The sequence below is a fragment of the Rhizorhabdus histidinilytica genome (genome assembly GCF_900167915.1).
Classification (GTDB): domain Bacteria; phylum Pseudomonadota; class Alphaproteobacteria; order Sphingomonadales; family Sphingomonadaceae; genus Rhizorhabdus; species Rhizorhabdus histidinilytica.
Window position 1 is genome coordinate 1 of sequence record NZ_FUYM01000013.1, and the last position, 104,169, is coordinate 104,169.

General features: G+C 66.7%; 90 protein-coding genes and 1 pseudogene. 33 read left to right on the top strand and 58 right to left on the bottom strand.

What is annotated here, in order from left to right; all coding sequences use genetic code 11:
- Positions 1-116 precede the first annotated feature (116 nt).
- On the top strand, positions 117-968 hold the full coding sequence (locus B5X82_RS21920; RefSeq protein ID WP_079650320.1) for an aldo/keto reductase: 852 nt from the start codon (positions 117-119) through the stop codon (positions 966-968).
- Positions 969-991: 23 nt separating this feature from the next.
- Here the strand turns inward: B5X82_RS21920 and B5X82_RS21925 are convergent, their stop codons facing one another.
- Positions 992-1,951, bottom strand: a complete 960-nt coding sequence (locus tag B5X82_RS21925) for a sugar phosphate isomerase/epimerase family protein (RefSeq protein ID WP_079650321.1) — start codon at positions 1,949-1,951, stop codon at positions 992-994.
- A gap of 233 nt (positions 1,952-2,184) precedes the next feature.
- Here B5X82_RS21925 and B5X82_RS21930 point away from each other — a divergent pair, with 233 nt between their 5' ends.
- Positions 2,185-2,592: a Dabb family protein gene (locus tag B5X82_RS21930; protein WP_079650322.1), complete on the top strand. Its 408-nt coding sequence runs from the start codon at positions 2,185-2,187 to the stop codon at positions 2,590-2,592.
- A gap of 16 nt (positions 2,593-2,608) precedes the next feature.
- On the opposite strand, the gene B5X82_RS21935 is transcribed toward B5X82_RS21930, so the two are convergent.
- The 4 genes and pseudogenes from B5X82_RS21935 to B5X82_RS21950 form a co-directional block, all read right to left on the bottom strand.
- On the bottom strand, positions 2,609-3,439 hold the full coding sequence (locus B5X82_RS21935; RefSeq protein WP_079650323.1) for a 3-keto-disaccharide hydrolase: 831 nt from the start codon (positions 3,437-3,439) through the stop codon (positions 2,609-2,611).
- Positions 3,439-5,595, bottom strand: coding sequence for a TonB-dependent receptor (locus B5X82_RS21940; RefSeq protein ID WP_079650324.1), 2,157 nt, complete (start codon positions 5,593-5,595; stop codon positions 3,439-3,441). The genes B5X82_RS21935 and B5X82_RS21940 overlap by 1 nt, the downstream gene beginning before the upstream one ends.
- A 307-nt stretch (positions 5,596-5,902) precedes the next feature.
- A pseudogene (locus B5X82_RS21945) lies at positions 5,903-7,584 on the bottom strand (FAD-dependent oxidoreductase).
- Positions 7,581-8,144 carry a gluconate 2-dehydrogenase subunit 3 family protein gene (locus tag B5X82_RS21950; protein ID WP_176152668.1) on the bottom strand — a complete coding sequence of 188 codons (564 nt, stop codon included), beginning with the start codon at positions 8,142-8,144 and terminating at the stop codon, positions 7,581-7,583. The pseudogene B5X82_RS21945 and the gene B5X82_RS21950 overlap by 4 nt, the downstream one beginning before the upstream one ends.
- Positions 8,145-8,446: 302 nt before the next feature.
- On the opposite strand from B5X82_RS21950, the gene B5X82_RS21955 reads away from it, so the two are divergent.
- Positions 8,447-9,568, top strand: a complete 1,122-nt coding sequence (locus B5X82_RS21955; RefSeq protein ID WP_235862766.1) for a Gfo/Idh/MocA family protein — start codon at positions 8,447-8,449, stop codon at positions 9,566-9,568.
- 17 nt (positions 9,569-9,585) lie between these two features.
- Positions 9,586-10,644, top strand: coding sequence for a sugar phosphate isomerase/epimerase family protein (locus tag B5X82_RS21960; RefSeq protein WP_079650327.1), 1,059 nt, complete (start codon positions 9,586-9,588; stop codon positions 10,642-10,644).
- 51 nt (positions 10,645-10,695) lie between these two features.
- Here B5X82_RS21960 and B5X82_RS21965 read toward each other — a convergent pair whose 3' ends face one another.
- A complete protein-coding gene (locus B5X82_RS21965; protein WP_176152669.1) occupies positions 10,696-12,072 on the bottom strand; it encodes an MFS transporter in 1,377 nt (458 codons plus the stop codon).
- Between the two features lie 232 nt (positions 12,073-12,304).
- On the opposite strand from B5X82_RS21965, the gene B5X82_RS21970 reads away from it, so the two are divergent.
- Together B5X82_RS21970 and B5X82_RS21975 are read left to right on the top strand one after the other, a co-directional pair.
- Positions 12,305-13,318 carry a LacI family DNA-binding transcriptional regulator gene (locus B5X82_RS21970; RefSeq protein WP_079650471.1) on the top strand — a complete coding sequence of 338 codons (1,014 nt, stop codon included), beginning with the start codon at positions 12,305-12,307 and terminating at the stop codon, positions 13,316-13,318.
- Positions 13,319-13,728: 410 nt separating this feature from the next.
- Positions 13,729-14,520 carry an aldolase gene (locus B5X82_RS21975; RefSeq protein WP_079650329.1) on the top strand — a complete coding sequence of 264 codons (792 nt, stop codon included), beginning with the start codon at positions 13,729-13,731 and terminating at the stop codon, positions 14,518-14,520.
- A 10-nt stretch (positions 14,521-14,530) separates the two neighbouring features.
- Here B5X82_RS21975 and B5X82_RS21980 read toward each other — a convergent pair whose 3' ends face one another.
- Both B5X82_RS21980 and B5X82_RS21985 read right to left on the bottom strand, forming a co-directional pair.
- A complete protein-coding gene (locus tag B5X82_RS21980) occupies positions 14,531-15,472 on the bottom strand; it encodes an alpha/beta hydrolase (protein WP_176152670.1) in 942 nt (313 codons plus the stop codon).
- Positions 15,473-15,489: 17 nt separating this feature from the next.
- The gene (locus B5X82_RS21985; RefSeq protein WP_079650331.1) at positions 15,490-17,823 is read right to left on the bottom strand and encodes a TonB-dependent receptor; all 2,334 of its coding nucleotides are present in this window, start codon (positions 17,821-17,823) and stop codon (positions 15,490-15,492) included.
- Between the two features lie 173 nt (positions 17,824-17,996).
- Between B5X82_RS21985 and B5X82_RS21990 the strand changes: the two genes are divergently transcribed.
- From B5X82_RS21990 to B5X82_RS22005, 4 genes are all read left to right on the top strand, one after another.
- The gene (locus B5X82_RS21990) at positions 17,997-19,106 is read left to right on the top strand and encodes an acetamidase/formamidase family protein (protein ID WP_079650333.1); all 1,110 of its coding nucleotides are present in this window, start codon (positions 17,997-17,999) and stop codon (positions 19,104-19,106) included.
- Positions 19,107-19,228: 122 nt separating this feature from the next.
- Positions 19,229-20,173: a helix-turn-helix domain-containing protein gene (locus tag B5X82_RS21995; RefSeq protein ID WP_079650334.1), complete on the top strand. Its 945-nt coding sequence runs from the start codon at positions 19,229-19,231 to the stop codon at positions 20,171-20,173.
- A 238-nt stretch (positions 20,174-20,411) separates the two neighbouring features.
- A complete protein-coding gene (locus B5X82_RS22000; RefSeq protein WP_176152671.1) occupies positions 20,412-21,128 on the top strand; it encodes an alpha/beta hydrolase in 717 nt (238 codons plus the stop codon).
- A complete protein-coding gene (locus B5X82_RS22005; RefSeq protein ID WP_079650336.1) occupies positions 21,125-21,559 on the top strand; it encodes a RidA family protein in 435 nt (144 codons plus the stop codon). Before B5X82_RS22000 ends, B5X82_RS22005 begins: the two co-directional genes overlap by 4 nt.
- Here B5X82_RS22005 and B5X82_RS22010 read toward each other — a convergent pair.
- Both B5X82_RS22010 and B5X82_RS22015 read right to left on the bottom strand, forming a co-directional pair.
- The gene (locus B5X82_RS22010; RefSeq protein ID WP_079650337.1) at positions 21,556-22,602 is read right to left on the bottom strand and encodes an aromatic ring-hydroxylating dioxygenase subunit alpha; all 1,047 of its coding nucleotides are present in this window, start codon (positions 22,600-22,602) and stop codon (positions 21,556-21,558) included. The genes B5X82_RS22005 and B5X82_RS22010 overlap by 4 nt on opposite strands.
- A gap of 59 nt (positions 22,603-22,661) precedes the next feature.
- Positions 22,662-24,809 carry a TonB-dependent receptor gene (locus tag B5X82_RS22015; RefSeq protein ID WP_079650339.1) on the bottom strand — a complete coding sequence of 716 codons (2,148 nt, stop codon included), beginning with the start codon at positions 24,807-24,809 and terminating at the stop codon, positions 22,662-22,664.
- 203 nt (positions 24,810-25,012) lie between these two features.
- Here B5X82_RS22015 and B5X82_RS22020 point away from each other — a divergent pair, with 203 nt between their 5' ends.
- The 4 genes from B5X82_RS22020 (at position 25,013) to B5X82_RS22035 (ending at position 27,953) form a co-directional block, all read left to right on the top strand.
- On the top strand, positions 25,013-25,408 hold the full coding sequence (locus B5X82_RS22020; RefSeq protein WP_235862767.1) for a RidA family protein: 396 nt from the start codon (positions 25,013-25,015) through the stop codon (positions 25,406-25,408).
- Between the two features lie 28 nt (positions 25,409-25,436).
- Complete coding sequence (locus tag B5X82_RS22025) at positions 25,437-26,444, top strand: aromatic ring-hydroxylating oxygenase subunit alpha (protein ID WP_079650343.1); 1,008 nt, start codon at positions 25,437-25,439, stop codon at positions 26,442-26,444.
- A 26-nt stretch (positions 26,445-26,470) separates the two neighbouring features.
- Entirely contained in the window at positions 26,471-27,100 is a 630-nt protein-coding gene (locus B5X82_RS22030; protein ID WP_079650345.1) for an MSMEG_1061 family FMN-dependent PPOX-type flavoprotein, read from the top strand.
- A gap of 82 nt (positions 27,101-27,182) precedes the next feature.
- The gene (locus tag B5X82_RS22035) at positions 27,183-27,953 is read left to right on the top strand and encodes a FadR/GntR family transcriptional regulator (RefSeq protein WP_079650347.1); all 771 of its coding nucleotides are present in this window, start codon (positions 27,183-27,185) and stop codon (positions 27,951-27,953) included.
- Between the two features lie 2 nt (positions 27,954-27,955).
- On the opposite strand, the gene B5X82_RS22040 is transcribed toward B5X82_RS22035, so the two are convergent.
- Positions 27,956-28,594, bottom strand: coding sequence for a helix-turn-helix domain-containing protein (locus tag B5X82_RS22040; protein WP_176152672.1), 639 nt, complete (start codon positions 28,592-28,594; stop codon positions 27,956-27,958).
- A 165-nt stretch (positions 28,595-28,759) separates the two neighbouring features.
- Between B5X82_RS22040 and B5X82_RS22045 the strand changes: the two genes are divergently transcribed.
- Positions 28,760-30,472 carry an MOSC domain-containing protein gene (locus B5X82_RS22045; RefSeq protein ID WP_176152673.1) on the top strand — a complete coding sequence of 571 codons (1,713 nt, stop codon included), beginning with the start codon at positions 28,760-28,762 and terminating at the stop codon, positions 30,470-30,472.
- A 15-nt stretch (positions 30,473-30,487) separates the two neighbouring features.
- Here the strand turns inward: B5X82_RS22045 and B5X82_RS22050 are convergent, their stop codons facing one another.
- The 3 genes from B5X82_RS22050 to B5X82_RS22060 are packed head-to-tail and all read right to left on the bottom strand — an operon-like array spanning position 30,488 to position 33,526.
- Positions 30,488-31,525 (bottom strand): sugar kinase, encoded by a 1,038-nt coding sequence (locus tag B5X82_RS22050; protein WP_079650353.1) that lies wholly within the window; start codon positions 31,523-31,525, stop codon positions 30,488-30,490.
- Positions 31,506-32,399: an SDR family oxidoreductase gene (locus B5X82_RS22055; protein ID WP_079650355.1), complete on the bottom strand. Its 894-nt coding sequence runs from the start codon at positions 32,397-32,399 to the stop codon at positions 31,506-31,508. Before B5X82_RS22055 ends, B5X82_RS22050 begins: the two co-directional genes overlap by 20 nt.
- Entirely contained in the window at positions 32,396-33,526 is a 1,131-nt protein-coding gene (locus B5X82_RS22060) for a DUF819 family protein (RefSeq protein ID WP_079650357.1), read from the bottom strand. The genes B5X82_RS22055 and B5X82_RS22060 overlap by 4 nt, the downstream gene beginning before the upstream one ends.
- A gap of 158 nt (positions 33,527-33,684) precedes the next feature.
- Here B5X82_RS22060 and B5X82_RS22065 point away from each other — a divergent pair, with 158 nt between their 5' ends.
- From B5X82_RS22065 to B5X82_RS22075, 3 genes are read left to right on the top strand one after another with little or no spacing between them, the layout of a single operon-like run.
- Positions 33,685-35,259 (top strand): phytoene desaturase family protein, encoded by a 1,575-nt coding sequence (locus B5X82_RS22065; protein WP_079650359.1) that lies wholly within the window; start codon positions 33,685-33,687, stop codon positions 35,257-35,259.
- A 19-nt stretch (positions 35,260-35,278) separates the two neighbouring features.
- Positions 35,279-36,433, top strand: coding sequence for a nitrilase-related carbon-nitrogen hydrolase (locus B5X82_RS22070; protein WP_079650361.1), 1,155 nt, complete (start codon positions 35,279-35,281; stop codon positions 36,431-36,433).
- A gap of 10 nt (positions 36,434-36,443) precedes the next feature.
- On the top strand, positions 36,444-36,728 hold the full coding sequence (locus tag B5X82_RS22075; RefSeq protein ID WP_079650363.1) for a hypothetical protein: 285 nt from the start codon (positions 36,444-36,446) through the stop codon (positions 36,726-36,728).
- An 86-nt stretch (positions 36,729-36,814) separates the two neighbouring features.
- Here the strand turns inward: B5X82_RS22075 and manD are convergent, their stop codons facing one another.
- Positions 36,815-38,023, bottom strand: coding sequence for a D-mannonate dehydratase ManD (gene manD, locus B5X82_RS22080; protein WP_079650365.1), 1,209 nt, complete (start codon positions 38,021-38,023; stop codon positions 36,815-36,817).
- Between the two features lie 127 nt (positions 38,024-38,150).
- Here manD and gcvA point away from each other — a divergent pair, with 127 nt between their 5' ends.
- Complete coding sequence (gcvA, locus tag B5X82_RS22085; RefSeq protein ID WP_079650367.1) at positions 38,151-39,068, top strand: transcriptional regulator GcvA; 918 nt, start codon at positions 38,151-38,153, stop codon at positions 39,066-39,068.
- Here gcvA and B5X82_RS22090 read toward each other — a convergent pair.
- Genes B5X82_RS22090 through B5X82_RS22100 form a run of 3 tightly spaced genes read right to left on the bottom strand, consistent with a single transcriptional unit; the run spans position 39,040 to position 43,273 of the window.
- Entirely contained in the window at positions 39,040-40,524 is a 1,485-nt protein-coding gene (locus tag B5X82_RS22090) for an aldehyde dehydrogenase family protein (RefSeq protein WP_079650369.1), read from the bottom strand. The two genes, gcvA and B5X82_RS22090, sit on opposite strands and share 29 nt — an antisense overlap.
- Positions 40,521-41,627 carry a pyridoxal phosphate-dependent aminotransferase gene (locus B5X82_RS22095; RefSeq protein ID WP_079650371.1) on the bottom strand — a complete coding sequence of 369 codons (1,107 nt, stop codon included), beginning with the start codon at positions 41,625-41,627 and terminating at the stop codon, positions 40,521-40,523. The genes B5X82_RS22090 and B5X82_RS22095 overlap by 4 nt, the downstream gene beginning before the upstream one ends.
- A gap of 2 nt (positions 41,628-41,629) precedes the next feature.
- Positions 41,630-43,273 (bottom strand): thiamine pyrophosphate-dependent enzyme, encoded by a 1,644-nt coding sequence (locus tag B5X82_RS22100; protein WP_079650373.1) that lies wholly within the window; start codon positions 43,271-43,273, stop codon positions 41,630-41,632.
- Between the two features lie 292 nt (positions 43,274-43,565).
- On the opposite strand from B5X82_RS22100, the gene B5X82_RS22105 reads away from it, so the two are divergent.
- The gene (locus B5X82_RS22105; protein ID WP_079650375.1) at positions 43,566-45,878 is read left to right on the top strand and encodes a TonB-dependent receptor; all 2,313 of its coding nucleotides are present in this window, start codon (positions 43,566-43,568) and stop codon (positions 45,876-45,878) included.
- 77 nt (positions 45,879-45,955) lie between these two features.
- Here the strand turns inward: B5X82_RS22105 and B5X82_RS22110 are convergent, their stop codons facing one another.
- The 5 genes from B5X82_RS22110 to B5X82_RS22130 form a co-directional block, all read right to left on the bottom strand.
- Positions 45,956-47,143, bottom strand: a complete 1,188-nt coding sequence (locus B5X82_RS22110; protein WP_079650377.1) for a phosphotriesterase family protein — start codon at positions 47,141-47,143, stop codon at positions 45,956-45,958.
- Between the two features lie 66 nt (positions 47,144-47,209).
- Positions 47,210-48,394: an MFS transporter gene (locus tag B5X82_RS22115; RefSeq protein WP_079650379.1), complete on the bottom strand. Its 1,185-nt coding sequence runs from the start codon at positions 48,392-48,394 to the stop codon at positions 47,210-47,212.
- Positions 48,391-49,215, bottom strand: coding sequence for an alpha/beta fold hydrolase (locus B5X82_RS22120; RefSeq protein WP_176152674.1), 825 nt, complete (start codon positions 49,213-49,215; stop codon positions 48,391-48,393). Before B5X82_RS22120 ends, B5X82_RS22115 begins: the two co-directional genes overlap by 4 nt.
- Positions 49,216-49,220: 5 nt before the next feature.
- Entirely contained in the window at positions 49,221-49,985 is a 765-nt protein-coding gene (locus B5X82_RS22125; protein ID WP_079650383.1) for an SDR family NAD(P)-dependent oxidoreductase, read from the bottom strand.
- Positions 49,986-49,992: 7 nt separating this feature from the next.
- Positions 49,993-50,733 carry an SDR family NAD(P)-dependent oxidoreductase gene (locus B5X82_RS22130; RefSeq protein WP_079650385.1) on the bottom strand — a complete coding sequence of 247 codons (741 nt, stop codon included), beginning with the start codon at positions 50,731-50,733 and terminating at the stop codon, positions 49,993-49,995.
- A 117-nt stretch (positions 50,734-50,850) separates the two neighbouring features.
- Here B5X82_RS22130 and B5X82_RS22135 point away from each other — a divergent pair, with 117 nt between their 5' ends.
- Complete coding sequence (locus tag B5X82_RS22135; RefSeq protein WP_079650387.1) at positions 50,851-51,450, top strand: helix-turn-helix domain-containing protein; 600 nt, start codon at positions 50,851-50,853, stop codon at positions 51,448-51,450.
- Positions 51,451-51,551: 101 nt separating this feature from the next.
- Here the strand turns inward: B5X82_RS22135 and B5X82_RS22140 are convergent, their stop codons facing one another.
- Positions 51,552-53,768 (bottom strand): TonB-dependent receptor, encoded by a 2,217-nt coding sequence (locus tag B5X82_RS22140; RefSeq protein WP_176152675.1) that lies wholly within the window; start codon positions 53,766-53,768, stop codon positions 51,552-51,554.
- Between the two features lie 177 nt (positions 53,769-53,945).
- Here B5X82_RS22140 and kynU point away from each other — a divergent pair, with 177 nt between their 5' ends.
- Positions 53,946-55,181 (top strand): kynureninase, encoded by a 1,236-nt coding sequence (kynU, locus tag B5X82_RS22145; RefSeq protein WP_125724023.1) that lies wholly within the window; start codon positions 53,946-53,948, stop codon positions 55,179-55,181.
- Positions 55,182-55,213: 32 nt separating this feature from the next.
- Here the strand turns inward: kynU and B5X82_RS22150 are convergent, their stop codons facing one another.
- The gene (locus B5X82_RS22150; protein WP_079650391.1) at positions 55,214-56,599 is read right to left on the bottom strand and encodes an MFS transporter; all 1,386 of its coding nucleotides are present in this window, start codon (positions 56,597-56,599) and stop codon (positions 55,214-55,216) included.
- A 51-nt stretch (positions 56,600-56,650) separates the two neighbouring features.
- Positions 56,651-57,061: a VOC family protein gene (locus B5X82_RS22155; protein ID WP_079650393.1), complete on the bottom strand. Its 411-nt coding sequence runs from the start codon at positions 57,059-57,061 to the stop codon at positions 56,651-56,653.
- A 146-nt stretch (positions 57,062-57,207) separates the two neighbouring features.
- Between B5X82_RS22155 and B5X82_RS22160 the strand changes: the two genes are divergently transcribed.
- The gene (locus tag B5X82_RS22160) at positions 57,208-58,758 is read left to right on the top strand and encodes an AMP-binding protein (protein ID WP_079650395.1); all 1,551 of its coding nucleotides are present in this window, start codon (positions 57,208-57,210) and stop codon (positions 58,756-58,758) included.
- A gap of 35 nt (positions 58,759-58,793) precedes the next feature.
- On the opposite strand, the gene B5X82_RS22165 is transcribed toward B5X82_RS22160, so the two are convergent.
- Entirely contained in the window at positions 58,794-59,972 is a 1,179-nt protein-coding gene (locus B5X82_RS22165) for an acyl-CoA dehydrogenase family protein (RefSeq protein ID WP_079650396.1), read from the bottom strand.
- A gap of 352 nt (positions 59,973-60,324) precedes the next feature.
- Here B5X82_RS22165 and B5X82_RS22170 point away from each other — a divergent pair, with 352 nt between their 5' ends.
- Entirely contained in the window at positions 60,325-60,945 is a 621-nt protein-coding gene (locus B5X82_RS22170) for a TetR/AcrR family transcriptional regulator (RefSeq protein WP_079650398.1), read from the top strand.
- An 11-nt stretch (positions 60,946-60,956) separates the two neighbouring features.
- On the opposite strand, the gene B5X82_RS22175 is transcribed toward B5X82_RS22170, so the two are convergent.
- The 12 genes from B5X82_RS22175 to B5X82_RS22230 form a co-directional block, all read right to left on the bottom strand.
- Positions 60,957-61,763, bottom strand: a complete 807-nt coding sequence (locus tag B5X82_RS22175; protein ID WP_079650400.1) for a metal-dependent hydrolase — start codon at positions 61,761-61,763, stop codon at positions 60,957-60,959.
- Positions 61,764-61,798: 35 nt separating this feature from the next.
- Entirely contained in the window at positions 61,799-62,905 is a 1,107-nt protein-coding gene (locus B5X82_RS22180) for a CaiB/BaiF CoA transferase family protein (RefSeq protein ID WP_079650401.1), read from the bottom strand.
- Positions 62,906-62,910: 5 nt separating this feature from the next.
- On the bottom strand, positions 62,911-64,674 hold the full coding sequence (locus tag B5X82_RS22185) for an N-acyl-D-amino-acid deacylase family protein (RefSeq protein ID WP_079650403.1): 1,764 nt from the start codon (positions 64,672-64,674) through the stop codon (positions 62,911-62,913).
- Between the two features lie 34 nt (positions 64,675-64,708).
- Positions 64,709-65,833 carry an aldo/keto reductase gene (locus tag B5X82_RS22190; protein WP_079650475.1) on the bottom strand — a complete coding sequence of 375 codons (1,125 nt, stop codon included), beginning with the start codon at positions 65,831-65,833 and terminating at the stop codon, positions 64,709-64,711.
- Positions 65,830-66,330: a nuclear transport factor 2 family protein gene (locus tag B5X82_RS22195; RefSeq protein ID WP_079650405.1), complete on the bottom strand. Its 501-nt coding sequence runs from the start codon at positions 66,328-66,330 to the stop codon at positions 65,830-65,832. Before B5X82_RS22195 ends, B5X82_RS22190 begins: the two co-directional genes overlap by 4 nt.
- A 70-nt stretch (positions 66,331-66,400) precedes the next feature.
- Positions 66,401-68,143, bottom strand: coding sequence for an N-acyl-D-amino-acid deacylase family protein (locus tag B5X82_RS22200; protein ID WP_079650407.1), 1,743 nt, complete (start codon positions 68,141-68,143; stop codon positions 66,401-66,403).
- Between the two features lie 106 nt (positions 68,144-68,249).
- On the bottom strand, positions 68,250-69,875 hold the full coding sequence (locus B5X82_RS22205; RefSeq protein ID WP_079650409.1) for a GMC family oxidoreductase: 1,626 nt from the start codon (positions 69,873-69,875) through the stop codon (positions 68,250-68,252).
- Positions 69,872-70,798, bottom strand: coding sequence for an alpha/beta fold hydrolase (locus tag B5X82_RS22210; RefSeq protein ID WP_079650411.1), 927 nt, complete (start codon positions 70,796-70,798; stop codon positions 69,872-69,874). Before B5X82_RS22210 ends, B5X82_RS22205 begins: the two co-directional genes overlap by 4 nt.
- Before the next feature lie 14 nt (positions 70,799-70,812).
- Positions 70,813-72,009 (bottom strand): epoxide hydrolase family protein, encoded by a 1,197-nt coding sequence (locus B5X82_RS22215; protein WP_079650413.1) that lies wholly within the window; start codon positions 72,007-72,009, stop codon positions 70,813-70,815.
- 25 nt (positions 72,010-72,034) lie between these two features.
- Positions 72,035-72,238 (bottom strand): ferredoxin, encoded by a 204-nt coding sequence (locus B5X82_RS22220; RefSeq protein ID WP_079650415.1) that lies wholly within the window; start codon positions 72,236-72,238, stop codon positions 72,035-72,037.
- Positions 72,239-72,254: 16 nt separating this feature from the next.
- Entirely contained in the window at positions 72,255-73,484 is a 1,230-nt protein-coding gene (locus B5X82_RS22225) for a cytochrome P450 (protein ID WP_079650417.1), read from the bottom strand.
- Between the two features lie 46 nt (positions 73,485-73,530).
- Positions 73,531-74,487 (bottom strand): alpha/beta fold hydrolase, encoded by a 957-nt coding sequence (locus B5X82_RS22230; RefSeq protein WP_079650419.1) that lies wholly within the window; start codon positions 74,485-74,487, stop codon positions 73,531-73,533.
- A gap of 109 nt (positions 74,488-74,596) precedes the next feature.
- On the opposite strand from B5X82_RS22230, the gene B5X82_RS22235 reads away from it, so the two are divergent.
- Positions 74,597-76,093 carry an aldehyde dehydrogenase family protein gene (locus tag B5X82_RS22235; RefSeq protein ID WP_079650420.1) on the top strand — a complete coding sequence of 499 codons (1,497 nt, stop codon included), beginning with the start codon at positions 74,597-74,599 and terminating at the stop codon, positions 76,091-76,093.
- A gap of 15 nt (positions 76,094-76,108) precedes the next feature.
- Entirely contained in the window at positions 76,109-76,894 is a 786-nt protein-coding gene (locus tag B5X82_RS22240; RefSeq protein WP_079650422.1) for an enoyl-CoA hydratase/isomerase family protein, read from the top strand.
- 259 nt (positions 76,895-77,153) lie between these two features.
- Here B5X82_RS22240 and B5X82_RS22245 read toward each other — a convergent pair whose 3' ends face one another.
- Positions 77,154-79,472: a TonB-dependent receptor gene (locus B5X82_RS22245; RefSeq protein ID WP_079650424.1), complete on the bottom strand. Its 2,319-nt coding sequence runs from the start codon at positions 79,470-79,472 to the stop codon at positions 77,154-77,156.
- A gap of 275 nt (positions 79,473-79,747) precedes the next feature.
- Here B5X82_RS22245 and B5X82_RS22250 point away from each other — a divergent pair, with 275 nt between their 5' ends.
- Complete coding sequence (locus B5X82_RS22250; RefSeq protein ID WP_079650426.1) at positions 79,748-80,701, top strand: TauD/TfdA dioxygenase family protein; 954 nt, start codon at positions 79,748-79,750, stop codon at positions 80,699-80,701.
- 60 nt (positions 80,702-80,761) lie between these two features.
- On the opposite strand, the gene B5X82_RS22255 is transcribed toward B5X82_RS22250, so the two are convergent.
- The 12 genes from B5X82_RS22255 to B5X82_RS22310 all read right to left on the bottom strand — a co-directional run bounded on the left by B5X82_RS22255 (position 80,762) and on the right by B5X82_RS22310 (position 91,712).
- Complete coding sequence (locus B5X82_RS22255) at positions 80,762-81,955, bottom strand: amidohydrolase family protein (protein WP_079650428.1); 1,194 nt, start codon at positions 81,953-81,955, stop codon at positions 80,762-80,764.
- A 52-nt stretch (positions 81,956-82,007) separates the two neighbouring features.
- Positions 82,008-83,204 (bottom strand): CaiB/BaiF CoA transferase family protein, encoded by a 1,197-nt coding sequence (locus B5X82_RS22260; RefSeq protein WP_235862768.1) that lies wholly within the window; start codon positions 83,202-83,204, stop codon positions 82,008-82,010.
- The gene (locus tag B5X82_RS22265; RefSeq protein WP_176152676.1) at positions 83,201-83,497 is read right to left on the bottom strand and encodes a putative quinol monooxygenase; all 297 of its coding nucleotides are present in this window, start codon (positions 83,495-83,497) and stop codon (positions 83,201-83,203) included. The genes B5X82_RS22260 and B5X82_RS22265 overlap by 4 nt, the downstream gene beginning before the upstream one ends.
- Before the next feature lie 39 nt (positions 83,498-83,536).
- On the bottom strand, positions 83,537-84,628 hold the full coding sequence (locus B5X82_RS22270; protein WP_223811235.1) for an acyl-CoA dehydrogenase family protein: 1,092 nt from the start codon (positions 84,626-84,628) through the stop codon (positions 83,537-83,539).
- Positions 84,629-84,723: 95 nt separating this feature from the next.
- Complete coding sequence (locus B5X82_RS22275; protein WP_079650436.1) at positions 84,724-85,725, bottom strand: amidohydrolase family protein; 1,002 nt, start codon at positions 85,723-85,725, stop codon at positions 84,724-84,726.
- Positions 85,722-86,555, bottom strand: a complete 834-nt coding sequence (locus B5X82_RS22280) for an alpha/beta fold hydrolase (RefSeq protein ID WP_079650438.1) — start codon at positions 86,553-86,555, stop codon at positions 85,722-85,724. The genes B5X82_RS22275 and B5X82_RS22280 overlap by 4 nt, the downstream gene beginning before the upstream one ends.
- A 14-nt stretch (positions 86,556-86,569) precedes the next feature.
- Entirely contained in the window at positions 86,570-87,313 is a 744-nt protein-coding gene (locus B5X82_RS22285) for an SDR family oxidoreductase (RefSeq protein WP_079650440.1), read from the bottom strand.
- Positions 87,310-88,227, bottom strand: a complete 918-nt coding sequence (locus tag B5X82_RS22290; protein ID WP_079650442.1) for a VOC family protein — start codon at positions 88,225-88,227, stop codon at positions 87,310-87,312. The genes B5X82_RS22285 and B5X82_RS22290 overlap by 4 nt, the downstream gene beginning before the upstream one ends.
- Positions 88,228-88,249: 22 nt before the next feature.
- Complete coding sequence (locus tag B5X82_RS22295; RefSeq protein WP_079650477.1) at positions 88,250-88,777, bottom strand: aromatic-ring-hydroxylating dioxygenase subunit beta; 528 nt, start codon at positions 88,775-88,777, stop codon at positions 88,250-88,252.
- 5 nt (positions 88,778-88,782) lie between these two features.
- Positions 88,783-90,069, bottom strand: coding sequence for an aromatic ring-hydroxylating oxygenase subunit alpha (locus B5X82_RS22300; protein ID WP_079650444.1), 1,287 nt, complete (start codon positions 90,067-90,069; stop codon positions 88,783-88,785).
- A gap of 23 nt (positions 90,070-90,092) precedes the next feature.
- On the bottom strand, positions 90,093-90,413 hold the full coding sequence (locus tag B5X82_RS22305) for a 2Fe-2S iron-sulfur cluster-binding protein (protein ID WP_079650446.1): 321 nt from the start codon (positions 90,411-90,413) through the stop codon (positions 90,093-90,095).
- Positions 90,414-90,509: 96 nt separating this feature from the next.
- A complete protein-coding gene (locus B5X82_RS22310) occupies positions 90,510-91,712 on the bottom strand; it encodes a CaiB/BaiF CoA transferase family protein (protein WP_079650448.1) in 1,203 nt (400 codons plus the stop codon).
- 347 nt (positions 91,713-92,059) lie between these two features.
- Between B5X82_RS22310 and B5X82_RS22315 the strand changes: the two genes are divergently transcribed.
- From B5X82_RS22315 to B5X82_RS22330, 4 genes are all read left to right on the top strand, one after another.
- Entirely contained in the window at positions 92,060-93,703 is a 1,644-nt protein-coding gene (locus B5X82_RS22315) for an AMP-binding protein (RefSeq protein WP_079650450.1), read from the top strand.
- Positions 93,700-94,887, top strand: a complete 1,188-nt coding sequence (locus B5X82_RS22320) for a Gfo/Idh/MocA family protein (RefSeq protein WP_079650452.1) — start codon at positions 93,700-93,702, stop codon at positions 94,885-94,887. Before B5X82_RS22315 ends, B5X82_RS22320 begins: the two co-directional genes overlap by 4 nt.
- Before the next feature lie 110 nt (positions 94,888-94,997).
- Positions 94,998-96,536 (top strand): acyl-CoA synthetase, encoded by a 1,539-nt coding sequence (locus B5X82_RS22325; protein WP_079650454.1) that lies wholly within the window; start codon positions 94,998-95,000, stop codon positions 96,534-96,536.
- Between the two features lie 42 nt (positions 96,537-96,578).
- Positions 96,579-97,721 carry an acyl-CoA dehydrogenase family protein gene (locus B5X82_RS22330; protein WP_079650456.1) on the top strand — a complete coding sequence of 381 codons (1,143 nt, stop codon included), beginning with the start codon at positions 96,579-96,581 and terminating at the stop codon, positions 97,719-97,721.
- Here B5X82_RS22330 and B5X82_RS22335 read toward each other — a convergent pair.
- From B5X82_RS22335 to B5X82_RS22360, 6 genes are all read right to left on the bottom strand, one after another.
- A complete protein-coding gene (locus B5X82_RS22335) occupies positions 97,705-98,385 on the bottom strand; it encodes a cysteine hydrolase family protein (protein ID WP_079650458.1) in 681 nt (226 codons plus the stop codon). The genes B5X82_RS22330 and B5X82_RS22335 overlap by 17 nt on opposite strands.
- A 22-nt stretch (positions 98,386-98,407) precedes the next feature.
- A complete protein-coding gene (locus B5X82_RS22340; RefSeq protein ID WP_079650460.1) occupies positions 98,408-99,544 on the bottom strand; it encodes an amidohydrolase family protein in 1,137 nt (378 codons plus the stop codon).
- Between the two features lie 53 nt (positions 99,545-99,597).
- The gene (locus tag B5X82_RS22345) at positions 99,598-100,263 is read right to left on the bottom strand and encodes a TetR/AcrR family transcriptional regulator (protein ID WP_223811232.1); all 666 of its coding nucleotides are present in this window, start codon (positions 100,261-100,263) and stop codon (positions 99,598-99,600) included.
- A 112-nt stretch (positions 100,264-100,375) separates the two neighbouring features.
- Positions 100,376-100,795, bottom strand: a complete 420-nt coding sequence (locus B5X82_RS22350) for a nuclear transport factor 2 family protein (RefSeq protein ID WP_079650464.1) — start codon at positions 100,793-100,795, stop codon at positions 100,376-100,378.
- A complete protein-coding gene (locus B5X82_RS22355) occupies positions 100,792-101,751 on the bottom strand; it encodes a BKACE family enzyme (RefSeq protein WP_079650466.1) in 960 nt (319 codons plus the stop codon). Before B5X82_RS22355 ends, B5X82_RS22350 begins: the two co-directional genes overlap by 4 nt.
- Positions 101,752-101,785: 34 nt before the next feature.
- Entirely contained in the window at positions 101,786-103,039 is a 1,254-nt protein-coding gene (locus tag B5X82_RS22360; RefSeq protein WP_079650467.1) for an acetyl-CoA C-acetyltransferase, read from the bottom strand.
- A gap of 196 nt (positions 103,040-103,235) precedes the next feature.
- On the opposite strand from B5X82_RS22360, the gene B5X82_RS22365 reads away from it, so the two are divergent.
- Positions 103,236-104,015, top strand: a complete 780-nt coding sequence (locus B5X82_RS22365) for an SDR family NAD(P)-dependent oxidoreductase (RefSeq protein ID WP_125724000.1) — start codon at positions 103,236-103,238, stop codon at positions 104,013-104,015.
- 8 nt (positions 104,016-104,023) lie between these two features.
- Positions 104,024-104,169, top strand: a 146-nt coding sequence (locus B5X82_RS27110) for an enoyl-CoA hydratase-related protein (RefSeq protein ID WP_235862769.1), incomplete at its 3' end; no start/stop codon positions are given.

The window sequence follows — 104,169 nt, forward strand, 5'->3', positions numbered from 1 at the left end:
GACGCGGTGCTGTGCGTCGGCGGCAGCTGGATCGTCCCGCCCGGCAAGCCCGACACCGCAGAGATCACACGCCGCGCCAGGGCAGCCGCGAAGCTTACCAGCTATCGAGGGGCACGATGACATTCCACCCTCTGGCTTCGGACATGGGCTGGGGAAGCTGGCGGCTGTGCGAGGACGGCAGCCATCCGCTCGAACGCATCGATGCCGCGATCGAATCCGGCTTCACCTTGTTCGACACCGCCGACATCTATGGGGCGGATACCAAGGGCTTCGGCGCCGCCGAAGAGCTTCTGGGCCGGATGCTGCGCGACCGTCCGGGCCTGCGCGATCAGATATGCCTGGCGACCAAGGGCGGCATCCGCCCCGGCTTCCCCTATGACAGTTCGCGAAACTATCTGCTGGATGCCGTGGAAGCTTCGCTGCGGCGCCTGCGCGTCGAACGGATCGACCTGTATCAGATCCATCGCCGGGACTGGCTCACCCCACCCGACGAACTGGCGTCGACGCTGGACATGATGGTGGACAGCGGGAAGGTCGGGGCCGTCGGCGTGTCCAACTATGCGCCGTCGGAGCTCGCAGCCCTACGGAGCTTCGCCAGGACGCCGATCCTGACGACGCAACCCGAATTCTCCCTGTGGCATCCCCAGCCCCTCCACGACGGCACGCTCGACGATGCGATGACGCACGGGACGACCGTACTCGCCTGGTCCCCTCTCGGGGGCGGACGGCTGACGCGTTGCACCGATCGGCTGGGGGAGACCCTGCATGCACTGGCCGAGCAGCAGAATGTCGACTCGGCCGCGATTGCCCTGTCCTGGGTGATGGCACATTCGGCCGGAGTGATCCCGATCGTGGGTTCGCAGTCGCCGGAGCGGATAAGACGGGCCGCCGATGCCAGGAAGGTCCTATGGACCCGAAACGACTGGTACCGCCTGCTGGAAGCGGCGATCGGCCAGAAGCTTCCCTGAAGCGCCCGGCCGATCCGCCTCGATCATTTGAAGCCTTGCTTCAGCAGATAGCTGGCGCTGTTCCTGAGCGCCGTCTCAGGATCGGCGACGGTATCCTGCTCGACAAAATAATGCTCGACCCCGGACTTCTCGGCCATGGCGAGGACCGCCGGCAGGTCGATCGCGCCATCGCCCAGATAGGTCATATAGGGGAACAGCTTGATCCATTGATCCGGCGTACCGCCGTCACCTTCGAAATGGTGGATTTCCTTCATGTCCTTCAGGTGGATCATCTTATAGCGGCCGCTGTGGCGCGTCAGCAGATCGATCGGATCCGCGCCGCCGGCAACGGTCCAGTACAGATCCAGCTCCAGAAAGACCCTGGCCGGATCGGTGGCCTTCAACAGGAGTTCGAGCGGCACCTGGCCGTCGATCGGCTTCAGGCCATAGCCATGATTGTGATAGGCGAATTTCACGCCATGCTTGATGGCATTCGCCCCGACCTGGTTGAAGATATCGGCGGTACGCCTGTAATCGTCGAGCGTCTGGCGATGATCGGCCGGGATCGACGGGAGGGTGACATAAGTGGCGCCCAGTTGATGGGCGGCCTCCGCCAATGGCCCCATCCGGCCTTGCAGCGTCAGCAGGTCGGTGTGCATCGACGGGACGGAAATACCGTTGGCCTTCAGGATCGTGCGCGCCTCGGCCAGCGTCTTGCCGAAGAAACCGCTGCCCGAGAAGCCGAGGTCGGGCGTGATGCGCTTCCAATGCGCGATCTGCGTGGGATCGCTGAACGTATAGGGGCCGTAGGTCTCGACCTCCCGATAGCCGAGCTTGGCGAGGAAACCGATGGCCTTGGCAAAGTCCTGCTCCAGCATCTTGGGAATCGAGAAGAGCTGGACGCCGAAATGCCTTGCCCGATCGCGGGCGAGCGATGGCGCAGTACCAAGCAGCAGGGCTGCCGCGCCGGCGTTGGAGAGGAAGTGCCTTCTGTCCATCATCATCGTTCGGCTCCCTAAAACCCGTCCGACCATCAGGCGCCGCTGTTCTGCCGCACGCCCGATGCGTCTGTCCATGCCATATTCCCATTGGCATATGTAATCGTTATCAACGTCTATTGGCTTGGCGAGAATGTCAATATCTCTCGATATTTTAAAGTCATCACAATTCTCGGCTCATTGACATTCGCGATCTGCAAGCCAACGATAGTAATCGGTTACATCATGGAGATAGGCCGGTGAAGGAAAGAGCCCATGGAAGGATCATCGGCGCGATCGTCGTCGGCCTGGCCGCTGCCAGCCTGATGGCCACGCCCGCCCGTTCGGCCGAGCTTCCCCAGAAATTCGTCCATCATGTCTATTTCTGGCTCAAGCAACCGGACGACGCCAGCGACAGGGCACGCCTGATCGACGGCCTCAGGAAGCTGGCGGCGGTCAAGACGATCCGATCCCACCATATCGGCATCCCAGCGGCGACCGACCGCGAGGTGATCGACCGTTCCTATGCGGTGTCGTGGATGCTGACGTTCGACAGCAAGGCCGATCAGGATGCCTATCAGGTCGATCCGATCCACCTGCGCTTCGTCGACCAATGCTCGCCGCTCTGGGCGCGTGTCGTCGTCTATGATTCCGAAGCGATCGAATGAACGGGATCTCCACCCGTCAGGGCGCGTCGCCAGCCAGTTCCAATATCTCGATACGACGGAAATCGATCGGATGCCCCTCGCCCTGGAGCGAGATATAGCCTGAGGTCAACCCGACCGAGCGGGCGCCGCCCGCGAGATAGAGCGGCATGGCGGTGAGGTCCGTGGGATCCAGCTCCGGCTTGTCGAAACGGATCACCTCGACACCGTCGACCTCGACGATCGTAGGGCCGCCGGATCGCACCTCGATCTCGACATGGACCCAGCCCTCGCCCGCATAGGGACGCGAGACGGAGAGGACACAATGGCTGGTCACGCGCTGGCCGCCCACCGCCACATTGGTGCCCGGCGTGCAGATATTGCCCGTCGTGCGCTGGTCGGCTCCCTCGCCGTTGAGCAACTGGATCTCGATCGAAATGGGAAAGGGCTGGTCGCGGCCGATCGTCTCCGGCGCCTGACCATAGATCATCACGCCGCTGTTGCGCTTGCTCCATGGCGGACCGCCCGGCGTATCGACGCCGACGAAGCGATAGTCGAAGCGCAGCCGATAGCTCGAGAAAGGCTGCCGATAGATGAGATGCGCGAACTCGTCGAAGAAGCTGCGGTAGCCGTCATAGCGGACGTGGAGGACTCCGTTGCTCGCCACGAAAGTGCCATGGGCGTTATCGCCCAATGGATGATGGTTGATCTTGGCGACCCAGCCGTCGAGATCGTGGCCGTTGAACAGCGGCCGCCATCCGGAAGCCTCCGGCGCGGCATTCCCCAGCGCGGCCAGGGCGGCCAGGGCACATGATGCCCTGGCCGCCCGGCTACCTCGCCGCCACTTTCGCGAAAGCGACAGGAGACCCATCAGAAGTTGTAGGTGAGCCGTGCGCCGTAGGTCCGCGGCGGAGCCAATTGATAGGTATAGGCTCCGAACAGGCCGCTCGCCGACGCCGCGGTGATCACGATCTTGTTCTCGAGGTTGCGGACATAGCCTTGCAGGCTCCAGCGATTGTCCGAGGCATTGTAGGTCAGCATCAGGTCGGTGCGCGAGAATTTGCGGTTCCGCTCGCGCTCGAAATTGGTGAAGGCAAGATAGGACTCGCTCTCATAGTGGGTCTGGATGCGCGGCGTCAGCGTGCCCTCGCCCAGAGCGAGCTCATATTGGAAGCCGGCGCCGAGCTGCCATTTGGGCGAGCTTGGCGGCTTGTTGCCGGCATATTGGACGTTGCCGACCCGGAAATCGATGAACTTCGCGTCCAGATAGGCGATCGATCCGTCGAATCGCAGCGCCGGCACCGGTTGCGCCACCGCCTCGACCTCGACACCCTTGATCCGCGACTTGCCGGCGTTGAAAATGGCGGTGAAGCCATTGTTGAACTGGCTGATCTGCTGATCCTTGTAGTTGTAGCGATAGGCCGAGACGTTGAGCTGCAACCGGTTGTCGAGGAAACGGTTCTTCGAACCGATCTCGTAGGAGGTGATGTTCTCCGGGCCGTAGGGCACGTTGCCGATATTCTGGACGTCGCTGAAGCCGCCCGCCTTGTAGCCGGTATCGCGCTTCACATAGAGCAGGTTGCGCGGGGTGAACTGCCAGTTCACCGCGAAATGGGTCGTGGTCTTGCTGCTGCTCGCGTTCACGTCGGTCGGCACGTTGCCGACGCCGGTATAGGAAGTGCCGGTGGTGTTGGAATAGCCGCGACGCGCCTTGTAGTCCTTCGAGTAGCGGATGCCCGCCTCCAGCGACAGGCCGGGGACGACCTCATAGGAGGCCTGCCCGAAGACCGCCTTCGACCGCGCGATCACGCTCGGATAGCGGAAGGAGAAACGCGCCACCGGCTGGCCCGGAGCGATGGGGTTGGTGAAGCTGGAGAAGTCGGTGTTGGTGTTGTTCTTCTCGTGGAAATAGAAGACGCCGGCCTGCCACTTGAACGGGCCGTCGCCGTTCGAGGTCAGCCGCGCCTCATGCTGCCAGTCGCGGGCATCCTCGCTCGGCAGGAAATAGGCATCCGACTTCACGACACCGTCGAGATCGCGGACCTGGCGATATTTCTGGTTCCGGAAACCGCCGAGATAGGTGAGCGTGGCGATCCCGAAATCATAGGTCGCGGTGAGCTGGATCGACTTGTTGGTGCCGTTGATGCTTTGCCGCGGCGAGCCGAGAACCGATCCGTCGCGGTCGATGGCGGGGCGGACATTGTTGTTGACCGGGCCGTTGAACAGCACGCCGTAGAAGGTCGGGCCGACGCCGTCGATGCTGGTGGTCTGCGCGGAAAGCAGGAAGGACAGACGCTCGGTGGGGTCGAATTTGACCTGGAAGCGCGCGGACACGGCGTCGGCGTCGTCGCCGTCCTTGCCCGCATAGTTGTTCTTCCGATAGCCGTCGCGCTTCTGCATATAGACCGACGTGCGGGTCTGGAGGTTGTCGGCCAGCGGGATGTTGACCGCAGCCTCGGCGGTGATCAGGTTGTAATCGCCGACGCCGACCGTGGCGAACCCGCCGAATTCCTTGCCCGGCTTCGCCGTGATGAAGTTGATCGCGCCGCCCGTCGCATTGCGGCCGTACAAGGTGCCCTGCGGACCGCGCAGTACCTCCACGCGCTCGAGGTCGTAGAGCGTGTCGTTGAAACCGAATGGACGCTGATAATAGAAACCGTCCGTGGCGATCGAAACCGCGGGGTCGCCAATCTCGGTGGTGTCGCGGCTCGAAACGCCGCGGATCGTGATGATCGTGTTGACCGAATTCTGCGCGAAGTTGAGGCTCGGCGTCAGCGACGACAGATCGACCAGGCTGTTGACCCCGTTCCGCCGGATCGCGTCCGCATCCAGGACGGATACGGCGATCGGCGTCTTCTGGACGGTCGTCTCGCGCTTTTCGGCGGTCACGACGATCTCGCCGATGCCGCCCTCGTCGACGGCGGCAGCCTCCTGGGCCATGGCAGCCCCCGGCATCACCACAGCCATCACCATCGCGGCGCCGGCGAGCAGCCCGCGCTTGCCGTCGAACGACTTGAAGCTCTTCATAAGGTTCCCCTTTCCAACCCTGATAAAATCAAATCGATGGGAAGCGCCATGGCGGGCCGATCGAAATCCGTCCGATACCGGCAGGCCCCGTCCGCGACGGGCTCTCCGACTCATCCGTTCGACTGAGATTCGCGTCCCGTTCATGCCCCGCGCCTCCTCCCTACACATGGTATCGATTACATTTTTAGCCCGGAACCGAGCGATATTTTCTCGTCCATCTGCCAATGTCAGCTAATCAACGCGGCAATGGTAACGATTACATCTCCCATTTTACCGCAGAATGGAAGCCCCATTTTCCATGAAGCGCCTATATTGTGTTTTGCCGGACCCGCTCGGCGGCATGAGCCGCCGCGCGTGCCGTCAACGCCATGTAGGTGAGCGACGGATTCTGGCAGGCCGACGACGCCATGGCGGCACCGTCGGTAACGAATAGATTGGCGACGTCGTGCGCCTGATTATGCGCATTGAGCACCGACGATGCCGGATCCTTCCCCATACGGGCGCCGCCCATTTCATGCACGGCGGTGCCGCCAGGCCCCGGGTCCTCCGAATAGCTGACCAGCTTCGCGCCGAGCAGCGCCACCATCTCCTTGGCCTCCTGCCCCGCCTTCGCCAGCAGCCGCCGCTCATTGTCGCCATAGGCGAAGTCGATGCGCGTCTGACGGATGCCGAACGGATCGGTCATCGTCGGATCCAGCGAGATACGATTGTCCGCGCGGGGAAGGCATTCGGCAAAGGCGCCGAGCAGGAAATTCCATTCGCCCGGCGCGTGCAGCTCCTGCTTGAACGCCCTGCCCACCCCGGCCCGATTGGCCCCCCGCGCCCAGCCACGACGGTAGGCGCCGCCCTGATAGGAATAACCACGCGCCGGATCACGCTGCCGATTGTCGAGGTTGTAGTAGCGCGGAACGATGATGCCGTTCGGCCGATTGCCGAAATAGCCATGGTCGAGAAAGCCGGGCACTTCGGCGACGACCGACATCGCCAGGGCGTGATCCATGAAATAGCGTCCCAGAGCTCCGCTACCGTTGGCGAGCCCGTTGGGCTGATCGGCGCTCGCCGAGCGCAGCAGCACGCTCACGCTGTTGATCGTCCCGCGCAGAGGAACACGACCTTCGCGGTATAGGTCTTCCGCTCCCGCGACGCGGTGTTGAGCACCCTCACGCCGGAGACGCGCCGGGTCTTCGGATCATAGTCGAGCGAATCGACGAGGCTGTCCGTGATCAGGGTGAGCCGGCCGGTCGCCCGCGCCGCCGGCAAGGTCGAGCTCTGCGTGCTGAAATAGGCGCCGAACGAACAGCCTCGCGCGCATATGTTGCGATACTGGCAGGACGACCGCCCTTCCTTCTCCTCGGTCATGTTGGCGCTGCGGCCGATCACCAGCTTGCGGTCCGGATAGGCCGTCTGGAGCCTGGCCTTCAATGCCAGCTCGACCGCATTCATCGCCATCGGCCTTTGGAACTGCCCGTCGGGAAGCTGCGGCAGCCCCTCCCTCGACCCCGAAACGCCGATGAACTGTTCGACATGGTCGTACCAGGGACTCACATCCGCATAGCGGATCGGCCAGTCGCAGCCGTGGCCATCCGCCGCGTTGGCGCCGAAATCGAGATCACTCCACCGATAGCATTGCCGCCCCCACAGCAGCGACTTGCCGCCGAGCTGGTAGCCTCGCCGCCATTGGAACGGATTCTCCGCCGTCGTCTGATAGGGATTTTCCCGGTCATTGACGAAATGGTGATAGGTCCATTCATTGAAGGACATGCCCTTGCTCTGGATCGCATAGTCGCGCGCGAACAACTGGGCATCGCCCTGGCCGCGATATTGCAGCTCCCACGGCGCCAGCATCTCCGTCTTATAGTCGACCTGATGCTCCACCATCGGGCCCCGCTCGATCAGCAGGACGGTCAGGCCACGCTCCGTGAGCTCCTTCGCGGCCCATCCCCCGCTGATCCCGGAACCGACGACGATCGCGTCGAACTGCGTGCTCATGACGGAACCACTTCCTTCCTGATCGACAGGCCGGTCCAGTCATTGGAAAGCGCCCGATACTGTTTGCCGGTCGGGATATTGGCGTCGTAGCGGCCGGGTACGAGCTGATAGTCCAGCTCCTCCGATCCGCCGGCCTCGCCGGTATAATAGCCCACGAGAAGCAACGTCTTGGTCATGCACCACGGGCTTTCCCCCGCGGTGCCCGGCCGATAGCTTTCGGCATCGAGCGCGGCGACCAACGCCTCCTGCCGAGCCGCCGGAAGACGCAGGAAATCGCCGCCCGCGCGCGCATCCAACTCGGCTTGCAGACGCGCGAACAGATCGGCCGGCACGTCGAACAAGCCCTTCTCCACGGCGCGCGACACGAAGGCGAAAACCTCCGCGGTCCCTGCCCCGGGGGTTTCGGTGGCGGGGATCACGATCTCGCCCAGCCGCCGAACCAGCGGCGACGCCCCCGCATCGGCAGCGACCGGGCCGGCAAGCAGCCCGGACGTCCAGACGGCACCCAGCAGTACACCGGCGGCGCCCATGAAACCGCGGCGGCCCAGCGGCACGCACATCAGGCTCTCGAACGAAGGGAAAAAGGGATCCTCTGCCATCCGCGTTCCTGTTTATCCGACATGGGCGGCAAGCATGCGGGCCGAAGCGGCCGGATCGCACCCCTGACGATCTTTATGAAACCGATTTCATGATGCGTCCACGTAAGCTTTCTGTCAAGCATCCCCTATTTATCGCGATTTTCTGACAATATCCGCCAGCTAATTCGACGACACAAAGCCTTTCCTATCGCAACTATTGTAATTGTTTACATAGCCTCGTAGAGGGAAGCTCAGGAAAGGGGTTAGCCATGAATCCGGTACGAATGGCCATGATTGGAGGCGGTCCGGGCTCGTTCATGGGGCCGGTCCACCGGCGCGCGGCGTCTCTGGACGGCCTCGTACGGCTGGTCGCGGGAGCTTTCAGCCCGGACGAGGCGCGAAACAGGCTCGCCGCCGAGGAAGCGGGAATCCCGGCGGCGCGCAGCTCGACCGATGCGATCGCGCTGCTCGATCGCGAAGCCGCATTGCCCGAGGATGAGCGGGCGGAGCTGGTCAGCATCGTCGCGCCCAACCACGTCCATGCGGAGGTCGCGGCAGCGGCCCTGAAACGCGGCTTCGCGCTGTTCTGCGAGAAGCCGCTCGCGCGCGATATCGCCGAAGCCCGCGAGGTCGTCGAACTGGCCACGTCGCAGCCGGGCCGAGTCGCGATGGCCTATACCTATCAGGGCTATCCGATGGTCCATGAGGCGCGCGCGCTGGTCGCGGCCGGGACCATCGGGGATTTGCGGCGCGTCTCCGCCAGCTATACCCAGGGATGGCTTGCCGAACGCGCGGAGCAGCACGGCAATGCCCAGGCGGCGTGGCGCACGGACCCCGCCCGTTCGGGAAGCAGCGGCTGCTTCGGCGACATCGGCGTACATGCCCAGACCATGATCGAGTTCCTGTCGGGCGAGCCGATTGCCGAGGTGATGGCCGACATCCAGGTCGCCGTACCGGGCCGGCGGCTCGACGATGACGGCGGCCTGCTGTTGCGGATGACGGGCGGCGCGCGCGGCACGCTCGTCGCCAGCCAGGTCTGCGCGGGCGAGCAGAATCGGTTCGAGGTGACGCTGTTCGGTTCGAAGGGATCCCTGCGCTGGGCACAGGAGCAGCCGACCCAGATCGTCTTCACCGACGCGGCGGGACGCGCGACGATCGTGTCGGCCAATCCGGCGATGATGATCGACCCGGCCGCGCGCGCGGCGCTGCGGCTGCCGGGCGGCCATCCCGAAGGCTATATCGAAGCCCTGGCAAACCTGTATCGTGCCTTTGCGTGGAGACTTCGGGGCCTTGGCGAATGCCCCCTCCCCCTCCCCGGCATCGATCGCGGCCTGAGCAGCCTCGCCTTCATCGAGGCCGTTCTCGAAAGCAGCCGAACCCGCGGCTGGGTCGCGGTGAAAAGCTGATCCCCCTGGAGTCGGACATGCGCACCATCAAAGGCCCCGCCCTCTTTCTGGCCCAGTTCATGGGCGATGCCGCGCCGTTCGACCGGCTCGAGGCGATCGCACCCTGGGTAGCCGACTGCGGCTACGTTGGCGTCCAGCTTCCCTCCAACGACCCGCGCTGCATGGATCTGGCGCTGGCGGCGGAAAGCGATGCCTATTGCGACGACCTCAAGGGCCTGCTGGCGGATCACGGCCTGGTCGTCACCGAGCTTTCGACCCACATCCAGGGCCAGATGATCGCCGTTCATCCGGCGATCCGTCCCTTGTTCGAGACATTCCTCCCCGAACCGCTGCGCAAGGCATCGGATAGCGAGCGGCTGGAATGGGCGACCGACCAGTTGCTGCTCGCCGCCCGTGCCAGCCGGCGCCTTGGCCTCGACGCATCGGCGACATTCTCGGGCGCCTTGCTGTGGCCCATGGTCTATCCCTGGCCACAACGGCCGGCGGGACTGGTCGAAGAGGGGTTCGCCGAGCTCGCCCGCCGCTGGACGCCCATCCTCGATGCCTATGAGGATGCGGGCGTCGATCTCTGTTACGAAATCCATCCCGGCGAAGACCTGCACGACGGGGCGAGCTTCGAGCGCTTCCTCGATGCGGTGGGCCATCATCGCCGCGCGTCGATTCTCTACGATCCGAGCCACCTGCTGTTGCAGCAGCTCGACTATCTCGCCTTTCTCGACCTCTATCATGACCGCATCAGGATGATGCACGTGAAGGATGCCGAGTTCCGGCCCGATGGGCGCAACGGAGTCTATGGGGGCTATCAGGGCTGGACCGATCGCGCGGGCCGCTTCCGGTCGCTGGGCGACGGGCAGATCGATTTCGGCGCGATATTCTCCAAGCTCGCCCAATATGACTTTGCCGGCTGGGCCGTGGTCGAATGGGAATGCGCCCTCAAGGATTCGGCGGTCGGCGCGCGCGAGGGCGCGGCCTTCGTCAAGCGCCACATCATTCCCGTCACCGGGCATAGCTTCGACGATTTCGTCGGCGGCGGCGTGCGGGACGATCAGCGCAATCGCCGGATACTCGGCCTCTGATCCCACCTGGCTCGCCACCCGACCACGCCCGGGCGGCCAGGCGAAAAAACCTCAGGCCGAGACGTTCCCGTCGAGCCGCGCGCGCGCCGCCTGGACGGCATAGCCGCCGTTCCGCCGGTCGTTCAGTGCGACCGCCCCGAGCAGCAGGCAGACCAGCGCGGCGAACGGCACCAGATAGCGGAAGGACAGCAGGCCCGAGCGGTTCTCGCCGGCATGGAGCAGCGGCCCGGCGGTCGCGGCGATGCCCGGCCCTGCCTCACCCGCCGTGGCGCGGCGCAGGAAGTCGCGTGTCGCCTCGGGCGATGCGCGCCCTTCCACGATCGCACGGGCGGCGCCCTTGAGCGGACCGGCCTGCCCTTGCGCATCGGCGGCGACGGCGCGGACGGCAGCCGGAGGGATGGCGTCGAGCAGATGCGAGTCCGCGACCCGGCCGAGCAGCGGGGTCGTCACGACCCCGACGGCAAGCGACCCGACCGCCGCCATCAGGCCGAGCCCCAGGGCCCCGGTGCGCGGCGCCCGCTCCGCGACGAAGCCCATCATCGTCGGCCAGACGACGGAGATGCCGATGGCGAAAACCAGGGCGGCGACGACGGTCTGAACCAGCCCCTGTGCGAAGCTCAGCCCCAGCAGGCCGACCCCGGCGACCGCGACGCACCCCGTCAGCAGCACCGGCGGCGAGACGCGATCCAGGATCGCATGGGCATTGGCACGGGTGAGCGCCATCACCCCGTTGATCAGCACGAGAACGAGGATGCCCGGCAGGCCCCCGGCCTCCAGCACGGCGGGGATCCAGCGATTCGGCCCCAATTCCAGGCTCATCGTCATCATCATCAGGATGAGGAACAACCAGAGGATCGGCGTCGATGCGACGGCCTTGAACGCATCGGCCAGCGGCGCTCCATGCTCGGCCGCCTCGGTCGGCGGGAAATGGGCGCGCCAGAGAAGCGCCGCATAGACAAGCGTCGGCACGATCACCGCGATCAGCTTCACCCGCCAGTCGACCGAGAGCAGATCCAGGCCCCAGATGGCGAGCCCGCCGATCACGATGCCTCCCGGAAACCAGAGATGGAGGCGGTTGAGCATCGCCGCCTTGCGGTCACGATACAGCGTGGCGACCAGCGGATTGCACACCGCCTCGACCATGCCGTTGGCGACGGCCAGCACCAGGGCGCCGGCGAAGAGCCCTGCGAAACTCCCCGCGGTGACGAACAGCAGCACGCCGCCGACATGGCCGAGGCAGGCCAGCCGCATCAGGTTCCGCATGCCGAACACGTCGCACAGCGAGGAGAAGCCGATCTGGGAGATCGCCATGCCCCACAGCGCGGCGCCGCCGATCAGGCCGACCTGGGCATTGTCGAGCAGGAACTCTCCCTTGAGGTCGTACATCACGCCGCTCATCGCGGCAAAACTGAACGCCAGGGCCGTCACGGCGGCACAGCTACCGGCGAACAAACGCCCTCTCGACTCCGTCCCCTCCATTCGACGACTCCCATATTTATGTAATGCTTTACAGAACGAATTGCGCATGCCATCGCTTCCGTCAAGCCTACTTCTCCAAGCGTTGACTTTCTCACGGATTCGGTGGCCACTGCCCTTCAATGCCGCTTTGATCCGCATGTGGGATCCATTACATGCGATGTCCGGGTCGGCTGGAGGGGCAATGAGTACGATCAAGATGGTTGCGGCCCGCGCGGGCGTTTCGACGGCAACCGTGTCGCGCGCGCTGAGCAATCCCGACATCGTCGTCCCGGAAACGCGGGCCAAGGTGCAGGCCGCGATCGAGGAACTCGGCTACGCCCCCAATTTCGCGGCGAAGAGCCTGCGGATGCTGCGCACCTCGAAGATCGTCATGATGGTGCCCGACGTATCGAACCCCTTCTTCTCGGAGGTTCTGCGCCGGGCCGAGGACATGGCGGAACAGGCCGGCTATTCGGTGCTGCTCGGCGACACGCGCGATGACGCGAACCGGGAGGCCCAGTTCGCCGACATGCTCCAGCGCAAGGAGGTGGACGGGGTGATCTTCCTCGGCCACCGCATGCCGGTGACGCTGGTCAACGCGGTCAAGGACAAGGGACCCCGGGCGCCGATCGTCAATAGCTGCGACTTCTCACCGGCCTTTGGCGTTTCCGGCGTGCATATCGATAATGTCCGCGCGGCGCAGGAGGCGATGGCGCTGCTCCAGTCGATGGGCCATCGGCGGATAGGCATCGTCACGGGGCCCGTCGAAAGCAACATCACCAGCGACCGGCTGACCGGCGTGCAGCGCGCCGCCGAGACTCCGGGGCGCGAGACCGAGCTGCTGATCCGCCATGCGGATTATACGATCGAGGCGGGGCAGCGCGAGACCGAGCGCCTTCTCGCCCTGCCCGCGCGTCCGACCGCGATCTTCTGCTTCAGCGACGAGATGGCGGTGGGGGCGCTTGCCGCGTGCCGCGCTTATGACCTCCAATGCCCGCGCGACCTGTCGATCGTCGGCTTCGACGACATCCGCTACGCCCGCTATCTAGATCCGCCGCTGACGACGGTGCGGCAGCCGATGGAGCTGATCGGCAAGACCGCGGTCAGGCTATTGCTCGCCATCATCGATGGCACCGCCACGGAAACCCGGATAGTAACGCTCGATCATGAACTGGTCGTGCGCGGCAGCACCGGTCCGGCCCCTATATTCCGGTAACTCGACCCGTCATTCCCTGCTTCTGACTGAATGTCCGCGCCGAAGCCGGTGCCCCGGCCACCGACTGAGACGGCTTTGCGGCCACCTCCCGCCGTGGCGATCAGCTCCATCGCGCGATTTCGTGGTGATCAGAAGGTGTTGGTTAGTTACACGCCGTCATTTAGCTCGGTCAGGCCCGATATTTCCCATCTGATCGCGCAACTGGGAACGTTCGAGCGCGCCGCCGCCGCCATCTACAGGAACGATCGGCCATCGACCTTGTTCGCGTCGGTCGCCAGGCACATCCATCCCCACCGGTTGCCACTCGGACCACGGCGCGTGGACACGTCGCACGTGCATATTTCGCTCGCTCTCTCCGACCAAATCCATTAAATGTCCTTTGGACAACAAGATGTCTAAGGAGTTTCTGGATGACGATCGGGTATGAAGGTCTTCGAGAGGACAGTGCGACGGTGGTCGCACGCACCTATGGCGACATGGAACGCCAGATCGTCGCGGGCGGGTTCACCCTGAAGGAGAAGATCGCCCTCGCCTGCCGTTTCCTGGCCGATGAAGGGCATGCCATGTCGCTGGCCGGCCAGATCAGCGTCCGCAACGACGACGGCAGCTTCTGGACCACCGGCTTCGCGCACGGCTTCGCCGACACGACCGCCGGCAACCTGGTCCGCGTCAACGCCAATCTCGAAGTGCTCGAGGGGGAGGGCATGGCCAATCCCGGTGCCCGCTTCCACAGCTGGATCTACGCCGCGCGGCCCGATCTGCGCGCAATCGTCCACACCCATCCCCCCCACGCCTCGGCGATCGCGATGGCCGGCGAACGGCTGGTGATCAGCCATATGGACATGGCGATGCTGCACGACGAGATCGCCTATCTCGACCGCTGGCCCGGCGTTCCGCTCGCCAATGAGGAGGGCGAGATCATCTCGACCGCGCTCGGCGACAGGAACGCGATCCTGCTCGTCAACCATGGCGCCCTCGCCGCCGGCGGGACGGTGGAACAGGCCACCTTCCTGCTCGCGTCGATGGAGCACGCCGCACGCCTGCAGCTTCTCTGCCGGGGTGCCGGCTATCGGCCCATAGCGGTGGCGGACGATCTCGCCGCGGACGCCAAGCGCTTCATGACCAAGCCGAAATTCATCCAGGCGACGTTCGACTATTGGTGCCGCCAGACGCTGCGCCGCCATCCGGAGGTGCTGGGCTGACGAGCGGCCCTCATGCGACGAGCCGGCCCAATGCGCCGGCCATCGCCCGCACCGCACGGTCGGCCTCGACGCTGATCGCATCGAGCAGGTTGAAGCCATGGACCAGCGTCGGGAAATGCAGATGCTCGACCGGCGTTCCGGCGTGGGCCAGCGCCTCGGCATAGCCGATCCCGTCGTCCCTCACCGGATCATAGCCGGCGGTGGCGACGATCGCGGGCGCGAGCCCCGCAAGGTTCCCGAACATCGGCGAGGCCCGCGGATCGGTGCGGTCGATGCCGGCCGGTAGATATTGATCGGCATACCAGCGTATCTCGGCATCGGTCAGGAGATAGCCGCTCCCCAACCGCTCGCGCGATCCCCCCGGCGGCGGCGGGCTGGCGAGGTCGGTCGCCGGGCAGATCAGCAGCTGCCCGGCCAGCCCGACCCCCGCCTTCGCTGCCGCCTGGGCCGCGACGGCCGCCAGCGCCCCGCCCGCGGAATCGCCCCCGACCGCGAGCCTGCGTGGATCGAGGCCCAGTTCCTCCGCCCGCGCCCGCACCGCTTCGAGAGCGGCGACGGCATCCTCGGGCGCAGCCGGAAAGGGGTTTTCGGGGGCCAGCCGATAATCGACCGAGACCACCGCGCAGCCCACCAGCGTGGCAATGCGCCGGCAGAAGACGTCATGGCTTTCGATGTCTCCGACCACCCAGCCGCCGCCATGGAAGAATACCAGCGCTGCCGATGGCCGCTCTCCAGCCGCCGGGCGATAGATGCGGCCGGCCAGCGGAGGCGCGGCACGAAGCTCCATATCCCGTGTCTCCACACCCTCGACGGGCGGCCGCCCGGCGTTGAAGGAGGCCAGCATCGCGTTGATGCCGGCCCGCATGTCCGCGGCGGTGAGCCGTCCGAAATCGGGCGGCCCGGCGGCATTGGCCCGGTCGAGCAACGGCTGGATCTGCGGATCGACGGCCATGGCCTTCCCCTGGGAAGCTAGAAGCGGTAGCGCGCGGTGATCCCCCATTCGCGCGGCCGGTTGTAGCTGGTGTTGTAGAAGCCGAGCGCCTCGACGGTAAAGCCGTCGGTGATCACCCGCTTGTCGGCGATGTTGTTGACGAAGCCCGCAAGGCTCCATTTCCCGAAGTCGGCGGTCAGCCGCGCGTTGAACAGGCTGTAGGCGCCCTGCGACAGGACCGGCGTGTTGACCGCGTCATTGTAGGTGCGGGTCCGATAACTCCAGTCGCCGAAGAAGACGAGCTGGCCGAAACCGGTCGGCAGGCTGTACTGGCCGCTGGCGTAGGTCGTCCACTCGGGCGTCTTGAGCGGCTTGGACGTGAAGGTGAGGCCCGGCACGTTGCCGAGCTTGCGATAGTCGAAATCGGTGTGGCCGACCGACGCGGTCAGTTCCAGCTCGGGCACCGGCCGGGCGGTCAGCTCGGCTTCGAAGCCCCGGATGCGTGCCTTGCCGGCATTCTCCGTCGCGACGACGAGAATGCCGTTGGACACGGTGTTGGTGCGGAGCTGGATATCCTTGTAGTCGCCATAATAGACGTCGGCGTTGAAGCGCAGACGCCGGTCGAACAGGGTCGTCTTGAAGCCCAGCTCATAGGAGGTGAGCTGTTCGGGCTTGAAACTGTGGAGCCCCTCCGCCTCCGACGTCGGCCGGCCGTCGAAGCCTCCGGCGCGGAAGCCTTCCGAATAGACGAAATAGGTGAAGAGGTCGTCGGTGACCTTATAGTCGATGCTCGCGCGCGGCGAGAAATCCGAATAGGATTCCTTCACCTTCGATCCCGGCGCGATCACGTAGCTGTTCGACTGGACGCGCAGCACGCTCAGCTCGGACCGCTTGGTCTCGTCGGTGTAGCGCGCACCCAGCGTCAGGGCGAGCCGGTCGGTGACGTCGAATGTCGCCTGACCGAACGCCGCGTAGCTGGTCGTGCGATAGGTGGTGTCGAGATCGAGGTTGAGGTCGAGCCCCAGGTTGAGCGGATTGCCGAAGCCGCCTGGCGCCGTCGGCGCCGACAGCGGGGAGCCGTCGAGCGGCCCCGGCAGCGCCTGCAACGCCGGATAAAGGCCGGTCAGCAGCCGCGCCTGGTTGAAGTCGTTGGTCCGTTCCTTGAAGTAGAAGCCGCCCACCACCCATTTCAGCCGCTTGTCGAAGCCGGTACCGGAGAGCTGCGCCTCCTCGCTGAACTGGCGTTGATGGTCGCGGTTGCGGGTCGAGGCATAGTCGAGCGGCGATCCGTCCTGGTCGACGCCGAACAGCGAGAAGATCTTGCGATAAGCCGTGATCGACTTGAACTCGACCGGCCCGAGGTCGACCGAGACGATCGCCGACGCCCCCCACGCGTCGAGCCGATTGTCGGTCAACCCGGTGCCGTAGCTGGTGTCGGGATCGGGCGACAGGTAGCGCTGGTCCCACGGCGTCCCCGCCGGGCCGCCGACCAGCGCGTTCCACAACGGCGCGGCGCTGTTGACGGTGTCGATGAAGGCGTTGACGATCGGCGGCGATTCCTGCCGCTCGCGGGTCTTGTCGTAGCTCAGCAGGATGTCGATCCGATCGCTTGGCTTGAGGTCGAGCGAACCGCGGACGGTGAAGCTGTCCTGGTCGCCGGGCCGGCGGCCGATCGACCGGCCGGTGGCGAGGTCGAGCCGGCGGCCATAGGCATCGGCGTTCTTCGAGGAGAAGGCGATGCGCGCGGCAGCCTTGTCCTCGGCGATCGGCAGGTTGACCGCGCCCCGCAGGTTGATCCGATCATAGCGGCCGAACGTGCCCTCGATCGTCCCGCCGAAATCGTTGCCGGGCTTGGCGGTGATGAACTGGAGCGCGCCGCCGAGGGCGTTCTTGCCGAACAAGGTCCCCTGCGGGCCGCGCAGGATCTCGACACGTTCGATGTCGAGCAGGTCGAACACGCCGCCCAGCGCGCGGGCATAATAGACGCCGTCGATATACACGCCGACGCCGGGGTCGGACGCGGCGAGGAAGTCGAACTGGCCGATGCCGCGGATATAGAGCTGGATGTTGCTGGTACCGCCCGATCCCGCGCCGCCGCTGGTGGTCGACAGATTGGGCGTGGCGCCGCCGATCGCGGCGACGTCCGCCATGCCGCGCTGATCGAGCGCGTCGCCGGTCAGCGCGGAGATCGAGATCGGCGTCTCCTGCAAATTGGTGGCGCGACGCTGCGCGGTCACCGTGATCTCGGCGATGCCCTCCACCGCATCGGGGGCGGCGGGCCCGTCCTGCGCGTGGACGGGCGCCGCCAGCAACGCCGCGCAGGCGGCCCCCAGCAGCAGCGGACGGTTCGAAACGGCGGAAGGAAGAAACATGGTCGGCCCCCTTTTTCGGCTTATCGGGACAAGCCTATGCGCTTTTGCCGGCCCATGTTTTGGCGCAGCGGACAAAAAACTTTCGCCAGTCCGCCGCCGGTGCGGTTGCGGGGTGCCAAGCCGCCGAGGACGCGTAGAGATCGCCCCATCCAACCGGGCCGGGAGACGATCACATGCCGCATCACCATATTTCCGTCGATCATGGGCACAGCATCTGCGACAAGCCCGGATGCTCCCATAATCGCTGGCATCCGCTGATCGAGCCGGCGCTGCGCATCGCCCCGGGCGACACGGTCGAGATCGAGACGCGCGACTCCCTCGATGGCCAGATCCGCCCCGGCATGAAGGCCGGCGAGATGGTCGACGTCGTGCTGGACCGCGCGCATGTGCTGACCGGTCCCGTCTTCGTCGAGGGGGCCGAGCCCGGCGACCTGCTCGTTGTCGATATCCTGGAGATCGCCACCCCCGATTACGGCTTCACCGCGCTCTTCCCCGGCCTCGGCCTGTTGCAGGACCGCTATCCCGGCCCCTTCCTGCTCCATTGGGAGCTGGGACCCGACCATGCGACCTGCGACGATCTGCCCGGCATCCGCATCCCCGCGGCACCCTTCATGGGGGTGATGGGGCTCGCCCCCAGTCTGGCGCGGCTACGCGCGGTGAACCGCCGGGAGGCCGATATCGCCGGCCGGGCGCTGGTGCTGCCGCCCGAGACGAACTTCGCCGTCCCGCCCGATCCCGCGATCGCGGGCGAGGCGTGGCGGACCGTCGCCGCGCATGAGACGGGCGGCAATATGGACGTGCGGCAGTTGGTCGCGGGATCGACCCTCTATCTTCCGGTCGAGGTGCCCGGCGCCCTCTTCTCGGTCGGCGACGCCCATTTCGCGCAGGGGGACGGCGAGAGCTGCGGCACCGCGATCGAGACCTCGGCGACGATCACCGCCCGCTTCGGCCTGATCAAGGGCGAAGCCGCCCGCCGCCGCCAGCAGAGCCCTAGCTACCGCTGTGCGGCGTCAGAGACGCCCGGCATCGGGGCCGCCGGCTGGTTCGCGACGACCGGGCTGCCGATCGACCCCGCCGGCGCAGTCGGCCCGATCGATGCGACGCTGGCGGCGCGCAATGCCGCCGCAGCCATGGTCGATGCGCTGGTGATCGAACGCGGCCTGACCCCCGAACAGGCCTATTGCCTGTTCAGCGTGGCGGGTGATCTGCGGATCAGCTCGATCGTCAACACGCCGCACGCGCTCGTGTCGGCGCTGCTGCCGCAAAGCATATTCACGCCTTGATCGCCCGCGGAGATCATGAGACAAGTTGTTGCCCATATGGCCACCGCGCCGCCGGGCCAGGAACGGCCACTCCGAACGGCCGCCGGCGAGACGGGGAGGCACGTTCGCAGGGGGAACCGTCGATGAGCCATGCCGCGCCGACTGTCGCAAGCACGATCGAAAGCCACGGCCTCGATCATTGGCACGAGGTCGTCTGCCGCAAGCTGATCGGCATCGAGGTCGTTCCCGAAAAATCGGCCAGCTTCGACGGCCGGTTCATGATGATGCCGATGGGCGACGCCACGCTCGCCCATGTCGAGGCGACCGCATTGACCGCCTACCGGTCCGAACGCCGCATCGCCGACGACACGGAGCCGGGCTTCCTGATCAACGTGCTGCTGTCCGGCCATGGCCGCACCACCCAGTGCGGCAACCATTCCGAGCTGCGCGCGGGCGACATCTTCATGCAGGACACCGCCCTGCCCTACAGCCTGGAGCTCGGATCGCGCGCCGCCTTGCTGACGTTGCGCGCGCCCCGGCCGCTCATCCTGCGCCACCTCACCCCGTCCGAACGGATGTGCGGCATCCCGCTGGCACGCGATGGCATGGCGCGGGTCGCGGTGGCTTCGCTGATCAGCCTCGCCGACGTCGCGCCGATGATCAGCGATGCGGAACGCGAGATCGCATTGGGCAGCATCCTGCCGCTGCTCGCCGCGGCGTCGAGCACGCTGTCGTCGCGGGCGAGCACGCCCTCGCACATGGGCTATGCGCGGGCGAACCGCTTCATCGAAACCCACATCAAGGAGCCCTCACTGGGCACCGCGACGGTGGCGGCCGCCTGTGGCATGTCCGCGCGGCAGCTCACCCGGCTGTTCGAAGCGGAGGGCGAGACCGTCTCGCGGGTGATCCTGCGCCGGCGGCTCGAACGCTGCCGGCTCGACCTGCTCTCGCCGACCCTGGCGCACCGGACGATCGGCGAGATCGCCTTCGCCTGGGGCTTCAACAATCTCTCCCACTTCAGCGAGAGCTTCCGTCGCGCCTATGGTTGCTCGCCGCGCGCCTATCGCCAGCGAGGCTGCGCGCGCTGAACGGAATTGGCCGGCGGACCGTCCGCCGGCCGATGGTCTTGGAACGTCATCGGCAACCATTGCCTGATGAGCAAATAAATCTGCCTTGCTGCCTGACAGATTTCATTGTGAAAACCACTGCTGACCGCTATGATCGAAGAATCGACGAGGAATGGGCTGGCCCACCGGGCGGGCTGATCGCCCGCTTGTGAAATGCCCACCAGACATCCGATTGATACATCCTCGGGGAGGACAGAGCTTGGCAGCGCGAATCCCGACCATCCTTCTCATCCACGGATCCTGGCTCGGCGGCTGGTGCTGGCGCCCGGTCCGCGATGCGCTCGCCCGCAAGGGCCTGGCCTCCTCCGCGCCGACATTGACCGGTCTCGGCGATCGCGCTCATCTTGGCGGCCCCGCGACCGGCCTCCAGGCGCATGTCGCCGACGTCGTCGAGCATCTGCATTTCCTGGACGGCGACGACGTCGTCATCGTCGGGCACAGCTATGGCAGCGCCGTCGCCGCCGAGGTCGCGGCGCTGCGGCCCGACCTCGTCCGCCTGCAGATCGCGCTCGACGGCTTCACCCTCGCCCCGGGTCAGTCGGTGTTCGGACGGCATCCGGAACTCGAACCGCTGTTCGCGGCGCTCATCAGCGCCGATGCGCCCGACCTCGTCCAGCCACCCGACAGCGCCTTTCTCGGCCTGCCCGACACGGCGGATACCGCCCGGCTGATGGCGAGGCTGCGGCCGACGCCCGCATGCGTCAACCGCGAGGCGCGTCGTCCGGGCCAGGAGCCGGCCGCCTGCGAACGCCATTATGTCCGCTTCACCGGCTTCCCCTTCTTCGAGGAAACCGCCCGCCTCGCCGCGGAGGCCGGCTGGCGGACCAGCGCGATCGATGCCGGCCACATGGCGATCGTCACCCATGCGGAAGCGGTCGCCGACCGGATCGCCGCCATCGTGGCGGGGCGGGCATGACCATCGGCCGCGACCGCCGCGTGCGCCGGATCGACCCGCCCACCTTGGCTCCCCCGGTCATGGACCTCTATGCCCAGATCGTGGTCGCGTCCGCCGGGCGGCTGGCATTCGTCGCGGGGCAGGTGGCGCTCGATCCCGAGGGCCGCCTCGTCGACGCGGGCGACCATCGCGCCCAGGCTCGGCAATGTTTCGCCAACATCCGCGCCGCCGTCGCCGCGGTCGGCGCGACGCCCGCCGATATCGTCCGCATGACGATCAACGTCGTCGATTACAGGGCCGAACTGATCGGACCGATCTTCGAGTCCGGACGCGAGATATTCGGCGACGAATGGCCGATCACCGCCAGCATGTTGCTGGGGGTCGCCGCGCTTGGCCTGCCCGAATGGCTGATCGAGATCGACGCCGTCGTGGCGCTGCCCGACGAGGTCTAGCCGGCCACGGCCGTGACCGGCTTCGGTGCCGTCTCGGCCTTGATCGCGCTTTCCAGCGCCCGGCGCACCATCACCGCGCCGCGATCGAACGGCAGGATGGCCGGCCGCAGCGCCCAGAAATCCTCTCCGTCCATCGATCGCTCGATCGCCTCCAGCATCCACCGGTCCTCGCCGTCGAAGATCGCGGTGATCCCGGCCTGGATCTGGTCCGACAGCTCGGCGTCGTCGGCGCGGAAGTTGCGGGCCGCGGCCCAGAAATAATGGGCGGTCGTCTCGGTTTCGGGGGTGACGAGATGGGCGACGCGCGTCGTCAGGCCATCCTCCCGCCTGCCGCCGACGGCGGTCACCCCGGCCTCGACGCTGAGCAGCCCCGCCATCTGCCAGCGCGACGCCGCCCAATGGTCGACCGGATCGTCATGATTGCCCAGGAACTCGCCGAACAGGAAGGACGGCTTCCCGGCCGGTGCCCAGCTTTCCACGCGGATGCCGTCGCCGTCGCGCCAGACCCGCGGCACAGCGCGGGTCAGCGCTTCGCTGGCGAGGGTGGTGCCGTGCAGGATGGCGGTGTGCGCCGGGTCCATGAGATTGTCGATCACCAGCCGGTAATCGCAGGCCAGCGGCATATAGCCGCGCGGCAGGACGGACAGGTCGATGGCGTCGAGATAGGCATATTCGCCGTCGCCGATGTCGTCCGTCGCCAACGCCGCCTCGCCCATCCAGACCCAGATGAGCTTGTGTCGCTCCCGCGCCGGAAAGGCAGGCGTCGCCACGTCGGGCACGCTGCCGTCGCCGTGCGGATTGTGGACGCACCGGCCGTCGGCGCCGAAATGCAGGCCGTGATAGGGGCATTGGATGGCGTCACCGATCCGCTTGCCCAGGCTGAGCGGCGCGAAGCGATGCGGACAGCGATTGGCGATCGCGCGCGGCTGCCCCTGCCCGTCACGGAACAGCGCCAGCTCGCGGCCGAGCACCTTCCGCGCGAGGAAGCCGTCGGCGATCTCGTCGCCCCAAGCGACCGGATACCAGGCATTCTGAAGGAACATGCTCTCTCTCCTCGTCGGTCGGCCGGCGCGGCCGGGAGGGCGACCTCCCGGCCCATCGCCTAGAAGCGATAGCTGAGCTCGATACCGTAGGTGGAGCCGACCGGCGGATAATAGGCGTCGATGCCGAGCGGATGACCCGAATTGGTGAAGGGTTGATAGTCGGCGGTGACCTTCTGGTTGAGCGCATTGTGGACCCAGCCTGTCACGCTCCACCGCCCCTCCCCTCCCTCGATGCCCGCGCGCAGATCAACGAGATCGATCGAGGGGCGACGGTAGCGGTTCTCCAGGTCCCAATAATAGCCGCTGGTGAAACGATATTCGGGCCGGACGAAGAGGTTGAGCCCGTCGCCGACGGGTATCTCGGCGTCGAAACCGATATTGGCGGTATAGCGCGAGATGCGCGGCGGCCGGTTGCCGATATAGTTGACCGGGGCGCCATAACCCGGCGGCAAGGTGAAGCGCACCACCTTGGGATCGGTGTGGCCGAAGCTTCCGGTGAAGGTGAAACCGCGGACGAGGCGGACCGCCCCGGCAACCTCGAAGCCCTCGATCCGGGTCTTGTCGATGTTGATGCCGACATTGGTCGCGCCGCCGCCGTCGAAGATCTTGAACTGCCCGTTCTTCAGATCGGTGCGGAACAGCGCCCCCTCGATCGACACCGTTCCGTCGAGCAGGCGCGCCTTCGCCCCGACCTCGTAATTGGTGGCGACCTCGGCGGCGATGACCGGGTTGCCGAAGCTCGACCCGCTGGCGTTGAAGTCGCCGCTGCGGAAGCCGCGGCCGACCGAGCCATAGACCATCACGCCCGGCACCGGCTTGAAAGTGAGCGTGCCCTTCGGCTGCCATTTGGCGAAGCTCGCCTTCTGGCTGCCGCCCGTGCCGGGGAATTGTTGCAGGCTGTCGTCGTCGTAACGGGCCGCGACCGCCAGCTCCAGCGTCGGCAGCAGGTCATATTCGACGTTGGCGAAGCCCGACCAGGTCTCGTAGCGGTTGAGGTCGTTGCTCCTCGCGATCAGGAAATCGGCCTGGGTGGGCGCCGGGGTGACGCCCAGGAAGAAGGGATCGGCGAAGATGTCGGCGCCCAGCCGCCGCTTCGAGCGGACATGATAGCCGCCGAATAGCCAGCGCAGGCTGCCGCCGGTCGGCGAGGCGAACCGAAGCTCCTGCGAGAAGCCGCTTTCCTGCTGCCGCTGCTTCACCGCGAAGATGTCGAGCGCCGAGAAGTCGAAGTCGGCCGTGATATCCTCACGGACATGGACATAAGCGAGCGTCGCGATCAGCGTGCCGAAGCCCGTGTCGTAGATCGCCCGCCCCGACAGGTCGTGCAGCGTGCGCGGATTAGTGCCGACCCGGTTGGAATCGAACGGATCGGAGCTGATCCGCGGATTGCCGGAGCGGCTGGTGACATAGGCCGGGTCGCGGCCCTTGGCGTCGGAATAGGTATATTTCAGGTCGAGCTCGAACCCCTCGGCCGGCGTCACCACCGCGCGCAGGCGGCCGGTGAAGTCCTTCATCTTGTCCGAATATTCCCCGGTCGTGACGTTGCGGACCTGGCCGCGGCGATCGGTGAAGGAGACGCCGCCCAGCACCGAGAGGAGGTCGGCCACCACGGGTCCGCTGACCATCGCCTTGGCCTTCCACTCCTCGCCCCGGCCGTAACCGGCCATGACCCGCGCATCGAAGTCGTCGCCGGGCTTGAGGCTGCTGATGTTGATCGCGCCTGCGATGGCGTTGCGGCCATATATGGCGCCTTGCGGCCCCTTGAGCACCTCCACCTGCTGCAGGCCGAACTCGTCGACGTTGAACTGGAGCGGCGAGATGGTGAGCACCCCGTCGACGACGATCGCGGCGGGCGGCGGGGAATATTGGCTCTGCCCCTGCCCACGGATGGTCAGGAAGTTGGTGCCCAGGTTGAGCGCGTTGTCGAAACTGACATTGGGGGAGAGGTTGGCGATGTCGCCGACCCCCTCGACCCCCGAGCGGGCGATGTCCTCGGCGGTCAGCACGGTGATCGCGATCGGCACTGACTGGACCGACTCGTTGCGCCGCCGGGCCGTGACCAGAATCTCGGCCGAGGCATCGCCGGCCTCCGTCGCCGCCGGGGCCACCCTCTCGGCCGCCGCGAGGGCCGGAACGCTCCAGGTAAAGGCCATCGCGATCAGCGCGCTTCCCGCCATGAACTTCCGGACATGCGATGCGTGTCTCATGATATCATCTCCCTTTTGACCCGACGCCGCTTATATTTTGTCAGGCTGTCAGACAGATTATCCTAGATTCGCCGATTGGCAAGCCCCTGCCGCAGCAAAAGACAACAATTTGTCCGTGCGGCAGGAAAAATGACGACACGCCCTGTCCTTCGTTGACATGGGCCAATCGAATCTGTCAGACAGCCGGACAAATGGAGGCGCAGATGACCGATCGATTCTATATGCCGGAATGGCAGGATGCACAGCGGCAGCTTGGTTATGCGCAGGCCGTCCGCCATGGCGACATGCTGCGCATCGCCGGCACCGCGAGCATGGGCGAAGGATTCATGCCGTTGCATGCGGGCGACTTCGAGGCTCAGCTCCGCCATGTCTATGGCGCGATCGCCACGACGCTCGACCATTTCGGCCTTGGCTTCGATGCAATCGTCCGGGAAACGATCTACGTCACCGACATGGATGCGCTGGCGGCGGCGCTGCCGCTGCGCCGCTCCTTCTACGGCGACGGCCCCTTCCCCGCCGCGACGGCGGTCGAGGTGCGCCGCCTCCTGCTTCCCGAGCTGCTCGTCGAAATCGAGGTCGACGCCGCGCTGCCGGCCTGACCTGCTCCTCATTAGAAAGGCTTCATCCATGGCAACCCTCGTCAAGCCGGCCGATCCCGCCGCCCGCCGCCGCACCCTGGGGCCGCAGGTCCCGCTGGAAGGCGACGACGGCCTCTACACCCAGGCCTGGTTCCCGATCTGCATGAGCAGCGACATCGCGCCGGGCGAGGTGAAGGGCTATCCCTTCCTCGGCGGCCGCGTAATCGCCTTTCGCGGGGAGGACGGCGTCGCGCAGGTGACCAGCGCCTATTGCGCCCATCTGGGCGCCGATCTCTCGATCGGCCGGGTCGTCGGCAACCAGGTCCAATGCCCCTATCATCTGTGGGAGTTCGACCGTGCCGGAAGCTGCCGCAAGACCGGCTGCGGCGATCCCGCCCCGGCCCGCGCCAGCCTGTTCGCCTTCCCGACGCTGGAGAAGCATGGCCTGATCTGGGCGTTCAACGGCGATGAACCGCATTACGACCTCCCCGACTGGCCCTTTCCCGAGGAGAATCTGCTCGTCCAGACGCAGGAATTCCCGGTGCCGATGGCCATCGATCCCTGGATGATCTGCGCGCAGACCCCGGACATCCAGCACATCCGGCTCCTCCACAAATTCACGGAGATGCCCGGCGGCATCGGCACGAACATCGAGTGGACCGACCACAGCATGTTCTACCAGCTCGATGGCCTTTGGGGCGGGCGCCACATGAACGTGCGCGGCGGCATCATCGGAACGTCGATCTTCTTCCAGACCGGCACGCTCGATGGCCGCTGGTTCGGCTTCCTCGCCGCCTTCGGCCTGCCCGCGCCGCGACAGAGCCGGATGTTCTCGGTCTTCGCCGGCGAGCGGACCGACGATGACGCCGAGGTCCGTGCCTTCCTGGACCAGTGTCACCAGTTCGAGACCGCGATCGCGATGGAGGACTCGGCGATCGGCCTGACGATCCACTTCAAGGTCGGGTCGCTGACCCGCGCCGACGCCACCCTCGCGCGCTATCTCGACATGGTCCGACGTTGGCCCCGCGCGCATCCGTCGGCGGAGTTCATCGACTGACCGTCCCCTGAGCCACGAGGCCCGCCATGTCCGACACCGACCCCTACCAGATCTCGACAATCGAGGAGTTGCGCGCCCATTATGATGCGCCGAGCCCGCTGATCCTGCGGTCGAAGCTCGATTTCCTGCACGACCACATGCTTCGGTACATGCGGCTGGCGCCGATCGTCTGCATCGCATCGGAGACAGAGGCCGGGCTGGACGCGTCGCCGCGCGGCGGGGAACCGGGCTTCGTCAAGCCGCTCGACCGCAAAACGCTGGCCTTCGCCGACTGGCCCGGCAACAACAAGATGGAGACCTTCTCGAACGTCATCGAGAATGGCCGGATCGGCATGCTGTTCATGGCGCCCCGGCTGGACGTCTTCCTGCGGATCAACGGACCGGCGATCGTCACCCGCGATCCCGCCGTCCTCGAGCGGCTCGTCGAGCAGGGCAAGACGCCGAAGGCGGCCGTCAAGGTCACGGTTCGCGAAGCCTATTTCCATTGCGGCAAGGCGTTCCGCCGGTCCGGGCTGTGGAAACCGGAGGGCTGGGCCGACACATCGGATTTCCCCTCCGTCGGCAAGGTGCTGTCGGATATGGCGAAGATCACCGAATTGTCGGTCGAGCAGCTCGATGCCTTCTACAATCACGGCCTTGAGCACGAGCTCTACTGAACGGCGATGAACATCCTCCCGGCTTTCTTCGCACAGGCACTGTTGTTATGGAGCGCCATCGCGACCGGGACGCAGAACTCGAATGACCAAGGAAAGCCGTCCGAATCCCTATGCGGGCCAGATAAAGCCCCATTATCTCGTCGACCAGGTCATCACCGCGATCCAGGATGCGATCGACAAGGGTGTGTTCAAGGTCGGCGACCGGCTGCCGTCCGAAGCGCGGCTCGGCGCCGACTTCGGCGTCGGCCGCTCGACGATCCGCGAGGCGCTGCGGGTCCTGAGCCATCTGAACCGGGTCGAGACGCGCACCGGATCGGGGTCCTATGTCGTCGACAACAGCCGCTTCGAGCCCGCCCCCAGCGAGATGAGCCTCGACGAAGTCGAGGCGATCTACGATTTCCGCTACACGATCGAGGCGCCGGCCGCCGAGCAGGCCGCCCTGCGCCATACCAGCCGGCAGATGAAGACGATCCGTCGTCTGCTCGCCGAGACCAAGCGGCAGGTCGACCTGCTCGACATGGACGGGGTCGCCGCGGCGGATACCGACCTCCACATCGCGATCCTCGAAGCCGCCGGCAGCAGCGTCGCGGTCGAGGTCTACCAGGCGCAGCGCCACCGCTGGGAACAGGCGCTCAAATCGCTCATCACCCTGACCGGCCCGATCGTGAAGACCAGTTCGGCCCATGCCATCCAGATCCTGCACGACGAGCTGATCGACGCGATCGAGCGGCGCGACGGCAAGGCCGCCGTCCGCCTCGTCCACCGCGACCGGGACGAGGTCGGCATCCGTGTCGCCATGGCGAGGCGCAACGCCACGACCGGCACGCGGCGACGGGCGACGGCGCCCCGCTGAAGTCAGTCTGCGACACGGGTCGAGAGGTCCTGCGCGATGATCACCAACGCGCGGGCCTTGGCGCGGCCGACCTGGCGGATGTCGTGCCGCAGATGGCCGTCGAAATGGACGCAGTCGCCTTCGCGCAGCTCGACGCTGCGGTCGGGGAAATCGATGACGAGCGTGCCCGACAGGACATAGACCGTCTCGTCGCCCGGATGATCGGCGGCGCGGCTGTTCACCTCCTGACCGGGTTCGATCATGAACAGGCTCAGCCGGCGGCGGTTGCTGGCCGGCAGGATCGCCTGGAGCAGGCCCATGCCGGGCTGCTCGTCCGACTTCATGTCGATATGCTCGTCACGGCGGACCACCAGGATCGCATCCTCGCCCGTCTTCTCGCCGAACAGCTGGCCGACCTGGACGTCGAGCGCTTCCGCGATCTTGAGCAGGGTGCTGATCGATGGCGATTTCTGGCCGCGCTCGACCCGCGACAGATAGCCCTTGTCCAGATCGGTCGCGCTGGCGAGCTGGGCGAGCGTCAACCCGCGCCGGCGGCGCGCGCTGTAGATGCTGTTGGCTATCATCATGTGGCTGGGTAGCGCATCCGTTCCTGCCGCTGTCTCGGCCTTTGCCGCCGTTCGTCTGCCCGTCGCCCTTGCCATCGGCATCCTCTTCTCACCCATCTTCCGCAGGAGATTGCCGGCCGGCACGGTTTAGGCAAGCGCCAATTGCGCCGCGCGGGGTGATCAACTCTTCCGCCCAACGGGCAGCGCTTGACAATATAGACAACTTGTTGCCTTTATCGTTTCGATAGGATGGAGAGGACCATGCGGCTGCTCAACTTCTGCGTCGGCACGGTCCGCGTCGTGGAGATGGCGGGCGAACCGGTGCCGACCGCGCACCTCAAGGTTCCGGTCGCCGAACCCTGGACGATCACCGACAGCGGCCCGGCCGGCGACGAACGGGCGATCCATCCCGATGCGATTTATGCGGTCAGCCGCGACCATTATCGCTTCTGGACCGACGATCTCGGCAAGGACCGCGGCGAATGGGACGATGGGCTATTCGGGGAGAACCTGACCTTCGACCGGCTCGACGAGACGGAATTGCGGCTCGGCGACGTCTTCGCGATAGGACCGGAGGTACGGCTCGTCGTGGCGGGTCCGCGCGTCCCCTGCTTCAAGCTGGCGTGGCGGCTCGGCCAGCCGCGCACCTTCCAGAGCCGGTTCGCTGTATCCGCGCATACGGGCGTCTATTTCGGCGTGGTGTCGGCGGGGCGCGTTCGGCCGGGCGACACGATGTCCCTGGTCGCCCGCGACGAGGCCAATCCGACGGTGGCCGATATCGCGCTATACTGTTCGGGCAATTTCACGCCGCCGCTCGACGGGCTGCGCCGCGCCCTCGCCAGTGCTGCACTGAGCCTGACCGTCCGGCTGATCCTGCAATCCAAGCTGAACCTGGCGGAGCGCGCGGCCGCGCTCGAGCGCGGCGCCTGGACCGGCTGGCGCGACTTCACGATCGACGCCGTCCGCCGCGAAACGGCCGACATCTCCTCCTTCGAACTGCTGCCCGTCGACGGGAAAGGGATCGCCCTGGCCGATCCCGGCCAGTTCGTGACCGTGCGGCTGGAGGATGGCGAAGGCAGCTTCGCGCGCGCCTGGAGCCTGTCTAAACGGACCGAACCCGGCGGCGTCTACCGCATCACCGTCAAGCGCGAACCCGACGGGCGCGGCTCGACCTTGCTGCATGACCGGCTCTCGGTCGGCGACCGGCTGGCCCTGCGCGCGCCGGCAGGCCGCTTCCTGTTCGACGCAGGGGGCTTCCGGCCGGTCGTGATGATCGCCGCTGGAATCGGCATCACGCCCTTCCTGCCGATGCTGGAGGCGCACAAGGCGCGCGGCGCGGAGGCACCGCCGCTTCATTTCTTCTACATGGCCGCCAATCGTGCCGCCCAGGCGCTCCGCGCGGAAGTCGACGCCCTCGCCGAGGGTGAGGCGCATTGGCATGTCCGCCACGTCTTCACCCGGCCCACCGGACGCGACATGGAAGGCCGCGACTATCATCATCGCGGCCGGATCGACACCGCGCGACTGCGCGAGTGGATGAAGGACAATTACCTGCCGTTCGGAGAGGGGCGCATTGCCCTGCCCTGGTACGAAGTCGACCTCTACATGTGCGGACCCGCTGCCTTCTGCCGGGACATGACCAGGGACCTCACGGCGGCAGGGGCCAATCCCGACCGGATCTTCCATGAGGTCTTCGCCACGCCCGCCGCGCCCGAGGAAGCGGCGGTCGAGCAGGCCCGCCTTCTGTTCGCACGGTCGGGGATCGAGGTGGTCTGGCGGGCCGAGGACGGCTCGACCCTGCTCGACTGCGCCGAGGCGGCGGGCGTCGCCATCCCGCACGATTGCCGGATCGGCGCCTGCCACAGTTGCCGTACCGCGATCACCGGCGGCAGAACCTCCGCGGCAGTCGGCGACGGTCACGCGCTGCTCTGCGCCGCCTGGCCGCTCACCGCCGAGGTGACGATCGACGCCTGACGGCCGGCCGACAGTTCAACGCTGGATGTCCAGCCTTCCGTCGAGAAACGCTTCGACGTGGGACATATCGGCGAAGCTGACGTCTCCTGGAATGCCGTGCTTGAGGCAGAAGAGTGCCAGCCCCCAATCCGCCGCGCGGGCGATGTCATGGGACGGACCGAGACCCGCGAGGACCCCGGCCGCGAGTGCGTCACCCGTACCGATCCGGTCGACGATGTTCGACAACGTCCTTTCGGGACTGATCGCCACCGCATCACGACCATCGACCTTCACCGACACCGACAACCGGTCCGCGGCGGACATGACGCGCCGGCTCGATGCGATCACCTTCAGCTTGGGAAACTTGGCGAAAGTGCTGGCCAGCAACCGCTGCTCATCCTCCGGATGACCGTCAAAGGCCTCATCGGCGAGGAGCGCCATGTCATGACCATTGGCAAACAGCACGTCGGCCTCGCTCGTCAGGGCGCGCAGGAGGGGCGGGGCCGCCTCGGGTGTACGCCACAGGCTCGGTCGAAAATTGACGTCGAACGAGACCGGGATACCCAATTGCACGGCCGTCGCCGCGGCGCGCCGGGCGGCGATGGCCGGCCCATCTCCCAAAGCCGGGGTGATGCCGGAGAGATGCAGGCGCCCTGCCCCTCGCAACAGCATCGGCCAATCGAGCCGATCGGGGTCCATTCGGGCGAAACTGCTGTCGTCTCTGTCATAGATGACCCGGCCTGGCCGCAGCCCCGCCCCCGAGTCCAGGAAATAGAGACCCATTCTCCCCGGGCTTTGGTGTACGCCCGAACAGTCGATCCCCATGCCCCGCAACGCGGCGAGGGCAGCCTGGCCGAGCCTGTTCCCGGGTAGCGCGGTAACGATCGCCGTCGGCCGCCCCAGCGAAGCCAGGCCCGCGGCGACATTGGCCTCCGCTCCGCCGAAACAGCTGTCGAGACCAGGCCGCTGGAGAAGGAGCCCCCGGTCCGGTGCGGAGAGCCGGAGCAGCACCTCTCCAAAAACCACGCACCGTCCCGCCGCCCGCTCGGGGCCGCTATCGTCGTTCCTCGGCATCCGACTCGTTGCTCATCCTCGGCGGACGCTCTTCGCCGGAAATCCACCAGTCGACGTCGGCGGCCTCGCGCAGGAAGCGCAGTCGATCGCCGTCGTCACCACGCCACAGCGTGGCGAGCACGCTGCTGGCGAGCGGATCAGCGGGCCAGCGCAATTGGTCCGTCCGCGAGGCTGCGATCCGCACGATGAGATCGGCGACCGTCCGCGGAGAAGCCTGCCGGTCGGCCCCGCTCAGCGCCGCCGCCCGCTGCGCCTCGACCAAGGGCCGATAAGCTGAGTCCTCGGCAACGGGCCAGGCCGCGAGGCCCGCCAGCATATTGGTCGCGCAACTGCCCGGTTCGACGAGCGCGACGCGAACATTCCATCGCGCGACTTCCTGGCTGACTGCCTCGGTCAGGCCTTCAAGTGCGAATTTGCTCGCGCTGTAGGCGGCATCACCCGCCCGCGCGGCGAGCCCGGACAGCGAGCTGATGTTGACGATCGTTCCGCTCTCCTGCCGGCGCATCACGGGCAGCACCGCCTTCATCAGCAGCGCGGCGCCGAAGAAATTCGTCTCCATCACCAGCCTCAGCCCGGCCTCGTCGATATCCTCGAACGCCCCGGCGGGAAGCATGCCGGCATTGTTGACAAGGACGTCGATGCGGCCGTGACGGCCGACCACACCATCGACGAAACCGGCGAAGGTGGCGGCCTGGGTGACGTCGAGCGGCTCGATCATGACGTCGAGCGCGCGCGCTTGAGCCTCGGCCCGCAGCGTTGAGGCGCGCATCGGATCGCGCACCGTCGCGACGACCTTGTCCCCCGCGGCGGCGAAGGCGAGCGCGGTTTCGAGCCCGATGCCGCTCGAGCAGCCCGTGACGACGACCACCCTCATCGCAGCAGCATCGCCACGCCGAGGCCGATGAAGGTGGCGATCGCCTTGCCGAAGATCGCGCACATGATCCCCGGGGTGACCAGCTCGTTCCAGCCGCGCGCCGAGGCGATCGCGGCGGTCGGCGCCGGGCCCATCACCGCGGCCGCCGAACCGATGATCGCGTCGGCCAGGTCGATCCTGAGCAATTTCGCGGCACCGAGCAGCACCACGAAATGGATGGCGAGCATCAACGTGGCGTAGAGCACCAGCAGCAAGGCCTCACCGTTGAAGATATTCGCATTGGTGATCATGCCGACGCAGGCGAAGAACATGTACATCACGAACATGCCGACATCGAAGTCCAGGGTAAGCCGGCGAATCTGGCCGGGAATGAGATTGGCGACGATCAGGCTGAGAATGGAGATCACGACGATCTTGTAGTCGTGCCAGCCCATTGCATTGGCGAAGAGCGATCCGATCGACGAGATGGCGAAGCCGAGGGTGATCAGGCCGGCCAGCTCGGCGGCGCGATAGGATTTCGGCTGGGTCTCGATGACCAGATCGGTGCTGTCGACCTCGTTGACGTCGAACTTGGTCGGGATGAAGCGGCGCAGGATCGCCAGCGACGGCAAGGTGATCAGCAGCAGCAGCGCGGCGATGCTGACCGGGCTGCTCGCGCCCATCGCCAGCGTGAACTCGGCGGGCGTCATGTGGACCGCCTGGCTGACCGCGACGAAGCTGACGGTGCCGCCGATCCAGCCGCCGGTATAGACGCCGGCCACCTTGGCGCCGATCGGTCCCATGGGGATCAGATGAAAGCCGACGACGGCGCCCACCACGACCGCGAAGCTTGCAATCAGGAAGGCCGCCATCACCCGGCCCGACTCGCGGATGATGCGCCGCAGATCGGCGCGCAGCAGCAGCAGCGGGATCGCCATCGGCACGAGATGGCTGAACGTGAAGTCGTAGACCGGTGCCTCGAACGGCACCACGCCGAGGTTGGACAGGAGCAGGCCGCCGACGATGATCCACAGCGCGCCCGACGTGCGGCGGCCGAACGCGGTACCGTCGAGCCAGAAGCCCATGGCGGTCAGCCCGAACATCACGGCGCAAAGGCTCAGACTGTCGTCCGGATCGATGAGAGGCATTTTCCATCCATGCTGGGCGGGCTTGTTCGACCGGCAGCATGCACGGCCGCCCGGATCGGGCAACGGCATTCGCTCTAATCCAAGCGATCAATAAGCCTAATTTCTACCGCGCGCTCCCGGTCCGTACAGTTGGGACAAGCTGAACCGGAGAAGATCGCATGTCCGACTTCGATGTCGTCATTGCCGGCGGAGGCGTCAACGCGCTCGCCTGCGCCGCCACCCTTGCCCGCTGGAACCTGTCGGTGTGCGTCGTCGAGCGTAACGCCAATGTCGGCGGCGGCGCCATCACCGAGGAGGTGACGCTGCCCGGGTTCAAGCACGACCTCTACGGCTCGTCGCACGTCTGGATCCAGTGCAACGAGGATTTCAAGGCGATCCAGCCGGAGCTCGAGCGCTACGGCCTGAAATATATCGAGCCGAAGGATCACATCACCGGCCATCCCGACCGCAACGGCGGGCCGGGGATCGTCATCCACAAGGACATCGACAAGACCTGCGAGTCGATCGCCGCCTATTCGCGCGCGGACGCCGCCCGCTACCGCCGGGTGTACGAGGATTTCGAACAGATCCGCGAAGGCTTCGTCAAGGCGTTCTTCTCGCCGCCCGCACCGCCTTCGGCCCTGCCCCGCGCGCTGGAGACCAACGAGGTGGGGCTGCGCCGGCTGCGCGAATTCTCGATGTCGGCCCGCGCCTGGGTCGAGACCAATTTCGAGAACGACTTCATCAAGGCGGTGATGCTGAACTGGGCGTTGGCCCCGCAGATCCTCCCCGACCAGGAGGGCGCCGGCCAGTCCTTCTACATCATGATCCCGGCGATCCATTATTATGGCCAGGCGATCCCGGAAGGCGGCAGCATGGAGCTGCCCAAGGCGATGGCGCGCTATGTCGAGGCGCATGGCGGCAAGGTGCTGACCAACGCCTCGGTCAGTGAGATCATCGTCGAGAACGGCCGCGCCGCCGGCCTCCGCCTTGAGGATGGGCGGACGGTGCGCGGCCGGCGCGCGACGGTGTCGGCGCTCGATCCGAAGCAGACCTTCCTGCGCCTGCTGGGCGAGGACAGGCTGACCCCCGATTTCGCGGCGATGGTGAAGGGCTATTCCTTCGGCAAGATATCGATCTGCCGCGCGCAGCTCGCGCTCGCGGAGGAGCCGCGCTTCCTGAACGGGGAGGCGATGAGCGCCGCCCCCTTCCACCGGATCGTCGATTCGATGGAGCAGATGACCCGCTTCTATGCCGAGATCGCGATGGGCATACCGCCGAGCGATCCGTTTCTCTGGTCGGCCTGCTGGACGAAGCTCGACCCGACCCGCGCGCCCGAGGGCAAGCATACGCTGATCTTCGACACCTATGTCTCCAACTGGCTTGCCGACGGGCGGACCTGGGACGACATTGCCGAGGAATATTATGCGAAAACCCTGCTGCCCAAGCTGCAGCAATATGCGCCGAACATCGCCGGCGACGTGATCCTGGGCAAATATCTCCAGCATCGCGGCACGCTGGAGACCGCCAATCTCAGCTTCGTGGAAGGCACCACCAACGGCGGCGAGCGGATCGCCGCGCAGCTCGGCTCCTTCCGCCCCTTCCCCGGATATGCGCATTACCGCGCGCCTGTCCGCGACCTCTACATGACCGGTCCGCACTGCCATCCCGGCGGCGCCATCTCGGCCATGGGAACGATCACGGCCCGGGTGATGCTCGACGACATGGGCATCACCCCGGCCGACTTCTGGTGACGAACGTCGGAGACAGCATATGACAGCGAAGAAGATCGACAAATACACCGCCCTGGTGATGCAGCCCCATGTCGAGGTCGCCGAGGATCGCGCGGGCATCGCCAAGAATCTGGATCGTGCGATCAACATGATCGATTTCGGCGTCGGCTATTTCTGGGAGCTTCCGGCCAGGCTGGTCGTGTTCCCCGAATATTTCATGCAGGGCGTCACCACGCCCGGCAAGGGCGAGCATGGCATTGACAGCTTCATGAAGAAGGCGATCGAGCTCGACGGCCCGGAGATGCGGCGGCTGGGCGAGGTCGCCAAGGAATATAATCTCTACATCGCCGGCGGCGGCGTGGTCGAACGGGTCAAGGAGTTCCCCGACCGCTGGTTCAATACCGCCTTCATCATCGGGCCGTCGGGCGAGGTGGTGCTGCGCTACCACAAATGGCACATTCCCGCCTCGATCGGCCTGGGCACGTCGCCGCACGATATCTTCGACGAATATTGCGAGGTTTTCGGCGGCGATATCTCGACGCTCTTTCCGGTGATCGACACCGAGATCGGCAAGCTCGGCACGATGACCTGCCATGACGGCTGCACGCCCGAGGTGTCGCGCGCGCTCGGCTATAACGGCGCCGAGGTGATCTGCCATCCGGTCGCGCTGCAGGAGGTCGAGGGTGTATCGCAGCCCTGGGACTTCTGGATGTTCACCCGCCGCACCCGTGCGCACGACAACATGGCCTATGTCCTCGGCTCCAACTGGGGCACGGTCGACTATGCCTATTATCCCAAGGCCTTCTGCCCCGGCGGTTCGTTCGCGATCGACTATACCGGCATGGTGCAGCGGCACGCCCCCTATCCGCAGGAGCAGGTGCTCGGCGTGACGATCGACATCGAGTCGCTTCGCGAGCACCGGTCGCGCTGCAACCACAATACCTGGGTCGACGTCCGAACCGAGGGTTTCCGGCAGATCTACGAGAAGCCGATCTATCCGGCGAACCAGTTTCCGTCGGGCAAGCCGCCGCGCACGCTGGCGGATAAGATGGGCCCGGTGCGCGAGGTCTTCTCGGACCTTTACGGCCGCGGCCAGTTCACGCCGCCCGCCGGCAAGAGCGTTGCCGACATGGCGGACCTTCACGAGCAGCGCGTCCGTGCCGCCCAGGCACGCGGCACCCTGCGCAAGAGCTGAGGAGGCCGCGATGCGCGTAACCAGCTCGCTCGCCGACATCGATTTCGAGGTCGGCGAGCTTCGGGTGGAAGCCGGCGAACTGGTCGTCGAGAGCGGGGCGGCCAGCACGATCGCCACCACGGTTCGGCTCGATCCCGCCGAAGGGCGGCGGATCCTGGGCCTGCTGATCTTCAGCGGCGCCACCTGGCGCTTTCTCGCCTCGATGCTGTTCGCGGGCAAGAGGACGTCCGGTGCGTCGGCCGGGGGCGCCTGGGACGAACGCCGGCAGCGGATCGGGCTGAACAAACCCTGGTAAAGGCCGGAACGCGCGGGCCGGGCACTGCCCGGGCGGACCGGTCATACTATGCGGCAGGGATCCGGAGATCCCTGCCGCCTTTTTCGTCACCAGTGCCAGAGCGTGCCGTCCTCCAGCCGGTTCACCGGCAGGGAGCACGGCTTGTAGGGATATTTCGCGGCCAGCGCCTCGTCGATCTCGACGCCGTGGCCAGGTACGTCGCCTGGCGTCATATAACCCGCCGCGAAGCTGTAGGCGTGCGGGAACACCGCATCGGTGGCCTCGGTATGGCGCATATATTCCTGCACGCCGAAATTGGGGACCCATATGTCGAAATGGAGGGCGGCCCCCATGCAGACGGGCGAAAGATCGGTGGCGCCGTGGCAGCCGGTCCGGACCTGATAGAGCGCCGCCAGGTCGGCGATCCGGCGAAGATGGCTGATGCCGCCGGCATGGACCACGGTGGCGCGGATATAGTCGATCAGCTGGTTCTGGATCAGGTCCTTGGCGTCCCAGATCGTGTTGAACACCTCGCCCACGGCCAGCGGGGTGACGGTGTGCTGACGGATCAGGCGGAACGCCTCCTGGTTCTCGGCCGGGGTGGCGTCCTCCATCCAGAACAGCCGGTAGGGCTCGAGCGACTTGCCCAGCCGCCCGGCCTCGATCGGCGTCAGCCGATGGTGGACGTCGTGGAGCAGGTGATGGTCAAAGCCGAAGCGATCGCGCAGCCGATCGAACAGCTTCGGGACATGGTCGAGATATTTCTCGGTCGACCAGACATTCTCGGTCGGCAGCGCGGCGTCGGCCGGTTCATAATACATCTTGTCCGACGAGACGCCGTAAGTGGAAGCCAGGCCGGGAACGCCGCTCTGCGCGCGGATCGCGCGGTAGCCCATCTCGACATAGCGGGCCACCTCGTCGGCGGTCTCCTCGATATCGCGGCCATTGGCATGGCCATAGACCATCACGCCGTCGCGGCTGCGGCCGCCGAGCAGCTGGTAGAGCGGCAGGCCAGCGGCCTTGGCCTTGATGTCCCACAGGGCGGTGTCGACGGCGGCGATCGCACTCATGGTCACCGGCCCACGGCGCCAATAGGCGCCCCGGTACAGATAATGCCAGATGTCCTCGATCCGATGCGCATCGCGTCCGATCAGGCATGGGATGACGTGGTCGGTCAGATAGGACGCGACGGCCAGTTCACGGCCATTCAGCGTCGCGTCCCCTATGCCGGTCAAACCTTCATCCGTCTCAATCTTGAGCGTCACGAAGTTACGATCGGGACAGGTGACAATGACGCGGGCACCTGTAATCTTCACCGCTACCTCCTTTTCATGGCAGTTCGACCCAAATGTATCCCGCGCCGCCGACACGCTCACAAATGGTAGGAACTGATCGCAGCCATGAGTTCGTCTCATCCTTTGCCTTCGAAGCGGAGACCCGGTCGTGAGCCGTAAGCTTCCTCCCCTGCTGGGTCTGCGCGTCTTCGAATGCGTCGCCCGGCACCTGAGCTTTACCCGCGCGGCCGACGAACTCTGCGTCACCCAGGCCGCTGTGAGCCACCAGATCAAGGCGCTCGAGGAGTGGATGGGCGGCCCGCTGTTCCAGCGGCTGAGTCGCACGATCAAGCTCACCGAGCTGGGCGAGAGCCTCGTCGCGCCCATCGGCCAGGCGCTCGACATCATGGCCGACGCTACCGACCGGGCGCTCGACCGCGACCAGAACGTGCCTCTCACCGTCGGCGTGTTCGATTCCTTCTCCTCGGCCTGGATCATTCCTCGGCTGGCCCGTTTCCGGGAACGTTTCCCCACGATCGACGTACGCTTCATCGCCAAGCGGCAGGAGGACGATGCCCTGTCGAGCGGGGATGCCGATATCGAGATTCGCTTCGGCAATGGGAGCTGGCCCAATTTCCAGGTAGAACGCCTGTTGACCGAAAGTGTTCTGCCGGTGTGCAGCCCCGCACTGATCGAGCGGCATGGCGCGCCTGGGAGCCTGGCGGACGCCCCCCGCTTTCCGCTGCTCCACGACGTGTTCAGCATCGACTGGAGCGAATTCCTGCAATTTTTCGGCGTTCGCGGCATGAACGTCCACCGCGGATTTGGCTTCAGCCATTCGCATCTGGTGAAGCAGGCCTGCATCGACGGCCAGGGGATCGCCCTGGGGCGCTGGCCGCTGGTCGCCGAGGACCTGGAGTCGGGCGCGCTGGTGCGCCCTTTTCCGGAGGTGCTGGCGCTCGATTCCGCTTATTACATCGTCTGCCGAAAGGCCGTTTCGGACGAAGGGAACATCAAGGCATTCGCCTACTGGCTGCTAGACGAGGCCGAACTGTTCGTCAGTCAGCACGGAGCATCACCGACTTGAATTCGGTGAAGGCTTCGAGCCCGGCCCATCCGTGCTCGCGGCCGATGCCGGACTGCTTCATTCCCCCGATCGGCATGGCCAGCTCCGGAATGCCATGGCTGTTGACCCAGACGATGCCGGCGCGGACGTCCGCGGCGACCCGATGGGCGCGGCCGACGTCCCGCGTCCAGATGCTTGCCGCCAGCCCATAACTGCTGTCGTTGGCCAGCCGTACGGCCTCCGCCTCGTCGACGAAGGACTGGACCGCCAGCACCGGGCCGAACACTTCGCCCTGTACGAGTTCGCTGTCCTGGCGGCACCCGGTCACGATCGTCGGCGGGTAGAAGAAGCCGGGGCCGTCGATCGGCTCGCCGCCCGTCACGATGGTGGCGCCGGCCTCCCGGGCGCGCCGGACGAAGCCGTCGACACCGGCCCGATGCCGGTCGCTGATCAGCGGCCCCATCTGGGTCAGCGGATCGAAGCCGGGACCGATCCGCATCCTTCCGGCGATGTCCGCCAGCCGCTCCACCAGCGCGGCCTCGATCGACCGTTCGACATAGACGCGCGATCCGGCGACGCAGACCTGGCCGGCATTGCCGAAGATCGCATCGGCGGCGCCCTCCGCCGCACGGTCGAGGTCGGCGTCTGCGAAGATCAGCACCGGCGACTTGCCCCCCAGTTCGAGCGAGAGCCGCTTGAGGTCGCCGCTGGCATCGGCCATCAGCCGCCGCCCCACCGCGGTCGACCCGGTGAAGGAGATCTTGTCGATGCCGGGATGGCGGGCGAGCGCGGCGCCGACCGTCGCCCCGATGCCGGGAAGCACCTGCACGACGCCTTCCGGCACCCCCGCCTCCAGCGCCAGCGCAGCGAGATGGAGGGTCGTGAAGGGAGTCAATTCGGACGGCTTGAGGATCGCGCAGCAGCCGGCGGCCAGCGCGGGCGCCAGCTTCCACGCCGCGATCACCAGCGGCCCGTTCCAGGGCGTGATGAGGGCCGCGACCCCGACCGGTTCGTGCCGGCCATAGCCGAGAAAGCTCTGGCCCGGCACCGACGGATCGAAGGTGCCGCCATCGATCTTGGTGACCCAGCCGGCATAATAGCGGAACGTCTCCGCCGCCGCGGCGACCTCTCCGTGCAGCGCGGCGCCGAGGGGTTTGCCGCCGTTGAGCGTCTCCAGCTCGGCCAGCAGCTGCGCATCCCGTTCGATCAGGTCGGCGATCCGCCAGAGGATGCGCTGACGCTCGGCGGGGGTCTTGCCGCGCCAGCGCCGATCGTCGAAAGCCGCTCGCGCCGCCGCCGCCGCGCGATCGACCGCGGCCGGATCGGCGACATGCGCCATCCCGCAGGGCCGGCCCGTCGACGGATCAAGGACATCCGCCGGAACCGTGCGCCCTTCTTCCCACCGGTCGCCGACCAGATAAGGGCGCGGCCGGGTCAGGAAATCCAGCGTCGCAGCCGATGGTCCGGCGGTGCTCATGCCCCGACGAACTCCGTCAGGGCCGCGATGACGCGGTCGTTCTGCTCGGGGCGGCCCACGGTGATCCGGAGAACCTCCGCTGGTCCGCCCGCATTGACCGGCCGGGGGATGATGCCCCGCGCTTCGAGATGGCGGGCCGCGGCATCCGGCGTCAGGCCGTTCGGGAAACGAAGCAGGTAGAAGTTCGCGACCGACGGAATGAAGCGCATGCCGGCCTTCTCCACCCGTTCGGCGATCCGGGCCAGCTCCGCCTTGTTCTCGCGGCGGACCATCTCGGCATGGCCGGTGTCGCACACCGCCGCCTCGGCCGCCGCCAATGCCGCGGCGTTGGCGTTGAAAGGAGTGCGGATCCGCTGCACCGAATCGATGACCTCCTCGGGCGCGTACATCCAGCCGATCCGCAGGCCGGCCAGACCGTAGAGCTTCGAGAAGGTGCGCGTCATGACGACGTTCCCCTGGCGATGGACGAGCCCGTCGCCGGCCTCGAAATCGGGCTCGTCGACATAGTCCGCATAGGCGCCGTCGATCAGCAGCACCACATCGGACGGCAGGTTGCGGTGCAGGCGGAGCAGCTCGTCGCGGGGGATATATTGCCCGATCGGATTGTTCGGGCTGGCGAGGATGACGACCTTGGTCCGCGGCGACACCGCCGCCAGGATCGCGTCGGCGTCGGGACGCATCTCGGCTTCGGGCGCGGTGATGACGTTGGCGCCCTGGGCGATGGCGTGGACGAAGGCCATGGCGAAGCTGTTCTGGCTGATCACGACGTCGTCGCCCTGCCCGGCATAGGAGCGGATGACGAGCTGGATCAGCTCGTCCGAACCGTTGCCGCACAGGATCAGGTCGGGATCGAGTCCATGGACGCGGCCGATCGCCGTGCGCAAGGCCGCCTGCGAGCCGTCGGGATAGAGGGCGAGCCGCGCCCCGCAATCCCGATAGGCCGCGATCGCCTTCTCGCTGGGGCCGATCATCGACTCGTTCGACGAGAGCTTCAGCGGCTGGGCCACGTCGTCGAGCTTCGCCTTGCCCTGGCGATAGGGCGCGAGCGAACGGATCGAGGCCAGCGGCACGGGCCTGCGCGTGCCCGTGCGATCGTCGATCATGATCACGCTTCCTCCCCCTGGGTCTCGAAGGCCGGCGGTCGGATGATGAAGGGCCAGGGCGACGCCATATCGCCACAGGGTACTTCGATCAGGGCCGGCTCGTTGCGTTCGAGCGCGGCGGACACCGCCCGCCGCAGGCTTTCGGGATCATAGACCCGTTCGGCGCGGATGCCGAAGCTTTCCGCGAACTTCACGAAGTCGGGGTTCTTCAGGTCGGAGGCGATCAGGCGGCCGCCGAACCATTCGCGCTGCTGGCGCTGCACGTTCTGGAACTTGTTGTTGTTGAACAGCACGGTCACCAGCGCGATGCCATGTTGCGCGGCCGTCGCCATCTCGTTGGCGGTGAACAGGAAGCCGCCGTCGCCGGCGATGTTGACCACGGCCTTGTCCGGATGCGCGGCCTTGACGCCCAAGGCCGTGGCATAGCCATAGCCCAGCGTGCCCTGATAGCCGCAGGTGATCAGGTGGCGCGGCTCGTAGACCGGAAAGGCATACCAGGAGGTGTAGCCCACCTGCGTGATCTCATCGACGAAATAGCCGTCCTCGGGCAGCGCCGCCCGAATCGCCGCGAGATAGGAGGCCTGCGGCTGGACCCGGTCCTCGATATCGCCGCGGACGCGGGCGGCCAAGTCGCGCAGCTCGTCCTCGCGCGAGGCGCGGCGATCGAGCATGCCCGACAGCTTGGCCACCAGCGCCGGAACCGCGTCGGCGGCATCGGCGTGGATCGCCACGGCGGGCGCCGCGATCCGGTCGATCTCCTCCTCGTCGATGTCGATGCGGATCACCTTCATGTGATCGGGCACCTTCCAGTAGAGATATTGCTGCTCCATGCGGCTGCCGAGACCGATGACGACGTCCGCCTGCTTCCACAGCTCGTAGCCAGCGGGGAACATCTGCGACAGCGGCGAACGGTCCGAGATGACCCCCCGCCCGCTGCGGAAGCTGACCACCGGGGCCTGCAGCATCGCCGCCAGCTCCTGCAGCGCCTCGCCGGCCGCGATCGCGCCGCCGCCGGCGATGATCAACGGGTTGCGCGCCGTGCTGAGCAGCTTGGCCGCGCGCAGGATGGCATCGTCGTCGAGCGCCGGCCCGCGATCGATCTCCGCCTTGGGCAGCAGGGCGACGTCGGCCGAAGCTCCCATGACGTCCATCGGCATTTCGAGGCTCACCGGGCGCGGCCGGCCGCTGCCCATCTGCCGATAGGCTTCGTTGACCAGCGCCGGGGCCGCGCCTGGGGTCATCGCCCGGTCGGCCCATTTGGTCAGCGTGCGCATCGTGGCGAGCTGATCGGGCAGTTCGTGCAGATAGCCGATGCCCTTGCCCAGACCGACGCTCGGGATCTGCCCGGTCAGACAGAGGACGGGCGCGTTCGTCGCATAGGCCGAGCAGAGCGCGGCGGTCGTGTTGAGCACGCCAGGACCCGGAACCACGGTATAGACACCCGGCTTGCCGGTGGAACGCGCATAGCCGAACGCCATATAAGCGGCCCCCTGCTCGTGCCGGGTGCCGAACAGGCGGAGCTTGTCGCCCGCATTGTACATGGCGTCGAAGAAATGATCGAGCTGTCCCCCGGGCAGCCCGAAAATCGTATCGGTTCCATTCGCCAATATCTGGCCGAGAAGCGCCTGTGCGCCCGTCATCGTCATCGTCGATCCTACCTGGATTGCCCTGTGGTGATCCCGCACAGTCCGGCAGTTCGACGGAACGCACAATTGAATCAAACTTCTAACGGGGATTAGCCGCTTTGATGGACACGCTTCGGCTTGAATAAGGCAGGGTAATCGCAGCGATCATTATCTCTCAGTTGATCGCCGTCGGTCCCCACACTGATATTTCGTGACGGAAATACGAAATTGCGATGACCGAGCATAAGGCTTCCGGCGAACGACAGGCCGGGGCGGAAGGCACGCAATTTCCGGACGCAAAGGGGCAGGATCGATGATGTTTTCCTCGAAGCTGATGTTGAGTGCCACGACCGCACTGGCTCTTCTTCCCTCCACCGGCGCTCTTGCGCAGATGGCCGCTCCCGTCGCCGCCGAAGCCGACGCGGCAGCGCGGACTTCCGATGCGGAGATCGTCGTCACGGCGCAGCGCCGCCAGCAGCGGCTGCTGGACGTTCCGATCAGCGTGTCGGCCTTCTCGGCGGCGATGATCGAAAAGGCCCACATCACGGAGGCCAAGGATTATCTGGCGCTGGCCCCGAACATCAGCTTCACCGAGGACGGAGAGAAGGGCAATCGCTCGATCAACATCGCGATCCGCGGCGTCAGCAACGTCGATCTCGGCGAACAGTCGACCCAACAGTCGATCGGCTATTATATCGACGAACTGAGCACCGGCTCGTCCGCCAACGGCACGCTCAACCCGCAGCTCCTCGACATCGAACGGATCGAGGTGTTGCGCGGTCCGCAGGGCACCTATTTCGGCCGCAACGCTTCGGGTGGCGCGATCAACATCACCACCAAGAAGCCGACCGACTCCCTCTATGCCGAGGGCGGGGTCGAATATGGCCGCTTCGACACCCGGAAGATCTACGGCATCTTCAACACGCCGCTCGCCTCCAACCTCTTCTTCCGCGGCCTCGCCTCCTATGAGAAGAGCGACGGTCTCATCCGGAATCTCGATCCCCGCGGCACGCCCAACAGCGGCTACAAGAATCTTCACCTGCGCGGCGCCGTGCGCTTCGTCCCGACCGAGAATCTGACGTGGGACGTCTCGGTCGACTATGCGCGCGACCGCAACGGCATGGATGCGACGGTGCCGTCGGGCGTGCTCGATCTCGACACCAAGAGCATATTCGGACCGGATTTCCAGGCGATCGACGAAGGCCAGGGCTTCTACCCCGCCAATCAGCGCAATGTCCGTCACAACACCCCGGAGTGGAACAACAACAGCGCGACGATCATCAACAACCGGCTGGCCTGGAAGGGCGACGATTTCTCGATCCACTCGATCACCGGCTATATCGACAGCCGAAACACCCGTCAGTTCGACCAGGACAATATCTCGGCCGACGCCCTCTATCGCCACAACCGCAACAGCGGACGGTCGTTCAGCCAGGAACTGCGCGTCCAATCGGAAGGAACGACCGCTATCGAATGGGTGGTGGGCGGACTGTACGCCAATGACCGCATCCGCCAGTTCAACAGCGTCCGGGCCGGCACGGAAACCAGCTACACCTATCCCGACGGCACGGTGATCGGCCTGTTGCCGCCGATCCCGCCAGGGTTCCGGATCAACGAGAACAACAAGATCTTCAAGACGGAAAGCATCGCGGCCTTTGCCGATGCGACATGGCACGTCTCGTCGCAATTCGATCTCGTCGCCGGCGGCCGCTACACGCACGACAAGATATCGAACCGCAACTTCGGCGTGGTGGCGTTCGAAGGGGCTGTCCCCGACATCGCGGGAAGCAAGAGCTTCTCGGACTTTTCGCCGCGACTGCTCGCTCGCTTCAAGTTCAACCGCGACAACAATGTCTACGCTTCGGTGTCAAAGGGATACAAGGCCGGCGGCATCGACATCAATTCGGGCTTCGCTTCGCCGTTCAGGCCCGAGACCCTCTGGAACTACGAGGTCGGCCTCAAGGGCGATCTGCTCGATCACAGCCTGCAATATGGCCTGTCCTTCTTCTACCTGAAGTGGAAGGACCTGCAGGTCCAGACGAACTTTCTCGCCATTCCGGGCGACATCAGTTCCGCGACCGAGCTGACGCTGAATGCGGCGCGGGCGACGAACAAGGGCTTCGAATTCGACGTCCACGCCCGGCTTTCGCCGACCCTCCGCTGGAACGCGGCCTTCGGCTACCTCGACAGCAAGTTCAAGAGCTTCCCCGATGCGGTTCTGGCGGGCGGCAACCAGGTCGACCTGACCGGCTATCGCCTGCCGAAGACGCCGCGCTACACCATCAGCACGTCGCTCGACTATGACGCGGAACTGGCCGACGGCGTCAGCCTCTACCTGCATCCGGAGATCAACTTCCGCTCGGCGGCACCGGGAGACCTGGAGGGCGTCGCGGCGGTTCCGCTCGCGCTTCCGAGCTTCCCCTATCAGCCCAAGGCCTATGCCGTCGTGAACCTGTTCGGCGGCGTCCGCTTCGGCCGGTTCGAGATCGGCGGATATGTCAACAACCTGTTCAAGGAAGACTATTACACCGGCACCGCCGACAATTTCGGCCTGGCCGGCATTCGCCTCCGCCCCCACCCCCGGACGTTCGGCGCTACCGCGAAGGTGAAATTCGGCGCCGATTGACAGCGGATATCGGGGCAGGTTCGCACGCGTGGACCTGCCCCGAACGCCGTCAGGGGGCCCGCCCCCTTCCATGTCGTTCAGCCATTCTCGAACGCCAGCACCCGCGCCGGATTTTCGCGGACCAGCACGTCGAAATCGGCTTCGGTGATGCCCGCCGCCAGGAACCGCGGCTTCAGCGTGTCGAAGAGGTGCCCCCACCCCCAGCCCCCCCAGCTCCGCTTGAAATTGTTGGGCAGGATGTCGTGCGACACCAATAGCTGGCGAACCCAGCCGCGACCGATCAGCTTCGCCAGTTCGTCGATCCGCCGGGCATCCTGGGGCAGCTGGATATAGCGGCCCTGATAGACGAAGACACCTTCCGATCCGAAGGTGTCATAGGACAGGTAGATGCCCCTGCGCAGCAGGTGCTCCTGATATTCCGGATCGTCGCCCGAGCCATCCTGATGGGCGAGCACGAGCTTCGTCAGCTCGCCGCCATTGTCAGTGAAGATCTTCAGCAGCTGTTCGGTCGAATCCCGGAACGAGGGCAGGATACCCGACATCACGTGCAGGAAGACCGGTGCACCGGTGAGCTTCTGCGCGCGGCCCGCGGCGGCGACATAATTGCGCTCGAGATCGGTGGGGCCTTCGATCCCCAGCTCCCCGATCACGCCCTTCCTGTAGCCGTCCACGCCCTGGCGGATGTCCTTGACCAGGAATTCGGTCAGCTCGTTCAGGCTGGCCTTGTGGACCCATGCGGGCACCATGGGATCGATATAGAAGCCGGTCCCGAGGATGAAGTTGATGCCGGTCCGCTCGGAAATCTGGCGGAGCCCCTCAACGTCCCGCGGGATGCCGAGGGAGCTCTGATCCACGATCGTGCGGCCGCCGGCCTTGGTGAACCATTCGAGCTCCCAGATCGTCTGATCGATCGACATGGGCGCGCGGAGCACCTTACCGAAGGCGCCGGGCGATCTCCGGAAGCGCCAGAGATCCTTCGGGTCGGGCTGGACCGGATTGATCAGGCCCGCATCCGGCGAGGGGATATCGCGCCCGGTATTCTGCGGCACTTCCTTGGGAATGGCGCCGAGCACATGCTCATGCGTGAGCGTGATACCGAGATCCGCCGCGGGGACGAGACCCCGCATCGTCACGGCGCTCGGCCGCTTCGCCGGCGCGCCCTTGGCCATGGCGGCCCCGGCCATGCGCGGGAGGGCGACCGCCGCCGCCGAACCGAAGATCAGCTCGGCAAAGCGGCGACGGGTCGGATGGGACATATCATGCATGATCAGAACCTTTCCCTCGCACCGGCATCGATTTCACGCGGCCCATCTCCGGGCCATTTCCTGTCCTCAATCCACCTGCGACCGGCCGATCCTGACGGCCGGCGGGAGTATGCAGGCGAGCGACAGGATGAAGAGAGCCGAACAGATCAGCGCTATCACCGCGAAGCCCGACTTCGGATCGAAGAAAAAGGTGATGAGCAGCGGGGCGGCCCCATAGCCCATCGTATAGAAGGCGACCGAAGCCGCGACGACGGTACCGCTCCGATCGAGCAGCGCCAGGACCGTGCGGAAGCACGGCGTCAGGAACATCGACAGGAAGGAAAGCAGCGCGGCGCCCAGGCAATAGAACCAGCCATTGGGCACGAACACGAACACCAGCCCGGCCGCGATGCTGGACAGGAGCGCGAACACGAAGATCGGCGGTAGGGCAAGACGGCGTGCCAGCCAGCCGATGCACAAGGGCGCCGGGATGCCGGCCAGTTGCGCCAGCCCCAGGTAGAAGCCGATTTCGGCCAGGCTCAACCGGTGCGACAGGCCGATCCTCTCGGCATAGACCCACAATCCCGCCGCCCCCGCCCAGAAGAAGCCGAAGGCGAAAAGGGCGAGGATCGGCTTCAGCGACAGGGCGGGCGGCGCCGTCGCGGCGGATTTGCCCGGGGCATCGGCCGTGGCGGCCCGACGCAACGGGGCGAGCCAGCCGAGGAAGGGAAGCGAAAGCGCGGCGAAGACCGCAAGGAACCAGAAGGTGCCGGCGCGGCCGCCGACCTCGACCAGCCAGGGGGTCGCGACCAGCGCCGCCGACGCCGCGAGCGCGACGGCGAAACCGATCATCGCGAAGACGCGACGGGGATCGGACGTCGCCGCGGCGACCGCGCCGCATATCGCCATCAGCGCGCCTTCGCCGATGCCCGTGGCGAACCGCGCCGCGATCATGACCGGCAACGGCACCATCATCGCGCAAAGCACGTTGGCGATGACGACCACCATCGTCATCACCGCCATGGCGCGGAGGCGATCGAGGCGCCGCATCATCATCGAGGTGGCGATCGCGCTGATCGCCATGCCGAACAGTTGCAGCGAGACGATACGCCCCGCCAGCGCCTCGCTCGCGCCATAGCTGTCGATCATCGCCCCGACGATGAACGGCATCACCAACAGGCTATATTCGCTGACCACCGATGCATAGACGGCGGCGAACAGGGGCTTGCCGCCGGTCGACCCGGAAGCGTGCGCCACCGCGATGCTGCTCATGCGAGACGCTCCACGAAGGACAGCAGCGCTTCGTTGAAGCCGTCGGCATCCTCCCAGAACAGGCAATGCCCGCAATCCGCGAACAGCCTCAGTTCGCCTCGCGGCAGCCGGTCCCGCAGGAACTCGGCTCCGCTTCTCGGCTGCGCGCTGCAGTCTCCGGAACAGACGAGGGTGGGCACGTCATAGTCCGCGATCATCCCGCGATAGTCGCGCAGGCACTGGTCGACGAAGATGGCGGCGGCGATCGCCTCGGGCGCCGAGCACATCTCGTTCGACATCCAGTCGGCCGCCTCGTCGTCGGGCTGGCGATGGAACATCATCGGCAATACGGCGCGCATGAACTGGTTGCGATTGGTCAGCACCTGCGCGGCCCAATCGTGCATCTCGGCGATGCCGACGAGAGCATCCTCGCATCCCGGATAGCGAAAGTCCGTCGGCGCCTGATCGATCACGACCAGTCCGCCGATGTCGTCCGATCCGAATTGAAGATGGTATTCCCAGGCGATCAGCGCGCCCATCGACCATCCGACCAGGATCGGCCGCTCCAGGCCGAGCGCCCGGATGAAGGCGCGCAGGTCCGCGGCGAGCGTCGGAACGGTGTGCCCGCCCGGCGTCATGCTCGAGCGGCCATGGCCGCGCAGGTCCAACGCGATGGCGCGATGGTGCCGGCCCACCGCCTCGAGCTGCCTGCGGAAGAAGCGGCTGCTCGCCCATAGGCCGTGCACGAACAATATGGGGCGGCCGGTGCCGACCGCTTCCCAATAAAGCTGCGTACCGCCGCCGATGTCGACGCTGCCCTGCTCCAGGCCCGCAATATGCATCTTCGTCATCCTGCCGTGAATCCCGCGTCGGCGAGCAGCGCCACGCCCGTGATCAATGATGCGTCGTCCGATCCGAGGAACAGCACGACGTCGGCGATCTCCTCCGGCCAGGCCAGCCGCTGGTGCAGCGGATGGATCTTGCCATATTCGGCGAAGGTCGCCTCGACGTCCGCATCGGCCGGCAAGGTGCTTTCGAGCATCGGCGTCCGCACCGCCCCGGGGCAGACGCAGTTGACCCGGATCCGCCCGGCATAATCCATCGCCATGCCCTTGGTGAGCTGGACGACGCCGGCCTTGCTCGGCCCATAGGCGCATTCGTCGGTCCATCCGACCAGCGCGAGCGCGGACGCGACGTTGACGATGGCGCCCCGCCTTTCGATCAGCGACGGCAGGCAGGCCCGGGACATCAGAAAGGTGCCGGTCAGGTTGACGGCCAGGGTCCGCTGCCATCCGTCGAGCGGCGTCGTGAGCGCGGGCTCCTGCGGCCCCGCGATCCCGGCATTGTTGACCAGCAGGTCGATGCCCCCCGCGCGATCGGCCACCGCCTCGACGGCCGCCGCGACCGACGCCTCGTTCGCCACGTCGCAGGCGATCCCGATTCCCGCCACCGGCAGCATCGCCGCCGTCTCGGCGGCCGCCGCGGCGTCGATGTCGCAACAGGCGACGAAAGCGCCTTCCTGCGAGAGGCGAACGGCGATCGCGCGACCGATGCCCGCCCCTGCTCCCGTCACGATCGCGATCCTGCCCGCGAGTCTTTGCGCAATGGTCATGTCGTTCCTATCGGGCGGTCACGCCGCCATCGACGGGCAAGGCCACGCCGGTGACGAAGTTCGCCTCATGTGAGGCCAGGAAAGCGATGGCGGCGGCGATCTCCTCCGGTTGGCCGACTCGTCCGATCGGCTGTTCCGCATCGATGTCGGCACGGGCGGCGACCGGGTCCGCCTGCCCCGCGATCCACGCCCGCATCATCGGCGTGTCCACGAAGCAGGGCGCGACGCAATTGATGCGGACGCCATGAGGCGCCGCATCCAGCGCGGCAGCCCGGACGAAATGCACGAGGCCGCCCTTGCCGGCGCAATAGGCCGCCTGTCCGGCCATGCCCACCAGCCCCGCGTCGGATGCTACATGGACGATCGAACCGGATCGGCGCGGCTGCATCACGCGCAGCGCGGCACGCGTCGCGCGGAAGGCGCCGGAGAGATTGACGTCGATCAGCCGTTGCCAGGTCGGATCGTCCGTCTCGGCCGCCGTTCCCGGCGCGGGCAGGCCCGCGCAGTTGACGAGGACGTCGAGGGGCGCCGTCGCTTCCACGGTCTCGATCGCCCGATCGACGTCGTCGCTGCTGGTGATGTCGCCGCGGATGAAAAGCGTATCGCCTCCATCGGGCTCCACCCGATCGGCGATCCAGACCCGCGCTCCCTCGGCCCGCAAGCGGCTGACCGTCGCCGCACCGATACCCGATGCGCCCCCGACCACGATCACGGCCCGGCCGGCGAAACGGCCCGCTACGATGGACATCGTAATCCTTTGTCACGTCGCGACATCGACATTATTCTCCAACTGGTGCTTAGCTAGGTCGCTGGGTAAACAGATGCTGTCAACTCGGAACGAATGAATTGAAAAAGGAACATTCCATTGCGTGATAGCGATGAAGCCATTGGTCGCGACCTCGCCCAACGGATCGTCGAAATCCGGGCGGAACGCGGGCTCAGCTTGCGCAAGCTGGCATCCATATCGGGCATCCCGCTTTCGACCCTGTCCAAGGTGCAGAACAATCTCACGACGCTGACCTATCCGCATCTGGTCCGGCTGGCGGCCGCCCTCGGTCTCGAACTCTCGCAGCTGTTCAGCAAGCCCGAAGCCGATGTCCGCGCCGGCCGCCGCGCCGTGACCCTGAAGGGCCAGGGTCTCCACGAAGCGACGACCCGCTACCGGTTCGAGCTGCTCTGCGCCGATCTCGCCGCCAAGAAGATGAGCCCCGGGATCATGGAGGTCACCGCCAGGACCCTCGAGGAAGCCGGCGGGCTCGACGATCATGAGGGCGAGGAATTCATCTTCGTCCTCAGCGGCGAGGTGACCGTCCTCACCGAAGACTATCGCCCCACCGTCCTGCACGAGGGCGATTCCATGTATCTCGACAGCTCGGCGGGGCACGCCTACGTCGCCAGCGGCGAAGGGCCGGCCCGCGTCCTTGCCGTGACCACGCACATGATCCGCGATCTTCAGCACCTCTGACCAGCCCGGACCGGGCGTCCCGGCGGGAGGACGAGGCCCGGCGCGCCCGAGTCCCGCGCGCCGATCGTCCTCCCGCCCATGTCGCCGCTCCGCGCCGCGCCTCAGAAGCTCTTGGTGAACTCGATGCCGAGCTCCCGCGGCGGCGCGATCAGTTCGATCGCATAGACGAACGCCAGCAGGTCTTCCTTGTGCGTGGCATAGTGCTTGTCGAACAGGTTCTTGCCATAGAAGGCCAGGTTCCAGCCGTCGGCCTCCGAACCGATGCCGATCCTGCCGTTGAACAGGCTATAGCCCTTCTGCAGATTGTAGACGCTGTTCTGGGCGTTGAAGTAGAAGCTGCTCTTGTACGACCAGTCGAGGCGGATCGCGGCCATGGTGTCCTCGCCGCCCAGCGGCACGCCGAACCTATACTCGCCGCCCAGGTTGACTGCCCATTTCGGAGTGTCCGGCAACTTGTCGGCGGCGTCGATATCGGCGCCCGCGACGATATTACGATATTTGTTGTCCAGATAGGTCGCGCTGAAGTCCAGCGTCAGGCCGTCGCCGACAAGTGCCAGGCCTTCGAGCTCAGCGCCCCGGATGCGCGCATCGGCCGGATTGCCGACGACGTTGATCGTCACGCCCGTCACCGGATCCGGCAGGTTGAGCGTGGTCTGGATGTTCTTGTAATCGGTCTGGAAGAGCGCCGCATTGAGCTGCACGCGTCGGTCGAACAGGCGGCTCTTCACGCCCGCCTCATAGGTGATCGCCTTTTCCTGGTCGAACGACAGGAAGGTGTTGACGCTCTGCGCCCGGCCATTGAAGCCGCCGCTCTTGAAGCCGGTGGCGGCACTGGCATAGGCCATCAGGTCACGCGAGAATTCATATTGCATGGCGAGGCGCCAGGTGAAGAATTTCCAGCTGTCCGATTGGCGGGTCGGCGGCACGAGATCGACGAAGAATTTGTTCGCGTAGGTCTCGATCGTGTCGATCTTCTTCTCGTAGGAATAGCGCCCGCCGGCCGTCAGCGAGAAGGCATCGGTCAGCTTGTAGGTTCCCTGGGCGAACAGGGCCGCCGTCCGGTTCTTGAAGTCATTGGTCGTATAGGTGTCGAAGCCGTCGGGATTCTCGGCATAGGACAGCGGCAGATAGATGCCGCTGAATCCCTTCTCCCGCAGATAATAGCCGCCGATCGCATAATCCAGGCGGTCGCCGACCGCCTTGCCGGTCAGGACGAGCTCCTGCGAGAACTGGTTCTGGGTGTCGTCGACCTTCTGATCGCCCAAGGCATAGGGGGACGCATCGAAATCGAGCCCGGTCGCGCTGGTGAGATCGCGATAGGCAGTGATCGACTTGATCTCGGCACCGCCGATATCCCACGACAGGGTCAGCCGCGTTCCCCAGATATCGGCCTTGTTGCCGGGATGGAAGCCGGCGAAATTCCGATAGGAGCCGGGGGACAGGAAACGGTCGTCATAGGGCTGGAGACCATTGGCGACGGCGAACTCGTTCTGCGGGATCGTGACGAAGCTGTTCGCGTTGATCGCGGTCACGATCGCCATCTTCTCCTGTTCGTCGACATGCGTCCAATCGCCCGCGAGCTCGGCGTAGAAGTCCGGCGACGGCGTCCAGCGCAGCGCTCCGCGCATGATCAGCTGATCGGTGCCGTTGGTCTTCTGATTATCGAACAGGCTGCGCCCATAGCCGCGCTGGTTCTTGGTCAGCGCACTGAAACGGACCGCGAGCTGGTCGGTGACGATGGGAAGGTTGACCATTCCCCCCACGTCCATCCGATAATTCTCGCCCAGCCGGGCGACCACCTTCCCCGAAGCCTCGCGGGCATCGGGCGCCAGCGTGTAGACGCTGATCGCGCCGCCGACCGCATTCTTGCCGAACAGCGTGCCTTGCGGTCCGCGCAGCACCTCGACCCGCTCGATATCGAGCAGGTCCAGCGCGCCGCCGGCGGTTCGCGCGATGTAGACGCCGTCGAGATAGACGCCGACCCCCGGATCGGTCGTGGCGATGAAATCGAACTGCCCGATCCCGCGGATGAAGAAGCCGGCATTGCTGCCGCCCTGCGAGCTGGTCGTCACCTCGACGCCCGGCGCCTTGGTCACGATGTCGGTGATGTTGGTCGCCGACCGGCGCTCGAGGTCGTTGGCGGTGACGGCGGACATGGCGATCGGAACGGTCTGCACCGTCTGCTCGCGCTTCTGCGCGGTGACGACGATATCCTCAATCCGTTCCCCATCGGAAACACTGGACATTTGCGCGGAGGCGGCCGACGCCGTTCCCAGCGCGAGCGCGCTGGTCAGATAAAACCACCCGGAATCCCTCATTTTCATATCTATTCCCCTTATTTCGGCCCTTGGGCTCGAGGTCGTTCAGCGAGTCAGCCACGCCTCTCCGCGCACCCCTTTTATCAAAAATGTTCCCATTGACAAACAAATGTTCCGAATTGATACGGAAAGAGACAAGGCTGCGTTGGAACGGCCGGGAAAACGGGGTATTCGAGAATGATGGATTTGAACCGCGCGCTGGAGATGGATCGTTCGGATCCGCTCGCGGGGACGCGCGCGGCCTTCGCATTGCCCGAGGGCGTGATCTACCTCGACGGGAATTCGCTGGGCGCGCTGCCGTGCAACGCCGCCGCGAGGGTGGCCGAGGTGATCAGCCGGCAATGGGGCCACGACCTCATCCAGAGCTGGAACCGGCACGATTGGATCTCCATGCCGGCGCGGGTGGGCGATCGCATCGCCCGGCTGATAGGGGCGGATGCCGGAGAAGTGGTCGCCGCGGACAGCACCTCCGTCAACCTGATGAAATTGCTCTCGGCAGCGCTCAAGCTACGCCCGGGACGGCGCACGATCCTGTCCGACAACGGCAACTTCCCGAACGATCTCTATATCGCGCAGGGGGTGTCCGCCCTGCTCGGCGAAGGCCATGTCCTGCGCATCGTCGACCCGGACAAGGTCGGAGACGAGATCGACGGCGACACCGCCATCCTGATGCTTACCGAGGTCGACTATCGCAGCGGACGCCGGCACGACATGCGCGCCCTGACCAGCCGGGCGCATGCCGCCGGGGCGTTGGTCATATGGGACCTGTGCCACAGCGCGGGCGCCATGGACGTCGACCTCAATGCGGCGGGCGCCGACATGGCGGTGGGATGCGGTTACAAATATCTGAACGGCGGGCCCGGCGCCCCGGCGTTCATGTTCGTCGCCCGTCGGCTCCAGGGTGACCTGAAACCCGCGCTTTCGGGCTGGATGGGCCATGACCGGCCTTTCGACTTCGATCTCGATTATCGGCCCGCCACGGGGGTGGTCCGCAATCTCGCCGGCACTCCGCCCATCATCGGCCTGACTGCGCTTGATGCGGCATTGGATGCCTTCGATGGCGTCGACATGCGGGACGTGCGGAGGAAATCGCTGGCGCTCGGCGATCTCTTCATCGAATTGGCGCGCGAGCGCCTCGCCCGCCATGGGCTGGAAATCGTGACGCCCGAGGCTCATCCCACCCGCGGGAGCCAGGTCTCTCTCCGCCATCCGGAAGCCTATGCGATCGTCCAGGCCCTGATAGCGGAAGGCGTGGTCGGCGATTTCCGCATGCCAGACATCGCCCGGTTCGGCTTCGCGCCGCTGTACACGAGCTTCGCCGACATCTGGCATGCGATCGATCGGCTCGAAGCGATCATGGCCGCCGGAAGTTTTCGCGAAGCGCGTTTCCGTAAGCGACTGGCGGTGACCTGAAGCGGTGATCCGCCGCATCGGATTCCGAACGCCTAACGGACGCCTTCCGTTGCATTCGCGTCCTGCGCCGCACGGACCGCGGCCGAGAAGCTGCGGCTCGCGACGATCAGCGCCAGCAGGCCGATGACCGAGAAGATCACCAGCACTGTCAGGATCGAATAGCCGAGGCCGGTGGCCGGGTTGGTCCAGACATGGTCGCTGAACACCCCGATCGTCGTCGGACCAAGCCCCATCGCGGCCAGCGTGGTGAGCGCCAGATAGGTCGCGGACATGATCCCGCGATGGCGCATCGGAGTCAGCATCTGGATGCCCGAATAGGATTGCGGCCCCCCGGCCAGAACCATGATCTGCGCCATCGCATAGCCGACCAGCGCCAGCGTCAGGCTGTCGGTGATCACCATCAGCAGGGCGCCGGGAATGGCGAGCATGAAGGCACAGACCATCACCCGCAGCGGCGCCGTCTCGACGCCGCGCTGGAGGAGCCTGTCGGCGATCACGCCTGCGGCGATGCCGCCAAGCGGGCCGATCGCGACCACGATGACGCCGACGATCATCGCCGCCTCGCCGACACCGAGATCATAACGCCGTACGAAGAAGCTGGGCGCCCAGGCCGCGAACAGGTGAGCATTGAGGATCGTACAGGTGCCGGCCACGACGAAGCTGAGCACGCCAACGCGATGCCGTGCGACATGCCCCCACAGGTCGCTCATCGCCTTGCCGACCGCGAGCCGCGGGCTGGTCCGCGCCGGCTCCCGGATGGTGAGCAGGATCAGCGCCGCGGGAATACCCGGCAGCGCCGCCGCCAGGAACAGCACCTGCCACGGCCGGAACTCGACACCCAGCAGCATCAGGCCGCCCTGCGCGGCGAGCAGCGACAACAGGGCGCCGCCGCCGATGAAGGCCACAGCCTTGCCGCCGGTCGCGCCCATCATGAAGATGCTCGTCGCGGTGCCCAGCCGGTTCCTGACGATATAGGCGCCGATCAGCGAGATCGCGGCGGGCATGATCGACGCCTCGCCGAGGCCGACGATCAGGCGCATCGCGAACAGCGATTCGAACGAGGTCGCGAAGGCGCAGGCACCTGTCGCGAAGGTCCAGGCGACGCAGCCGATCGACAGCATCGCACGGCGCGACCGGGTGTCCGCGATCCGGCCCAGCGGAATGCCGGCGGCACAATAGAGCAGCGCGAAGGCCAGCCCCTGCAGCAGGCCGAGACTGGTGTCGCTGAGGTTGAGGTCGGTCTTTAGTGGCACCATGATCACGCCCATCAGGAAGCGATCGGTCGCCGAGATCAGGTTCACGAAGGTCAGGATGCCGAGCACATACCAGCCATAGCGGCTCGTCGTCTCCACCGCGGGCGCGACCGCAAGCCGCTGCGGGGAAGGCGGCAGGGCCGCCACGGTTCGCTCATGTCCCATGCTATTCACATCCTCTTCCGGCCGGAGCCGTGGCTTGAACGGATCGCGCCCTCACGATGTCGTCGACATGAGTTCGACGAGATTGCCGTCGGGATCGCGGAAATAGACGGACTGGCCGGGCTCGCCCGCCGCCGAGCGGCGCGGCACCGGGCCTTCGATCACGGCGACGCCGACCGCGGCGAGATGCGCGATCGCCGTCCCGATCGGCGCATTCCATCGAAAGCAGATATCGAGGCAGCCGGGCGCCGCGGCCGGCGCCGCCAGGTCGAGGCCGTTTCCGTGGCGATGGAGGCTGAGCAGCGCATCGCCCACCTCGACCTGTTGGACCGCCACCTCGCCATCGATCCGATGGGGCTCGCGCGTGCAGCGTGCGCCGAGCACCCGCGACAGGAAGCCGACCATCGCCGGAAGATCCGCGACGGGATAGGCGACATGGTCGATGGGGCCGATCGGCAGGTCCATGATCTCTCCCGCCCGGCGGCGGCAAGGCGCCCGGGCCAACCGGCGATACGGCGGAAAACCGTCGCCTGCGGCCGGGATACCCCGGCGGAGGGTCATTGCCAAGGATTGATTTAATTGTATGATACAAAAATTGGAAAGGATGACCCGTGGGCGTCAAAGCATTGTTCCGTCACGCGGCCCGCCTGTGGCCCGAACGGCCCTTCCTCGACGACGGGGGCGAGCGGCTGAGCTATGGGCAGGCGGCGGAGCGGGTGGGCAGGATGGCCTGCGGCCTCGGTCGGGGCGAACCGCTGGCCGGAACCAAGGTCGCGCTGCTGACCCCCAACAGCAGCGCCGGCTTCTGCGCGCTGCTCGCGATCTATGAGGCCGACGCCGTCTTCGTGCCGCTCAACGCCAGCTTCCCGATCGACGAGCATCGCGCCGCGATCGAGGAGCTGGGGGTTTCGGTCCTGCTGTTCAGCCGGAAGCTGGCGACGGGCGTCGACGCCCTGCTCCGCGACTGTCCGACGCTGCGCGAGGCGATCTGCATCGACGGCGAAGCCGATATCGGAACGCCGTTGAATGCGCTCCTGGCGCGTGGGGCGGATCGGACGATGCCCGACATCGCCGGCGACCCGGCCGATATCGTCGCCATCTATCCGACCGGCGGATCGACCGGCCGGCCCAAGCGGGTGATGCACAGTCGCCGCACCTGGACGACGATGGCCGCTTGCTTCCACAGCGCGCTGCCGGTCGATGATCATGCCCGCTATCTCGCGGCCCCGCCGATAACCCATGCTGCCGGGGCCTTCGGGCTGATGCTGATGGCGAAGGGGGCGACCATCCTGCTGCACGATGGCTTCGACGCGGGCGCGATCCTCGACGCGATCGAGCGCGACAGGCCGACCCATCTCTACCTGCCGCCCACCGCGATCTACAAGCTGCTCGAACATCCGGGCGTGCAGGATCGCGACGGCTCGTCGCTGCGCGCCTTCATGTACACCGCCGCGCCGATGTCGCTCGACAAGCTGCGCCAGTGCATCGCCATTTTCGGCCCCGTGATGGCGCAATTCTGGGGGCAGATGGAGGCACCGAGTTTCTGCACATGCCTGCCCCCGGCCGACCATGTCATCGACGACCCGGCGCTGGCCGGCCGGCTCGCGAGCTGCGGGCGCGAGACAATGTTCACCCGGGTCGAGGTGCTGGACGACGACGGGACGATCCTGCCGCCCGGCGAACGCGGCGAGCTCGCGGTGCGCGGCGGACTGGTGATGGCCGGCTATTATGAGAATCCCGAGGCGACGGCGGAGGTTTCCCGCAACGGCTGGCACCTGACCGGCGACCTCGGGTTCAAGGACGCGGACGGCTATGTCTACATCGTCGGGCGCAAGCGCGACATCATCATCACCGGCGGCTACAACGTCTATCCGGCCGATGTCGAACAGGCGCTTTGGGGCCATCCCGACGTCGAGGAATGCGCCGTGATCGGCGTGCCCGACGAGCTGTGGGGCGAGGCGGTGCTGGCGGTGGTCCAGCCCAAGCCCGGACATGATCCCAGCGCGACGGAGCTGATCGCCTGGTGCAAGGCGAAGGTCGGCAGCATCAAGGCGCCGAAGCGCGTCGAGCTGCGCACGGACATTCCGCGCAACGCCGTCGGCAAGGTCGACAAGGTGGCGCTGCGCGCGCCCTATTGGAAGGATCGGGCGCGCGCCGTCTGACGGCGGGGCCGCGCGAAGGCGGCCCCGCGCCCCGATCAGTTCAGTTCCTTGGCCGAATAGTTCAGCAGCGTCCGCGCCATCAGCAGGCGTTGCGCCTCGTTCGGGCCTTCATAGATGTCGAGGATGCGCGCATCGCGAAGCGCCTGCTCGACCGGCAGCTTCTCGGAAGCGCTCTCCGGACCCAATATGTCCATGCAGTCGCCGATCAGCTTGCGGACCATCAGCCCCGCCTTGCACTTCGCGAGCGACGGATAGAATTTACCGGGGCCCTTCGCCTGCTCATGCCATTTGGCGTGGAGCATGGTCAGGTAGGTCGCGTCCCACAGCGCCTCCATGCCGAGGATGCGGTCCTCGACCGCCGAGCGCGAGGCCAGCGAGCCGGCATAGTTGAGCGCCTTGCCGCCCTCCGCATATTTCTCGCGCACCAGGTCCAGCGCGACGCGCGCATAACCGAGCGCCTGCCCCGCGATCAGCGCGCGGGTGCCGTTGAAGATCGACAGCGCGTCCTTGAGATTGCCTTGCAGCCGGTTGAGCGCCGGCACCCGCACATCCATGAAGAAGGTCGCGACCGTATCCCAGTTCCTGAGGCCCAGCTTGTCCATCTGCGGGCCGACGCCGTAGCCCGGCATCCCCTTGGTGACGACGAAGAGGCTGATGCCTTCGTCGCCCTGGGGGCCGACCGCGCGGCACATCACCAATATGCCGTCGGCATGGGTGGCGTTGGAGGAGAATATCTTCTCGCCGTTGATCACCCATTCGTCGGTCGCGGCATCATAGGTCGCGACCGTCCGCATCGAGGCGGGATCGGAGCCGCCATTGGGTTCGGACATGCCCCAGGCGAGGTAGAGCGGCTGGAAGGCCGCGATCTGCTCGGGCGTACCGACCTTCTCGATCAGCTTGCCCGACAGCGAGACGTTCATCGCATCGGCATTCTCGCCCTGCCAGTAGAGCGGCTTGAAGCCGTAGCTCTCCTCAAGATAGATCAGCGGCTCGATGATCGTCAGGCCGCTGAGGTCGTCGGCGCGCTGATGGGCGAAATCGCGGACATGGACGATGTCCTCCTGCCCCTCAAAGGCAAATTGCTCGGCGAAGTCGGGCCGGTCGAACTCCATCGTCCGGTCGATGCCCTTGGCGCGCTTCTGGAAACCGATCGCCTGCCGGCGCGCGAGCGCGATGACCTCCTTGTCGCCGTCGGTAAGCTCGAAATCGATCATAGAGATTCTCCCATCGCCTCATCGCCGATCGAACCGAGGTCCTGTGCCGGCACTGCTTTGATGATCATGATACAAATCCCGAGGTAAAAGTAAAACATTTGTTTGCAGCAACCCGAACCCCTTACACCATCGGGGTTTCGGTGGCCGACGCACCTCGCCGCGCTGATCGGATTTTTCGAATCGGTGCGCGATCCCCGCGTGTTGAAGATGGACGTTTCAAAAACGCCTGCTAATATGGCGCCCATCCTCAGGTCGGGCACGACATCAAGAAAGGCGCGTCGAATCCTCCATGCAGCTTGCCAGCCAGAAAAGACGAGGGAGCGCCCCTGACGCCCCTTCGACCCGGGACAGATTGAAGGCAGCCGCGCGGAGCCTGTTCGCCGAACGCGGGATCGAAGGCACTACCGTCCGCGATATCCTGACGGTCGCGGGCGAGAAGAACGGAGCCTCCCTCAACTATTATTTCCGTTCGAAGGAAGAGCTGATCCGCGAGCTGACGGTCGACGTGTTCCGGCTGATGGACGACCGATGGAATGCCCAGCTCGCCGAGCTCGACCGTCAAGGCCGGCCGTTGGATATCCGGGACTATGTCCGGATCCTGGTGACCTCGTCGGACACGAGCGACGTGGAGGACGAGCCGACCACCGCCCGGCTTTCCGAAGCGATCACCCATCACCGCTACCATCTGGTCCGCGAAATCCTCAAGGAGCACCGGCTCAACGCCTATGACGTGATTCTGGGCCGAATCGCCGCGCTGATGGAGGACATGCCGCGGCCGATCCTGCGGCAGAGGCTGCTGCTGCTCACCCGCTATCTCTCATCGGTGTTCGCGCTCTACGAAGCGAGCCGCGCCTCCAACGCGCAGCCCCGCTCGGTGCAGCTTCCGCAGGGCGCCGATCTCGGCAATCTTGTGGATACAGCGGTGGGCATCCTGACCGCCCCGGTGGTCGACGCCAACCCTGGCGAGGACTGACCTGCCCGCAATCAGCCGGGCGCATATAGACCGAGAGCAGCCTCCAGCCCGCGCGGCGCGCGCGCCTTTCCCGGATTATAGCCCGGCATCAGCAGCCGGACGATCCGGCGCAGGTGAAAGGCCCGGAAGCGCTTCATGAAATCCTGCTGGCGGGCCAGCGAGCGTTCGAGTTCCTCGGGCGTCATCGCGGCCCGTTCCTGCTGGAGCAGCGCGCCCATGATGCGCTTGTTGTGCGCGGCGAGGTGGCGATAGGTGAAGATCACCATCTTCGCCCGGAAGAACCAGTCGCCGTAGATGGCGCAATAGACGTCGTGGCAGACCGAGCGATGCTCATATTCCTCGCCGAGGTGCCAGCGCCACATCGCGATCGTCCGGGGGTCGGCATCGGCGATCAGGTCGTCCGCCTCCTCGAACAGGAACAGCGCCATGCTGAGCGCCAGCGTCTCGAACGCGGCGGCATAGGCACAGTTGAACTTGTGCGACCTGTTGGCCAGGAAGCCGCGATAATCGGCACGCTTCGCCTCCTCGGCCTCCTTCAGGAAGGGGTAGGTCTTGCGGAGCTCGGCATTGTAGGCGTTGTGCACCTTGTAGTGGGTCGTCTCCTGCTTGATGAACAGGTCGATCTCGGGTGCGAGGTGCCGGTCCTTCGGCTTCAGCAGCGGCTTGGCCTGCGCCATCACCTGGTTGAGATAAGGCTCCACCGCCGGCGCGCCCGCCGAACCGGCGGTGAACAGCGACGCGAACTCGATATTGCGCGTCCAACGCGCGGGCACGCCGGTGAAATCGATATTGGGCTGACGATGGACGAGCTGCGTCATGACGGCGTCTCCATGGTTTTATGTCTATACATTATTCATTGCGACACCTGGCCGGCCATCGGCGGGCGGGCGGGCGTTACGCTGAAGCGGGGCGCCGGGGCCGGCTGGATATGCCCGTCGACGGTGACGAAGCTGCACCGGGCCAGGCTATGCGGATCGCGCGGCGCTTCGGCGAGCGATAGCACCGGCGCGAAGCAGGCGTCGCAGCCGTCGAAGGCAGCCGTCCATTCGTCGCGGCTGCGGGATCGGAACAGCGTCTCCAGCCGGGCCCGCATCGCCGGCCAGGCGGCGCGGTCGTTCTGCCGCGCAAACAGCGGATCGTCGGCGAGGCCGAGCCGATCGAGCAGCAGCGCGTAGAATTGCGGCTCGAGCGCGCCGATCGCGACGTGGCGGCCGTCGGCGGTCTCATAGCTGTCGTAGAAGGGCGCGCCGGTATCGAGCAGGTTGACGCCACGCTCGTCGGTCCAGGAGCCCTGCGCCAGGAAGGACCAGGTCATCGCTCCCAGCAGCCCCGCGCCATCCACCATCGCGCAGTCGACCACCTGCCCGCGTCCGGTGCGGCGGGCGGCCATGATCCCGGCGAGCATGCCAAATGCCATGAGCATGCCGCCGCCGCCGAAATCGGCCACGGCGTTGATCGGCGGGGTCGGCTTCCCACCGGCGCGGCCATAGCCGTGAAGATTGCCCGCCAACGCGATGTAATTGATGTCGTGCCCGGCGCGCGGCGCCATCGGTCCGGTCTGGCCCCAGCCGGTCATCCGGCCGTAGACGAGCCGTGGATTGTCCGCGAGCAGCAGCTCCGGGCCCAGCCCGAGCCGCTCCATCACACCGGGGCGGAACCCCTCGATCAGTCCGTCGGCGTCACGCGCCAGCGCGCGCACCGCCGCGACGCCGGCCGGGTCCTTGAGGTCGATGACATGGGTCCGACGCGAGCGCAGCAGCACGTCACGGCCGCCGAGCGGCGCCGCCGCGCCCAGCGGGTCGCCGGGCCGCTCGATGCGCAGCACCTCGGCGCCATGATCGGCCAGCATCATCGCGCAGAAGGGGCCCGGTCCGATCGAGGCGATCTCGACGATCCGCAGGCCCGCCAGCGCGCCCTGCCCGCCATCCCCGCTCCAGTTCGGCATGGCCCCGTCCACCATGGCGGTCAGGCGGCCACCGGCGCCGGCCGGCGAGCGGCGACGCTGCGCAGCAACCCGCCCGGCCGCGCGCCGCTGTCCTCGCCATTCTCCTGGATCACGACGCCGTTGACGATCGTGGCCACATAGCCGGTCGCCTTCTGCATCAGCCGCGGCGCGCCGGTCGGCAGGTCGTTGGTCAGGTGCGGCTGGAGGAAGCCGAGCTTGTCGAAGTCGATCAGGTTGATATCCGCCTTGTAACCGACGCTGATCTGCCCTCGTCCGGTGAGCCCATAGGTGCGCGCCGTGTCCGATGTCTGCTTCTTGACCACCATCTCCAGCGGCAGCTTCGACCCGCGTTCCCGGTCGCGTGCCCAATGGGTGAGCATGAACGTCGGCACGCCCGCGTCGCAGATCACCGCGACATGCGCGCCGCCGTCGCCGCCGCCCAATACCGTGTCCGGATCGCTCAGCATCTCGCGCTGGGCTTCGAGGTCGCCGTAATTATAGCCGGCCATCTGGTGGAGGATCGCGCCGCGGCCGTCGTCCTCCAGCAAGGCGTCGAGCGCCACGGCACGCGGATCGCGGCCCTCGCGCTGGGCGATGGCCGAGATCGAGTTGGCGGGATCGGGTTCATAGTCGATCGGCGTGGTGACCGGATACATATCCTTCCACGCGTCGCCGAACAGCTTCTTGTACTGGTCGCCCTTGCGGGTCTGGCCCTGCGCGCCCTCGGCCGCGATCGCCGCGCGCAGCGCGGGATCGGCCTTGAGCCGGCGCACCCGCTCCTCGAACGGCAGGTCGTCGAGGCTGCGCATCGTCGGCGATTCGAAGAAGGGGTTGATCTTGTTCTCGAGGGTCAGGATCGCCCCTACCGCACGCGAATAGACCTGCGGCGTGACGTCCGCCCCCGTCTTTCGCGCCGCGCGGCATTCGGCGAGCAGCTCGCGCCACAGGTCGGGCGCATTGGACACCTGGAGGCAGAGGAAGGTCACCGGGATGCCGATCCGCTGGGAAATGTCCTTCATCCAGGCGATTTCCTGCTGCGGGGCGAGCAGGTCGTCACCGCTCAGGCCGTTGGGCGCCACCTCGAAGATGCCGCGCCCGCTGTCGCCGATCGCACGGGCGATCGCCTCCAGCTCGGGCAGGCCGGCGGTCGCGCCGGGCACGCGGGCGCCGTCGATCGCGCGGTGCATGATCGAGCGCGTGGTCGAGAAGCCGAAGGCGCCCGCCTCCATCCCCTCGCGCACCGCAGCCGCCATCCGGGCGATCTCCTCCGCGCTGGCCTCGCTGTTGTCGGCGCCGCGCTCGCCCATCACATAGGCCCGCAGCGCCGCATGCGGGATCTGCGTCGCGATGTTGAGCGCGTAGGGACGGCGATCGAGCGCGTCGAGATACTCGGGAAAGCTCTCCCATTCCCATTGGATGCCTTCCGACAGGGCGGCGCCGGGAATGTCCTCCACCCCCTCCATCACCCCGATCAACCATTCGCGCTTGTCCTGGCGGACCGGCGCGAAGCCGACGCCGCAGTTGCCCATCACGATGGTGGTGACGCCGTGCCAGAAGGACGGGGCGAGCTGCGAATCCCAGGTGACCTGGCCGTCATAATGGGTGTGGATGTCGACCCAGCCCGGCGTCACCAGCAGGCCGCGCGCGTCGATCACCCGCTTCGCCGGCGTATCGATCGCGCCGATCTCGACGATCTCGTCGCCCTGGATGCCGACATCGGCGAGCCGCGCCTGCGCACCGGTTCCGTCAACCAGCGTTCCACCCTTGATCAGTAGGTCGAGCATGAGGTCTCCAATTCGAATGAGAGAAGGGATGGTTTCAGCATGGCACCGATCCGCCATTGTCGGCCGCCGACTGCCGCAGCCGATCGCCAAGCCCGCCGGGTCCCTGCCCGGGCTGCGGAAGCCGGGTCTTGTTCATCAGGTCGACCGCCCAGCCCGGATATTCGGGCGGCAGCGCGCTGACCGCGTCCAGCCGGGCCAGTTCGTCGGCGTCCAGCTCCAGCGCCATCGCGGCGAGATTGTCGTCGAGCTGTTCGAGTCTCTTCGCGCCGACGACGATCGTGCTGACATAGGGCTTGCTGAGCAGCCAGGCGATCGCGACCCGCGCCACCGACACGCCATGCGCATCGCCGATCGCGCGCATCGCGTCGATGCAAGCCCAGGCGCGCTCGCGATCGACCGGCGGATAGTCGAGCTGCGCGCGCCGCCCCTCGCCCCCGTCGCCGCCGTCGCGCCGATATTTGCCCGACAGCAGGCCCCAGGCGAGCGCGCCCCAGACCATCAGCCCGATCTTCTGGTCCTGGATCAGCGGTGCGATCTCCCGCTCCAGGTCGCGCCCGGCGATCGAATAATAGGCCTGTAGCGACTGGAAGCGCGTCAGGCCGCGGCGGTCCGAGACGGCGAGCGCCTTCATCAGCTTCCACGCCTGCCAGTTCGAACAGCCGACATAGCGGACCAGCCCCCGGGCGACGAGATCGTCGAGCGCACGCAGCGTCTCCTCCTCGGGCGTGATCGGGTCCTGCCCGTGCATCTGGTAGAGATCGATATGATCGGTGCCGAGCCGCTTCAGGCTGGCCTCGACCGACGCCATGATATGGGCGCGGCTGCCGCCGATGTCGTTGGGCCCCGCGCCGGTGCGGCTGAAGAATTTGGTGGCGATGATCATGTCCGACCGGCGGATGCCAAGATCCCTGAGCGCCTGGCCGATCGCAATCTCCGACCGCCCGTCGGCATAGACGTTGGCGGTGTCGATCAGGTTGACGCCCTTGTCGATCGCATGCGCGACCATGCGATTGACCGCCGCCTGATCGAGATTGCCGATCATCTGGTAGAGCCCGTCGCCGTCCTGCGCGCCGAAGGTCAGCGCGCCCAGCGACAGCCGCGACACGAACAGGCCGGTATCGCCGAGCAGAGCGTAGCGCATCGCCTCCGCCCCGCTCATCGCGCCGCCTCCGCCGCCAGCCGCCGCCCGGCCTCGGCCCACAGAGCGTCGTTGCCGGAGGTCCACAGACGGGTCCATCTGAGCTTCGTCAGCCGCCAGCCCCCGGCGGTGCGGGCCGCGTCGATGTCATAGCGCGCGCCGATCACCGACCAGGGCTCGCGCGCCTCGACCGCCATGTGATGCGTCGCCAGCACATAGGCGCTGGCGGTCGCGCGGTCGCCGTCGACGGCCACCAGATGGTTGGTGCTGACATGCTGGGTCATGCTGAACTGGCTGATCATCCGGATCAGGCCGTCGGCACGATCGGCGGTGCGGTGCCGGCCGGGACGGATCGGCCCGTCGCCCATGTCGGGGAAGCCGATGAACTCGGTCTCCATCTCCTCGGCCCAGGCGGCGCGGATCTTCTCCGGGTCGCGGGTGTCGATGCCGTCCAGCCAGGTCAGGATCAGCCGCCGTATCCGGGATTCGTCGACCAGTTCGCGTAGCGCTTCATCCATATCATGCATCCTGCGCCTGCGCCGCGCGCCACTCTTCCGGCGCATGGGATTCGTCGGATCCGTCGCGCTGTCAGGCCATCAGCGGCTGCGGCCCGCGGATCAGCCGGCCCGGCAGCGCGTCGGTCGGCACGCCGTCGCGCTGGATCACCTTGCCCGACACCAGCGTCGCCCGATAGCCGACCGCGCCCTGGTTCAGACGACGGCCGCCGCCCGGAAGGTCGCGGTCGATATGCGGCATGCGGAGCTGGAGGCGATCGAGGTCGATGATGTTGATGTCGGCCTTGTAGCCGGGCGCGATCACGCCGCGATCCTCCAGCCCCACCAGCCGCGCCGGCCGCGAGGTCAGTGCCTCGACCGCCTCGCTCAGCTCGATCTTCTGGCTGCCGCGGTCGCGCGCCCAGTGGGTCAGCATGAAGGTCGGGAAACTGGCGTCGCAGATCAGCCCGTAATGGGCGCCGCCATCGCCGAGCGCGACGACCGTGTCCTCATGGGTGATCATCTCGAACACCGCGTCGAGCGTCGCCTCGGCATAGTTGGTGATCGCGGCGAGGATCATCCCCGCGCCGTCATTCTCCAGCAGCAGGTCATAGGCGATATCCTCCGGCGAGACGCCGGTCTGCTCGGCGAGCGCGGCGATGCTCGCGCTCTTGGGCGGCTCGTAATCGGCCGGGGTGCGGAAGGGATAGAGCCGCTTCCAGTCGCGGGCGATCACGAACAGCGGGTTCTTCGGATCGGCCGGCTGCTCGACGAGCAGGCGCGCGCGCAAATCGGGATCGCGCAGCGCCGCCACCCGATCGGCCACCGACATCTTCAGCAGCGGCTCATAGCTCGGGCACAGGCTGAACGGGTTGAGCGTAAGGTCGATGCCGAGCAGCATGCCCATCGGCCGTGGGAAGACCTGCGGCCGGATCTCAACGCCGTCCTTTCGGTTGGCCTCGCTCACCGCCGCGAGCACGGAGCGATAGGCGTCGGGCGGGCCGTCCATCATCTGGGTGAGGGTGAAGGTGACGGTGCGGCCGGTCTTGTCGCTGATCCGCTCCAGCATCGGCACGAAACGATCCGCGTCGGCGGGATTGCGCTGGTCGAGCACCATCTGGAACACGCCCCGCCCGGTATCGGTCATCGCCCCCGCGATGGCGAGATATTCGGCCTCGGCGCTCTGGAACGAAGGGATGAACTCCCCCTGCCCCGTGCGGTGCGCCGGCACGCTGGAGGTGGCGAAGCCGAGCGCGCCGGCCCGCATCGCCTCACGCGTGATCTCGCGCATCCGCTCGAGGTCGGCCTCCTGCGCTTCCTCGCGCCGGACGCCGCGGTCGCCCATCACATAGACGCGCAGCGGCGAGTGCGGCAGGTAGACGCCGAAATCGATGTCGTGCGGCCGCTGCTCCAGCGTATCGAGGAATTGCGGAAAGGTCTCCCAGCTCCAGTCGAGCCCGGTGGTCATGACGATCTCGGGAACGTCCTCGACGCCCTCCATCACGCTGACCAGCACCTTATGATCCTCAGGCCGGCACGGCGCGAAGCCGACGCCGCAATTGCCCATCACCACCGTCGTCACGCCGTGCGCCGACGACGGCGAGAAGCGCTGCGCCCAGACCGCCTGGCCGTCATAATGGGTGTGGACGTCGACGAAGCCCGGCGTAACCAGCGCGCCGCCGGCGTCGATCTCCTCGGCACCGCGCGCCTCGACCTCCCCGACCGCGACGATCCGGTCGCCGCTGATCGCGACGTCGGCCCGCCGGAGCGGAGCCCCCAGGCCGTCGGCCACCAGTCCGTTGCGGATCACCAGGTCGGGGGAAGATTGCTGCGACATCACGACTCTCCAGTTGATACGACGCTAATACAATTATTTTAGTTCGTCAACGACGGCCGAACGGGTACCCGCGAATTCCTGAAAACCGGTCTGTTCCATCAGCTTGTCAGGCGGCGGCATCCTCGAGAATCAGAGCGGCGCCCCGCTCGCCGATCATCATCGTTGGAGCATTTGTATTAGCGCTGGTCAGGGTCGGCATGACCGAGGCGTCGACGACCCGCAAACCCTCGACCCCGCGCACCCTGAGCCGAGGATCGAGCACCGAATCCGCGTCCCCGCCCATCCGGCAGGTGCCGCTCGCATGCCAGCCGATGCCGGCGGTGGAGCGGACGAAGTCGCGCCACTCGTCGTCGCTGCCCAGCGTGGGGCTGAGCCGGCCGACGACATGCTCGGCGAGGCCCGGCGTCGCGAAGATCCGCTCGATCGTCTTGCCCGCGCGCACCAGCGTCTCGACGTCGCGCTCGTCGCCCAGCAGATTGGGACGGATGACCGGCGAGTCCTCGGGCGCGCGGCTGCGCAGCCTGATCTCGCCACGGCTGTGGGGGCGGTTGACGAAGCTGTGCATCCCCGCCGCCGGCTCCTTGAGCAGCGGGAAGACCGCCGCCTTGCCGGGCCGCAGCGGCGGCTTGGTCGGATCGAAGATCCAGCTCGAGAAGAACAGCAATATGTCGGGTTCGGCGAGGTCGGGCAGCGTCTTCGCGCCAGCGATCGCCTGGGTCATCGACAGCGCCATCAGCCCGTCGCGGCGGGCCAGATAGCGCAGCAAGGCCAGCGCCTGCCGCCAGCGCGACCGGAGCTGGGCATTGAACGACGGCAGGTCGATCAGCCAGCGCAGGCCGATGCCGGGATGCTCCATCAGGTTCTGTCCGACACCGGCGCGGTCGGCGATCACGGCGATGCCATGCTCGCGCAGATGGTCGCCGGGGCCCACGCCCGACCGCATCAATATGGCGGGCGACTGGGTGGCCCCGCCACTGACGATCACCTCGCGCCGCGCCTTGATCTCGATCAGCCGCCCGTCCCGCCCGCGCGCGGCCACCGCGGTCGCGCGCCGCCCGTCGAACAGCACGCGGTCGACGAGCATATGCGTCATCACCGTCAGGTTCGGCCGGCTGCGCACCGGCTCCAGGAAGGCGCGGGCCGGACTGCAGCGGCGCCCGTCCTGCTGGTTGGTCAGCGTGTGGAACACGCCGTCGATGTCACCTGCCGCCGGGTCCTCGATATAGCGGAAGCCGGCATTGTTCGCGGCTTCGAAAAAGGCGGACAATATCGGCCCGCGCGTCCGCTGGTGGGTCACGGACAGGGTCCCGGTGCGGCCGTGCGATTGGAAATCGCCGTCGCCTTCCCAGCGTTCGCCCCGCATGAAATAGGGGAGCACATCGCGAAAGCCCCAGCCTTCGCAGCCGAGCTCCTCCCACAGGTCATAGTCTCCGCGCTGGCCGCGGATGTAGACGAGGCCGTTCACCCCGCCGCCGCCGCCCAGCATCTTCCCGGCGTTCCAGATGATCTCGCGCCCGTTGATCGTCGGATCGGGCTCGCTCTTGTGGATCCAGTCGGTCCGCTCGTCGCCGACCAGCTTGACCGAGCCGACCGGGATATCGACCCAGAAGCCCTTGCCGTCACCGCCCGCTTCGAGCAGCACGACCTTGTTCCTCGCGTCCTCGGACAGGCGATTGGCGAGGACGCAGCCCGCGCTGCCGCCCCCGACGATGACATAGTCGGCTTCGATCATCCTTCCCCTCCCGATGGCGCGGATTGCGAGCGAGCCATGTCGCGGGCAGCGAGCACGGCGTCGGCGAAGGCCCGCGGGTCCTCCTGCGGCGGATTATGACCGGCCTGGACGAGCATGCGTCGCTTCAATCCTCCGGTGAAACGGGCCGGCAGGTCCGCGAAATGAGCGGGCGGGATCAACCCGTCGCTGCCGCTTTCGACAACCATCGTCGGCACCGTGATCGGTGGCAGCGCCGCCAATCGCGTCTCGATGCCGGCATAAGCGGGATCGCCGTCGGCGAGACCGTGGCGATGGCGATAGCTGTGGACGACGATGTCGACGAAGTCGGGATTGGCGAAGGCGCGGGCCGTCCGTGCGAAGTCGGCGTCGGAGAAATCCCAGCGCGGCGACCAGAGCCGCCAGAGCAACCGGCAGAACTCCTCGCGATGCGTGGCCAGCCCGGCGCGCCCGCGCTCCGAATGGAGATACCAGACATACCAGAGGCGATGCTCGACCTCGGGCGCGAGCGGCGCGGCCGCGCGCGACGGATCGAGGATATTGTAGCCGGCCACCGACACCAGCGCGTCCACCCGTTCGGGCCAGAGCGCCGCGACCACGCAGGCGGCGCGGCCGCCCCAGTCGAAACCGCCGAGGATCGCCCTGTCGATGCCCAGCGCATCGAGCAGCGCGAGCAGGTCGGCGCCGAACGCGCCCTGCTGGCCCGATCGCGGCGTCGCGTCGGACAGGAAGCGGGTGGCGCCATAGCCGCGCATCCAGGGCATGACGACACGGGCACCGGCGCGCGCCAGCATCTCGGCGGCTGGCGCATAGCAGAGTGCGTCATAGGGAAAGCCGTGGACCAGTACGACCGGCCAGCCGTCGGCCGGCCCGGCTTCGGCATAGGCGATCTCCAGCACGCCGGCCCTGACCGTCCGCGTCTCCATGGCGCGCCGGTCGTTCAGGCGCCGGCCGGGAAGGCGTCGCGCGCGAAGGCCGTCACGTCCTCCAGCAGCGAATCCGGCTGTTCGAGCGCGGCGAAATGCCCGCCCCGGTCGAGATCGGTCCAGCGGACCACATTGTAATAGCGCTCGACCCAGCTCCGCGGCGGCGTGCCGCCGACCCGTTCATAGGGATAATGGGCGATCGCGGTGGGGCTGGCGCAATAGACCTGGTCGAACGGCACCCGCTCCTCCGCCATGCCGCGATAGGACCAGAGCGAGGTGCAGATCGTGTCGGTGACGAGGTAGATCATCACATTGGTGAGCAGCTCGTCGAGCGTATAGACGTCCTCGATCGAGCCGCCGTTCAGCTCCGACCAGTCGTGGAATTTGTCGAGGATCCAGGCCGCCGTGCCGACCGGCGAGTCCATCAGCCCGATCGCCAGCGTCTGGGGCCGGGTCGACTGCTGCACCGCATAGGCGAGTTCGGGCCGCTCGCGATCCATGATCGCGTGGATGGCGGCCCGCTCCTCCTCATTGGCCGCCCCATCGTCGCCCGGCGCCGGCCTGAGCCCGATCAGGTTGACGTGCACCGCGGCGCAGGAGGCCGGATGGTCGGCCCCCAGCCAGGCCGCGACCACCGCGCCCCAGTCCCCGCCCTGCACCATGTAGCGGGCATGGCCGAGCGCCTCGACCATCAGCGCGTCGAGCAGCCGCGCCGCCGTGCGCATGCCGATCGGACGCGGTACCGGACCCGAGAAGCCGTAGCCGGGCAGCGAGGGGATGACGAGGTCGAAGGCGTCCTCGGCCGCTCCGCCGTGGCGCGAGGGAAAGGCAAGCCGCTCCGCGATCTTCCAGAATTCGAAGTGCGAGCCGGGCCAGCCGTGGAGCAGCAGCAGCGGCCGCCGCCGCGCGCCCTCGCCGCGGATCTCGACATAATGGAGGGTGATGCCGTCGATCTCGACGCGATATTGCGGATAGCGGTTGAGTTCGGCCTCGGCCGCGCGCCAGTCGAACCCGTCCAGCCAATGATCGCACAGCCGCTTCAGCCAGCGGCTGTTGATCCCGTAGCGCCACGCGTCCCCCTCGTCGATCGGCGCGGGGAAATGCCGGTAGCGCGCGACCCGCTCGCGGATCTCGGCCAGCCTGGCGTCGGGTATGTCGACGCGAAACGGTGTCGGCGCGCCGACGGAGCGCGTCGCGGCGGTCTTGGCCATGGCGAATAGCCCTCCTCTGCCGTGGTCAGTCCGCGGCGCGCTTGTCGAGGCGGATCGCGCCTTCGGGGCAGTTGATCGCCCCCAGCCGCGCCTGTTCCTCCAGCTCGGGCGGCACCTCGGTCGGCGGCATGCTGTTGTAGCCGTCGTCGTTGAGCTGATAGACCTGCGGCGCCTTGAGCATACAGAGCGCGTGCCCCTGGCAGCGCGCATGATCGACAATCACCTTCATAGCCCGTCTCCTTCGGTCAGCGCGACGGCCAGACCAGCGGCACTCGCGTCATCGTCATCGCGACCCCGGAGGCGCCCACCGGCTTGTCGTCCGGGTCCACCGAGAAATCGGGAATCTGGCGCAGCCATTCCTCGATGAAAATGCGGATCTCCGGCCGGGCGAGGTTCGATCCCAGGCAGCGATGCGGCCCGGTGCCGAAATTGAAATGGCCCGCCCGCTTGCGGTGGAAGTCGACCTCCAGCGGATTGGGGAATTTGCGCTCGTCGAGCCCCGCCAGATGGAGCGGCAGCAGCACCTGCTCGCCCTGTTCGATCGTCAGCCCCTTGAAGGTGGTGGGCTTGGTGGCGATGCGGGCGAGGTTCAGGATACCGAAACGGCGCAGGAATTCCTCGGTCGCGTCCTGCGTCAGCGAGCCGTCCTCGATCAGCTGCCGGCGATGCGCGGGGTTGCGGGCGAGAAACAGCACTATGAAGGCGAGCGCCGACGAAACCGTCTCCAGCCCGCCGAAGAAGACGTTGAGCGCGATCGACGTGCTCTCCTCCCGGGTGATCCGGCCTTCGCGCTCGGCGCGGACGATGACGCTGAACACGTCGTCGTCCAGCTCCTCGACCTGGCGGCGCTCGTCGAGGATCGCCATCATGTAGTTGGCGCCCCCGATCCGGGCTGCTCGCCGGTCCTCCTCATTGTCGCTGCGGGCGACGGCATCGGCGAAGCGCTTCATCTCGGGCAGCTTGTCCTTCGGGATGCGGGCATGCTCGAAGAACAGCTCGGGCGGGATGTCGCCGCCGAACTCACTGACGAACTCGCAACCGCCCTTGGGGACGATGCTGGCGATGCGATCGGCCATGATCTTGCGGATCACCGGTTCGATCGGCTCGACCGCCTTGGGCGACATCGGCCGCAGCACCACGCTGCGGATCGGCCCGTGGCGGGGCGGATCGAGCTGGTTGGGCATCAGCACCGGATTGCCGGGCCCGCGCTTCGGCACGGTGAACTCCCAGTTCGAGAAGGTCTCGTAATCCTGCATCACCGCGAACATGTCGTCGGCGCGGGTCACGATCCAATGCCCGCCATAATAGGGCGTGTAGACGATGTCCGGCCCGTCATGGAGGCGCTTCCACGCCAGATGGGGATCCTCGGTCACGCCGGGCGGCGAGAAATAGTCAAGCTCCACGACGCGGTCCGCAGGCACGTGCGGCGGAATCGTCTCCAGCCGCTGCGCGGCCTGATGCACCTGGTAGGACATTCGCCTCCTCCTTCCTGAATGGCGCGATGGGCGCCGGTCCGCTGGATCAGCGCAGACCGCCGACCGCCCCCAAAGGGCCCCGCATCAACAACGTCCGCACCACCGCCACCAGCGCGACCGGTTGCTCGAGCAGGACGTGATGATCGCTGTGCGGAATGACGATCGGCGCGCGACAGTTCGGCAGCAGCGACACGATCAGTTCGGCCAGTTCGGGCGTGATCACACCGCTGCGATCGCCATAGATATAGTCGATCGGCATGGAGACGCCGGGCGGCACCAGCCGATCGGGATCGTCGGTGAGCTGCGGATCGAAAGACGGATCGAACTTCCAGGTCCAGCCGCCGCGATCCGCCCGCGCCGAATGGCGGACGATATGGTCGAGGATGCCTGCGTCGACCGCGCCCGACGAGGGGATCAGCCGATAGCGGCCGCGCACCTCGTCCATGTCCTTGTAGATGCGCTTGCTGGCGTTGAACGCCTGCAGCTCGATCGGCTGCGGATCGGGCACGCCGGCCAGGATCATCCGCGTGTCGATGATGACGGCATGGCGGATCGCGTCGGGATCGAGCACGCTGGCGAAGGCGGCGGGCGAACCGCCGAAGCTGTGCGCGACGATCGTGACCGGCGCCAGACCGGCGTCGGCGATCACCGCCAATATCTCGCGGGCGAAGCCGCGCATCGTATAACGATCGCGCCAGCCGCTGTCGCCGAGGCCGCTGAAATCCATCGTCGCGACGCGATAATGATCCCGGAAGAAGGGGACGATATGGTCCCACCAGCGCGAATGGGCACGGAAGCCGTGCAGGAACAGCAGCGCCGGCGCGCCGGCCGGCGCGTCATCCCACAGCCGGTAGCTGATCGGGACGCCGTCGACCATGACGGTGCGCGCCGGCACATCGGCGAATCGCCAGCCGCCCGCATACTCGGCCTCCGGGATCGGGGCCGGCCGGGAAACGGGGGCCAGCGCCGTCGCGGCCATCTTGTCCCCCTCCCTGTCGAGCACGCCACCCTCCCTGAATCTCCGTATCCGATGCCGAAGCTAAACGCGCCGATTGCTCTATGCAACCAATTAATGATGTCGTATCATTCAAACGCATCAATTGGAGAAACGCATGTCGACCACCACCCTGACCCGCGGCGCGCTGGCCGCGGCCACCACCGATTTCCTGGGCTCCGGCACGAAGAAGCTGTTGATCGACGGCAAATGGGTGGAGTCGCGCACCGGCGAGACCTTCGAAACGATCGATCCAGCGACCGAGCAGGTCATCGGCCGCGCATCCGCCGCCGCGCCCGAGGATGTCGACCAGGCCGTGGCGGCGGCGCGGCGCGCGCTGGAGAGCCGCACCTGGTCCGGCATGCCGCCCCACGATCGCACCAAGCTGCTGCTGCGGATCGCCCGGGTGCTCGACGATCATATCGAGGAGATGGCCCAGCTCGAGACGCTCGACAACGGCCTGCCGATCGCGGTGACGCGCAACTTCGCGTCGCGCCTGTCGACCGTGTTCGAATATTATGCGGGCTGGTGCACCAAGATCTACGGCGACACCTATCCCTCGTCGGACCAGTACTTCAACTACACGATCCGCGAACCCGTCGGCGTGTGCGGGCAGATCATCCCGTGGAACGGGCCGATGATGATGGCCGCCTGGAAGATCGCGCCCGCCATCGCCTGCGGCAACACCGTCGTCCTGAAGCCCGCCGAGCAGACGCCGCTGACCGCGATCCGCCTGGGCGAGCTGCTGCTGGAGGCGGGCGTGCCCGACGGCGTCGTCAATATCCTGACCGGCTATGGCCGCGTCGCCGGCGAGGCGCTGGTCAACCATCCGGGCGTGAACAAGATCGCCTTCACCGGCTCGACCGAGGTGGGCAAGCACATCCTCGCCAGCTCGGCCCGCGACCTGAAGCGGGTGACGCTGGAGCTGGGCGGGAAGTCGCCCAACATCGTGTTCGACGACGCCGACATCGATCTGGCGGTGGCCGGAGCGATGCGCGCCTTCTGCACCAATTCGGGCCAGGTCTGCGTCGCCGGCAGCCGGCTGTTCGTCCAGCGCGGCATCCATGACGAGTTCCTGGAGAAGCTGTCGGCCGCGGTCGCCCAGCATCGCGTCGGCGATCCGTTCGACACCGCAACGACGATGGGGCCGCTGGTTTCCGAGGCCCAGTTCACCCGTGTGAACGGCTATGTCGACATCGGCCGCGCCGACGGCGCGACGGTCAGCCTCGGCGGCGATCGCTTCACCGGCAGCGGCTATTATGTCCGCCCGACCATCTTCTCCGGCGTGAACAACCAGATGCGCATCGCACGCGAGGAGATTTTCGGCCCGGTCGTCGCGGTGATCCCGTTCGAGGACGAGGCGGACGTGCTCCGCCAGGGCAACGACACCGATTTCGGCCTGGCCTCCGGCGTATGGACCCGCGACATCGCCCGCGCCCATCGCGTCGCCCGCGCGCTCAAGGCCGGCAATGTCTGGATCAACACCTATTTCATGATCGACCCGATCGCGCCGTTCGGCGGCTACAAGCAATCGGGCCTCGGCCGCGAGCTGGGGCGGCAGTCGGTCGACGCCTATACCGAGAGCAAGACCATCTGGATCAACACGCCGGGCTGACGGCGGACGATCCCGATGACCGACCGCACGCCACCACAGCCGGGCACCGACAGCCACGCCGAGGACGGCGTCGGCTGGATCCGGCTGCGGCGGCCGCCGCTCAACATCATCTCCACGCGGATGGCCGACGACATCGCCGACGCGGTCGCGCGCTTCGATGCCGACCCCGCGGTCCGGGTCATCGTCGTCGCCTCCGCGCTCGACCGCGCCTTCGCGGCGGGCAGCGACGTGGGCGAGCACGACCTCGCCCATGTCCACGACCATAGCCGCGCGATCTTCCGCATGGTGCGGTCGCTCACCGCCGTCGACGGCAAGCCGAGGATCGCGGCGATCAACGGCATCTGCTCGGGCGGCGGCAACGAACTCGCCTTCGCCTGCGACATGGTGATCGCCTGCGAGGACACGCGGCTCGCGCTTCCCGAGATCGATATCGGCGTGGTCAGCGTTCTCGCCGCCTTGCTGATGGCGCATCATGTCGGTCAGGCGAGGCTGCTCGATCTCGCTTTCTCGGGCCGATGGATCGACGCAACCGAAGCCGAACGCACCGGCCTGACCCTCAGGACCCTGCCGCGCGCCAGCTTCGACGCCGACCTGCGCGCCCATCTGCGAACCCTCACCGCCAAGAGCGGCCCGGCGCTTCGAATCGGACGGCGCCTGCTGCTGTCTGCGCTCGGCCGCGCCGACCTCGATGCGCGCCTCGACGCGCTGGAACGCGGCATCGTCGAGGAAGCGATCGCCATCCCCGACTATGCCGAGGGCGTCGCCGCCTTCCTGGAAAAACGCAAGCCGAACTGGCGCTGAACCCGCCCGAGTAAGACAAACGCGTCACCCCAGCGCAGGCTGGGGTCCATGTCTCCCATCGGCCAGAGGCCATCTGAGAAGACCACAGACATGGATGCCAGCCTTCAGCCCTTGGCTGAAGTCCATCCCGAGCGCCTGCCTTGCAGGCAGTCGAGGGGCTGGCATGACGGTGGCCGGACAGAACAAAGGCCGGCGGAGCCGGCCTTTGCTTTTCTCGCGGGAAACCCGGCCGGGCCATCAGGCCCGGCCTGGAAGCGCATCAGAACTGGAAGTCCACCGCGAGACCGTAGGTGCGGGGGGCCGCCGGGGCGCCCTGGTCGCCGGCGCTGGTCGCGGTCTGGTAGCTGTAATATTTCTTGTCGAGCAAGTTCCGGCCCCAGATCCGCAGGCTGAGATTGTCGGTGGCCTTGAGCGCGATCTGCCCGTTGACGAGGCTGTAGGCCCGCTCCTTCAGCCGCTCCTGGGGATCCCAGTAGAAGCCATTGTTGTAATACCAGCTTCCGGTCAGCGTCACGTCACCGGCGCCGGTCGGAATGGTCCAGTCGACCGAGACCGTGCTGGTGAACTTCGGCGCGCGGGGCAGCCTGTTGCCGGAGGCGTCGAACAATATCTGCGAATTGGCATAGGGCGCCGCCGTCAGCGGAATGAAGCCGACCGCGTTCGGATATTTCTTGTACTTGGCGTCGAGATAGGCGCCGTTCGCGGAAATCCGCAGATAGCGGCTGAACTGGAAGGCCGTCTCGACGTCGATGCCGTACATCCGGGCCGACGCCGCGTTGTTGAGCACGCTGATCGGTGGCACGCCGACGACCGCCTGCACCTGCAGGTCCGAATAGTCATAATAATAGCCCGAGATGTTGAACCGCAGGCGCTTGTCGAACAGGTCGGACTTCAGGCCGATCTCATAGGCGTCGAGCACCTCGGGCCGGGTCGGCGAGACCAGGTTGCTGCAGGCGACGCCCACCGGTGGCACCGTGGCGCAGAGCGCGCCATGGTTCCACGCGCCGGTCTTGTAGCCGCGGCTGGCGCTGGCATAGAGCAGCACGTCGGGCGTCAGCCGCTGGTCGAGCGCGACGCGCCAGGTGATCTTGTCGAACGTCGTCCGCACCTTGGGCACGAGGATCGTGACCGCGCCGTTGGCGTTGCCGCCGCCCAGGACGGCGGAGGTGCCGAGCTGATATTGCGTCGCGGATAGCCGGTCCTTGCTGTAGCGCAGGCCCAGGGTCAGCCGCGTGGTCGACGTAAGGCTCGCGGTCGCCTGGCCATAGGCCGCCAGCGAGTCCGACGTCTGGAACGAATAGCGGTTGAAGGTGCCGTCGTAGCGATAGCCGTAGGTCACTTCCTGCGGATCATAGCCGGCGCGGCTGTTCAGATAATAGAGGCCGCCGATCCATTCGAGCCAGGAGGGGCCCCAATCCTTGTTCGACAGAATCTGCAGTTCCTGCGTGAAGGTCTTCCACCGCAGATGTGCGAAGCTGCTGGCGCGCGAAATCAGCGGGCTGCCGTCCGACGGCACCGAAATCTCGGCCTTTGCCTTCAGGTAGGAGGATATCGACTTGATGGTCGCGAAGTCGGCCTCGTGCTGGGCCTCCGCGGTGAACAGATACTGATGGTTGCGATTGAACCATTCGATATCCGAGTCATAGTCATAGAAGCCGCCCGTGAAGCTGTAGGGATTCTGCCCCGGCGGCCCCGGAAGCAGCCGCCCCGGCAGCGGGTGGCGATAGTGGTTCTGGTTGGTGTCGACATCGATGTACATGCCGCTGAGCTTGACCGTCGTCCGGTCGCCGGGGGTCATGACGATCTTGCTGTGGATGCCGAACTCGTCGGTGTAGCCCGCGGCCCGCTTGACCTTGCGGTCGGTGAAGGTGGTTCCGCCGACGACGATCGGCCCGCCGTCGCCCGCCCGGAAGGTGTTGCGGCCCCAGCCCTTCGACTGGTTGTTGTAGACGACGGCCAGGTCGGCGGCGATCGTGTCGGTGCCGCCGCTGATATAGCCGGTGGCGTTGACCGCACGGTAATTGCCGTAGCTGAGCGAGAATTTGCCCGAAAGCTCCTGTGTCGGATCCTTCGTGATGACCTGGATCAGGCCGCCGGTGGCATTGCGGCCGAACAGGGTGCCCTGCGGCCCCTTGAGCACCTCGACCCGCTCGATGTTGTTGAACGAGAAGAACAGGGCGGCCGGCGCCGAATGATAGACGCCGTCGATGTAGAGCGGCACGCTCGGGTCGTTGCCGGGGACCAGCGACGCGGTGCCGACGCCGCGCAGGAAGGGCTGCACGACCGTGCTCGACTTGGCGATGTTCAGGCCGGGAACCACGGCATTGAGATCGGCCGTGTTGGTGATGCCCTGCCGCTCGAGGCCCTGGGCCGAAATGGCATTGACCGTCACCGGGACGTCCTGCAACCGCTGCTCGCGGCGCTGGGCGGTGACGACGATGTCACCCAGCCCCTGGGACATGTCGTCCGCGACCTCGGACGCTGCGGCGGTGCCGACGGGCGCTGCCGTCTGTGCCAGCGCCATATGCGCGCTCGTGGCGCAGAAGCCGGTGACCAATATCGCCAATGTGCTGCGCATGACTCCCCTCCCGATTTTCATCTGTTATGTGCATGAACGCCACAAAGGGATACGCCGCACCCGCAAGCGCGTCAATACAGTTATTTTGAAGAATTGAATTATATCGGTTTTCCCTTTATTTCCGGGCATACAGCCAAAATTTCCGGCGTGAAAGGATGGCCTCGCGGGGGCCACCCGGAGCGGCTATCGGCATGTGTGATCATATCTGTTTGCAACAAATGCATTGCTACGGCACATTGTGACGATCGAATCTCGGCCGACAACAGGAGCCAGCCATGTTTCCTTTCCGCACCGAACCATTGACGCCGTCCGGCGAAGCCATCCAGATCCACGGCCTCGAACGGGCCCATCTGACGGACGCCGCCGTCCGCGAGGAGTTGAACCGGCTGTGGATACGCCACGGGCTTGTCGTCTTTCGCGGCATGGAGGACAGCGACGAGCTGCACCTCGAACTCAGCCGCGTCTTCGGCCCCTTCCAGCTCCATCCGATCAAGCAAGGCAACACCGATCCGTCCCGGCTCGAGATAACCAACGTCCAATATGAACCCGGCGGCGAGAACGGCAACGTCTACAGCGTCAACGGCGTCGATCTCGGCGGCTGGCTGCCGCTCCATTTCGACCTGGTCTATTTCGACAAGGTCAACCATGGCGGCCTGCTGCGGCCGCGCGTGATCCCGCCGGAGATGGGCGGCACCGTCTTCCTCGACAAGATCGCCGCCTATGACACGCTGCCCGAAGAGTTGAAGCGGCGCGCAGAGGGCCTGGAGGTGGTCTACGACTTCTACATGGACATCTCGACCATGAAGAACAGCGTCGACGACATTCGCCTGGTCCGGATGGGCAAGAAGTTCCGCGACATCCAGCAGCGCGAGGACAGCTATCCGCGCTCGATCCACCCGCTCGTCTATGCCCAGAAGGAGACCGGGCGGAAGATGCTCAACCTCTCGCCCTGGTTCGCCGACGAGCTGCTCGGCCTCGACAAGGCCGAGGGCGACGCGCTGCTGGGCGAGCTGGTGCGGCACACGCTGTCGCATCCCCAGATCCACGTCCACCGCTGGACCCCGGGCGATATCGTGCTGTGGGACAATTGGCGCATGCTCCATGGCGCCGAGGGCCTGCCCCCGGAAAGCGGCAGCCGCTGGCTGCAGCGCACCACCCTCGCCGGCGACTATGCGCTGGGCCGGCTCGAGGGCGTCGAGAACAGCACGCTGGAACTGGTCGACGTCTGAGCGGGCCTGACGCGGAAACGGCGGCGGGTCGGCGCCGCCGCCGTTTCGTCTAGAGCGGCGTCAGAACGGGGCTCTAGACAGGTCGAGATTATAGACCCGCTGGGCGTTGCCGCCGAAGATCTTGCCGCGCTCCTGCGCCGTCATCGCCTCGATCGCACCCTCCATATAGTGGAAGCTGTCGGGATAGAGGCAGGTCGGATGCGGGAAATCGGTCTCGAACATCAGATTGTCGATGCCGATCTTGCGCGCGGTGTGGACGATGTCGTCGCGCTCGAACCAGGAACAGATGTAGATCTGCCGCCGGAAGACGTCCTTCGGCGAATCCCGATATTCCATCGCCGCCTCGCGCATCTGATATTCCAGCGCCTCGAGGAAGAAGGGCACCCAGCCGGCGCCGCTTTCCACCGAAACGATCTTGAGCGCCGGGAAGCGTTCCAGCACGCGGGTGAGCAGGATGTTCGCCATCACCCGCATATTGCCGACGAACAGCATCAGCGATCCATAGGCCAGCTTGACCTCGTCGGGATGCCCCGGCCACAAACCGGCGCCGAACCAGGTCATCGACTCGTCCGACGCGCCGATGTGGAAATTGACCGGCAGGCCGAGCGAGCTGCATGCCTCCCACAGCGGATACCAGTGCGGATCGCCGAGATGGGGCAGCCCGTGGAGATGCGGGTCGGAGTTCATGTTGATGCCGCGGAGCCCCATCGCGGCGCAGCGCTCGGCTTCCTTGACCGCCAGCTTGACGTCCCACCAGGGCACCATCGTCATCGGATAGATGCGGTTGCCGGAATCGGCCTGCATCTCCGCCATGGCGTCGTTGAAGATCGTCATGCTGACGTTGCGCAGTTCCTCGTCGATCATCATCGACTTCTGACCGCCGAAGCCCAGCAGGTTGGGATAGGCGATCTGCGCGGCGATCCCCTCCCGATCCATGAAGGCGATGCGCGATTTCAGGTCATAGGCGCCGGGATGGACGTCCGCCAGCTGCAGGTCGCGGAAGGCCATGCCGACCGTCTTCGTCCCGTCCTTCCGGATCGCGCTGGAGGCACCTTCGCGGTTGAGCGTCTGGCCATCGATGACCCAGTCCCAACGGCCGTCGACATCGCGGACCTGCGGCACGCGATCGCGGAACTTCGCCGGCGCGCGCGAGGTCCAGAGGTCGTACCATTCGCTGACATGCGTATCGGCATCCACGACCCGGATGCCGGGCAGCAGCTCGTGGGCGGTTGGCTTCTGCAATGTCGTGGCCATGATGACAGCTCCCATTCCAATCGATCGAGCATGGCCGCCGGGCCACCCAGGATCAGCCGACGCTGCGCGATCCGCGCATTTCCGCGATCCGTCCGGCCGGATAGCCGAGCTCGGCCAGGATCGCGTCGGTGTGCGCGCCGAGCGCCGGTGCCAGCGAACGGGCGTTGATCGGCGTCTCGGCCAGCCGTGCGATGCCGTTGAGCAGCCGCACGGGCCCTACCTCCTCGGTCTCGAACTCGACGAAGCCGCCATTGTGGCGCACCTGCGGATCGTCGAAATAACCGTCTATGTCGTTGACGGGCGCGAAAGGGAGCCGGTGGGCGCGCGTGATTGCCAGCACCTCCGCCACCGTCTTTCCCTGGCAGGTTGCGGCGATCTCGCCGATCAGCTCGGGCTGGTGGACGTTGCGGCCGCCCGGCGTGCTGTAGCGCTCGTCGCGCATCAGGTCCTCGCGGCCGAAAGCGCGGCAGGCTTCCTCGAACTGGTCCTGGGTCAGCAGATAGCCGATGATCTTGCCGTCGCGCAGGTGGATCAGATTGTAGATGTCGGCGGTGAACGGCGCTTCGGGCGGAGCGTCCACGAACGAGCGCGTGTAGATGTGATCGGGAAGCATGAAGCTGGCGTAGGAATCGAGGATGGTCGCATCGATCTTCTGCCCGCCGCCGCCGGCGCGCCGGTGGATCACCGCCGCCAGCGCCGCCAGCGCCGCCGAATAGCCGGCCACCTTGTCGGCCTGGACGCTGCGGATCGCCCTGGGCCTCTCGGGCGTGCCCTGGATCGGCATGAAGCCGGTCAGCCCCTGGACCATCATGTCGTAGCCGGGCTGGTCGCGATAAGGCCCGTCGGTGCCGTAGCCCGTGATCTGCACCGAGATCAGGCCGGGATTGTCGACGGCCAGGCTCGCATGGTCGAGCCCCATCGCCTCGACCGCACCGACGCGCATGTTCTGAAGGAATATGTCGGCCCTGGCGAGCAGCCCGCGCAACACGGCCATGCCCTCGGCCGACTTGAGGTTCAGCGCGATGCTGCGCTTGTTCCGGTTCCATTGCGCGAAGGCGGCGGAAACGCCCTTGTAGACCGGCGGGATCACCCGCATCACCTCGCCGCCGAGCGGCTCGATCTTGATGACGTCGGCACCGAGGTCGGCCAGCAGCTGCCCGCAGATCGGGGCAGCGACCATCGTCCCCAGCTCGACCACCCTGATCGAAGCGAGCGCGCCCTTTCCCAACCGGCTGCCGTCGTCCGTCACAGCGCGCCGACCGGGTCGCATTTCTCGATCTGGGGCCGAGCCGTGAGCAGCGGCGCGATCTTCTCCATCGCCGCACGAAGATGCGGCGCGGCCATGTGCATCTCCAGCGCCGCCTCCGACGCGTAGCTTTCCACCACGCAATAGACGCCGTCGCGCCCGCGCGCCTTGGCGAACTGATAGAGCAGCGCTTCGGGCTCGTTGGCGCGCACCTCGCGCATCAGCTCGGCCACCACCGCCTCGAAATCGGCCTCCGCGCCCGCCCGGACGCTCAGTTCCCCGACAAGATAAACCATATGTTCCTCCTCACGGCGCATCCGCGCCGCCTGTGACGATCAGACGCTGGCGACGCCTTCGAGCATCGACAGCGTCCGCGCGTTGCGGAACCAGAGCTCGACCGGATTGGCGCGCATGAAGCCGTGGCCGCCCATCAGCTGCACGCCCTCGTCGGTGATCCAGGTCGCCTGCTGGCGGGTGTAGCTCTGCGCCAGCGACGCGCTGCGGGTGGCCGGCTCGCCCTTGTCGATCTCGGTCGCGGCGCGCCAGCACATCCAGCGGCTCGCCTCGGTCTCGACGAACATGTCGACCAGGCGGAAGGCCACGCTCTGCTTGCGCGCGAGCGCCGATCCGTGGACGTGGCGCTCCTTGGTATAGTCGACCGAATGATCGTACACGCCGCGGCAGACGCCGACGAGGATCGAGGAGGCGCCGACGCGGGCGGCGTCGACAATCCGCTGGACGTCGCAACCGCGATTCTCGCCCAGTCGCGCCTCATGGCCCAGCACGACATCGTCGAAGCGCACCGTGACCGAGGCGACACCGGCAAGGCCGAGCTGCCGGTCGCTGTCGTCGACCGTGACCCCGGGCGCGTCGCGCGGCACGATGAAGGCGTCGGGCTTCCCGTCATGCTCGGCGATCACCAGGAAATGGCTGCATTTCCCGCCCAGCGGCACCTGGATCTTGGCGCCCGACAGGCGATAGCCGGCCGGATCGGCCTCGGCCCTGGTCGACAGCGCATCGATGCCGTTGGCGATCAGCCCCGGCTCGGCCAGCGCGACCGCCGCAGCCTGGTAGCGGTCGCCCGCGAATTGGGGCAACAGCGCCTCCTTCTGGGCGGCGGAGCCCTGCTCCTTGACCGCACGCACGAAGCCGAGCGGGCTCGCCAGCGCCACCCCGAACGCCGCGTCGGCCCAGCCCAGCTCCTCCAGCAGCAGGGCGCCCAGGATCGCGCTCTGCTCGGGCCCGTCGCCGTCCTGCTCGATCATCGACTGGACGATGCCGAGGCTCCAGAGCTGGTCGAGGGTGTCGTCGTCGATCCGGCCGTCTATGTCGGCCTGGCGAGCGAGCGGGCGCAGGACCTGGCCCGCGAACTCCCTGACGGTGGAGCGAGCGATCTCCTGCTCTTCGGTAAGTTCGAACGAAATCAAGACCAATCCCTCCCGCTTGCGCGTCCGGCCATCCGGATCGATTCGCGATCCCCTGGCGCCCCGACGCATTTCTTAATTTGTATGATGCAATTGTTTCACCCTATGTCAAGGAAAGTTGTCGCGGCTCCGCGACGGACCGAGTCCGCCTCCGCGACGCTGAGGCCGGCGGACGCGATGAAGGCCGCCGGATCCTCCTGCATGATCAGATAGGGATAGTCGGTGCCGGCGCAGACCCGGCCGGGCGCCATGTCCTGCGCAACGTGGCGCAGCAAGGCGGGCTCATAGACATTGCTGTCGTAGAACAGCCGCCGCGCCTGCGCGCTCGGCGCCGTCGACAGCCGATCGCGCAGCTCGGGCACCATGTGCCAACCCTGGTCGAGCCGTCCGATCAGCGACGCCATCGCCCCGCCGCCATGGCTGAGCGCGATCCGCAGGCGCGGGTGGCGCTCCAGCACGCCCTCGGTGATCAGCGAGGCGCCGGCCATCGCGACGTCGAGGGGGAAGCCGACCATGGGCGTGAAGAAGGGCGCGTGCCGCATCACGGCGGCTGTCGCGACCGGATGCAGGGCATGGACGAAGACGGCGAGATCGCCCGCCTCGGCCGCGGCGAAGACCGGCGCGAAGCGCTGCTCGCCGGGCAGCGCGCCGTTGACGTTGCTGCCGATCTCGATCCCGTCCACGCCGAAACGCGCCTTCAGGTCGCGCATGTAGCGCGCCGCCCGCTCGGGCTCCTGCATCGGCACCATCGCGAGCCCGCGGAAGCGGTCCGGCCGGCGCGCCACCATCTCGGCGATCGCGGCGTTGACGTGATCGGCCAGATATTCGGCATGCGCCGCGTCCTGCCAGTAGGACAGCAGCTCGGGCATCGGCGACAGCAGCTGGATCGCCACCCCATCGCGGTCCATGTCCTCGCACCGCCGGGCGACGTCCCAGGATCGGTCGTCGAGCTCGCGGAACGGCTTGTCGCCCAGCATCAACGTCGCCCGCGCCTCACCTTGGCAGCGCATGCACGGCCAGGGCGCACAGCTGCCGGGATCGACCGGCAGCGCGCGCGGGGTCATGTGGCTGTGGATGTCGATGAGGCCGGGCGTGCTCATGCCCTGTCGAGGAAGTCGTTGACCATGTCGTTGAACTGGTCGGCGCGCTCCCACTGCACCCAATGGCCCGTCTTGGGGAAGACGTGCAGTTCGGCATTGGGGATCGACTTCAGGAACACCAGCGCGTTGTCGAACGACAGCACCCGGTCCTCGCGGCCCCAGATGATCAAGGTACGGTGCTGCAACTCGTTGAGCGGCTGGCGCCACAGATCGTCCCTGGGATTGGCGCCCCGGCCGCGCAGCGGCGGGTTGGCCATGGTGTCGGGACGGACACAAGCCTTGTAACGTTCCTCGACCAGATCGGGCGTGATCATCGAGCGGTCGAACACCAGCAGGTCCAGCACCCGGTCGAGCTTCTCGCGGGTCGGCCCCTCGCCTTCGTAGAAATGGAGCATGCGCAACAGCCCCTCGGTCGGGTGCGGGCTGAGCGAATAGCCGCCGCCCGGACCCATCAGGACCATCCGGTTGACGCGGTGGGGATGGCGCAGCGCCAGGCTGAGGGTGGTGCCGCCGCCCAGCGAATTGCCGATGAAGCTCGCCTTCTCGATTGCCAGGGCGTCCATCAGGCCGAGGATGTTGTCGGCGAAGCCGTCATAGATGGCCTCGGCGGTCGGCTGCGACGGCGAGTCGCCATAGCCAGGCAAATCAGGAACGATGATGCGCCGCCCGCCCGCGGCCAGCGGACCGACGTTGCGGCGGTAGTTGCTGATGCCCGAAGCGCCTGGCCCGCCGCCATGGATGGCGATCAGCGGTTCGCCCTCGCCTTGCTCCACATAGGCCATGGGCGTGCCGTTGACCTGAACCGTGCGCTTTTCCAAACCGTCCGCCATCTTGTCCTCCCGGATCAGAGCATCGTGCTGCCGCCGTTGACGCTGATCACCTGGCCGGTGACGAAGGACGCCTCGGGCGACGCGAGATAGAAGACCATCGACGCCACCTCGTCGGGCTCGCCGGAGCGGCCCTTCGGGATCACCGACAGGAATTTGTCGATCAGCGGATTGCCCCTTGCGGTCTCTGCCTCGACCTGGGGCGTGCGGATCATGCAGGGCGCGACCGTGTTGATCGTGATGTCCCGGTCGGCGAATTCGCGGGCCAGTCCGGTCGTCAGGCCGTGCATGCCGCCCTTGGCCGCATTGTACATGGCGTGCGCCCACAGGCCGTTGCGGACCGAATCCGCCCCCATGTTGACGATGCGCCCGTAGTTCTGGGCGACCATCAGCGGCAGCGCCTCGCGCGTGCACCACAGGCAGGTCCACAGGTTGCGGTCGATCGTCGTCCGCATCGTAGCCGGGGTATGATCGGCGAAGGGCATGATGATGCCGCCGCCCGCATTGTTGACCAGCACGTCCACCCGGCCATGGGCGTCGCGCGCCGCGCCGACGAAATCGGCCGCGACCTGCTCGTCGCTCAGGTCCCCGCTGGTCAGGATCGCGTCGGGCGCGATCGCCGCCGCCGCCGTCGCCAGCGCGCCCGCGTCGATGTCGGCCAGCACCAGCCGGCTTCCCGCCGCGGCGAAGCGTCGCACGATCGCCTGGCCGATCGCGCTGGCGGCGCCGGTGACCAGGACGACGGGCCCCTCCCCGCTCACGCCGCGCTCTCCGCCGGCAGGCGCTCGAGCTCGCCATGCTTGCCGAATTCGGGATCGGGCACCGCCGCCCAGGAATCGAGCGATTCGAGCTTGGCCGGCAGCAGCCGCGCCTCCCGCGCGCCGACCTCGGGGAACTCCTCCATGCCGAAGCTGTATTCGACGGTCATCCCGTCAGGATCGAGGAAGTAGAGGAAGATCGAATCCGACGGCGGGTGCCGCCCCGGCCCATAGACGATCTTCACCCCGTTCGCCTTCACCCGGTGATAGGCGCGGCCGATGTCGTCGATGTTCGAGACCATGAAGTTGATATGGTTGAGCCCGATGCGCGTTCCTCCGCCGACGCCCAGCGAATGGTGCAGCGGATTGGGGAAGCAGCGCATGAAGCTGACGATGTTCTCGACCCGATCCGACACGCGGAAGTTCATATGCTCGCGCAGGAAGGCTTCGGTGGCCGGCCGGTCGGTGCTGCTCAGCACGATATGGCCGAGCCGCTGGATATCGGTGTGGGTCGGCACGAACGGCGCCAGCTCGGCCATCGTCGCATAGAATTCGAAGACGACGCCGGTGGTCGGTTCGCCGATCCGGAACGCCTCCTCGATGCCGAGGTCGCGGCATTCCGCCGCGTCGACCGGGCGCAGCGCCAGCCCGATCTCGGTGAAGTGCGCCCGCGCCGACTCCAGCGCGTCGCGGCTCTCCATCTGCCAGGCGGCCCGTTTCACGCCGGGCACGTCGCCGCGCACCAGCAACAGGTCGTGATGCTTGTCGCTGCAGCGCAGATAGACGCGATCGGCGCTGCCCGCACCGTCGTCGGTCAGCCCGACGACGTCGGTGTAGAAGGCGCGCGACCGTTCGAGATCGCTGACGTTGAGCGCCAGATAACCGAGGCGCCGATAGCGGATGTGCGAAACCGACATGGGAAATCCCCTCGCCAACCGGTCAGACGATGATGCTGACGCGCCCGTGCGGACGCAGGCTGCTCATGTCGAGCATGCTGCGCTTCGACAGGATCCTGAGCCCGTCCGCCTGGACGCGAATGCGGTGGAAATGATGGCCGAAATAGCAGTCGGTCACGTCGTTCTTGGCCCGGTAGGTCACGAACACCGATCGGATTAGCAACTCGTCGCCCTCGGCCTCGACGATGCGGACGTTGGAGATGCTGTGCGCGGTGCGTGACCGCGGCCATTCGGAATGGGCGCCCGGCTTCTTCAACCGGCGCACGCGATGCTGGAGCCGCGCATAATCGTCGGCGACCAGGAAAAGCTGGTCGGCCGAGTCCGCATCGTCGTCCGCCCGGGTGGTGGGCACGTCATAGGTCGCGCCTTCGGCGAACAGCGCCAGCCATTCGTCGAGCTTCCACTCGTCGAGCAACTGCGCCTCCAGATAGAGGAAGTCCTCGATCTCCGATCGCGTGGGCGTCCCGCCCTGCCGGCCCGCCGATACGCCGGCATGTTCGATGGTCGCCATGCCGCTCACCCCGCCTTCGCCACGCGGCGATCCCATTCGCGCCAGAAGGCGCGCATCTGCGCCTCGTCGTCCGCCAGCGGCTCGTCCCGAAGCATCCCGCGGGAGATGTCGTTCCAGCCGGCCGCCGCGCGGTTGCGGTAGGAGCGCTGGCAGGATTCGAGCGCCTCGACGTCATCGGGCGTCGCGAAGCCGCCCGGCCCGAGGAATTCGAGGAAATTGTCGAGCCGGCGCTTGCGGAAATGACGCGCCTCGCCCTTGGGCGCGAGCGCCCAGCTATTGACGTTCATATAGTCCGGCTGCTCCGGATAGAAGGTCCGGACGGTGATCGCCATGATGTCGTTGATCACGAGGTTGGGAAAGATCAGCAGGTTGCGGTTGCCATAGGCGACCTGCTCGGCCCGCTCCTTGCCGAGCCGCTTCTCCAGCTCCGCATAGATCGCCGCGATCTCCTCGCGGCCGTCCTCGCCCCAGGCCGGGATCCACTGCGCGACCGGGCGGCCCCAGGGGGCGGGGCCCTCGATCACCGCATGGCCGTTGCCCAGGTCGTAGGCGCGCGAGATGTTGCCGCGCGACGGGAACAGCTCGGCCGGCCCGCCGATCGCGTCGACCAGATATTCGAGATAGGTCGAATGGGTCTCATGCGCGTGGTAGCCGTCGAAGCTGTTCTCGACGAGCAGCTTCCAGTTGGCGCGCACGCTATATTCCTGGATGCCGCCGACGATCTCCATGCCGTCGGCGGCATGGTCGGCGACGACCTGGAGGAAGTCCTTCGCGCCGGCCAGATAATCCTCGAGGCTCTCGGCGTTCGCGTCGAAATTGACGAACCAGAAACCGGCATAGCCGGCCAGCCTGGGCACCGAGACCAGATTGGCGCAGCCGTCCTTGTTGAAATCGTCGGGATAGGTGCCCGCAGCGAAGCGGGTGGCGAAGGCCCCGTTATTGTTGAACGACCAGCCATGGTAGAAGCATTTGAACGAGATCGACGATCCCTTGTCCTCCCGCACGACCGCCGCGCCGCGATGCGGACAGCTGTTGAAGAAGGCGTGGTAGTCGCCCTTGCGGTCGCGGTTGAAGATCAGGTCGCGCCCACCCACCGAGCGCCGCACGAAATCGTTGGGATTGGGCAGCTCGGACTCGTGGCCGATGTAGAGCCAGCAACGATCGAAGATACCCCCCCGCTCCCGCTCCAGCACATCCTGGTCGGTGAAGGTCGTGCGCGCGACCCGGAAACTGTCATGATCCTCGACGACCCAGCCGGTGCCGGTCGGATGCTTCTCAAATGCGGTGGCCATGGCCGATCCTCTCGATCCTCCGGCTATTGCTGACGCTGCGGCAGGGCGACGGACAGGCCGTCCAATCCCTCGCCCAGCTTGATCTGGCACGACAGGCGCGAATTGGGCCGGCGATCCACCGCGAATTCGAGCATCTCCTCCTCGATCTCCGAGGGCGCGCCCGTCCGATCCATCCAGCCGTCGTCGACATAGACATGACAGGTCGCGCAGGAGAGCGCCCCGCCGCAGTCGGCGATGATCTCGTCGACGCCATTGTTGAGAGCCGCCTCCATCAGGCTCAGCCCGGCCGGGACGTCGCAGGCCGCTTCGCTGCCGTCGGGACGCTGGAACCGCACTCTCACCATCTCACCCTCCGACGCCGGACGCGGCGTCCTTGCCCGATACTCGCCCGTTATAGGCGCCGACCGCCAGGGATGCAAACATTGTTTTATACATCTGCATTATTCAGCCGCCACCGCCCTGCCCCGCGTCGCCGCGTCGATTTCGGCCGGAGTCAGGCCGATCGCCGCCAGCACCTCGGCGTTGTCCGCGCCGACGTCGGGCGCGAAGGCGCGCGCGTCGACCGGCGTTGCGCTCATCCGCGCGAAGCTGTTGAGCAGCTTCAGCCGGCCCAGCTCGGGCCGATCAGGGTCGGCGAACTCGACGAAGGTCTGGTTGTGCACGGCCTGCGGGTCGCGCATGAACTGGTCGAGGTCGTTGACCGGCGCGAAGGGGAGATCGTTGGCACGCGCCAGCTCGACGAAGGCTGCGACGGTCATCTGCCGGCACGCCTGGGCGATCTCCTGCATCAGTTCGGGCTGGTAGACGTTTCGTGCGCCGGGATCGGCGAAGCGCGGGTCCTTCCGGATCGCCTCCAGCCCGAAAATGTCGCAGGCGCCCTCGAAATGCCGGTCGGTCATCACGAAGCCGATCACCCAGCCGTCGGACAGCTCGAACGGATTGTAGATGCTCTTCACCCATTGCACCGGCGGCGGCGCATCGAGGAAGGTGCGGGTATAGAAGAGCTCGGGCAGGATGAAGTTCGCATAGGCGTCCATCATCGAGATCTCGATCTTCTGCCCCGCTCCGCCCGCCTTGCGGTGGAGCAGCGCGGCGAGCATCGCCATCACCGCCGAATAGGAGGATATCTTGTCGGCGACCGGCGACTTGATCGGCTGCGGCGGACCGTCGCCGCCCTGGTTCGGCATCAGCCCGACCAGCCCCTGGATCACCATGTCGTAGGAGGCCAACTCGGCATAGGGGCCGTCCGGCCCGAAGCCGGTCAGTCCCGCATAGACGATGTCGGGGTTGCGCGCGGCGACCGCATCATAGTCGAGACCGAAGGCCTCGAGCACGTCGGGCCGGAAATTGGTGACGAGCGCGTCGGCGCCGTCGACCAGCTTGCGGGCGGCAGCGAGCCCCGCCGGGCTCTTGAGGTCGAGCGCGACGCACTTCTTGTTGCGGTTCCACTGGGCGAAGGCGGCCGACCGCCCCTCGAAGACCGGCGGAATCCCGCGCATGATCTCCCCCTGCGGCGGCTCGATCTTGATCACCTCTGCCCCGAAATCGGCCAGCAACTGACCCGCCAGCGGCGCCGTCACCATCGTGCCCAGTTCGATCACCCGGATACCCGAGCAGGCGCCGCCCCGCTGTATTGCCGCCATCTCGCTCCGCTCCACTACCCCAGAATCACCATGCCGGCCGTGCCGAAAGCCCGCCGCCATGACTCTTTGGGAGAACGCAGGCGCGGACGCTGTCGACGGGTCCCGTCGGCCGACTGTTATCGGACGCATTCCAGCTTGGCAATATGTGTTTCATTCATTCACATTAATATGGCGCACAACAAAGGCGCACATTGAAATGATTGTTTCAATTCGCTAGGAAGCGGCCGGCCACCCGCCTTGCAAGCCGCTCCGGCATGCTGCAAGGTGCGGGGCTGCGCCGTCGGCGAATGCCGCGGATTTCAGCCAAGGCCGGCGGCTAGATCGGCGTCGATCGAGAGGGTCTTCGAATGGACATTTCCGGGATCGCGATGGAAGATCGCAATCTGGTCCGGGTGATGGAGACTGCGTTGCGTGCGCGCCCGTCGCAGATCGCCATCCGCGATCCCGACCGCGCCCTTTCCTATATGGAGCTGTGGGACGAGGGCCTGCGGATCGCCGGCGGGCTGGGCCGACTGGGCGTCGGTCGTCAGCAGCCGATCCTGCTGATGCTAGACAACCATGTCGACAATGGCCTGCTCTGGATGGGCATCGGCTTGAGCGCCCGGATCGAGGTATCGGTCAACACCGCCTATCGCGGCCAGATGCTGGCCTACATCATCGCCGATTCGAAGGCGACGGTGGCGGTGGTCGAGGAACAATATCTCCCCCGGCTCGTCGAGATCGCCGCGGACATCCCCGCACTCCGCGCCGTCGTCGTCCGCCGCGGCGCCGACACCGACGATGACAGCCTCCGTCGCGCCGCACAGCTCTGGGAGGTCAGCGATTTCGCCGAGCTTTCCGCCGCCCCACCGGCATCGCCCGAGCCCGTCGCGCCCTGGGAGCTGTTCAGCTTCTCCTACACCTCGGGCACGACCGGGCGCTCCAAGGGGGTGCTGTGCCCACACGCCCACGCCTTCGGACAGGCGACCTCGGACGGGCTCGGCACCACGCTGCCCGGCGAAGTCCGCTTCGTGGTGCTGCCGCAATTTCACGCTGCCGGACGCTGGGGCGGGATCTACAACGCACTGATCCACCAGGGTACGGCCCATGTCGCGCATGGCTTCAGCGCCTCGCGCTACTGGGAGCAGGCCCGTGCGGTCGACGCCCGCACCAGCCAGCTCGTCGGCACCATGGCCGAGTTCCTCCACCTCCAGCCCGAACGCGCCTCCGACCGCGAGCATGGGCTGCGCGAGATCTGCATCCTGCCGCTGCCACGCTTCTTCGCCGCCTGGCGCGAACGCTTCGGGGTTCGGCTGCTCACCGCCTATGGCTCGACCGAATCCGGCGCGATCATCTTCAACGCCGACGCGCGGTCGAACAGCGTCGGCCGGCCCCGCGACGGCTACGACATCCGTATCTTCGACCCCAACGACATCGAGCTGCCACCGGGGGAGGTGGGCGAGGCCGTCGTCCGCCCGAACCAACCCTGGACCACCTCGATCGGCTATCTAGGCCGCGGCGAGGAGACCGCGGCGCTGTGGCGCAACGGCTGGCTGCACACCGGCGATGCGCTGTATCGCGACGAGGATGGCAATTTCTTCTTCGTCGACCGGCTCGACGACGCGATCCGCCGCCGCGGCGAGAACATCTCCTCGGTGGAGGTCGAGCTGCATGTCTGCGCCCATCCGGCGGTCGCCGAATGCGCCGCCGTGGCCGTGCCGAGCGAGTTCGCCGAGGACGAGATCAAGATCGCGGTGACGCTGCGGCCCGGAGAGAGCCTGTCCGAGCCGGCGCTGCTCGATTTCCTCGACGACACGATGCCGCGTTTCATGGTGCCGCGCTACGTCCACCTGCTCGCCGAGCTGCCCAAGACGGCGACCTCCAAGGTCCGCAAGACCGAGATCCGCAAGGCCGGCGTCATCGGCTGCTGGGACCGGGCGACCGGCGCTTTCGTTACCGCCGGGGAGCAGAACGCGCCGCTCGCCCCCCATCATGGAAAGGAACCGGCATGAAGCCATTGGGCGTAGGGCTGATCGGCGCCAATCCCGATCGCGGCTGGGCGATCAGCTCGCACCTGCCGGCGCTGCTCGACGGCGGCGCGGATGCCGACGTCCGGCTGGTGGCGGCGGGCACTTCGCGCCCCGAGACGGCGAAGCGGGCCGAGGAGAAATTCGGCGTGCCGGGCTATGCCGACTATCGCGACCTGATCCGCGATCCAGCGGTCGACATCGTCACCGTCTCGGTCAAGCTGCCGCTCCATCATCAGATCGTCTCGGCCGCGCTCGACGCGGGCAAGCATGTCTATTGCGAATGGCCGCTCGCCCGAACCCTGGACGAGGCCGAGGACCTCGCCGCTCGTGCGAAGGCGGCGGGCAGCCACAGCATGATCGGCCTACAGTCGCGCGCCTCGCCCGCGCTCGACCGGCTCGCCTCGCTGATCCGCGACGGCTATGTCGGCGACATTCTCGGCGTGTCGGTGGTCGCCTCCGGCTTCGGCTGGGGCGGCGCGATCGACGCTGGCAACGCCTATCTGTTCGACGCCGCCAACGGCGCGACCCTGCTGACGATCACCGGTGGGCATCTCCTCGATGCCGTCGTCCGCGCCTGTGGCGAGATCGAGGCGGTGAGCGCCTATCTTCCCACCCGCCGGTCGCGCGTGGCGGTACTGCCGCCGGCGGAACTGGCGCGCTATCGAACGTTCGAGGCGGTGGTGGCCTTTCCCGAGGCGGGCGAGGCGCCGGCCGCGTCCGCCGACGTCATCAACGCGGCCGAAAGCTTCCGGCCAACCTCGCCCGACCAGGTCGCGATCACCGCGCGGCTCGCGGGCGGCGCGCCGCTCTCGGTCCATATCCGCGGCGGGTTGCAGCGCTCGACCGGCCTGATGATCGAAGTGATCGGCACCGAAGGCGAGCTGCGCCTGACCGGCCCGGCCGGGGTGATCCAGATGGTGCCGCTGGCGCTGTCGGGGGCCCGGGGCGCGACCCGCACGCTCGAGCCGATCGCCGTGGCGGAGGACCCGCGCGATGCGCTGGGTCCGATCTCGGCCAATCTGGCGCGGCTCTATGCCGCCTTCGCCCGCGATATCCGCGAAGGCACCCGCACCGTCGCCGATTTCGGCCTCGCCGCGCGCCACCAGCGGCTGATGGAAGCGATCCAGTCAGCCGGAGCCAGCGGCCGATGGACCGCCGCAGCCTAATTTAAGACATTTGTTTTTTCTCGCTTGCGGATTCATGGCTTTGTTTTATTGTCGCGACGAAAGGGCAGCGCGACAGGCTCGCGCGCGCCAGAGAGAGCAGCGAGTAAGCCATGCATCCGAGCATCCACGCGGTCGCGAACGGGGACAAGCCGGCCTTCATTACCGCCGAGACCGGCGAGATCGTCACCTATCGGCAGCTCGACCGGCGTTCCAACCAGGGCGCCCACCTCTTCCGAGAGGCGGGCCTCAGGACCGGCGACATGGTCGCGCTGTTCCTGACCAACGGGCCGCGCTTCCTGGAAACGGTGTGGGCCGCGCAGCGCTCGGGGCTCCATTATGTCTGCATGCCGGTCCGGCTGACCGCCCCCGAGCTTCGCTACATGCTCGAGGATGCAGGCGCCAAGGCGCTGGTATTCTCCGCCGCCCTTGCCGACACGGTCCGCGAGGCGGTCGACGGCCTCGGCGACCTGGCGCTGTTCGCCACCGACGGCGAGGTCGGCTTCGCGCGGAGCTTCGAACGGGTCCGCGACGCGATGCCCGACACGCCGATCGCCGACGAGGCGCCGGGCCAGGACATGCTCTACTCGTCGGGCACGACCGGCCACCCCAAGGGCATCAAGCGCCCCCGTCCGGTCGGCGGCATCGACGAGCCGACCCCGGTGACCAACCTCGCGCGCAGCCTCTACGGCATGGACGCGGACAGCATCTACCTCTGCCCCGCGCCGCTCTATCATTCGGCGCCGTTGCGCTATTCGATGTCGGTCAACCAACTCGGCGGCACCGTGATCGTGATGACGAAGTTCGATCCGGAGGAGGCGCTGCGGCTGATCGAGCGGTACCGCGTCACCCATGCGCAGTGGGTGCCGACCCATTTCGTTCGGATGCTCAAGCTGCCCGAGGACGTCCGCAAGCGCTACGACCATTCGTCGCTGCGCAGCACCTTCCACGCCGCGGCCCCCTGCCCGGTCGAGATCAAGCAGGCGATGATCGACTGGTGGGGGCCGATCGTCCACGAATATTATTCGAGCACCGAGCTGAACGGCTTCACCGCCGCCACGGCGGAGGAATGGCTGGCCCACAAGGGCACGGTCGGCCGCGCGATCATCGGCGAGATCCGCATCTGCGACGAGAATGACGATCCGCTGCCGCCGCGCCGCGAGGGGATGGTCTATTTCGAGAAGGGCAACCCGATCGAATATCACAACGATCCCGAGAAGACCGCCGCGGCCTATAACCGCCATGGCTGGACCTCGGTGGGCGATATCGGCTGGGTCGACGAGGAGGGCTATCTCTACCTCACCGACCGGCAGAGCTTCATGATCATCTCGGGCGGGGTCAACATCTACCCGCAGGAGATCGAGAACCTGCTCGTCACCCACCCGCGCGTCGCCGATGCCGCGGTGATCGGCGCGCCCGATCCCGATCTCGGCGAGCGGGTGGTCGCGGTGGTGCAGCCGCTCGACTGGTCCGAGGCCGGCGACGCACTGGCCGCCGAGCTCAAGGCGTTCCTCCGCAAGGGTCTGAGCCCGGTGAAGATGCCCAAGCAGATCGAGTTCATGCGCGAGCTGCCGCGCCAGCCGACCGGCAAATTGTTCAAGCGGCTGATCCGCGACCGTTTCCGCGAGGCCGCCGCCGCGCCGGCCGCCTGACCGACCTCGCGGCGGCGCGGCCGTCCGCTGCTGGAGAAACCGATGCTCGACATGTCCGCCCGCTTCGCCTTCAACGAGGACCACGCGCTGTTCCGCGACAGCGTCCGCAAGATGCTGGAGCGGGAGTTGCTGCCCAACCTCGACCGCTTCGAGGAGGAAGGGATCGTCAGCCGCCAGTTCTGGCTGGCGTGCGGCGAAGCCGGCATGCTCTGCCCCAACGTCTCGCCCGACTATGGCGGGCTGGGCCTCGATTTCGGCTATAATGCCGTGATCGACGAGGAACTGGCCTATGCGGGCTCCTCGGTGGGGGTCCCGCTCCAGAACGACATCACCGCCGAATATGTCCAGGCCTATGGATCGGAGGAGCAGAAACTCCGCTACCTGCCGAAGATGGTCAGCGGCGAATGCATCAGCGCGATCGCGATGACCGAGCCGGCGACGGGTTCGGACCTGCAGGCGATCCGGACGACGGCGCGGAAATCGGGCGACCGCTATGTCATCAACGGCGCCAAGACCTACGTCACCAACGGCCAGAACGCGGACGTGGTGATCGTCGCGGCGAAGACCGATCCCGGGCTCGGCGCGCGGGGACTCTCGCTGATCCTGGTCGACGCCGATACGCCTGGTTTCGCGCGCGGGCGCAATCTCGACAAGATCGGCCTGTGGTCGGCCGACACCTCCGAACTGTTCTTCAACGACGTCGAGGTACCGGTCGCCAACCGCCTCGGCGCGGAAGGATCGGGCTTCGCCTATCTGATGAACCAGTTGCCGCAGGAACGGCTGTCGATCGCCACCTCCGCCCAGGCTGCCGCGCAGCGCGCGTTCGACGAGGCGCTGGCCTTCGTCAAGGACCGCAAGGCGTTCGGTCAGCCGATCTTCGAGTTCCAGAACACCAAGTTCACCCTCGCCGACATGAAGAGCCAGTTGCAGGTGGGCTGGGCGCATCTCGACTGGGCGATCCGCCGCCACATCGCCGGCGCGCTGACCACCGCCGAGGCGTCGGCCGCCAAGCAATGGCACAGCGACATGCAGAACCGCATCACCGACATGGCGCTGCAGCTCCATGGCGGCGCCGGCTACATGAACGAATATCTCATCGCCCGGCTGTGGCGCGACGCCCGCGTGACCCGCATCTTCGGCGGCACCAACGAGATCATGAAGGAAGTCGTCAGCCGGTCGCTCTGAGGGAGGTCAGCAGCGCCAATATCTCGTCCGCCGGCCTGACGTCGGCGAAGGCCATGCGGCTCATCGTCCGCAGCGTGGCCCGGTGCCCCTCCTCCGACCAGGTCGCATTGCCGTCCTCGGGAAAGAACACGCGATAGTTCATTTGCGCCGCGTCGCGCGCGGTGGACTCGCAGCAGCCGTCGGTGAGGCAACCCGAGATGATGAGCGTGTCGATGCCCCGCGCTTCGAGCGCCGCCGGCGCATCGCAGGTGCCGGGAATGAAGGCGCTGAGCCGGGTCTTGTCCATGACCAGATCGCCGGCGCCGAAATCGAGCTCCGGCCAGAGCGCATGGGTGGACGCCCCGCGCCGGAACGCCTCGGCCGACAGCGCCCGCTGCGCGGCGGGCATCAGCTCCTGGTAGGAGGTCCAGCGGTGGGGTTCATCGGGGTCGATCGTGTAGCGCAGGAAGAGGTTGAGCCCCCCGGCGGCGCGCACCGCCGCCGAGACGCGGTTGACCGCCGGGACGATCGCCCGCGCCGCCGCGACCTCGAACGGCGATCCGGGCTCCAGGAACCCGATCTGCAGATCGATCACCAGATGCGCGGCCTTCGGGCCGGCCAAGCGGGAGTAGCGCGGCCGCGGGCGGCTTCCCATCATCGCGCGGACCGGAACGGACTGGGTCATGGCGCTTCTCCGCCTGGGTCGGTCAGACGTCGAGCTTGTAGAGCTCGCGCGTGTTGTCGCGCAGGATCCAGTTCCTCTCCTGCTCGGAGAGATGGCTGGCATGCTCGGCCAGCAGGGACTGGCTGTGCGGCCAGGTGGCGTCGCTGTGCGGGAAGTCGTTGGCCCACAACAGGCGGCGCGGATTCATCAGATGCGCCACCTTGAAGGCGACCCAGTCGTCCTGGAAGGTCAGGTAGATATTCTCGTTGAAATAATGGCTGGGCTTCTCCTTCAGGTCCGCGCCGGCCTTCAGCCAGTAGCGATGCTTCTCCCAGGCATGGTCCATGCGATAGGCGAAATGGGGCGCCCAGCCGGCGTCGCCCTCGACGCCCACCAGCTTCAGCCCGGGATGTCGTTCGAAGATGCCGCTCAGCACGAACATGCCGATCAGGTCCTGGTTGGCACGGATCACCGAATTGAAGCGGTTCATCGCCGGGCCGCGGGTGACGCCGCCGGCGCGCAGCCCCTCGCTGTCCTTGCCGCCCGCGAAGACGTGGAAGTTGATCGGCAGGTCGAGCTCCTCGATCGCGCTCCACAGCGGCTCGAAGCTCGGATGATCATAGTCCTCGTCGGTCCCCGGCATGCCGGGGAAGATCACGCCGCGGAAGCCCTGGTCCTTGAAGCGGCGCACCTCCTTGATCGTCTCCTCGACCGAGATCACCGAGGTGCAGGGAAGGCAGATCAGCCGGTCGGGCGCCGGTTCCTGGAATTCGAGGATCCAGCGGTTATAGGCGTCGAAGCAGGCGCGCTTGTAATCGGCGTCCGGATGGTTCGCGAGCAGCATCGCCACGGTGGGGAAGATGATCTCCGCCACGACGCCGTCGCGATCCTGGTCGGCCAGCCGCGCCTTGCCGTCCCAGCCGCCGCGATGGATCTCGCTGAACAGCATGTTGGCGTCCTCGAGGAATTTCGGATCCTTGCCGGCCGCCGCCATGCGGCCATAGGGCACGTCGGTCTTCATGCCGGGGATCACATAGACCTCGCCGCTGCCTTCCTTGCGGATCATGTGCGGCGCCCTGTCGCGATAGCGCGGCTCCAGATGATCGATGAACAGGTTGGGCGGCTCCGTCACGTGGGAGTCGGCGGAAATCGCGCCCGTCCTCGTCAAAGTCGCTTCCATGTCCTTCTCCTTTCGCGATCCATGGTTCCCGCCCCTCGGGGCTTGGCTTCGGTTCAGTCCGCCTGGCGGCGCAGCGCCTGCTGCGCCTCGTGGGAAACGGGCGCGGTCAGCCCGCCCACAAGGCAGTCGATCAATCCTTCGACGTGGAAATCCGTCTCTTCCCGGTCGCCCCGCGCTTCGATCGCGGCGAGGCCGGATACGATCTGCAGCCGCAGCAGCCTCAGCCGCATCCGCACGATCCTGGCCGGCAGATAGGCGAGCAGCGCCTCCAGCGCGTCGGCCACCTTCCAGCCCGTGACCCAGAGCGCGCCGGCCTCCGTGAGGGCGTTGCGCTGGATGAACAGCGGCTCGTCGCGCAACAGCCGCTCCAGGAACCGCAGGCTGTAATTCCCCTCGGCGCGCGGCTGGAGCTCTTCCGCGAAGGGGTGGACCCAGGCGCCGACGAGCGCCCGCACCTCGGTGAGCCGATGCTCGTCGCCCAGCCGCTCCATGATCGCCAGCCGGCGCCGGTTGATCAGGCTCATCCGATGCTCGAACACCGCCTCGACCAGGCCGTCGCGCGATCCGAAATGATAATGGACCGCCGAGGCGTTGCGGTGGCCCGCCGCCTCGTGGACCTGGCGCAGCGAGACGCTTTCCAGGCCGAAATCGGCGAACAGCCGTTCCGCCGCCAGGATCAGCGACAGCCGGCTTCCACCGATTTCCTGGACGACGCCCATGCAATCGTCTCCCATTAAAATATGCCCGACTCGACTCGTGATACGATTGTTTTAGCTTATTTTCGTGCAACGACCGAGCAGGAATTTAATCAAGACCGATTATTCCCGCCGATCAGCCGCTCGCCAGAAGGTCGAAATAGGTGGTGAAGCGCCGCCGATCGAACAGCCAGCGGCCGTCGACGCGGGCGAAATCATCCTCATAGACGCCGCTGAACACATGGACGCCGCTGCCGCGCTTGTGGCCGGTCAGGGTCGAGACCCCGGTCGCCCGGTCGCCCGCCACCTCGAAGATCATGTTGCCCACCAGAGGCACCACGTCGCCAAAATCGCTCGCGGAGCGGGCATAGAAGCGCGCCAGCGCCTCCCGGCCCCGCAACTCCTGGCTGCGCCCCTCGAACGCGCCGTCGGCGGTGAACAGCGCGGGCACCTCGGCGCCGCGTCCCTGCCCGACCAGCCAGGCGTAGCGCGCCACCAGCTCGCCCAGCGCGATCTTGTCGGCGATCGCGGCGAGGTCCGGCGCGATCCCGCTCACGCGGCGTCCCGCGCCGGCGCCCGGGAATAGCCGAGCATCGCCCGCGCCTCGTCGGGCGTGGCGATCTCGCGGCCGACCGCCCTGGCGACCGCAGCCATGCGCCGCACCATCTCGACATTGCTGAGCTGCTCGCCGTCCCATTCGGGCTTGTCGCCCAGGCCGGTGCGGATATGCCCGCCCATCGCCACCGCCAGCAGGTTGAGCTCGCGATGGGTGTCGCCATGGGCCGGATCGTGCACGAAGGTCGTGTAATTGTGCGGGAACCATTCGTAGCGGACGTGCGGCGGGAACATGGTGAGCAGCGACTGGACGCCGGCCGCGTCGGGCATCGGACCGTAGGGCACCGAATCCGACATGTTGAGGTGAACCATGATCGGCTCCTTGAGCAGCCCCATCTCGCGGTACATCAGCAGGTGGCGGACATGGCCGGGCTCGCGGACGATGAAGCCGGGCTGCAGGCCGCTTTCCAGGCACCAGGCGAGGAACTGGCTCATCTGCTCATGGGTGTGCGAGCTGACCCGATCGTAGACGAAGCGCCCCGCCTCGAAGTCGTAGCGCCCGATATTGGTCGCCCCGACATGGAGGACGAAGGTTTCCAGCCGGATGTCGGGCATCGCGCGCAGCGCCTTGACGTGGGGATGCATGCCGCGCTCGGCCTCCTCGCGGCCGGCGGCGCCCGGATAGGTATAGGTCGGATAAGGAATGACGTCGCACCTCGCGCGGATCAGCCGCATCGTGTCGGCATAATGCTCGGCGCTGCCGGCGAGGCTGGAATCATAGGTGCCGTCGTCGGGCTTGTCCGGCACGCGGTTGTGGAAATGGATGATCGACGCGCCCTCCCGATAGCATTGATAGGCGTCCTCGGCGATCTCCTCCGGGGTGAGCGGGACATGGGGATTCTCGCAGCGCATGACCGTCTCGTTCAGCGCCACCTCGATGATCACCTTCTTCTTCATGCCTCTCTCCGATCTCCCGAAACCCGAGCCCCGATCACAGCCGCTCGATGATGATCGCGGGCGCCATGCCCCCCGCCGCGCACATGGTGACGAGCCCGTAGCGCCCGCCGATCCGCTCGAGCTCGTCGAGGACGGTGCCGATCAGGATCGCGCCGGTGGCGCCGATCGGATGGCCGAGCGCGATCGACCCGCCATTGACGTTGACCTTGTCGCGATCGAGATCGAGATCGCGCTGGAATTTCTCGGAAACCACGGCAAAGGCCTCGTTGATCTCCCAGAGATCGATGTCGTCCTTGGTCAGGCCGGCCTTCTTCAACGCCTTGCGCGCCGCGGGCACCGGCGCGTTGAGCATCAGCGTGGGATCATCACCGATATTGGCGGTGGCGACGATGCGGGCGCGGGGCTTCAGCCCGTGACGGGCGGCATAGTCCTTCGACGCGAGCAGCAGCGCGGCCGCGCCATCGACCACGCCCGACGAATTGCCGGCATGGTGTACCGGACGGATGTCGAGATCGGGGAATTTGCGGTTGATCAGCCCGGCATAGGTCGTGCCATCCTCGTCGATCGGCATCCGGGCGAGCGCCTCGAAGGCGGGCTTGAGCTGGGCCAGCCCCTCGGCGCTGGTCTGCGGCCGGGGATATTCGTCGGCGTCCAGCAGCACCCTGCCCTCATCGTCCACGACCGGGACGATGCTCCTGGCGAAGCGGCCCTCGCGGATCGCGCGGTCAGCGCGGCGCTGGCTCTCCAGCCCCGCCGCATCGAGCTCCTCGCGGCTGATCCCCTCCAGCGCAGCGATCGCGTCGCCGCAGACGCCCTGATGCGACTGGGGATGGACCGCCTGGAGCCGGTCGTTGCCCGATCCGATGCCGTAGACCGGCAGCCCCGCCGCAGCCTCCTGCTGCGAGAGGGTGGCGGTCAGCGACATCATCTCGCTGCCGCCGGCGATCACCAGATCCTCCATTCCCGCCATGATCTGCGCCGCGGCGAGGCCGACTGCGGTGATGCCGCCGCCGCAATAGCGGTCGAGCGTGACCCCAGAGGCCCGGACATCATAGCCCGCGTCGAGCGCCGCCATCCGGCCGAGGTCGCCGCCCTGCGTGCCGCGCTGCATCGAGGTCGACCAGATGATGTCGTCGACGTCGGCGGTGTCGAAGCCGTTGCGCTCCCGGAGCGCCTTCAGCACGCTCGCCGCCAGATGCTGGGGATGCATATGGGCGAGCGCTCCCTTGCCGGTCTTGCCGATGCCGCGCGGCGTACGAACGGCGTCGATGATATAGGCTTCCGGCATCAGGGGACTCCCGTCACTGAGTTTCAATATATGTTTCAATCGTACGACTTATCATCGCCATAGATCGCACGCCGGCCAGGCACAATACCGGCTGCTGCGCGCTTGATGAATATGATTGTATTAATTTCGGCTGACAAGCCCCTCTGCCTCCGCTAATGGCCGCGCTGACCACAGGGCTTCGGCGCGGGAGATGGACATGGACGTGAAGGGTTTGACGGCGGTCGTCACGGGCGGCGCCTCCGGGTTGGGCGCGGCGACGGCCAGGGCGCTGGCCGCGCGCGGCGTGAAAGTGGCGATATTCGACCTGCAGCAGGAGCTCGGCCAGGCGGTCGCCGCCGAGATCGGCGGCCTGTTCTGCGCCGTCGATGTGACTTCTGACGCCTCGGTCGACGCCGGCTTCGCGCAGGCGCGGGCGGCGCTGGGGCAGGAGAGGATCCTGGTCAACTGCGCCGGCACCGGCAACGCGATCAAGACGGCGAGCCGCTCGCGGGAGGATGGCACCATCCGCCATTATCCGCTCGACGTCTTCGATCGCATCATCCAGATCAACCTGGTGGGCACGTTCCGCTGCATCGCCAAGTCGGCGGCCGGGATGCTTACCGCCGATCCCCTGGAGTCGGGCGAGCGCGGCGCGATCGTCAACACCGCCAGCGTGGCGGCCGAGGACGGCCAGATCGGCCAGGTCGCCTATTCGGCGTCGAAGGCGGGCGTCGTCGGCCTCACCTTGCCCGTCGCGCGCGATCTGGCCGGTGACGGAATCCGGGTGAACACGATCCTGCCCGGCATTTTCGAGACGCCGCTGCTGATGGGCCAGCCCACCCATGTGGTCGATGCGCTCGGCGCATCGGTGCCCTTCCCGAAGCGGCTGGGCAGGCCCGAGGAATATGCGCGCCTCGCGATCGAGATGATCGAGAACCCCTATTTCAATGGAGAGGATGTCCGCCTCGACGGCGCCATCCGCATGGCGCCGCGGTGACAGCGCCGATGGCTTACGAAACGATCCTCGTAGAGACCGAGGGGCCGGTCACGGTCATCCGGCTGAACCGCCCGCAGGCGCTGAACGCGCTCAACACGCAGGTGCTGGCCGACCTGATCGCCGCCTTCCGGGCCTTCGACGCCGATCCCGAGCA

Excerpts from the sequence above, each read along its gene's own strand:
- B5X82_RS22120 (WP_176152674.1), bottom strand. The coding sequence starts at position 49,215 with ATGCATATTGCGGGCCTGGAGCAGGGCAGCGTCGACATCGGCGGCGGT.
- B5X82_RS22245 (WP_079650424.1), bottom strand. The coding sequence starts at position 79,472 with ATGCGCAGCACATTGGCGATATTGGTCACCGGCTTCTGCGCCACGAGC.
- B5X82_RS22180 (WP_079650401.1), bottom strand. The coding sequence starts at position 62,905 with ATGGTGGACGGGGCCATGCCGAACTGGAGCGGGGATGGCGGGCAGGGC.
- B5X82_RS22225 (WP_079650417.1), bottom strand. The coding sequence starts at position 73,484 with ATGTCCTACCAGGTGCATCAGGCCGCGCAGCGGCTGGAGACGATTCCG.
- B5X82_RS22025 (WP_079650343.1), top strand. The coding sequence starts at position 25,437 with ATGGCAACCCTCGTCAAGCCGGCCGATCCCGCCGCCCGCCGCCGCACC.
- B5X82_RS21990 (WP_079650333.1), top strand. The coding sequence starts at position 17,997 with ATGCCGCATCACCATATTTCCGTCGATCATGGGCACAGCATCTGCGAC.
- B5X82_RS22005 (WP_079650336.1), top strand. The coding sequence starts at position 21,125 with ATGACCATCGGCCGCGACCGCCGCGTGCGCCGGATCGACCCGCCCACC.
- B5X82_RS22280 (WP_079650438.1), bottom strand. The coding sequence starts at position 86,555 with ATGGCGGACGGTTTGGAAAAGCGCACGGTTCAGGTCAACGGCACGCCC.
- B5X82_RS22090 (WP_079650369.1), bottom strand. The coding sequence starts at position 40,524 with ATGAGCACCGCCGGACCATCGGCTGCGACGCTGGATTTCCTGACCCGG.
- B5X82_RS22010 (WP_079650337.1), bottom strand. The coding sequence starts at position 22,602 with ATGTTCCTTCAGAATGCCTGGTATCCGGTCGCTTGGGGCGACGAGATC.
- B5X82_RS21960 (WP_079650327.1), top strand. The coding sequence starts at position 9,586 with ATGCGCACCATCAAAGGCCCCGCCCTCTTTCTGGCCCAGTTCATGGGC.
- B5X82_RS22185 (WP_079650403.1), bottom strand. The coding sequence starts at position 64,674 with ATGCTCGACCTACTGATCAAGGGTGGAACGCTGGTTGACGGAACCGGT.
- B5X82_RS22165 (WP_079650396.1), bottom strand. The coding sequence starts at position 59,972 with ATGATCGATTTCGAGCTTACCGACGGCGACAAGGAGGTCATCGCGCTC.
- B5X82_RS22140 (WP_176152675.1), bottom strand. The coding sequence starts at position 53,768 with ATGAGGGATTCCGGGTGGTTTTATCTGACCAGCGCGCTCGCGCTGGGA.
- B5X82_RS22265 (WP_176152676.1), bottom strand. The coding sequence starts at position 83,497 with ATGGTTTATCTTGTCGGGGAACTGAGCGTCCGGGCGGGCGCGGAGGCC.
- B5X82_RS22360 (WP_079650467.1), bottom strand. The coding sequence starts at position 103,039 with ATGCCGGAAGCCTATATCATCGACGCCGTTCGTACGCCGCGCGGCATC.
- B5X82_RS22065 (WP_079650359.1), top strand. The coding sequence starts at position 33,685 with ATGTCCGACTTCGATGTCGTCATTGCCGGCGGAGGCGTCAACGCGCTC.
- B5X82_RS22215 (WP_079650413.1), bottom strand. The coding sequence starts at position 72,009 with ATGGCCAAGACCGCCGCGACGCGCTCCGTCGGCGCGCCGACACCGTTT.
- B5X82_RS21935 (WP_079650323.1), bottom strand. The coding sequence starts at position 3,439 with ATGGGTCTCCTGTCGCTTTCGCGAAAGTGGCGGCGAGGTAGCCGGGCG.
- B5X82_RS22040 (WP_176152672.1), bottom strand. The coding sequence starts at position 28,594 with ATGGCAAGGGCGACGGGCAGACGAACGGCGGCAAAGGCCGAGACAGCG.
- B5X82_RS22015 (WP_079650339.1), bottom strand. The coding sequence starts at position 24,809 with ATGAGACACGCATCGCATGTCCGGAAGTTCATGGCGGGAAGCGCGCTG.
- B5X82_RS21980 (WP_176152670.1), bottom strand. The coding sequence starts at position 15,472 with ATGGCCGTCGATCCGCAGATCCAGCCGTTGCTCGACCGGGCCAATGCC.
- B5X82_RS22130 (WP_079650385.1), bottom strand. The coding sequence starts at position 50,733 with ATGTCCATCGTAGCGGGCCGTTTCGCCGGCCGGGCCGTGATCGTGGTC.
- B5X82_RS22035 (WP_079650347.1), top strand. The coding sequence starts at position 27,183 with ATGACCAAGGAAAGCCGTCCGAATCCCTATGCGGGCCAGATAAAGCCC.
- B5X82_RS21995 (WP_079650334.1), top strand. The coding sequence starts at position 19,229 with ATGAGCCATGCCGCGCCGACTGTCGCAAGCACGATCGAAAGCCACGGC.
- B5X82_RS21970 (WP_079650471.1), top strand. The coding sequence starts at position 12,305 with ATGAGTACGATCAAGATGGTTGCGGCCCGCGCGGGCGTTTCGACGGCA.
- B5X82_RS22100 (WP_079650373.1), bottom strand. The coding sequence starts at position 43,273 with ATGACGATGACGGGCGCACAGGCGCTTCTCGGCCAGATATTGGCGAAT.
- B5X82_RS22255 (WP_079650428.1), bottom strand. The coding sequence starts at position 81,955 with ATGGCCACGACATTGCAGAAGCCAACCGCCCACGAGCTGCTGCCCGGC.
- B5X82_RS22365 (WP_125724000.1), top strand. The coding sequence starts at position 103,236 with ATGGACGTGAAGGGTTTGACGGCGGTCGTCACGGGCGGCGCCTCCGGG.
- B5X82_RS22335 (WP_079650458.1), bottom strand. The coding sequence starts at position 98,385 with ATGACCCAGTCCGTTCCGGTCCGCGCGATGATGGGAAGCCGCCCGCGG.
- B5X82_RS22075 (WP_079650363.1), top strand. The coding sequence starts at position 36,444 with ATGCGCGTAACCAGCTCGCTCGCCGACATCGATTTCGAGGTCGGCGAG.
- B5X82_RS21955 (WP_235862766.1), top strand. The coding sequence starts at position 8,447 with ATGGCCATGATTGGAGGCGGTCCGGGCTCGTTCATGGGGCCGGTCCAC.
- B5X82_RS22320 (WP_079650452.1), top strand. The coding sequence starts at position 93,700 with ATGAAGCCATTGGGCGTAGGGCTGATCGGCGCCAATCCCGATCGCGGC.
- B5X82_RS22050 (WP_079650353.1), bottom strand. The coding sequence starts at position 31,525 with ATGCCGAGGAACGACGATAGCGGCCCCGAGCGGGCGGCGGGACGGTGC.
- B5X82_RS22220 (WP_079650415.1), bottom strand. The coding sequence starts at position 72,238 with ATGAAGGTGATTGTCGATCATGCGCGCTGCCAGGGGCACGCGCTCTGT.
- B5X82_RS22070 (WP_079650361.1), top strand. The coding sequence starts at position 35,279 with ATGACAGCGAAGAAGATCGACAAATACACCGCCCTGGTGATGCAGCCC.
- B5X82_RS22155 (WP_079650393.1), bottom strand. The coding sequence starts at position 57,061 with ATGGACCTGCCGATCGGCCCCATCGACCATGTCGCCTATCCCGTCGCG.
- B5X82_RS22060 (WP_079650357.1), bottom strand. The coding sequence starts at position 33,526 with ATGCCTCTCATCGATCCGGACGACAGTCTGAGCCTTTGCGCCGTGATG.
- B5X82_RS22250 (WP_079650426.1), top strand. The coding sequence starts at position 79,748 with ATGTTTCCTTTCCGCACCGAACCATTGACGCCGTCCGGCGAAGCCATC.
- B5X82_RS22240 (WP_079650422.1), top strand. The coding sequence starts at position 76,109 with ATGACCGACCGCACGCCACCACAGCCGGGCACCGACAGCCACGCCGAG.
- B5X82_RS22055 (WP_079650355.1), bottom strand. The coding sequence starts at position 32,399 with ATGAGGGTGGTCGTCGTCACGGGCTGCTCGAGCGGCATCGGGCTCGAA.
- B5X82_RS22095 (WP_079650371.1), bottom strand. The coding sequence starts at position 41,627 with ATGATCGACGATCGCACGGGCACGCGCAGGCCCGTGCCGCTGGCCTCG.
- B5X82_RS22305 (WP_079650446.1), bottom strand. The coding sequence starts at position 90,413 with ATGGTGAGAGTGCGGTTCCAGCGTCCCGACGGCAGCGAAGCGGCCTGC.
- B5X82_RS22195 (WP_079650405.1), bottom strand. The coding sequence starts at position 66,330 with ATGGATGAAGCGCTACGCGAACTGGTCGACGAATCCCGGATACGGCGG.
- B5X82_RS22200 (WP_079650407.1), bottom strand. The coding sequence starts at position 68,143 with ATGTCGCAGCAATCTTCCCCCGACCTGGTGATCCGCAACGGACTGGTG.
- B5X82_RS22115 (WP_079650379.1), bottom strand. The coding sequence starts at position 48,394 with ATGAGCAGCATCGCGGTGGCGCACGCTTCCGGGTCGACCGGCGGCAAG.
- B5X82_RS22210 (WP_079650411.1), bottom strand. The coding sequence starts at position 70,798 with ATGGAGACGCGGACGGTCAGGGCCGGCGTGCTGGAGATCGCCTATGCC.
- B5X82_RS22295 (WP_079650477.1), bottom strand. The coding sequence starts at position 88,777 with ATGGCGACCATCGAACATGCCGGCGTATCGGCGGGCCGGCAGGGCGGG.
- B5X82_RS22150 (WP_079650391.1), bottom strand. The coding sequence starts at position 56,599 with ATGGGACATGAGCGAACCGTGGCGGCCCTGCCGCCTTCCCCGCAGCGG.
- B5X82_RS21940 (WP_079650324.1), bottom strand. The coding sequence starts at position 5,595 with ATGAAGAGCTTCAAGTCGTTCGACGGCAAGCGCGGGCTGCTCGCCGGC.
- kynU (WP_125724023.1), top strand. The coding sequence starts at position 53,946 with ATGATGGATTTGAACCGCGCGCTGGAGATGGATCGTTCGGATCCGCTC.
- B5X82_RS22345 (WP_223811232.1), bottom strand. The coding sequence starts at position 100,263 with ATGGGCGTCGTCCAGGAAATCGGTGGAAGCCGGCTGTCGCTGATCCTG.
- B5X82_RS22205 (WP_079650409.1), bottom strand. The coding sequence starts at position 69,875 with ATGATCGAAGCCGACTATGTCATCGTCGGGGGCGGCAGCGCGGGCTGC.
- B5X82_RS22300 (WP_079650444.1), bottom strand. The coding sequence starts at position 90,069 with ATGGCCACCGCATTTGAGAAGCATCCGACCGGCACCGGCTGGGTCGTC.
- B5X82_RS22020 (WP_235862767.1), top strand. The coding sequence starts at position 25,013 with ATGACCGATCGATTCTATATGCCGGAATGGCAGGATGCACAGCGGCAG.
- B5X82_RS21950 (WP_176152668.1), bottom strand. The coding sequence starts at position 8,144 with ATGTGCGTGCCGCTGGGCCGCCGCGGTTTCATGGGCGCCGCCGGTGTA.
- B5X82_RS22325 (WP_079650454.1), top strand. The coding sequence starts at position 94,998 with ATGCATCCGAGCATCCACGCGGTCGCGAACGGGGACAAGCCGGCCTTC.
- B5X82_RS22030 (WP_079650345.1), top strand. The coding sequence starts at position 26,471 with ATGTCCGACACCGACCCCTACCAGATCTCGACAATCGAGGAGTTGCGC.
- B5X82_RS22045 (WP_176152673.1), top strand. The coding sequence starts at position 28,760 with ATGCGGCTGCTCAACTTCTGCGTCGGCACGGTCCGCGTCGTGGAGATG.
- B5X82_RS21975 (WP_079650329.1), top strand. The coding sequence starts at position 13,729 with ATGACGATCGGGTATGAAGGTCTTCGAGAGGACAGTGCGACGGTGGTC.
- B5X82_RS22235 (WP_079650420.1), top strand. The coding sequence starts at position 74,597 with ATGTCGACCACCACCCTGACCCGCGGCGCGCTGGCCGCGGCCACCACC.
- B5X82_RS22355 (WP_079650466.1), bottom strand. The coding sequence starts at position 101,751 with ATGAAGAAGAAGGTGATCATCGAGGTGGCGCTGAACGAGACGGTCATG.
- B5X82_RS22125 (WP_079650383.1), bottom strand. The coding sequence starts at position 49,985 with ATGACCATTGCGCAAAGACTCGCGGGCAGGATCGCGATCGTGACGGGA.
- B5X82_RS22275 (WP_079650436.1), bottom strand. The coding sequence starts at position 85,725 with ATGAGCACGCCCGGCCTCATCGACATCCACAGCCACATGACCCCGCGC.
- B5X82_RS21985 (WP_079650331.1), bottom strand. The coding sequence starts at position 17,823 with ATGTTTCTTCCTTCCGCCGTTTCGAACCGTCCGCTGCTGCTGGGGGCC.
- B5X82_RS22330 (WP_079650456.1), top strand. The coding sequence starts at position 96,579 with ATGCTCGACATGTCCGCCCGCTTCGCCTTCAACGAGGACCACGCGCTG.
- B5X82_RS22340 (WP_079650460.1), bottom strand. The coding sequence starts at position 99,544 with ATGGAAGCGACTTTGACGAGGACGGGCGCGATTTCCGCCGACTCCCAC.
- B5X82_RS22310 (WP_079650448.1), bottom strand. The coding sequence starts at position 91,712 with ATGGCGGCAATACAGCGGGGCGGCGCCTGCTCGGGTATCCGGGTGATC.
- B5X82_RS22110 (WP_079650377.1), bottom strand. The coding sequence starts at position 47,143 with ATGCATGATATGTCCCATCCGACCCGTCGCCGCTTTGCCGAGCTGATC.
- B5X82_RS21920 (WP_079650320.1), top strand. The coding sequence starts at position 117 with ATGACATTCCACCCTCTGGCTTCGGACATGGGCTGGGGAAGCTGGCGG.
- B5X82_RS22105 (WP_079650375.1), top strand. The coding sequence starts at position 43,566 with ATGATGTTTTCCTCGAAGCTGATGTTGAGTGCCACGACCGCACTGGCT.
- B5X82_RS22315 (WP_079650450.1), top strand. The coding sequence starts at position 92,060 with ATGGACATTTCCGGGATCGCGATGGAAGATCGCAATCTGGTCCGGGTG.
- B5X82_RS22175 (WP_079650400.1), bottom strand. The coding sequence starts at position 61,763 with ATGACGCAGCTCGTCCATCGTCAGCCCAATATCGATTTCACCGGCGTG.
- B5X82_RS21925 (WP_079650321.1), bottom strand. The coding sequence starts at position 1,951 with ATGATGATGGACAGAAGGCACTTCCTCTCCAACGCCGGCGCGGCAGCC.
- B5X82_RS22190 (WP_079650475.1), bottom strand. The coding sequence starts at position 65,833 with ATGAGCGGGGCGGAGGCGATGCGCTACGCTCTGCTCGGCGATACCGGC.
- B5X82_RS22290 (WP_079650442.1), bottom strand. The coding sequence starts at position 88,227 with ATGTCGGTTTCGCACATCCGCTATCGGCGCCTCGGTTATCTGGCGCTC.